Here is a 111526-nt window from a genome sequence, read left to right on the forward strand (position 1 = left end):
CCAGCCGTAGATTGCCGGACATGCCCAGATGGCTGATCAACGTGCCGACTTCGGCATTGATCAGCAAATACTTTGCCCGCCGCTCCACTTGCACGATGCGCTGCCCAGAAAGGCGCACATCGAGGTCTTCAGGAATCGGCCAGCGCAAGCGGCGGTCGCGCACCACCACGCGGCTGACCCGCTGCCCTTCGAGGTGTGGCGCGATTCCGCGGCGCGTGGTTTCGACTTCCGGCAGCTCTGGCATGTGGCTCTCGACTAAGGCGAAGACTGGCGTTCAACGAGTGGCCAGGTCGCGTATTTCCTGTTTCTGGGTCTGGAAGTCATATTCCGACAACCCAATGTAATCGAGCACCAGCGGTCCGACGCATTGCCACTCGTGATCATCGGCCTGGTTACCCAGCACGCGGTAGGAGGCGCAGATGTTTTCCGACATTTTCAGGATCGCCAGCAGGTTTTTCAGTGGGCTGTTATTGCGCGAAGTCTCATCGCTGAAAACGGCCAGGGCGTTGTGGTGATTGGCGATGGCCTGGCTGACGTGGTCCGGCAGGCGCCAGGATTTGGAAGTGTAATAACCGACCACGGCATGGTTGGTATTGAACACGCGGTTCTCGGTGTCCACCACGCGGCATTCGGCACTGGCGTTGGCGTAGGCTTGCTCCAGCACGCTCATGTAGGTGGGGAACTGCTTGAGCATCAGCGGCACACCACAGTCGTGGAACAACCCGAGGGCGTAGGCTTCGTCACCATTTTGCAGGCCGACGCGCTTGGCCAGGGTCAGGCAGGTCATCGCCACGTCCTGGGCCGTGTCCCAGAAGCGATTCAGGGTGACGATGGCGTCGTCGTGCAACTCTCCCTTGATCGATTGGGCATTGATCAGGTTGATGATCGAACGACTGCCCAAGAGGTTCACCGCGCGCTGTATCGAGGTGATCTTGTTGCTCAAGCCGTAATACGGCGAGTTGACGATCTTGAGCAAGGCTCCCGAGAGGCCCGGGTCCTGGGAGATCAGCTTGGCGATGGTCTCCAGGTCCGGGTCGGGCATGTACTGCTCCATTTGCAAATCCACCATGATTTGCGGCTGGGGCGGGACACTGATGCCCTGCAGGGACTGTTGGATCTGTTCGGCGGAAAGCTCTTTGGACATGGATACGCACTCTGGGCCAGGCGGGGATTCTAACCCTTAAAGATGAATCCGACACACCGCCGGGTAGACCGGCGGAACTTTCATTCAAGCCTCGGCTTCGGATTTTGTAGAGCCGACAGCCAAGTCTGCATACAGGCCTAGGTCGGCAGCCCACCCACTCAGCTTGAGGAGATTTTTTCATGCCCGGCTCCCTGAATGAAAAACGCGTGGCCATCCTGGTGACAAATGGTTTTGAGCAGGCCGAATTGACCGGTCCGAAACAGGCGCTGGAACAGGCCGGGGCCAAGGTGGAGATCGTTTCGGCCAGCGAAGGCCAGGTCAAAGGCTGGAACCATGACCAGCCGGCGGACGACTTCCAGGTCGACCTGACCTTCAAGGCCGCCAACGTCGACCAATACGACGCTGTGGTGCTGCCCGGCGGCGTCCAGAACTCCGACACGATCCGCATCGACCCCGACGCCCAGGACCTCGTCAAAGGCTTCGAGGCGGCCGGCAAACCCATCGCGGTGATTTGCCACGGTGGCTGGTTGCTGGTGTCGAGCGGGCTCGTCAAGGGCAAGACCATGACCAGCTACAAGACGCTCAAGGACGATCTGACCAATGCCGGCGCGAACTGGGTTGATCAGGAAGTCGTCACGGATGGCAAGCTGATCAGCAGCCGCCAGCCCGATGACATCCCTGCCTTCAATCGCGAGTTGATCAGCGCATTGTCCGCGTGAAGCCATGACGGCGAGGCAAGCGACGCTTCCTCGCCGCATGTCCAGCACAAGCCCCGCAAAGGTTGCAACACGGTATACTCCCGCTCTTTTTTCCGGAGCGACGTCATGTCCCTGCCTAGCCTGCGCCTCAAAGCCAACGCCGACCGTCGCCTGCGCGCCGGCCACCTGTGGGTCTACAGTAACGAAATCGACGTGGCCGCCACCCCGCTGCATGGTTTCAAGGCCGGCGACCAAGCCCTCCTCGAAGCCGCGGGCGGCAAGCCGTTGGGCATCGTCGCGATGAGCCCCAACAACCTGATCTGCGCGCGCTTGCTGTCCCGCGATGCGAAGCTTCCATTGGACAAGTCCCTGCTGGTCCACCGCCTCAACGTAGCGTTGTCCCTGCGCGAGCGCCTGTTCGACAAGCCGTTCTACCGCCTGGTCTACGGGGACTCCGACCTGTTGCCGGGCCTGGTGGTCGACCGTTTCGGCGATATCCTGGTGGTGCAGATCGCCTCCGCCACCATGGAAGCCCATAAAGACGACGTGATCGCCGCCCTGACCCAAGTGCTCAAGCCCAGCGGCATCCTGTTCAAGAATGATTCCGCCGCCCGCGATGCCGAAGGCCTGCAGCGCTACGTCGAAACCGTATTTGGCCTCGTGCCGGAATGGGTCGCCCTGGAAGAGAACGGTGTGAAATTCGAAGCGCCGGTCATGGAGGGCCAGAAAACCGGCTGGTTCTACGACCACCGCATGAACCGCGCACGCCTGGCCCCCTACGCCAAGGGCAAGCGCGTCCTGGACCTGTTCAGCTATATCGGCGGCTGGGGCGTGCAGGCCGCGGCGTTCGGGGCCAGTGAAGTCTTCTGCGTCGACGCATCGGCCTTCGCCCTCGACGGCGTGGAACGCAACGCGGCCCTGAACGGTTTCGCCGAAAAGCTGACCTGCATTGAAGGCGACGTGTTCGAAGCCCTGAAAGAACTCAAGGCCGCCGAGGAACGTTTCGATGTCATCGTGGCCGACCCGCCCGCCTTCATCAAGCGCAAGAAGGACCTGAAGAATGGCGAAGGTGCCTATCGCCGCCTCAATGAACAAGCCATGCGCCTGCTCAGCAAGGACGGCATCCTGGTCAGCGCTTCGTGCTCGATGCACTTGCCCGAAGACGATCTGCAAAACATCTTGCTGACCAGCGCCCGTCACTTGGATCGCAACATCCAACTGCTCGAACGCGGCGGCCAGGGACCTGACCATCCGGTGCACCCGGCCATCGCGGAAACACGCTACATCAAGAGCATTACGTGCCGGTTGCTGCCTAACAGCTAAGTCACCGCTGGGCGTAGCCACTGCCGCGCCCAACAGTTGAACATTGCAATTCCCGACGCAGCCCAGGCTGCGTTTTTTTTGCGCGCCCTGTACGAAAAGTTACCGCAGCACGAAGACAACGCCGACACTTACACTATTTGTATGAACTATCCCACGCAATTACTGGAGCCGTCCTACCTTATATTCGCTTGCCAAGCCCTCGCTAGAAACTATCATTGAACTGTCACACCGGAAGTGGCAACCACTAGAAGAAAACAACACTTATCAAGCAAGGAGCCTCATCATGAAAGCCATCACCCTGGAAGTTAATAAAATCGCCAACCTGGCAGGTTTGGTAACGCCAAAAGTCCGCTAAGCAAGACGACGGGGTCGCGGATCGCCGGCACCTCGGCCCCATCTTTTCAATCACAGCGGAAACAATGCCATGCATATAAACCCTTGCCTGTTCATCCTGGCGCGACCTCCACATCAAATAGTATGGAACTATGAACAGCACACTCAGTTCGAGCTGGACGTCTATTACACGACTCGACTGGCGCAACTTATAAACGACCCCTCCCGATTCGACCGTTCAAACCCCATCGATATGGAACTGGCAGACAAAGAAATATTGATCGACGGACCAGAGAAGCACATTGACTGGAAATGGGATGAGCTCTCGAAGATATTTCATTTCGGGACAAAGAACATTCCTTGCGAAAACGTTCCCCGGAATGTGAACGAATGGGCAGCGCTCTATCTTCACCATTGCGCCGAAGTACTTTCCTCTCCACCGCCTCCAGCCAGGACAAAGCAGTATCCCGTCGAGCGAATCGCCCTTGAGCGCCCTTCATGGGGCAAGCTCGAAGAGGCTTCCCTGGTACGGACACTGCTCAACCGAAGCACTTCCCGCTCATTCGACAACCGCCCCATTTCCATCGACCAGGTCAGCACCCTTCTTTACCTGACCTTGGGATACCTGAACGAACGATCCTGCCCCGACGATGGATCCGACGCGCGACGAAGCAGCCCCTCGGGAGGCGGCCTCAATGCCTGCGAAGGATATCTGTACGTACGTAACGTCAGGGGACTCGATACGGGCATCTATGCCTATCACCCGGACGAACACGCGGTAAGCCTGGTCCGGATGCTGCCGGATGAACCCCTGGGTCAATTGTTGTGCGGGCAGCATTTCATCAATCCCCTGCCATTCGGACTGTTCATTACTTCGCGCTTCGACAAACTGTGGTGGAAATACGGGCACTCCCGCGCCTATCGGATGGCTTTTGTCGAGGCAGGTCACGTCTCCCAGAGCTTCCTGATGGTTGCGACCGCCCTGGGCCTGGATACCTGGCTGACAGGGGCCTTGGCCGATCATCAGGTGGAGCGCCTGCTCGACCTTGAAGGAGCCCCCGAACAACCGCTGTTCTTTGTCGGCTGCGGCCACGGTGACAGCCAGGTCCACTGCCCCGAGCTGATGGCGTTGCTCGACGAACAGGACGTCATGCCATGAGCGGCCCGATCTCTGCCCAGGAACCGCTCTATACCCTGGGCGACTGGGACAGCAAGGCGGCCGTGCGAGCACGTCAAGACGGCTATCGCCTGCCCGACGATCTTGAGCGGCAACTGTCGAGTCGGAACTGGTTTCCCCCGGCCTTCATTCCCTACGTCGAACATCCATTGGTCATACAGGCGGGTCACTCCGTTGGCCAACGCCTCGCGGCCAATCACCTGGTGTACTTCCTCGATTACACGACGATGCTGGAGCACCGGGTCGTCAACCGCTCCGTTGAGGCTCTTGTCCATGGCGAACTCGCCGTGCCGATTCCGAGGCAAATGAAAACTGCGGCGCTGCAGCTTTATACCGACGAAGGCTACCATGCACTGTTTTCCCATGAGGTGGCTGAACAGATCGCTAGCTTCTACGGCATTCACGACCGCCCTCCAGCCCGGCGAATCGGCCGGCTGCTGGAAGTGATCCAGAGGTGCCCCCTCCCAAACCGCCCCCTCGGATGGTTCCTGCTGGGATTCGTCTCCGAAACGATTATCGCCAGGGAGCTGCTGACCCTTACCCGGAAAACCTTGGTGAGCACGGTCTATCGGATGCTCCGAACTCACTTGGAAGACGAGGCGCGCCACAGCCGCTACTTCAGCGAGGTTTTCAGCTACCTCTGGCCTCTCCTCGACGCAACGCAACGCCAACTGGCCGCGAGGCTCCTGTTGGAGATCATCAAGCTCTATTTCGAACCGGATATGCCCTGGCTGATGCGCAGCCTCGCCAGCGTGGGATTCGATGAGCCCGCATCCCGCCAGATCCTTGCCGGGATCGTGCTGTCACACGCTCATGCCGCACGGGTCAGGTCAGGCGCGGCATCGACATTCCTGGCCATGAAACGGGCCGGCTTCTTTGACGATGACCACAACCGAGCGCTTTTCTGCGACGCAGGGTTCATCGATGCCTGATCTATCCGAACGCCCTTCGATTCACAAGCGAGCCATTGTCGGCCTGCTGTCGATGCTGACGCTGCTGGGCGTATTCCCGATCGATGTCGTGCTGCCCTCATTCCCGGCACTGTCTGATCACTTTCGCAACTCATCGTCTGACATCGCCTTGTCCGTCAGCCTGTTTGCGGTAGGCATTGCGCTCTCCCAGTTATTGATAGGCCCGCTTTGCGATGCCTTGGGTCGAAAGAAACTGTTGTTGATGGGCATTGCCGTCTCTGCCATCGGCGCAACGGGATGTGTATTCACTGACAATTTCTGGCTGTTCCTGTTTTTTCGTATCATCCAGGCATTGGGTTGCGGTTGTTTTGTGATTTCCCAGGCCCTGATCCAGGATTTGTTCACCGGGGCGCAACAACAGCGCCTGCGTATCTTCCTGGTCACCTGCGGCGGCATCTTTATTTCCGTTTCGCCACTGGCCGGCACCGGCCTACAGAGCTGGATGGGTTGGCGCGGCAGTTTCATAGTGTTCATCGTCCTGGCCATCGGCGCATTTGCCGGCGCCTGTTTCCTCCTCGAAGGCGCGGTACAAGGCTGCCGGGCCAGGCGGATGAGCTTCTTGGCGTCTTATCGAAACGTCTGCGGTCATTTCGGTTTCGTCGCCTATTGGCTGACGTCAGCTTTCGCGTTCTCCTGCCACTTTTCGTTCATCGTCATTTCGCCAGTGATCTTTATCGACCAGTTGCAGCTCTCCCAGGAAGCTTTCTCAATGACATTGCTGGGCTATGGGCTGGCCTACATCGGCGGCGGCGCATGCGCGACCGTACTCAGCAACCGAATCGACTCGCACGCACAGATCATCACTGGCCTGGGCCTGATCCTGGCGGCGGGTTTATCAATGCTGGTGCTATTCAAGATCTTGGGCCTTTCCATCACGACCATACTGCTACCCATGGTTGTTTGTACCGCTGGCACAACGATTGCGCGCGCGGCGGCCCATACCCGGGCGATGAACATTTTTCCGGAGCAGGCAGGTACTTCCGCTTCGGCGGGCAGCGTGCTGATTTTCGTCACGGGCGGACTGACCAGCGCCGCCATCAGTCTTTCTCCGTTCGCCCTGCCGCTCACGCTGGCGCTGTGCCTGATAGCGTTCAGCCTCCTTGGCATAACGCTCAATGCCCTGGTCAGGCATCGTCACAGAGCGTTAATGCCTGGCTGAACGTTGCCAGTCGTCATCCCGAGCGTGACATTGGCGACAGATCAGCGCTTTGCGTCATTTCATCCTGACGCCAGCGGTGTAGAATCGCGACATTCATCGCCATTCATCCCCGGCGGGTTTATGAGCTCATGCTGAGGCGCGCAGCGATCCTGCAAAGTCATCGGCCATTTCCGGACACACCGCCAATCCCGAGTGTTCCAGAGATCAATAGAAGCTCACTTCCCATTTGATACTTGATTAGCCGCCCGGAGTGCTCCATGCCTGATTACCGCTCGAAAACATCCACCCATGGCCGCAACATGGCCGGCGCCCGTGCCTTGTGGCGCGCCACGGGGATGAAGGATGACGACTTCAAGAAGCCGATCATCGCCATTGCCAACTCCTTTACCCAGTTCGTACCAGGCCACGTCCACCTCAAGGACCTCGGCCAATTGGTTGCCCGGGAAATCGAACGCGTCGGCGGCGTCGCCAAGGAATTCAACACCATCGCCGTGGATGATGGCATCGCCATGGGTCACGACGGCATGCTGTATTCGCTGCCGAGCCGCGAAATCATTGCCGACTCCGTCGAATACATGGTCAACGCCCATTGCGCCGACGCCATCGTCTGTATCTCCAACTGCGACAAGATCACCCCTGGCATGCTCATGGCCGCCCTGCGCCTGAACATCCCGGTGATCTTCGTTTCCGGCGGGCCGATGGAAGCCGGCAAGACCAAGCTCGCCAGCCACGGCCTGGACTTGGTGGATGCCATGGTCATCGCCGCTGACTCCAGCGCCTCTGACGAGAAGGTCGCCGAGTACGAGCGCAGTGCCTGCCCGACCTGTGGTTCGTGCTCCGGCATGTTCACCGCCAACTCGATGAACTGCCTGACCGAAGCGCTGGGCCTGGCATTGCCGGGCAACGGTTCCACCCTGGCCACCCACAGCGACCGCGAACAATTGTTCCTGCAGGCTGGCCGGACCATCGTCGAGCTGTGCAAGCGTTACTACGGCGAAAACGATGAGTCGGTGCTGCCACGCAACATTGCCAACTTCAAGGCGTTCGAAAACGCCATGACCCTGGACATCGCCATGGGCGGTTCCACCAACACCATCCTGCACTTGCTCGCTGCCGCCCAGGAAGCCGAGATCGATTTCGACCTGCGCGACATCGACCGTCTGTCCCGTCACGTACCTCAACTGTGCAAGGTCGCGCCGAACATCCAGAAGTACCACATGGAAGACGTGCACCGCGCCGGTGGCATCTTCAGCATCCTCGGCTCGCTGGCCCGTGGCGGCTTGTTGCACACCGACCTGCCGACGGTGCACAGCAAGACCATGGCCGAGGCCATCGCCCAGTGGGACATCACCCAGACCACCGACGAAACGGTGCATCACTTTTTCAAGGCTGGCCCGGCGGGCATTCCGACGCAAACCGCATTCAGCCAATCGACTCGTTGGGAAACCCTGGACGACGATCGCGAGAACGGCTGCATTCGCAGCGTCGAGCACGCTTACTCCAAGGAAGGCGGCCTGGCTGTGTTGTACGGCAACATCGCCCTGGATGGCTGCGTGGTGAAAACCGCCGGTGTCGACGAGTCGATCCATGTCTTCGAAGGCAACGCCAAGATCTTCGAAAGCCAGGACAGCGCGGTGCGCGGCATCCTTGCCGATGAAGTGAAGGCCGGCGACATCGTGATCATTCGCTATGAAGGTCCGAAGGGCGGCCCGGGCATGCAGGAAATGCTCTACCCGACGTCCTACCTGAAGTCCAAAGGCCTGGGCAAAGCCTGCGCCCTACTGACCGATGGCCGCTTCTCCGGTGGCACCTCGGGCCTGTCCATTGGCCACGCTTCGCCGGAAGCAGCGGCCGGCGGCGCCATTGGCTTGGTGCGCGATGGCGACAAGGTCTTGATCGACATTCCCAACCGTTCGATCAACCTCTTGATCAGTGACGAAGAACTGGCCGAACGCCGCATCGAACAGGACAAGAAAGGTTGGAAGCCGGTGGAAATGCGTCCGCGCAAAGTCACCACCGCCCTCAAGGCCTACGCCCTGCTCGCCACCAGCGCCGACAAGGGTGCGGTGCGCAACAAGGCGATGCTGGACGGGTTGTAAGCGTCCCAGCCTCGAACAAGAATGCCCCGCCAAGTGCGGGGCATTTTTTTGCGCTTCAGTTCGACCCTTTGAGCCACAGGGCTCCTCGGTAGGCGACGGGTTTACTGGATATCTTCCGGCTTGACGATCACCCAGTTCTTGTCGGCCGTCACCGGCAGCCCTTCCTTGGCCTGGGCCGCGGCGTGCTTGGCCATCATGCCGTTTATCTGGGTCATGTATTTGTCCTTGCGGTTGACCCACAGGTGAATGCCGCCCTTGGCCACGTCCACATCATGGAAAAGCATGTAGCCGTCGCTGCTCGGCGTATCGCCGGCGACGAGCACAGGTTTTTTCCATTCGTCGATGTAGGTCAGGATCGCCGCATGCTTGCCGGCCATCCAGGTCGCCGGAGTCCACAGGTACGGTGTGTATTCCAGGCCCAGGTTAGCCTTCTCGTCATATTTGCCGTTCGTGATCTGTTTACGCGCGGTGGTCAGCTCGCCGGTCTTACGGTCCTTGAGCAGCGTGGTCACACCGATCACGTTCTGCGGCTTGAGGTTGTAGCCGTATTTCGGATCGGAGGCGACCATGCGCACCAACTCTTCGGAAGCGGCGGTCATGACGTAGACCTCGATGCCGTTTTCCATCAGCTTGTTGTAAAGCTCGGCCTGGCCGGTGAAGATTTTCGGCGGGTTGACGTTGTACTGGACCACCTTGTCGCCATCGTAATAAGTCGTCGGCACCGGTTTGCCAGAAGCCATCAATTCGTCGACATAGCCCTTCAATTCCTTGAGGGTGAAGCCGGAGAATACCTGGGCCACCCATGGGTAGCAGACCATGTCGTCCACTTCGCACAGGCGATAGTAATAGCTGAACAGGCTTTCCTTGTGATCCGCCGTGTCCTTGAACGGCATCAGCTTCAAGGACGGGTCGAGGGTTTCGCGGCTGATGAGCCCCTTGTTCTCCATGAACGGCAACAATGACTCTTCCAGGTCATAGCGATAACTGGTGTTGTCCATGTCGAACACCGCGTAGTTACCCTTGTTGGCGTTGGCCGCGATCATCGCCTCCAGCGCCTTGGCCTGTTCCGCCGGCCAGTGCTTGAGATCGGTGGCAAGCGCTTGGCCGGCGAGGCCCAAGCCTAGCGCGACAGCGAGCAAGTGAGGTACGAGCTTCATCGGCGTTTACTCCCAGGTTGTAAGAGTTCGACGCTAACAAATGCCTGTGACAGATCCCGCCTGTGGGCGACCGCTTGCGTCTCGATAACGGCAGCGGCATGTCCGTGGGCGCCAGTGCCTTATTCCAAAAGCGACAGTAGAGATTCTTTTTTTAGTATCAATTCTTTAGATATCAGACTGTTAGGCTTTCCGGCCCACAGTCGCGGCGCTTGGCGGCTGGCGGAGCCTTATCGGAGCAGGCGCGCCTGCAAGTGATCCTGATGATAGCTATCGCGAGCTTGCTCGCGATGCTTTTAGCGCTTCTCCCAGACTTCGAAACTGTAGGCTGGCTTATCCCCTTGCGCCGGATTCGGCTGGTTCGAGACCAATCTCCATTGGCTCGAATCAAACGCCGGGAACCACGCATCCCCTTCCGGGCTCAGCGCCACGCGGGTCAGGTACAGCCGATCCGCCTGATCCAGCGCCTGCCCATAGAGCTGGGCCCCGCCGATGAGCATCAGCTCATCCACACCCTGCTCCAACGCCCAGGCCTCGGCCCGTTCCACTGCGGCTTCAAGTGTGGAATAAACCTCCGCGCCTTCCAGAACCAGGCCGGACTGGCGGCTGACCACGATGTTCAAGCGACCCGGCAACGGTCGACCCAGCGAATCCCAGGTCTTGCGGCCCATGATGATCGGCTTGCCCAGGGTGGTGGCCTTGAAGTATTTGAAATCCCCCGGCAAGTGCCAGGGCATGCTGTTGTCGATGCCGATCACACGGTTTTCACCGAGGGCTGCGATCAGGCTTAAGGGAAGAGTTTTTTTCATGACGGCGAGGATACCAGAGGCCCGGACCGGCGCCACAGCGGTTATGCTCTTTGCTCATTCGAGCAACGGAAGCCCCCGTGACAGAACTGCAGAACCTCTGGTTGACCGAGACGATACGCCTGCGTGAAGAACACGCTGGCCCGCTCGAGGACCAGGAAGCCAATCGCCTGGCCCGCGCGGCAGGCGGTGATCTATCCACCCGCATCCGCCACCGCGCCCGCTGGCTGGCCGACCGCGACGGCCTCGTTCAAGCCCTGCGCCACTGGCTGCAAGGCGCGCGCCTGGCACTGTTGGTATTGGCGGTGCTCGCCGTCGCGAGCGGCGCCGGCCTGGGGTTTGCCGCGCTCGGCGATGGACGTACGCCGGTCAACGTCTTCTGGGCCTTGGGCAGCCTGTTGGGGCTGAACGTACTCCTGCTCATCGGCTGGGCCCTTGGCTTGATATTCGCCGGGGAACAAGGCGCCACGCTGGGACGCCTTTGGCTGTGGCTCAGCGAAAAACTCGCCCGCGACGCCAAGGCCGCCCAACTGGCGCCAGCCCTGCTGCTATTGCTGCAACGGCACCGACTCAATCGCTGGGCCCTCGGCGTGCTGGTCAACGGCTTGTGGCTGCTGGCGATGCTCAGCGCGCTGGTCATCGTATTGATGCTGATGGCGACCCGGCGTTATGGCTTCGTCTGGGAAACCACGATTCTTGGCGGCGAGACCTTTGTCACCGTGACCCAGGTCCTCGGTGCGCTGCCCGCCTTGCTGGGTTTCAGCGTGCCGACCGTCGAGATGATCCGTGCCAGCGGCGACGCCGCATTGAATATCGAAAGCGCCCGCCAGGCCTGGGCCGGCTGGTTGGTCGGCGTTCTGTTGGTCTACGGCTTGCTGCCGCGCCTGTGCCTGGCGCTGCTGTGCCTGTGGCGTTGGCGTCGTGGCCGCGCCAGACTTCGCCTTGACTTGAACCTGCCCGGCTACGCGCAGTTGCGCGAGCGGTTGATGCCCAGCAGCGAGCGCCTGGGAGTCAACGATGCCGCGCCCGCGCAACTGCACCGAATCGACAGCGCCGTCGGCGCAATGGACAGTGACGGCGCGTTGCTGGTGGCGATCGAGCTGGACGACCGTCCCTGGCCGCCGAAGCTGCCCGACTCTGTTAAAAACGCGGGCATCCTCGACAGCCGCGAGTCTCGCCACAAACTCTTGGAACAACTCTCACGCTTCCCTCCCGCGCGCCTGGCGATTGCCTGCGACCCTCGGCGTTCGCCAGATCGCGGCAGCCTTGCGTTGATTGCCGAACTGGCCCGCAGCGCCAGCGCTACCCGTGTCTGGTTGTTGCAGGCGCCACCCGGCGAAGCACTGGACGGCGAGCGCCTGGGGGACTGGCATAACGCGCTGCAACAATTGCAGTTGCCGTTCGCCGACTGCGCCCCGATGAACTGGCTGGAGACCGGCCATGACTGAATTGCTCAAGCCGTTGAAGCTCGCGGTGGTCGGCCACACCAATGTCGGCAAGACCTCGTTGCTGCGGACCCTGACCCGCGACGTCGGCTTCGGCGAGGTCTCCCATCGCCCGAGCACTACGCGTCACGTCGAAGGCGCTCGCTTATCAGTGGATGGCCAGGCGCTGTTGGAACTGTATGACACGCCGGGACTGGAAGACGCCATCGCCTTGCTCGATTACCTCGAACGTCTCGAGCGTCCCGGTGAGCGCCTGGACGGCCCGGCACGCCTGGCACGCTTTCTGGAAGGCAGCGAGGCCCGGCAACGTTTCGAGCAGGAAGCCAAAGTGCTGCGGCAGTTGCTCGCCAGCGATGCCGGACTGTACGTCATCGATGCCCGCGAACCGGTGCTGGCCAAATACCGTGATGAATTGGAGGTCCTCGCCAGCTGCGGCAAGCCGTTGCTGCCGGTGCTCAACTTCGTCAGCAGTGCCCAGCATCGCGAGCCCGAGTGGCGCGAAGCCTTGGCGCGATTGGGCCTGCATGCGCTGGTGCGCTTCGACAGTGTTGCCCCGCCGGAAGATGGCGAACGACGCCTGTACGAAAGCTTGGCGCTGTTGCTGGAAAACGCGCGCGGGCAACTGGAGCGCCTGATCGTCGATCAGCAGGCCCAGCGCCTGGCTCGCCAGCAGAGCGCGAAGCGCCTGATCGCCGAGCTGCTGATCGACTGCGCCGCCTGCCGACGCAGTGTCGCCAGCGATGCCGATCTGGAGCACCAAGCCATCACCCAATTGCGCGACGCCGTCCGTCAGCGAGAGCAACGCTGCGTCGAGGCCTTGCTCAAGCTCTACGCCTTTCGTGCCCAGGACGCAGCCGCCAGCGACTTGCCCTTGCTGGATGGTCGCTGGGGTGATGACTTGTTCAATCCCGACACCCTCAAGCAACTGGGCGTGCGGGTCGGTGGCGGAATCGCGGCGGGGGCTGCGGCCGGTGCCGGGGTGGACTTGCTGGTGGGAGGCCTGACCCTTGGCGCCGCCGCCCTGGCCGGAGCGATTGCCGGCGGTGCACTGCAAACCGCCCGCAGCTATGGCAACCGGCTGATGGGCAAGCTCAAGGGCCAGCGCGAACTGACCGTGGACGACAGCGTGCTACGCCTGTTGGCCTTGCGCCAACGGCAATTGCTGCAAGCGATCAATCAACGCGGCCATGCGGCGATGGACAGCATCCGTATCGCCACGCCCCAGGACAAGACTTGGCGCGAAGGCAAGCTGCCCGAGGCATTGAGCAAGGCTCGAGCGTATCCGCAGTGGTCGTCGCTCAATGCCAATCCTCGCTTGAGCCAGGCTGAGCGACAGGAACAGATCGAGCAGTTGGCCGGGCAGCTTTAGACCACCAGCCTGAGCCTTCCCCTCGCCACAAAAAGGCGGTTCGCCGCAATTATTCTGCGGTCATCGCTTTTAGCACCAACGCCGCTTGCGCCAATTCCAGTTCGTTGAACACCCGGACACCCTGGCGCCTGAGCAACGCCGCCGTCACCCCCTCGCCACGGACCTTCACGCCACTGAACGTGCCGTCATAAGTCAGCAGGTTGCCGCAAGACGGGCTATTGGCCTTGAGCACGGCGATGCGGATGCCGTGCTCGCGCACCAATTCCAGCGCTTGATAGGCGCCGGACAGAAACTGCGCGCTCACGTCCTCGCCATCGGAGGTTATGACGGCCGCGTCGCCATCGAGCACCTGCGCACCCTGCCCACCGGGGATTTCCGCTGCCGCCCGAGGCGTGGGCAAACCACCGGCGACTTCCGGGCACAGGGGCACGATCCGCCCCTCGTCGAGCCATTGTTGAAGCTGATCGAATGGCCCGCTGGCGCCTCCGTCATAACGCACGCGGTGACCGAGCAGACAGCGGCTGACGAGGATCTTGTCCATGTTCAGAACAACTCGTTGCCGCGGCGTCGAAACCAACCGGTCAAGGACAGCCGCTCACGCGTCGCCGGCAGCACTTCGTGGGGAATGTCCCCCGAGAGAAACACCACCAGGCAGCCGCCCGTGGGCACGACGTCGTGCTCCGCGCTTTCGTCCAGGTACATGCGCAACTGACCGCCGTGTTCCGGCAACCAAGCGTCATTGAGGTAGAGCACTGCCGAGACCATGCGCCGATCATCGTCGCGAAAACGGTCGACGTGCTTGAGGTAGAACGCGCCAGGCGGGTACAGCGCGAAGTGGCTCTCAAAATCTTCCAGGCCAAGGAACAGCCCCCGGTTAAGGGCCTCGCGCAGGCTATCCATCAGACCCAGGTAACGGTCGCAGGCTTCAACCTGGCCGGGCTCGATCCATTGGATGCGATCGCCACGAATCCCCTCGCGGATCTCCGAAAAAGGCCCGCGACCAACGGCGGCCGGAGCCAGTTCACCTTCAGCGGCGCGCTGACGGCATTCAGCCGCCAGGGCGCGCGTCAGCGCATCCGGCAGGAAGATGTTCTGCTGCGACCAGCCACGCTCGGCCAGGTCGTCGACGATACGTAACAGCAACGGATGATCAGAAGGTATTTGCATGGCGCGCATAGTATTCCTGTGCCTGCAAAACCGACAGCGCCACGCAGCGGGTTGATCGCCGCTCATTGCACTGCAGTACGAACTTGATACGAATTCTCGACAAGTCCCCGCCCCCCACGGAGAATAGTCGGCTGCTGACAGGAGTCCCTATGCGCCGTTTGCTTTTCTCACTGTTGATGTTCTGCGTATTGCCCGCCTGGGCAGACAGCTACGACCAGTTGTACAAGGTCGCCGGCTGGCCGGAACAACGGGCGCATTTCAATGACGCCTTGAATGCCGCGCAGCAGCGCTATCAAAACAGCCTGCCGCCAGCGGTGTTCCAGGCGTTGGTGAACAACAGCAACCAACGGTTCGCGCCCCAGGCCATGGACCAACGGGCCGAGGCCCAACTGCGCAAGCATCTTGCCGATCCGAATCCGGCCCTGAGCTTCTTCCAATCGCCGCTGGGCCGCAAAGTTGTCGCGGCCGAACTGCTCGCCACCCGACGCGACCAATTGGCGAAGAACGCCAAGGGCCTGCCGAAAATGCAAGCCAGCGACAATCGCCTGTTGATCATCGGTCATCTGGCCCAGGCCCTGCCCGCCCGCGAAGCCGGTGCCGAAGTCAGCCTGGCGATCGCCGGCGTGGCCGCCGATAGCCTGAGTTCGATGATTCCCGGCTTGCTGGGCGGTGGACAGGCCCAAGGCATGTTGAACGGCCAGCGCCAGCGCCTGATGGATCAGATCGGAACTGACCTGAACAACACGTTGCTGTACGTCTACCGCGACTTGAGCGACACCGAGCTGGAAGAGTTCGCGACCTTCGCCGAGTCGGCCGAGGGGCAGGCTTATTACCAGGCGGCGCTGGCCGCGATTCGGGCGGGGCTGGCGGTGGGGCAGAATCTCGGGCAGTAGTTCAGCACCCCTATCGCGAGCAAGCTCGCTCCCACAGGGTATTGAGTGAACTCGGATCTGCGATTACCGAGATCCCATGTGGGAGCGAGCTTGCTCGCGATGGCAATAGCCCCCTCACCGCCGTATCCGGCTCATCCGCTTGCTCAAGAACTCGAACATCTCCTGGCGCATCGCCAACGCTTCATTCGCCAAGTGATGCCGCCCTTCAGGCAACATCAATACTTGCGGCCGATCGAACTTGCCCCGCAGCACTTGCAAGTTATGTCGCCAATCCACTGTCATGTCCGCCTGCCCCTGCACAATCAGGGGTTGGCGCGGGCTGCTCGGCGCCGCCTCGATACGCTTGATCCACTGCGCGAGCGCGCCGACCCATGCGGTGGGCAGGCGCAGCGGTTGCAGCGGATCAGCCTGCAGGAACGGCAAAAAATCCGGATCGGTGGAGTTCTCGGTGAACCGCCGGGCAATGCCGGTCACGAACGGCTTCAGCAGGTAATAACTGAGGCGCGACCAACCCCAGGCGCGAGGCCGGACCAGGGGCGACAACAGGATGACCTGGCCTTGGGCCGGGCTGTCCGCGCCCTGGCTGAGGACATGGTCCACCACAATCGCTCCGCCGGTGCTTTGCCCGCACAGGTGCCACGGCTGCGGCGAGCCCAGGGTTCCCGCTTCTGCCAGCAGGCCCTGCAAGGTCGCCTGGTAATCGGCGAAATCGCCGATGCTGGCGCGTTCGCCACTGGACAGCCCATGGCCCGGCAAGTCGCAGCTGATCACCACGAACCGCTGCTCCAGGGCCCATTCGATCAAATGCCGGTAAAGGCCCATGTGATCGTAATAACCATGAAAGACAAACACAGTCGCCACGGCGTTTTCCGGCCACCAGACCTGGCCAACCAGCTCATACCCCGCGACCTCGAAACGACCCAAGCCCCTGCGCAATGTGCGTGCCGGGAAATCCAGTCCATAGAAACGCTGGTAGGCCTGCGCTTGCGCAGACAGCGGCTGCCACTGCGCCAAGGGTTGCAGGCTGGCGCGCAGGTGATCAGGGTCGAAAGAAGCGGGCATCGGTATTCCAGGCAGAAGCGCATCGCGAGAAACAGGCTTTATGAGCCTGCGATATTCATCTGTCGCGCCGGGCATGGCAAGCTACGCGGCTTCAGAGGATCGACCCCATGCGCCCGTCCCATCGCACGACCTTGCTTGCCAGCCTCCTCGCCCTCACGTGCGCAATCGTGCTGTGGCTCGCCTACGACTGGTTCCAGGGCCGATTCCTGAGGACATTCAGCCAACACACGGCGGTATTTTCCGGCGACCCCTTGCGCCTGCCTCCCAACCTGGCCGGCCCGGGCGCGATCCGCCTGGTGCATTTCTGGGACCCGGCCTGCCCATGCAACGTTGGCAATCAGCAGCACCTCGCCGAGCTGGTCGATAAATACACACCGCAGGGCGTGGAGTTCTACGCAGTACAGAAAACCGGCAGCCAGGGCCGCCTGCCTGCCACGCTGAACAGCCTCAAGGCATTGCCGGCGCTCCCCGGTTCGGAACAGATTCCTGCCAGCCCCGCGGTGGCGATCTGGGACCGCAGCGGCAAGCTCGCGTATTTCGGTCCGTACAGCGAAGGCTTGACCTGCAACTCGAGCAATAGCTTCATAGAACCCATACTTGAAGCACTAAGTGTTGACCGGGAAGTTAACGCGACGCATACGCTGGCGGTCGGCTGTTACTGTCCGTGGCCGACTTCAAAATGAGCCAGATAAACTACGATACGTATTGCTTAGTTGCTTTCCCCCGATCACGCTAGTTGGAGCTATTACTCTTTTCTAGAGTCCTTGCTCGAACCGCGGGCCGGTACTGAACCGTTTGTCGGATCCAATTTTTCGAAAAGCTGCCGACCGACCGGCTTTTCTGCCCTGAATCCCCGTCAGACCGGACTTTTCGGGCTTTTCGGAGCGCTCTGACCATGGAGCTGAATCGTTTAACAACCGTCGGCGCAACGTGAACTTTTCTTTAATCGGTTCTCTAAACCCGTACAGAAGATGTTGGTTACCCGTTCGATTGCGCGGCGGCGCTAGATACCGAGGAAGATGTACACGCCCTTTTCATCGTTTTACTTGTCGACCCTCCTAAACCAAACAAAAAATGGAATCGTCAGTGATGCAAAAGTTGCTATGCGCTGCACTTTCCACTCCCACTAAAGAGGATGCTCTCAATCTTGAGGCATTTGCCCAGTGCGTGGCCCCGCTGGGGGTCGATGTGCTGTTGCGCGGCGAGACCGGTACCGGCAAGGATACGTTGGCGGAAAAAATCCATCGTATGTCTGGCCGCTCCGGCAAGTTCGTTGCAATCAATTGCGCCGCCATTCCCGAATCCCTCGCGGAAAGCCAGCTCTTCGGCGCCAATACCGGTGCGTTTACCGGTGCCAGCCAGAATCGCGCCGGGTTCGTCGAAGCCGCGCACAACGGCACACTCTACCTGGATGAAATCGACAGCATGCCGCTGGGGCTGCAAGCCAAGCTGCTGCGAGTCCTCGAATCGAGGACGGTGCAACGGCTGGGCTCGACCCAGAACATCCCGGTGGACATGCGGGTCATCGCCTCGGCCCAGAGCCCGTTGGCGGACATGGTCGAGCGGGGCGAGTTTCGCCGGGACCTTTATTTCCGCCTGAACATCATCAGCCTCAAGTTGCCGCCGTTGCGCAGCCGCAAGGAGCGCATCGTGCCGCTGTTCCAGTCCCTGGTGCGCCGTGAAGCCCAGGCCCTGGACCGACCCTACGTCGCGCCTTCGCCCGCGCTGTTGCGCCAGTTGCTCGGCTATGCCTGGCCCGGAAACATCCGCGAGCTGCAATCGGCTGCCAAGCGCTACGTGCTGGGCCTGCCGGCGCTGCCCCGCGCCGAGCAGCTGGAGAACAACAGCTCGACATTGAAATTGAAAGAACATCTGCAGCAGTTCGAAAAGATCCTCATCGAGGACTGCATGCGCCGCCACCATCACTGCATCGACAAAGTCATCGCTGAGTTGGGCATCGCCCGCCGCACGCTGTATTACCGGATGAAGTGCCTGCAAATATCGACGAGTTGAATGGATCGGTGGAACCGTTTTCCCAGCGGTCGCCACTCAATCGTCGAGACGTTCACGAGCGTCTTGCCATTCCACAATCCGGAGATACGACTATGAGTTTTGGTGGAGCTTCTCTCGCCGCCTCCATGGCAGCCATGCAGCAGATGGACGCCACCTCGGCGGCGATGACGACCATGAAATCCCAGTTCGACCAGCAGAAACTGGTTGCCGACACCATGAATGCCATTTCAGCGGAGTCGATGGACAGCGCGACCAAGGCCATCACCGCCATGGGGGAGGCATCGAAGAACATACGATTCTGACCCTCTCGCTCCAGCCCCCGCTCCGGCGGGGAACCTCATGCGCGTTGGAGAGGAGGCCCTATGCAGATCCATTCGCCAGACAGCCTTCGCATTGCCAGGGATTCGCTCGGTGACGAGCCGACGCCGCGCCACGCCTCGACAGCGCCTGGCCTGGCGAATCTGGTCGCCGAACACCTGACGCTGCATGGCGCAGGCAACCGGCTGCGGGAATCGCTCGTTCAATGGAGCAGTGAGCACGGCTCGACAGGCGGACAATCCCGGCCAGGCTTGCCGAGCCTGCAGGACAAATGGGCCGCACAGACCGAAGCGCCCTTGCACCTGGTGCTCGAAGATATCCTCGAAGAGATCAACGGCGGTACCGGCTCGACGCTCGATGTCGACAGCGACGACGCCTTCTCCGACGAAGACTTGTTGAACGATCTGGCGCAGATGCTCGCCCATCGCCGGCAACCCATCGGTGACAACGACGTCGACAGCCAGAGTGATTTCGGCAATGCCAACAACCCATTCTGCGGCGCGCTGTTCGGCGCCTGGGAGCTGGAAGGCGAGTGCGCCACGCGGCGAAATCGTCATGACACGAGCCTGGCGCTGCTGTTGAAGATCATCGCAGTGCTGGGCCGAAGGAAACTGCTGACGCTGCTGGACGTCGACGAAGACGCAGGCTTGGCGCGGTACGAGCAGGACGACCTGGATCTGCTGTTCGAGGTCGCGGAATTCATGGACCAGCACCCGGCGCGCTACCCACCACCGGCGAGCCTCGATGCACAGGAGTGGACATGGACCGAACGTATTGCCTGTGGCGCATGGCTGGACGCTCGCGAGACGCGACTATTCCAACTTGCCCTGGAAGAACTGGACCTCGCCCTGGCCCGCCTGGCCGGCCAGCACGCCCCGATACAGCGGAGCGGCCGACGCAATCGGGAAGAAATCGAATTTCACCTGAGCGTCACCGCAAGCACTCGCAACGTCTTGAGGCTGATGTACGCCTGAAGCCCCACTCTTAAACAGGAGAATATCCATGACTGTGCAAGCCATCGACACCACCGGCGTTGCATCCACCGCCACCAAACCCGGCAGCAGCCCGCACGCGCGGGCCGAGACCAGTGACGTCAGCTGGTTCAACGCGCAAATGCACGAAAAAGCCCCCACGCCAGACAGCGAAAACAACGTCGCGGCGAGGATCATCGATTCGCTGTCCAGCCGCTCCGGCGAGTTGCAGCGCCTGGAGGACCGCGCCAACCGGGACATGCTCAAGGCCATCCGCACCGCCGATCCCCAGGACATGTTGCAGTCGAACCGATCGCTGTCTTCCTTTCACCTGGAAAGTCTGATGACCGCAAAGATCGTCAGCAAGGGCTCCCAGGCGATCGAGAAGCTCACCAATCTCCAGTAAAGGGACGCCAGCCATGTTCGTGCGCGCATTCTCCCCCCTAGTGCTGTGCCTGTTGCTGGCCGGTTGCGACGAAAGGACCGCGCTGCACAGCCACCTTTCCGAGCAGGATGCCAATGAGGTGATCGCCGAGCTGGCGGACAAGAACGTGGAGGCCAGCAAGCAGGTCGACAAGGATGGCTTGACCGTGCTGGTCGAACCGGCCGACATGAACAGCGCCGTGCAAGTGCTGGAAGCGGCCGGGCTACCGCGAAGATCGCGCTCCAGCCTGGGGGAAATCTTCCGCAAGGAAGGGGTGATTTCCACGCCGATGGAAGAGCGTGCCCGCTACATCTACGCACTGTCCCAGGAGCTCGAATCGACACTCTCGCAAATCGATGGCGTGGTGCTCGCACGGGTCCATGTGGTCCTGCCGGAACGGGTCGCGCCAGGCGAGCCGGTGCAACCGGCATCGGCCTCGGTATTCATCAAGCACACCAGCGCGCTCGATCCCGACAGCATCACGCCGCGCGTGCGCAACCTGGTGGCCAGCGGGATTCCTGGCATGGCCGACGCCGCCCAGAATCCGACCAAGCTGTCGGTGGTCTTCGTGCCCGCCGCGGCTTATCAGGAACGGCGCAAGATGGCCTATTTCGGTCCGTTCCTGATGCAGGCCGATGACATCGGCTACTGGAGGGGCATGACCATGGCGGCCGGCATCACGTTGTTCGCACTTCTGGCGGGCGCCATGTACGGCCTCTACCGGTTGTGGCGCAACGGCGTGCTGGTGCTGCCGCGCTTTTTTGATCGCAAGGCCGGAACGCCGACGCCGCAACCGAGCGGCGCAACACCGTCCTTGTTTGCGGTGAAGAACCCGGCAGCCAAGCCTGACAGCAAGGGGACGGCAGCATGAAAACGGCGCTCGATTGGGTTCGCTGGTGGAGTCACGCATGGCGCGAAGCCGATCCAGACTGGTATCCGCCAGCGCTTCGCCTGTTGACCGCAGCACAAATGGACGCCTTGGCGCGAGGGCATCATGCTGCGCTGGCGCGCAGTTTCGGCATCACGCCCTGCACACCGCCGCAGCCCAATCCTTCGGTGCTGTCGCTATGCTGCGGCACGCCCCGAACCCTGGACCTTGCTTGTCAATTGGTGGCAAATACCTGTTCACCGCTAACGATATCCGATGAGCTCTGCGCACAGGACCAAGCCTGGTGCGAGCGCACCGCCAAAGCACTGCGCCCCGGTCATTGGCTCGAACAAGGCCAGGATTCCCTCGCACTGCTGCGCACCTGGCTGGGGGAGCGGACCTGGGAGCGGGCGCGCCTGGCCTTCCCTCGCAGCAGGATTGTCGCCCTCGAATCGCAACCCTCCCCGCAGCCGCCTGGCGCCAAGCTCAATACGCTTTGGCAATCCGCCTGCTGGAAAGCCGAGCAAAGCCTGGCGCCCTCCACCACCCCAACGGAGACTCACGATGCTCGCCCGGCGCTCGCTTGAACTACGCCCCGACGGTCAAGGTCTGCAACAGTCCTATATCCCTCGAGAAACCCTGGCCGACTGCGGCCGGGCGCAGGTTGTGCTCGAACAAGCCCAGGCCCAGGCCGCACAGCTGATTGCGCGCGCTGCCGAACAGGCCGACGCGGCAGTGATCGAGGCGCAAGCGCAGTTCTGGAAGAAAGCCGAAACCGTGCTCGCCGCCTGGGAAACCCAGCGCCAGGCCATGTGGGAACGGATCGAGACCAGCGCCGCGCAATTGGTCAACGAAGCCCTGGGGACGCTTCTGGAGGAGATTCCAGAGCAGTCACGCATCGATGCGCTCGTGCGTCAGCTTGCGACGCGCCAGGACGACCCCATCGAGGCCACCCTTCGCTGCCACCCCGCAGACCTGCCTCGCTTGACGCAAAGCTTGGGCACCGCTGGCGAACGTCCCTGGGCACCCGTGGCGGACGCCAACATGGATGTTCACCAGCTGAAGCTGGAGACGTCGGGGGGCACGTTCCTGCTTGATTGGGAAACAGCCGTCGAGGCCCTGCGCCTGCCTGAACCGCAGCGGTAGCACCAAGATCCCCGTGGCGAGGGAGCTTGCTCCCTCGCCACGGGATTGCACGCCCCTGAAGAACCGCGCGTCTGCCCTCCCGATCTTTTCCTCATTTTTCGCGGAACCGCCACTGGCGTAACCACCACTCATCCGGTGAATACGCCTACCTCGGAGGAACCGTCCATGTCTTCTATCGATGCCGTCCAGCGCCGCCTCGACACCTATTTCCAGCGCGCGACCGACAACGTCAACAATGCAGCAATGAATGCAGCTGAAACCCAATCGCTCGACGATATGCACTCATTCGTGACCAGCATGAATGGCATGTCGGTGGCGGTGAACGCGGCGACTCAACAAACCGCCGCCCACCACAATCTCGCCAAGGCGATCATCGATGCAATGCCATGAGCTGCGCTCACAGCTCGTCCGCTGGAGCGCCAGCGTCGATGGCCCGGAGCGTTTCGCCGTCGTCGTCGACGATGGCGAAGCCGCTTTCGACAAGCTTGAGGACGGCCTGCTGATATCGGTCGAGTTGAACGCCCCGCAAAGCAACGAAGCCTCTCTGGAGGACATTTTGCGGCTGGCGCAGCCAAGCCTCTCGCGATTTCCCGGAGCGCTGGCCCGCTCGCCCCAGGACGAGCGGTTATGGCTACTGGCGCAATTGCCGCCGGACGCCCACGTCGACGACCTGGTCGAGGTCCTCGAAGCGCTGCTCAACCAGCGGGATACCTGGCAATCGATTCTCCATAAAGAACAACGTGCCGTGGCGCGACGCCCCTCGCACTTTCACTTGCTCGGAACAGGAATCCGCCATGCCTAACAGGTGGCTTGCACCGTACCGCTCGATGGCCTCAGGCAAGGTGAACCTTGGCCGGTCGATCGCGCATCGCTGGACCAAAACCTCGCTGCTCGCGCTGGCGCTGGCTGCTGCCCTAGGCGCAGGCATGCCGGTCGAGGCGGCGGTCCCGACCGACTGGAAGAACACACCATACGCCTACGACGCGCAGAACACGCCGTTGCCCAAGGTCCTCGGCGACTTTGCCAATACCTTCGGCGTGCAACTGGTGCTCGACGGTACGGTGAAGGGCACTGTCGATGGCCGGATGCGCGCCGACAGCCCCCAGGCGTTCCTCGATCGGCTCGGCCTGGAAAACCGTTTCCAATGGTTCATATACGGCAACACCATGTACGTCAGCCCCTTGCAAAACCAGACCTCAAAGCGCCTGGAAGTGTCCGCCGACGCGGCACCGGACATGAAACAAGCCCTGACCGACATCGGCCTGCTCGACTCACGTTTCGGTTGGGGCGAGTTGCCCGACGAAGGTGTGGTGCTGGTCTCCGGCCCGGAACGCTACGTACGCCTGGTGTCGCGATTTGCCGAAGCGCGCAAGACGCCTGAAGAAAAGCAGGAAGTGATCAGCTTCCCGCTGCGTTATGCCACTGCCGCCGACCGCAAAGTCAATTACCGCGGCGATACGCTGGTGATCCCCGGGGTCGCGACTATTCTCAAAGGCCTGTTGGAAAGCCGCAGCGCGGTTTCGGGGGGAATGCAAGCCACTTCGCCGCAAGGCGCGTTCCAGAACATGCAGGCCCAGCAGTCCATGAGCATGGGCAACATCGAGCAGTTGGCGTTGAACGGCATGGGACGGCCGAACACCCATCGCGTGCAACCCGGAGGAAACACAAGTTCAGGCGGCCGGGGCCGGATCCGCGTCGAAGCCGATGTGCGCAACAATGCGGTGCTCATCTACGACTCACCCAAACGGCGGGAGATCTACACACCGCTGATTCGTGATGTCGACGTCCCACGCAAACTCGTCGAGATCGATGCAATCATCCTCGACATCGACCGCACCCAACTCGCCGAGCTCGCCTCCAACTGGAACGTCGAGAGCGGCGACCTGATCGGCGGCGCCTCGATGATTCGCCCTGGCGCCAGCTCGACGGTGTTCATCCAGGATTACGGCGACTTCTCCGCACAATTGCGAGCCCTGGAAGGTCGTGGCCTGGCCTCGGTGGTGGCGAACCCATCGGTGCTGACCCTGGAGAACCAACCGGCGGTCATCGACTTCAGCCGGACCGAATACATCTCCGCCATCGGCGAACGCGTGGCCACCGTCGAGCCCATCACGGCGGGCACCAGCCTGCAGGTCGTGCCCCACACCATCGAGACCGGCGGTCGCAATCAGATCCAGATGTTCCTGGACATCGAGGACGGCCGCATCGAACCCTCGGAGGTCGGCCAGCAGACGCCCAGCGTACGCCGGGGCGTGGTCAGCACCCAGGCCGTGATGGGTGAAAGCCGCTCGTTGGTGGTGGGCGGTTTTCATACCGAGGAAACCGGCGACAACCTTGAGCGAGTGCCGTGGCTGGGGCGCATCCCGCTGATCGGGCCGCTGCTGTTCTCGTCAACCACGCGCGAGACCAGCCGCCGCGAACGGGTGTTCATCCTGACGCCCCGCCTGATCGGCGACCAGGTCGACCCGGCGCGCTACATCTCCGCGCTCGACCGCGAACAGGTGGACAGCGCCATGGCGCGCCTGGAAGAACGCCGCAACGGCACCCGTCCCATCGGTCGCGTCGAGGTCAGCGATGTCTTGGCGCAACTGGCCGATGGCAACATCCCGGCGACGTTCAAGCAGGCCACCTCGATTCCTTACTCACCTGACACTCTGTGCGCGTTGCAACCCGGCTTGTCCCTGGATGCCGCCCGCGCCCAATGGTTCGCAGGCCCTGACTACGGCATCGCCGTGGGCGTGGTGCGCAATGACGGCGACCGGCGGTTGCGCTTCGACGAAGCGAGCTGCAGTACCCGCTGGACCTTGGCGAGTTCCGCCTGGCCGAAGGTGTGGCTCGAGCCCGGTGAAGAAACGGAAGTGTTCGTCGTCATGAAACAACCCAAGCGCACGCCAGGCGGCGGGCGCGCCTCCCTCTTGCAAACCAGTGCGAGGACCGCGCCATGAGTCGAACGCTGAAGCTGCTTGTCGTGTTGCTGAGCCTGCCGGTATTCGCCGGTTGTGCTAACCGCTGGGGCTGCGAGGGCGATGCCTGTGACCGCGCCGAACCCGACACCGGCCGCCTGGTGATCTGGTGGTCGCCGGGCATGCGCGGTGGCCTGGGCTCCCCCGAACACCCGCTCGACCACACGGTCGTTCCACTGGAGAACTGAAACGGTATGTCTTTTTCGGTACACAGCGTAAGCACGCGCCAGGCTTTTCAGAAAAACATCATCGCCGGCATCGCGACGTATTGGGAAATAGCCCCGGGCATCGAATTCTGCTTGCGACGCGAGCCCCACAGCGTGGGGTTGGCCTTGCAGGTACAAAGCCAGGCGCTGGGCGTCAATCAAGTCCAGCGTGCACTCGAACGCCGCTTCGCCCAGCCGAGTGACTATGCGCAGCTGTTCCTGTTTCTCGATCCGCAGCGGGCATTGGTGGTCTGGCAAGCGCTGCCCGAGGCGCCGATATCCTCGGAACTGCTCGATGAGATCCAGTCCAGGCAGTTGTCCCTGCTGGGCCTGGAGGACCTTGACGACTATTGCGTCACTTATTGAGGGAGGCTTCATGATGGCCACACCGCTCGCCCAACGCCTGATCGCGGCGCTGGCGGAACATCTGCATACCGATCTTCACCTGGAAGGCGGCGTGTGCGCACTGTATGACACGAATAATCGCGAGGCCGTGATCATCGAGCTGCCTGACCACGGCGACGTCGCCATCCTGCATTGTTCGATCGAGGTGCCCCTGCACATGCCCGGCCTGCACAAGCGCTTGCTGGAACTCAACTTTCGCCTGGACTTGCTCGCCGGCAGCTGGCTGGCCCTGGACGACCAGGGCAGCGTTCGATTGTGTGCCCACTGTCCGTTGTCGATGCTCGATGAAGCGCAGTTCTGCCATTGGATCGTGGGCTTCATCGCCCAGGTCGGCGAGGTGCGTACACGCTTGATAGCGTCCGCAACGCCAACGGCTTCACGTCCAGCCTCGCTCAATGCGAGCCGCCCGCGACTGGTCTAGACAGCGAACGTGGCGAGGGGATTTATCCCCTCGCCACGGACCGTTTCCTCCCAAGTCATTGCGGGTCTTACCGAAGCTTCATCGCCTCGCCCCCCTCCTGCATGACTTTACGTGCGGTGTCCATGAAGCCCTTGGTGACCTCCGTCACCGTATCGCTCATCAGCTTGGCCATGTCGGCGGAGCTTTTAACCAGCACCATGGCGCTCTGGCGCTCCTCCATTTGCATTTGCATGTCGAACTGCCTTTCCATCAATTGCTTTTGACGGGTCTCCATTTCATTCATGAACGAGTCGGGCGTGCGAGGTGCCGGCGTGGAGCTGGACCTTTGCGTGTCATCCAGCGGACGATCCTCGGCCCTTGCCGTGCGGTTCGCGCCCCGGGTGCGGGGCCGGCCACGTTGATGCACCGCAGGGGGCATCGACGACGAGCGCCCCCGCTCGTGCAGGCTTTGGGTGCCGGTGCGCTGCTGGGCCTCGCGAGGCTGCTGGCTCAGCGAGGGTGAGCGCGATGAGTGCAAGCCTTCGGTGCCATGCAGGGCACCGGTGCCCCTTATGGCGTTGGATAGCGGATTGGGTTCAGGCATGGGAAATCTCCACGAGTCGATGGGCGTGCAAGGTGCACTGTCGGCAAGCAGGCATCGCTCGGGCGAGCCTCGCTCCCTAGCTGAGTGGCGTCCCCCTGTGCAGCGGTTCCATCGTCCTCAGCGCTGGTTCAATTCGGGGATCTCGATCACGTCACCCTTGGCTTCGTCATCCAGCTCGCGCAGCACCCGATAGATGTGCGCAACGGCCTGGAGCGTCTCCCTCGGGATGTAACCACCTACGTCTTCGCGGTAAATCGTCCGCGCCAGCCAGATACATTGGATGACCGGGACCCGCGCCGCCTTCGCCCGTTCGATCAGCGCGCGGGCATCGGCATCGACCCCTTTGGTGATCAACTGCGGCAACGGCGTTTGTTCCGGTCGGTAGAACAGTGCGACGGCGAAGTGAGTGGGGTTGACCACCACCACGTCGGCCTCCTCCACCGGCTTGGTTTCCTTGCTGGCGGGTTGGTCAATCAATTGCCGGGCCAGGCTGCGGCGGTGCATCTTGACGTGGGGGTCGCCCTCCATTTCCTTGAATTCCTTGCGCACCTCTTCCTCGCTCATGCGCAAGCGCTTGGCGAAGAAATACTTCTGCAAGCCGAAATCGAGAACCGCCAGCACCAGCAACACGCCCAGGCAGATGTGCATGATGTGCCGGAACAAGCCGGCAAGCCCGCGCCAATAGCTGTTGAGATCTCCATTGACCAGACTGATCAACGACCCAAGGGCAGGCATCGTCACCAGGTACAGCACACTGGCAATGAACACCGCCTTGACCAGCCCCATGAACAGTTGGATCAGCGCCTGGGCGGAAAACATCTGCTGGGCCTGGTTCAACGGATTCAAGCGATTCGGATCGGGCTGAAGGGCCTCGGGCGCGAACAGGAAGCCGAACTGCACCCAACCGGCGATCAGGCGCGTGGCAATGGCCAGCCCCACGGTCATCAATGTGAAACTCAGTAGCACGCCGCCGGCATGGGCCAGGGTTTCCTCGAAGGCGCGGACAAAGTCGCCATCGAGCCGGTGCAGCGGGAACGCGACCATGTCGCCCAGCGCCTGCATGCTGTTGTCGGCCTGGGTCAATGCCACTTCGGTGACCGCCGTGAGCACGAGCAAGCTGCTCAGGTCCTGGCTCTGGCCGACCTGACCTTTCTTGCGGGCGTCGCGGATTTTTTTCGGCGTCGCCTGCTTGGTCTTTTCGCCGCTGTCTTCGCTCATGAACGAGCCCCTCCTTCAGGGCGCCGGCACTAACAGATGCAGCAGATGACGGATCTCGCCGTATCGGCTGAGACGGCCGGTCATCGCGTCCCACAGCGTGGGCAGGTAGAACAGCAGGAAGCCCAGGCCGACCAGGCTCTTGGCCGGCATGGCCAGGACGAACACCTGCAATTGCGGGCTGTATAGGCTCAGCAAGGCCAGGGCGAACTCCACCAGCAACAGCAAGCCGATGAAGGGCGCTGCGTAGAGCATCATGTGCATGAACATCTCGCCGAGCAGCCCGAGAAACACGCCGAAGCCATCCGCGCCGGGCAACGGAAACCAGACCGTGGGCGACCACACCAGGTAGCTGTCCCAGATCACCTGGGTCAGCGTGCCGATGCCGAGAGTGGCGACCAGCAACAGGATGGTCATTTCCTTGAACAGATGGCCCAAGGGCGTCGTGTCGGTGCCGAGCGCCGGGTTCAATTGCCCGCCGATGAGCGCGCCACGCTGGTTGTCGAGCAAGGCCCCCACCGACTCGTAGAGCCAGAACGGCATCGCCAGCAGCACGCCCAGCAGCAGGCCCAGCAAGACCTCCTTGAACATCAGCCCGCCCAGGGTCAGCCAGTTGGCCTGGGCATCGATCAACGCCTGGCGAATACCCGGCGCGGGCAGCATGCCCAGGGCAAACACCACGGCGTGGCGTGGCAAGCCTCGCAGGTGCTGGAAGCAGAACACCGGAACCAGGTACGCCACCGGATAAATGCGCGCCATGCCGAGGGCGATCGACAGCAGCAAGTCGAAATAGGGAACGAACGCCTGGGCCGTCATCAGGTGCTGGCCATCAGTTCAAATGCCCGGCGTAGCAGCCCCAGCAACTCGCCGCCGATCCAGCGACCGGTGAACAGCAAGGTCAACCCGACGGCCACCAGCTTGATACCGAAGGGCAAGGTCTGGTCCTGGATCTGCATCAAGGCCTGCACCAGGGAGGTCAGCACGCCGACGATTACCGCCACGATCAAGGGCGGTGCGGAAAGCAGGACCACCAGCAACATGCCCTCCTTGAACAACGTCAGCGCGTCCATCGCGGGTCCTCAGAGATAGGAGTAGAAAAGACTGTCGAGCAGTTGCGTCCAACCCTGCACGAGGACGAACACCAACAGCTTGAGCGGCAACGAGATGGTCATCGGCGCGACCATTTGCATGCCCAGCGCCAGCAGCAGGTTGGACACGATGAGGTCGATGACGATGAAGGGGATATAGATCAGGAATCCCATCTGGAAGCCTGCTTCGAGCTCCGACAACATGAAGGCCGGGATCAGCAGCATCAGGTCGTCGCGACTGGCTTGCTCGGCACGCTCCTTGGGCCACATGCGCTGGGTGTTTTCCAGCAGATGGGCGAGGATGTCCGGGTTGGTGTTGCGCGACATGAAGGCCTGCAACGGCTTTACCGCGTTCAAGGCAGAACCTTGCAGCGCCTCGGTGTTGCTGAAATCCAGGGGGCGCTCCTTCAGCTCTTCGGCGATGTCATGGCCGACCGGTGCCATGATGAACAGTGTCGCGGCCAACGCAATGGCATACAGCGCCATGTTCGGCGGCACCTGCTGCACACCGATGGCGTTGCGGGTGATGGTCAGCACGATGGCGATCTTGAGGAAGGCGCTGCAAATGATCAGCAGCAGGGGAACCAACGAAATCCCGCCGATGAACAGCGCCAGCAAAAAGGGGTCGACCCCCTGGAAGCTCATCCAGCCACATCCACGCGAGTGATTTGCAGGCCGAGCCGGCCATCCACGTCCACCAATTCGCCATGGGCCAGGGCACGTTCGCCATGGAACAACGCTGCCGTGCCCGGCGCCACGCCCTGGACCTGCAGCACCGAACCGGGGGCCAGGTTGCGCAGCTCGCCCAGGGCCAGGCTCAAATGACCACAACGTATCGTCAGGGCCAGGGGCAGGTCATCGAAGCGCTCGCCGACGGTGGCCGGCTGGTGGCCCGGCGCATCGGCGTCTTGCACGTGCGCATCGCCAGGTAATGGGTAATCCGCCGCCATGGGCGCTTCGGCGTCGGGTTCGTAGCCGGTGGTGTCGTCCCACTCGGGCGTCAGGATGTCGGTGTCGGCGGTGGTGCTCATATCGGTTTCCTCCAGGGCGAGCAAGGTCAGGCGCAACGGCGCGGCACGGTCGTGGACCCGCACCTGCAAACAATGCCGGCCCAGGCGAATCAGCCCCTGGCCGGATGAATCGAACAGCGCGGATTCCGGCACCAGCACGTCACCGGGGCGCAGCGCAGCCAACTGCCCGGCAGCCAATGCCAGGTGCCCCAGCGGCAGCGGGACATTCAGCAGAACTTCCTCGTCCCAGGGCGCCAACCGCCGCTGCCAGGGCGCGGCGCGGAGCAGGCCCAGCAAGGTTGCTCCGCCGATGTGCAAATGGTTCGTGACATACGCCGCGCCCAGTTGAACGTCGATCCTGCAGGCAATGCCCTCGGCCACCGGTGCGGCGAGCGGCCGGAGAAAACCGAACGCCTGGCGCAAGGGCTCGCTCAGGGTTTGCTGGAACAGCGCCCAGAACCAGGCGTCATCCGAGCCCGGCGCGGCAGGCATGACCACCGGGCACTCGCCGAACAAGCTGAGCAGCGGGCCGGGCTCGTCGAGGGCCAGGACACCATGGGCGCATTCCAGCCCATACGGCGCACCTTCCCCAACGCCGTTCCCCAGGGTCAGATGCACAAGACCTGCTTCACCGGCCACCTGAAAGGGCAAACTGACGCCCGCTCCCAACAGCTGCCGGGCGGTGGCGTCGTCGCCGCTCATCGTTGGCAACGTCAATGCCTGTACGTTCATGTCACGCTCGCCTCGTCTTCGTCGGTAACACGTACCGTCACCGGTTGGCCCAGGCTCTGGGCCAATGCTTCTTCAAGGCGTCCGGATCGACTCGACAGCCGCGCACGCGCGCCTTCGGTTTCGCCACTCAGGCCGATGTCCCAGCCGGACGCCCCGCCCAACCGCTGCGCAGAGACCCTGATCCGCCCCAGATGGGGAAGGTGCAGCAGCAGGTCCAGTTGCTGCTCGACCGTCGCTCGCAGCCGTGGCGACAGCTGGTCGACAAAGGCTTCCACTTCGCCGCTGTCCTGGCCCACCAACCCCGACAGGGAACCGGTGCCAGCGGTGTCGTCCTCGCAGCCGCCTTGTGGTGCATCGACCCACTGGCGAAACCAGTAGCCATCGCTGCGCTCCGCCATGGGTTCCGGGTCGTGCCCGGTTGCAGGCGCAGACTCGCGCGCGGCCGGATGGTTGGCCCGGCTCACCTGTGCCGGCAATTGTTCATACGCCCGAGGGGCGTGACGAACGGGTGGCGAGAGAGGGGATGTCGATTCACCGCGCAGGGTGCGTTCATTCATCACTGGAGGCCTCCCACCAGGTAGTCCATCATGGCGCTGAGCTTTTCCAGGTCGCGCCTGCGCCCTTGCAACCGCTGCCGGGCGGCTTCGGTGCTGCGCGCCTGTTGCGCCTGTTCCTCGTCGAGCGCCTGCAAGGCCCGCGCTTGCTCGGCCAGTTCGCCGATCAGGCGTCGCTCCTCGGTGCTCCAGGCATTGAGCTCACACACACTCAGCGCACGGCCGCGGTGTTCGCCGTACAACGCCTCGCGCTGCGTCACCTGCTGTTCGCTCGCGGCCTGCCAGCGCACCCGCGCGGCGGCGACCGCTGCTTCACGCTCGCGCAACAGGTCGCGCTGTTGCCGCCAAGCCCGTTCGGCTTGCGCTTCGCGGTGCCGACGCACCGGCGCCAGGGCGTCCAGATCAGCCCGGGACATAGGCGGTCAACTGCTGGAGATGGGCGAACGTCGCCGCAAACGGCTCCGGCTCGCGCAGGTCCTGGCGCAGGAAAGCGTCCAAGGCGCTGCGCGATTCCACCGCCAGGTCGGTCAAGGGATCAGCGCCGGCCTGGTATTCGCCCAGGCGCAGCATCAGTTCGATTTGATCGTAGGCCGAGAGCAAGCGGCGCAGGTTGATGCCCGCGCGCAGGTGCTCGGCGTCGGCCACGTTGGCCAAGGTCCGCGACAGGCTGGCGAGCACGTCGATGGCCGGGTAGTGACCGCGTTCGGCGAGTTTGCGCGACAGGACGATGTGACCGTCGAGCAGCGAACGCACTTCGTCCGCCACCGGGTCGTTCATGGAATCCTGTTCGATCAGCACCGTGTACAACGCGGTGATCGCGCCGTCATTGCTCAGCCCGGCCCGCTCCACCAGGCGCGGCAAAAGGCTGTAGACCGAAGGAGGCAAGCCGCCGCGTCCCAACGGCTCGCCGGCGGCCAGGCCGATTTCCCGTTGCGCACGGGCGAACCGGGTCAGCGAATCGATGAGCAGCAGGACGCGTCGGCCCTCGGCGCGAAAGCCCTCGGCCAACGCCGTGGCGGTGAATGCCGCGCGGGCGCGCTCCATGCTGGAACGGTCGGACGTGGCGCACACCAGGACCGCACGGGACCGCAGTTCATCATCCAACTCATGGTCGAGGAATTCGCGCAGCTCGCGCCCCCGTTCACCGATCAAGCCGAAAACGATTACGTCGCAGTCGACGTTGCGGGCGATCTCCGCCAACAGCGTCGTCTTGCCGCAACCGGCGCCGGCAAACAATCCCACACGCTGGCCTTCGCCGAGGGTCAGCGCTGCGTCGATGGCCCGCACGCCTGTCATCAGCGGCCGCTGGATGCGCGGCCGTGCGGTCGGCGGCGGGGCTTCGCCGATCACTTGCGAAGCATGCGGCACTTGAGGTCCGGCGAACGCACCCACGCCACCGTCCAGCAGAGGCCGACCAAAGCCATCCAACACCTGGCCCAGCAATTGCGGCCCGACGACCACCCGATGCGGCATGCCCAACGGTTCCACGGCCGCGCCGACACGAACGCCTTCCAGGCCGCCCAGGGCGCTGAGCAAGGCGTCGTGACGGTCGAAGCCGACGATCTCGGCCAGCAATGGCTCGCGTGCATCACGCTCGACTTGGCAGAGGTCACCGATCTGCGCCCCTGGCAGCCGGCATTGCAGCAAGATCCCGCTGACCCGCTGCACCCGTCCACGCACCATGACCGGCGCGAATCGGCGCAGGCGTGCCCGCTGCCCGGCCTCCCAAGTCTCCAAACGGGCGATAGCGGCTTGCATCACCAGGTGACCTCGTAGCGTTGCTCGCCTTCGAAAGTCACTTTGCCGCTGTCGATGGCGGTCAGGCGCAGACCATCGATCTGATCCCCCAGGAACAGCCGGCGCCCATCGGAGGTGACGACGTGTCCACGCTTGCCGCCGACAATCTGGGCGATCTGAAACGGTAGCTGCGTCAGCCGTTCCTTGACGTTGGCGGTGATCTCGACCGACGTATCGTAGCGAGCATGGAAACGCTCCATCAGCCGCTCGACCACCGCGAGGCGCTGGCGCGGCAGCTCGCCCACCAGCGCCAGCCGACCGTCCTGTACCTCGGTCCGCACATTGGCATCCAGGTCCCGTTCCTGGAGCATGCGATCCAGCTCCAGGCGAACCGCCTCCACCGTGTCCAAAGCAGCCTTGGCCTGCTTGTGCTGCTGCACCGCACTGGGCGCCACCGTCGGTGCCGGTTGGCTGGTAAAGGCCCAGGCGCTGGAGGCGACGGTGATTACCGCCACAGCGGTTCCCAAGCGCTTGGGCCATGACGGCCGCGCTGCAGGTTTCTGGGCACCGCGCTCGATTGTCAGGTGCGCAGCATCATCCAGGGCCGCGTCTTCGGGCCAAGGTTGGTCGGCGGGAGCCAGGCACAGCCAGATGCCGGCGACGGAAAAAGGCGCGTTGCCTGGCAACGGCCCGGGCGAAGCCCAGGGTTGGCCTTGCCCGTCACACACCGCGCCTTCCAGCGCTTCCAGCAGCCATTGGCCCTCGACCTGTCTGAGAGCCGCGTGACGGCCGCAGACCCCCGGGTCGTATAACGCCAGGTCGGCATCCTCGGCCGCCCCGACCACCCATTGCTCACCTACCAGTGGCAACGCCGCACCTCGGTGCAGACCACTCAATACACGCAGCTCGAACATGGCCAACTCCTCAAGGCGCGACAGGTGTGCGCCGGCAATCCGCTTGAACGACGGGGCACGGGTGGCCCTCGTCCACTGTCACAGCCAGGCCAGTGAACGCGCCTGGATTCACATCGTTACGCGCGGCAGCGCTGTTTGCGTGCCAAGGGGAAAGACCCGTCATGCGGCCTCCTCGATTTGCAGTTTTTCCTGCTCCAGATCAAAGCGTCCCAACACGGTGACCTGGGCATTGCTGTGCAACTCGCTGAAGGCAAGCACGGGCACGTGGTTGAATTCGTCACGCAGCAGATCCCGCAGCGGTGCGCGCAAGTCCTGCGCCACCAACAGCACCGCCGTCCGCTTGGCCCGCAGCGGGAAACCTTCGCGCAGTTGCAGGACCAGGGCGCGGGTGTGCACGCTTTCCAGGGCAAAGAAGGTTTCCGTCTGGGTCTGGCGCAGCGCGTCGCGCAGCAAGCCTTCGGTCTCCGGCGTCAGCAGCCAGACGTGCAGGCCGTCTTCATCGCGGTACTGGTGGTAGATCTGTGATTTGAGGGCGATGCGTGCGTAGTCGGTCAGCGCACCGACGTCGCGCTCGTGCTGCCCATGCTCGATCAATGACTCGGCAATCAGGCGCACCGCCCGCAGCGGCACGCCTTCGCCCGCCAGGCGTTGCAGCACGGCGGCGAAACGGGCCAGCGGCATGGTCCTCTGCAGCTCCTGCACCAGCTCTGGCTGCCCGGCTTCGAGCCAGCTGAGAATCGACTTGCTCTCCTGCAAGCCGAGGAACTGCGGGCCGGTGGCAAACATGGCGCGGCTCATGCGTTCCACCAGCAGCTCGCCCGCCGGCACCGCTTCCACCCGCTCGTCCGCCAATAACGGGTCGCCGGGCGCCAGCCATAGCCATTGATGCTCGTCGCGCACCTCACTGCCGACCTGGGCATCCTGCGGTTCGAACGGCAGCGGCCCGCGCGCAACGGCCACGCGGTCACCAAAGGTGGCTCGCAACATCGGCACCTCATGCACGCAGAAGCGGAACTCGTCGTCTTCCAGCAGCGCGCTGTACTCGATCTCGAACGGCGGCAAGGTCAAGCCAAACCCGGCAACCAGCGCGTTGCGCTTCTTGCGGATCGCCTGGATGACATCTTCGGCGGCCGGGTTGCCTTGCATCGACTTGGAAAACTGCAAGAGATACGCACGGGTCGGATCGAAGCTGCGCAGGTCTTCGGCGCCATTGTGTTCCGGCGTGACGGTCACTTCAGGTTGTTCGCCTTCGCGAGCCTTTCGCGCGCGACCATACAGCTGGATGATGCCCGCCGTGCCGGTGATCACGGCAATGACGATGAATACCAGCGTCGGCATGCCGGGCAAGGCGGCGAAGCCGAGCATGCCTACCGAAGCGATCACCCAAGCCTTGGGTTCGGCGGTCAATTGCTGCGCGATTTCCTTGCCGACGCTGCTGCCCGCCGGCTGCCCTTCCGGCGACACGCGGGTAATGATCATGCCGGCGGTGAGGGAAATCAGCAGTGCCGGAATCTGCGCGATGAGGCCATCACCGATGGTCAACACGGCATACAAGTGCATCGAATCGGACGCGCTCATATCGTGCTGGACCATGCCGACCGAGAAGCCACCGATGAGATTGATCACCACGATTACCAGGCCGGCGATAGCGTCGCCCTTGACGAACTTCATCGCGCCGTCCATCGCGCCGAACAGTTGGCTTTCCTTGTTCAATTCTTCGCGACGGCGGCGGGCTTCGCTGACATCGATCAGGTTGGCCCGCAGGTCGCTGTCGATGGACATCTGTTTGCCCGGCAAAGCGTCCAGCGTGAACCGCGCCGCCACTTCAGCGACCCGCTCGGAGCCCTTGGTGATCACCAGGAAGTTGACCACCGTCAGGATGAGAAAGATGACCAACCCGACCGCAAGATTGCCTCCGACCACAAAATTGCCGAACGCCTGGACAATATGACCGGCGTCGCCCTGGAGCAGGATCAGCCGCGTGGTCGCCACCGACAGCGCCAACCGGAACAGCGTCGTCAACAGCAGCACCGCCGGAAACGACGAGAACGCCAACGGTCGCGGCAGGTACAACGAGAGCACGATCAGCAGGCAGGAAATGCAGATGTTGATGGCGATCAACGCATCGACCACCGACGTCGGCAACGGCAGGATCAGCATGAACACGATGCCGAGGACCACAAATGCCCCGGCCACTTCGATACGCCGCACCGCCGCGTTGGCGACCTTGTTCAGCAGGGCGATCATGACCGCGCTCCAATGACCGGTTCGGCGGTCTGTCCGCGGGTTTCACCACGGGAACGTTCATCGAGCAGCACCAGCAGATTCTTCAGCGCGGTCTGGCGGCTTTTCGCGTCACGCCAGAGCGCCAGCGGCAACCGCTTGAGCAACGGGTACAAGCCGTTCAGGGAGACCAGTTGATCGCGCTCCTGGTCGCCGCCCAATTCACGGCCGATGCGACGCACTTCTGCCGAAGACAGGCCGCTGCTGACAAACCCGAGCATGCGCTGGAGCAGCAACACAGCAGTGAGTTGGCTCGTCGGGCAGCTGTAGGCCAGTTGCTCCAGCAGGCGCCGGCAGCTTTGCAACACGCTGCTCAGTTGTGTCGACGCCGCCAGGCCGATCAGCAGTGTGCGCAGCAGCGCCGTAGGCCGGGAAGGCGCATGGGCGGCGATGTCGTCAGCCAATGCGCGGCGCATCATGTCCAGCCCCGACACGAACGAGGCTTCACCGAACAGGCCCAGCAGTGCCTGCATCATGGTGGGCAATGATTGCTTGAGCACCACGGTGTCGTAATAAAGGCGCCGTACCGCCTGGCGCAATTCAGGATCGCCGCCGGAGGCACGCAAGGCCTCGGCGATGTTCATGCCCGCCTGGATCTGTGCCCCATATCGCTCGCGCAAGAGTTGCAGATAGTCACGAGCACGCTTGGCTTCGACGAGACGGCCCTGCGCCTCGGCGTCGAGCAGTGCCTGCTTGAGGATCAGGTCGGTGCGGGCCGGATCACCGCCCGTGGATTGCACCAATTCTTCAAGCACCGGCTGGCCGTTGAGCAACACGCCGGCCTGGGCCGCCATGGCGCTCAAGCTCTGCTTGCCGGGATGGCCGAGTTGGTCGTACCACTCTTCCAACTGCTCACGGGTCTCGACCCGCACCTGACCCACCTCGCTGCGGGCGTTGCGGATGCGGCGCTGGCTCAGCGCCTTGGTGTTGCGTTCGACATGATGGCTGAAGGTCATGCCGACCTCCTCCATCGAACTGGACTGGGCGGCCTGCGACGATTCCACAGGCCTGCCAATGCCCGCGACCGCCGATGCGGCCTGGGCGAGATTGACGGCAATGTGCGCGTTTGTCGGGGCTTCTACTTTCATGATGACCGGGAGCGTGGTTTCGGACGCTCAGTGGGTGGCGGCGATCCACCTTTCGGTTCCATCGTCGCCACGCACTTTTTCGAAGCGAACGGCGGTGTTCACCATCGGCGCTGTTTCGAGGACTTGACCGGTGCAATTTCATGCAGTGGACTCCAGGGACGCCGTGCATGGCCTTGCACAAATAGAGCAATAGCACTAACAAAAAACACTTATTTTTCAGTTAGATAGCCCATAAACACGGCTTGGCACAGGTCCTGCTGAAGGGGGAATGTCGACAGACGGGTCGACACCATGGAACCCATTCAGAGGGATTTATTGATGAACAGCCTGAACCTTATGCTGCCCCCGCAAACCTCACCGACACGCCCCAGTGCGCCAGGTGTCAGCTTCGGCGAGGAGCGCAAGCTGCGTCTGTTTGTGCAAAAGCGCGTCCTCAATCAGGACGACGCCGACGACATCATCCAGCTCACGTATCTGGAAGCCTGGCGCAACCAGGAGAAATTCAAGGGGTTGGCCAAGCCGGACACCTGGCTGTGCGGCATCGCCTTGAACCTGATCCGCAATCACTTCCGCCGCTTCTATGCGCAACCGCCGCTGAGCACGTTCGATGAAAGCGATTTCAACGAATCCAGCGAGGACATCGACCTGAGTGAACTGTGCGATAACCATCGGCTGCTGGACCGCACGTTGTTGGCGATGGACGCGCTGCCCAAGGACATGCGCGACACCTTGTGGACCGCCGTGGACACCGAAAGCAGCTACCGCGATGCCGCCGAACGGCTTGGCGTGCCCATCGGCACCGTGCGCTCACGGTTGTTTCGCGCCCGTGAACAACTCAAGCGAAGCGTCTATGGAGAAGCCCGGCCATGAACAACAATCGTTTGAACAGCCGACCCGACCTGCCACGCGGCGTGCGCCGCTATACGCCCGACGACCTGCCGGTGATGACGGATATCTTCAACGAAAGCGCTCTGGGGGGAACCAGCTCTCCTGTGCTCAGAGCGTTTTCCCTGAAGGAAATGACGTTTTTCGTCGATTGCTTCGTCAAGGAAGGTGATCCGATCTACGTACTCGAACGCGGTGGCGAGGTCGTCGCCTGGCTGATCGTCAATCGCTTCTGCTGGGGGGCCCAGGCCTGTCGCCTGACCGGTGAGGTGTCGATCTATGTGCGCAACGACCACATCGGCAGCGGCGTCGGCATTCGCCTGGGCCAGGCCGCCGTGGTCCTTGCCAGGCAGTATGGTTTCGAGACGCTGGTGGCCTGGATCATCGAGCACAACGAGGCGAGCAAGCGTGGCGTACAGGGGTTGGGCGCGACGCAATGGGGACGCTTTCCGGGGATCGCCCGGTTCGCTGACAAACGTGCGGATGTGGTGCTTTACGGGCTGCACCTGATACCCATCGAAACCACACCCATCACCGCTTCAGCGCCTGCGCAAACACGGGAGGCCAGCCTGGCGTGAGTTCGCGGCTCGTCCGGCAGCCTGTCGGACGAGCCGCATCATTCATCGGCTTTCAGGCCCATGCCATTTTTTGCACAGCCTTATCAATCCACCGACCAACACACCGGCAACGCATCCGGTCCTCGGAAGTTGGGCACATAGCGCCAGTGCACAGCGGCTGGATCAACGGCCAGTCGCAGACCCGGACAGCGCCGCAGCAACGTATTCAACGCAATTTCCAACTCCTGGCGGGCCAAGGATGCCCCCAGGCAATAATGCGTGCCCTTGCCGAAGGACATGTGCGGGCAGGCCGGGCGCGTGACGTCGAGCGTGTCGGGATTGGCACACATCGCCTCGTCGCGATTGGCCGACCCCACCACCGCCACCAGCAACTGGCCCCGCTGCAAGCGCTGCCCTCCCAATTCAGTGTCCTGGGTGACGAAGCGGACCATCGCCCGCTCCACCGACGAGTCATAACGCAAAATCTCCTCGACCGCGTCCGTCATCAGCGCTGGCTGATCACGCAAGCGGGCAAGGGCCTCGGGGTGCTGCAAGAGCATGTGCACGGCGTTGCCGATCATCGACGCCGATGTTTCGTGACCCGCGATGATCAGCAACGCGATCATGCTGCACAGCTCGCTTCGACTGAGCCTGCTGCCCTCTTCCTCGACCTGGGCCAGGGCCGAGACCAAGTCATCGGTTGGCTGGGCACGGCGCTGGTCGATCAAGGCGAGCATGTAGCCGGCAAATTCGTTGTAGCAGCGCTGCAACTCGCTCAGGTCATGGCCCACCTGCCGGACGATCAGGTGGGACCAGCGTCGAAAGTCCTCACGGTCCTGGGCAGGTACACCGAGCAGTTCGGCGATGACCGTGATGGACAAGGGAAAGGCATATTCGCTCACCACATCCATCCGCCCGCCCGGTTGGACGGCGTCGAGCAACGCCTCTGCGATCTGTTCGATACGCGGCCGCATGGCGTTGACCGCCTTTAACGTGAAAGCCTTGTTGACCAACCTACGCAGCCGGCGATGGCTTTCCCCGTCGCGGTTGAGCATGTGGTCGTTGAGAAATGCGATGGACTGCTCGCCACCGAGCATCGCCGCGAACCGTGGATCGATCCGTGACGGATCACGGGCAAAACGCTCGTTGTCCAGCAGCACCTCCTCGACTTCCCGGGCACCGGTGACGTACCACATCGGCAACTGCCCTTCGGGCTGGCTGAGGAACACCGGGGACGCTTGGCGCAACGTCGCATAGTGCCGATAGGCCTCGCCGCGAAACGCGTCGCTGTTCAGGTCAAGGGTACGCTCGTAAGGCATGGACATTCTCCGGAGGCAGGAATCGATGCTCTTGAGTGGCTGGGCTCGGCAAAAAAGATCCCTGTGCAAGACTTCCGCTGGGTCAATGAACCGTTTCCCCAGCCCCCGTCACTCAAGGAAGAACCCCAACCCCGCATGGAGCTCACATGACGCATGCACTGACCATCCATGGCCACTGCGACCCTCGCTTCGAGCCGGTCAAGGAGGCCTTTATCGGGCTGATGCAAAGCCCTTTCGAACGCGGCGCCGCCCTGTGCATCCAGATCGACGGCGAAACGGTGATCGACCTCTGGGCCGGCATCGCCGGACCGGAACCCGCCAGCCATTGGCAGCACGACACGCTGCTCAATCTGTTCTCCTGCACCAAGCCCTTCACAGCCGTGGCGATCATGCAGTTGGTCGGCGAAGGCCGCCTGGACCTGGACACGCCGATCTGCCATTACTGGCCCGAATTCGCCAATGCCGGCAAAGCCTCCATCACCTTGCGCCAGGTGCTCTGCCATCGCGCCGGGCTACCGGCGCTGCGCACTCCCCTGACACCGGAAACCCTTTACGACTGGGACACCATGACTGGCTTGATCGCCGGGGAACAGCCGTGGGCCGACGCAGGGAAACGGCAGACCTATTCGCCGTTGCTGTTTGGCTGGATTCTCGGTGAGCTACTGCGCCGGGTAGATGGCCTGAGCCCGGCGCAGAGCATTCACCAACGGGTGGCGATGCCGCTCGGTCTGGATTTTCATATCGGCCTGGATGACGCCACCATCGCTCGCTGCGCCTACATGGCGCGGACCAAGGACGACGTCGAAGATGAGGCCTTTGGGCGAGTGTTGCAGTACGTGCTCACCGAACCGAATGCAATGAGCTCACTGGCCTTCGCCAATCCACCGATGGTACTGGGGCGCAGCAACGAAGCCGGCTGGAAACGCATGACGCAGCCGGCTGCCAACGGCCATGGCAACGCCCGCAGCCTGGCCCGGTTCTACGCAGGCCTGCTCGACGGGCGGTTGCTGGAGTCGCCGCTGCTCAACGAAATGCTGCGCGAGCACAGCGCCGAATACGACCCGACCATCCAGACTCCCACGCGGTTCGGCCTGGGCATCATGCTCAACCAGTCGGATGTGACAAACGGCAGCTACGGCATGGGGCCCGAGGCTTTCGGCCACATGGGTGCCGGGGGCACCATCGGTTTCGCCGACCCCGAGCGCGGCGTGGCGTTCGGCTTCGCCTGCAACACCATTGGCTCCTACGTCTTGATGGATCCTCGCGCCCGAGGGCTGGCCAATGTCGCGATGGGTTGCCTGTAAGGTTTGATCGCCGGCTCACACCCCTGGCGGAGCCGCTTCCGCGACTTGCGGCTCCGCCACCCCGTTCTCCGGAGCGGCAACGACTTGCTCTTCTACATTCACCCGGGGCAACGCCGCCTTGGCGATCATCTCCGGTTGCGCCAGCAGCCTGCGGGACGCTTCCACGGGCATCAACAGACGCCCCCCGACCCGGCCGCGTCCGGCCGGGTTGAGCATGCGCAGCTCCCGCTCATGGACGCCCGATAACTGAGCCAGCTGCGCCAGGTCCACCGGCTGCGCCAAGGCGACCATCTGGAAGTACGGCTGGTCGGCGATCGGTGCCAGGCTCACGCCATATTCCGTGGGCGTGTTCACCAGCTGCGACAGCGCCAGCAACCTCGGCACGTAGTTCTGCGTCTCGCCGGGCAGCGACAGGTTCCAATAATCGGTTGCCAGTCCCCGTGTGCGGTTGCGCACGATGGCGTCGCGCACCCGGCCTTCCCCAGCGTTGTACGCGGCGAGGGCCAGCAACCAGTCGCCGTCGAAATACTCGTGCAGGTAGGACAAATAATCCAGCGCTGCGCGGGTGGACGACGGAATGTCCCGGCGTTCGTCGTAGTCGCCACGCTGCTGCAACTGGTAACGGCGGCCAGTGGCCGGAATGAACTGCCAGAGCCCCATGGCTTGGGCAGGCGATCGTGCATTGGGATTGAACCCGCTCTCGATCGCCGGCAGCAACGCCAGCTCCAGCGGCATGTTGCGTTTGTTCAGCTCGCCGACGATGAAGTGCAGGTAACGACTGCCGGCCCGTCCGGTCTGGGTGAGGAACGCCGGGCGCGCCATCAACCAGCGGCGTTGCTCATCGATGCGCGTGACCCCTTGGGTCTTGGCCAACAGGGAAAACCCCTGGCGCATGCGCGCCCACAGGCTGCCACCGCTTTGCGGCGATGACTCGCCAATCTTGATGATCGTGTCGGTGGGCGCCGGTTCAAGCCAGCGCAACTGGGCGCGGTACGGCTCATTGGCGAAACGGTCACCGATGGTCAGCTGGGGTTCGAGGTGCTGGCACCCGTACAGCAAGGTCCCCAGGGCCAACAGGGTCAACCCTCTGGGGACAACTCGAAGGGCCGGCGACGGTGCAAATGATCGGGACATAGCGGTCAACCTTGAATGAGGTGGCGCCATTGGGTGGCAGATCACCTGCCAGCGGTTCCACACAGTGGAGTGGAACCGAAATGACGCAGCCGTCACTCATCAGGGGCAGCAGGCGCTCGTCGGTGCCTGGATGACAATGCGAGGTCAATCATGGCGTCACCCACCTATTGCAAGCTGATCGATCAGCTCTGCGAACTCACGATGATCCCTACCCCGTCAGCGTTCTATGAACAGGCGAACCTGTCGGTCAAGGAGGTCGACTTCTCCCTGAAGCACACGCCTGGCGTGGGCGAGGGAGACGTTTTCATCTACTGCGGCTTCGGGCCGTTGCCTGTGGCGGATCGCGAAGCGGTCATGCAGCGGCTGCTGGAAACCAACCTGTATCTGCTGAGCGGCGCGTTCTGCCCGTCGCTGTCGTACAACCGCGACAGCGAACAGGTGGTCCTGATCGGCCACGTCCCCCTGGATAACCTCAGCGCCGAGCGTCTGCTCGGGCTGATGGGCGGTGCCGCCGACATGGCGCTGATCTGGCGGGACGGCTACTTCTTCGACGGCGCCAGCCCGAACCAAGCCGCCAAACCCACCCAGCAAAAAACCACCCCGCGCAGCGCAGGGCTCAACAACGCCCTGTCGATCTAGGAAGGAGAACACGACATGCCAGCAGTATCAGTAGGCGGAACTTCAAGTTCGGCGCCGTTACCCCAACAGGACGATCGGATCACGCCGGTAAGACCCAGCCTGTCCGATCAGGTCCGCCCATCCACCACGCCCTTGGTGCCTTACCACTTTGAAGGGAAAGCGAGCGATAAGACTCAGGAAACACTCAGGGTCAAACAGGATCGTCTGCAAGGAATGATCGGCAGGCTCGGCAAGAAGGACCCGCAAAGTGACCCCATCGGTTTTGCAAGAGCGCACATGAGCCTTGAAGGCAAGGCACTGAGCTACGCTCCAGGAACCAGCTATCAAGACGTTCAGAAACATCTCGCGCAACTCGGCGGCACGCCTCACCCGATGCTGTCAGGCCAGGAAGAAACCGAAGCATTCGCCAAGGACTTCAACGAGTACCTGGCCAAGAATGAGGGCGACAGGGCAGAGAGCGGCGGCTTCAAAGCGGTCTGGGACAAGCACTGTGAACGCGTTGGTAACACCCTCGGCGCCTATCATTCGCTGTGTCAGGAAGTGATCGATCAGACCACGGGAGAAGATGATCTCAAGCTGCTGCGCAGCAGTCATGAAGCCTTTCGCGGCTACGCCAAGGGCGTCACGCAAGCCATGACGCAAGACATGCCCCAGCGGCTGAACACGTTCATGGAAAGCCGTATCGAGCACGCGCAACAAGCGGTGGACAACGAGAGCCTTCCCCAGGCCGACCGAGACAAGGCAAGGGATGAGTTAGGCCAGTTGCGTGAGGTCAACAAAGAGCTCGGCGGGTTGCTGAAGAAGGAGGACGACAAACCCAGCAAGCTGGCAGCGGCGACGAAAAAAAACGAGGTGCTGGACACCGCGCTGAAGAACGTCGCACGCCAGGACTACGTTGCCGAACTCAAGACCCATAGCGGCTTCGTGACAGGCCTGGCTGTATTTGCCGACGCAGGGATCCCCCAAGGCTTCGCGTCTGCCGGACACTTTGGCGCCGCCACCGCGGCGATCGACGAGGCGATGGCGGACCAGTCCTTCGGAAAACATGTGGCGGCGACGTCAACCGTCCTGGGTACCGCCCATAAAGTCATCAGCGATGGCCTGCGCCCTTTTGTACAGGTCGTCGTCGACAAGACCATCGGCAGGGGGCTGGAGAAGGTCGACCCGCTCGCGGTGTACCCCAAGGCCTTGCAGGACATCACCGTGAACGGACGCCGGGTTGCCAACCCTCAACGTGAAACCGTCGACGCGACACAGAGCGAAAAGCGAGCCGATTTCAAACTGAAACAGAACGCCAACAATTTTGGCACCATGAGCGGCGACTTCACCGGTTACCTCGCCTTCGGCGCGGCCCATGCGGTGAGGGACACGATCGATCAGTTCACGTCCGTCAACGCCTCCGGCATCGCGGCTCGCAGCGTCGCCTCTGCAGTGGGCGGTACCTTCATGGCGGGCGGACAGGCGGTAGCCAAATATGCCCAGACCCATGGCGATGAGCAAATCCCCACCTACCGCGTCACGAAGGAAAACCGCGAGTGGAAAGAACTCCTGCCCAAGGCGCTTGCCGAGGCGAAAGGCAAACTCAACCCGATCAGCATGGCCAATGTCACTGACCTCGCCAACCGGATTGTGGGGGTGGGCCCAGGGATCGCCATGCGCACCGGCGCCGGGGATGCCGCCGCGGTGGGTGAAAACCCTGAAGTCAAAGAAAAAATGGAGCAGATTGTCACGACCTTTTTCTCGTCCGGCCTGACGCTGCTCCCCTTCTTTGCCAACAGCGTGGCCGCACCGCTCGAGAACAAGGCACTGGGCGATGGCACTGACGACTTGGCCAAGCGGGCGCAGGTACCGTGGCAGAACGTAACCAACCCTAACCGGGACACCCTGCCCCACACCCAGACCGAAGGCTTGACCCGCAACCTGGAGAACGTCTATCACGTCACCCGTGGCCTGACCCAGGTGGTTCCGCAGAGCAGCCTCTCCGCGCTCAACATCACTGCCGACTTCGCCAAGGGGTTGGCAACGAGGCCGAAAAAGGCGGCCGACGGCGTCGAGTTGGCGGAACGCGGTGAAGCACCACCGCTTGCCGGACCGTCCACCGAAGCCACGCCCACCACTCGACCCAGTTGACGAAGGCGCCGGGCCATCGTTCGGTGGCCCGGCGATCACCGCATGGTTGCAGACCTACGACCAGACCCACCTTTCAGCCAAGAGCGACTCAACGACACCCCGCTAAAAGTAGAGTTGGTCTTCGCCTAGACAGATGCACTGCGCCTGCTGGAGGCTACGGAAATCTCGTCAAAGTCGAGGTAACGTTTCAGCGCCTCAGGCATTTTCACCGAGCCATCAGCACACTGATAATTTTCTATAATAGCTACCATCGTTCTGCCCAACGCGGATGCAGTACCGTTAAGAGTATGAACATACCGATTACTTTTTGAAGCAGAATCTCGGTACTTTATATCCAGCCGCCGGGCCTGATAGTCGGTGCAGTTACTGGCGGAGGTAATCTCACCGTACTCCCCTGCCGTGCCTTTCCCCGGCATCCAGGCTTCGATATCGTACTTTTTATACGCAGGCGCGCCTAAATCCCCAGTGCAGTTTATGACAACCTTATAGGGGATACCCAGCTCACTATAGATCGCCTCCTGCAACTCAAGAATCTTGTCGTGATACTTAACGCTATCCTCTGGCTTGCATATAACAAACAACTCCAACTTCTCAAACTGATGAACTCTATATAATCCTTTGCTGGACCTGCCCGATGCACCGGCCTCACGTCTAAAGCAATGACTTTCTGCGATGTAGAGCAAAGGCAATTTAGATTCATCAATAATTTCCCCTGCATGCATACCGGCCACGCAAATTTCAGCTGTAGCGATGAGGCTTTTCTCAAGCCCATCCAGACCATACGTATTGCTCTCATCACCTTTCGGAGCGAATCCGACCCCCTCCAAAATATGATTATAAGAGATATCGGGGGTTTGCAATGGCGTGAACCCGGCTTTTAATGCCTTGTTGAAAATAAACCCCTTAAGTGCATGCTGGAGAAAAACCGCTTGATTTCTCAGAAAATAGAATTTTGCACCGGACACTTTCGTTCCCGAATCAAAATCGATCAAGTCCAACTCTTGGCCTAACTGAACATGATCCTTATGACGAAACCCAAATATCGGTGCACGGCCTTTGAACTTGATAGTTAAATTATCCTCATCGCTCTGACCCGCAGGCACATCGGGAGATGTCCAGTTGGGTAGTTGGCGCAAAAGCATATTAAATTCCTCAACGAGTAAGGTGTAAGAATTCTTTGCTCCCAGAATATTTCCCTTCAGCGCCGATGCTTCAGAGTGCCCATACTGGAAATCACTTTTCAACGGATCATTCTTTATAGCTTTCGAAATCGCGTTCAACTTGCGCTGCATTTCCTCTAGGTTCTGCTTTTGCGATTTCATAGCGTCGTATAAAAAGAGAAACTGATCCAAATCAAAGCTTACCCCTCGCGCGGACAAGTTAGCCTTCATTCCGGCAACATCTTCCAGAATATCTTTAATATTGATCATTCATGCCCACCTTCGTTATCAATCTATTCCGTATGCAAGAAAAGAATACTGCGCTTAACTAGTACAACATCACATCAAAAATATAGACAACGCCTTTATTCCGACGTACATTTGACGTATTTCTATTCGCTCATAAGATGAATGCGCTTCGCCCAGTGAGCCCGCACCAAAAATAGCAGTGGGTATATTAGCCTCATGAGCATAATGGCGAGCATCACAGCTCGCCCTCCAAGCGTAAACTGGTGCCTGCCGAGATATGGATCGTGCTTCAGATACTGATTCACTCAAATGCCTCAGCATCTGATTGTTATCCGATGCGAGATAAGCTTTATTCCGGAGCCCGGATCTAAAGTTGTAGCAAATTTTTACTCCAGGGAAAGTATTCTCAAGAGATCCAACACGATTTTCGATCACCCTCTCGATTTCGGGTATTGAATACTTAGGTAAAAAACCCACGTTAAAAAGCAGCTTGCATTTTTCAGGGACGGACCCTGGCCACTCGCCCCCAATAATTTTCCCTATATTGATCTGTAGTGGACGCTTCCATATAGAGAACGCGGAATCCGCTATCGCATCAGCAAGCATCTCTTGTTCTAAAGTTTTCAGCTCCTCAATTAGCCTCACCGCAACATTTATCGCTGACAAGCCATCAGCGTCGCTTCCCATATGAACGGACTTCCCGATAATAGTTACCTCGCACGTCAAACAACCTCGGTGACCGCGATGCACCGCCAGGTCCGTCGGTTCAAATACAACGACGAAGTCGGCCAAAACGCCATGAAGAATGGTAGAAAGCGTTCCATTCCCTCCCACCTCTTCTTCAGAAACCAAATCCAATTGCACCTTATATCTAGGAGTAAGTTTCTTGTATTCTAAAAAAGCCAAAGCACCTAACAATAAAAAAAGATTACCTTTCGTATCACATGCCCCCCGGCCGTGAACGTACCCGTCATCAATCCAAGGGGTTAATAATTTCGTACCCTCTCCCTCTACAGGTACGACATCCACGTGAGAGTTGAACAATACAACTCTGCGATCCCTAGAATCGGAGAGATATTTCGCTTTTAAATTCACCTTACCCGAAAACGAATCAGAAACCGTTCGAGCCTGATGACTGGAAAGCTCTGAGTGATAATCTTCTAAACAGCAATCAAACCCGTATCGCTCCAACAAATCCACCAAGTATGGAATTGCATTTAGTTCCTGACCTAAGCTCGTATCAATGGAAAGATATCCAATCAACTCAGGCAACATTTTTTCTTGGTAAGATTTAAACCAACCATCAAACTCAGTTTCATCGAACATACACCCTCCTTGTCGCTGATCTCGTACGAAATCAATCATCCAGTAGACCACCCAAAGTTTTATTACCTCGTCCACGTAAAACGTTTGAAAGATAAACTGCTCTGGCTGCGGCAATCATCTGGTAGTCTCCCGGCACGTCCAGGATATCAAAACAATAATCCAGATCTTTTGAAGCGCTGCGGATAGTAAACTGAAGTGGATCTTCACCCCTCTCAATGGCAAACTTCAAGAACGCCTGAGTCAACGAATTGTTCACGCCCCCGCGCTCGATTAAAAGCTTTAGATGATTAGGGGCAACATCAAGTGACCGAGCCGCACCCACCATATCAGCAGCTAATGCGACAACCCCCATAGATAACGCATTGTTGAGTAGTTTTATTTTCTGCCCTTCACCGACATCTCCCACATGAAGAACATAACTGCAAAACCGACTTAACACTCTACAGGTGTCCGCCAATAAAAGATCTGGTGAACCCAGTATTGCATTAAGCTCCCCACGCCGAGCCTCAGCAGGGCCCCTAGTAAGAGGAGCGTCGACATAGCGTATATTTTTTTGCGCCAACCTCTCGGCAATCTTTTTTGTTCGCAATGGATGTCCCGTAGTGGTATCAATAACTAACAACCCATCACAAATCACCGAGGATATACCCTCCTCCCCGAAACAAACCTCTTCTACCTCATCCGTCGATGGAAGCGAAAGGATTATGACATTGCACAATCTAGCTATCCCGGCAGGACTCGCCACTTCGGTCCCACCCAAGGCAAGAAGTTCAGACATCCCCCTTCTTGAATTATTTGCATAACTTACCAATGGTTGCCTGTCTCGAATAAGGCTTATGGCGACCCCCATTCCCATCCGCCCAAGCCCAATCAAGCCGATTCGTTTATCATTTAAGGACATTTCCCTATATGGCTTAATATTGATCATCCCAGACATCTTGTACCACCTCCGAAGTACCAGAACTTATTAGTTCAGCCAATTTTTTCAGATGAGCAAAATTATCTAGAGGAGCAGGTGCATCGTCTGAAAACATCTTCCTACCGACTACGTGACCGGCCGCTAATTTCTGAACGATGCCCTGAACAAGCAAAGCTTGTGACTTAGTTGGAAGTTTTGATGAGCCTCTGCCATCAATACTGCTAACGACATCTTCAAGAAATCGACAAATTTTTTCTATGTGGCGCCTTGCACCATCGTTATTTTTTGAAGCAGTATAGGAAAACGACAAATCAAGCTGACTGGCGCCAGGCACCACACTATAAATATCGAGATAATCATCATCCCATCTAGGGCTATCCAGTCGTAACACCGCGATTTCAGTAACCTGAGAGGCCGTATCGGAAAGAAGAAACTCCATTGTTCTACAGCGTTCACTTCGTACGTAGCTGCTAGTACCTGTCAGAAGCATGCCATCAACAAAGTCAACACAAGCCAGCATCGTTTCAGGGCGCAGCCCCCCTCCTAGAGCAAAGTCACTTTCGCAAATGCTAGATGAAGTGCCTCGGAGCGAGCCCCCTATATCAACACCCGCAACATAGCATGCCAGATCCACTGGATGCGTAATCTCGGAAGTCACCCCTACAGTCGGTCGAGCATCCTTAATTCGATACTTAGACCACACAAAGCTAGCGCTTGATACGTTGCGGCCTTTTCTTTCTATAAATTGCTTAAGCTCAGAGACAGCTGAGCTGTACCGCTCCACAAAGTTCACATATATCTGATCCTCTTTGAACGAACGCTCAACAAACTGACACTGCTCGGCCTCCAGGACAATTGGTTTTTCACAGATAATTTTTTTAAATGGTATGTTATTTTCTTTGATATATTTTAGTATTTCATAATGTGCATTATCTGTTGTTGAGATTATGATTATGTCAAAACTCACTCTCCCCAACAGCTTTCTAAAATCCCTCTCTACCACTATTCCTGCCCCGAGCAAAGCTTTGACTTTTAGGTCATCTGTATCCGCGATGCCCACGATATCTATTTTACCGATGGAAGAATCAATAAAATGGGAAGCTTGGATGAATCTAGAGCCGGAGTTCCCTACCCCGACAACCACTGCCCGAATATTCATTTGGTTACCTCTCGCCAAGAGAACGAAGTTTATCCACTAGGGTCAACATTAATTCCACTGCAAATAAATAATCAAAAAACCAATCACGCGCCTTTGAGGCCTACCTGTTTAATATACCAACCTACAGTGCCATGCAGACCAGCAACAACAGAGACATTAGGATTAAAGCCCAGCTCGCTTTGGATCCGCTCTATATTTGCCAATGAATGTCGGATATCTCCTTCGCGAAACCCTACTTTAATCGGTCGGCGATCGTATCTTATGCCCTCAAACTCGAGATGTTTTTTTATAATTAAATACAGCTCATTCAATGAAGTCTTAGAGCTCATAGCGACATTGAAAATGCTACTTTTAACAAGCTCACTATTCAAAGCAGCGAGGATATTTGCCTGAATTACATTCTCCACGTAGCAAAAATCCCTAGTGGTTCTTCCGTCACCATGAATTACTATATTTTTTTCACTCAACATCAACCCAATCCATTTTGGGATTACCGCTGAGTACTCTCCTCTTGCGCTTTGACGGGGGCCAAACACATTAAAGTACCTTAATCCGATAATTTTGTGCTTACACCGCGATGAAAACATTTCCGCATACAGCTCATTTGCACGTTTTGAAGCCGCGTAGGGCGATAGCTGTTTACCTAATACCGGCTCATATCGCTGAACTCCCTCAGCATCCCCGTACACTGAACTGGAGGACGCATAGATAAAGCTTTGCAAATCGACATTCTTTGAAGCGAGCAGCAGATTCAAAAAACCCGTGACATTAACCTCATGAGTTTCCAAAGGCTCTTTTAAAGATCTGGGAACTGACCCGAGAGCTGCATGATGCAGTACATGATCGACACCCGCCAAGCTTTTAAGGCAATCATCAGAACTCCTTATATCTCCTTCGATTAATTTAAAATTCTCCCACTGATGCTTACCCACATTTTTTTTTACATCTTCAAGATTGGAGAGCTGACCGTTCGCAAAGTTATCCAGCCCCACTACTTTCTGATTGTTGGCGAGCAGACGCTCCAGTAAGTTCGAACCGATAAATCCCGCAACGCCAGTAATCAACCATGTCCGTTGTTTCTCTTTTAACAACAAACCCACTCTGTCGTCAGATATTCGCATAAAAACTCCGATTTACAGGCGTAAGTCACTAGAAGACTTAGGTAGTATGTATTTCAGGTCATAGATAATGCATGACGGTTTCCCCCAAGATCGGATGGTGCTCTCGTCAAAACACCGAAACTCATCATGAGCCACAGCAATAAGTACAGCATCATAAGACGCGACCACCGGATACGAAATAAGCGCAACATCGTACAAATTTAGCGCTTCATCTTTATCAGCACGGGGGTCATACACATCCACCCCTATGGCGTTAGATTTTAGTTCCCGGACGATATTTATTATCTGCGTGTTGCGGAGGTCTGGGCAATTTTCTTTAAACGTAACACCTAAAATCAACACTTTCGCCTTATGGAGCGTCTGCTGTCGATAGAGCATCAGCTTGATTAACTCGCTTACAACATGGCCAGCCATACTCTCATTTACGCGTCGCCCAGAAAGAGTCAGCTGAGGGTTATGACCTATTTTTTGCGCCTTGTATGCAAGATAATATGAATCCACTCCTATGCAATGCCCACCGACTAAACCAGGTCTATATGATACAAAGTTCCACTTGGTCTCAGCTGCCTTTAATACTTCTTCGGTATCTATTCCCAGCCGCTGAAAAATCATACTAAACTCATTTATTAGCGCTACATTCACGTCCCTCTGAACATTCTCTATAATCTTAGCGGCCTCCGCGACACGAATACTACTTACTGCGTGAACGTCTGCATCAATTATGCTGGAGTATAGTTCTCTGATGTATTTTGCCGCGCTAGGAGTCGATCCAGAAACGAGCTTCGCAACCTTCGATAGAGCTCGATTCTTATCACCTGGATTTACTCTTTCTGGGCTGTAACCTACAACAAAGTCAGAATTCAGCTTTAATCCTGAAACTTCTTCGATGATAGGAATACATTTTTCTTCGGTAGCTCCGGGGTAGACTGTCGATTCAAAAAAAATTACGTCTCCCTGTTTCACTACCTTCCCGAGCATCTCACACGCCGCTGCCAATGGCATTAGATTCGGCTTGCCATCCTCAGCCGGAGTAGGTACAGCGACTACATAGACGTTATAGTGCTTAAGTTTTTCTTCATTAGATGAAATGGTTAACCTGGATGACTCTTGCAAATCGATAGGAAGAACTTCAAAGTTAGTATCCTCCCCCATCAAGAGCCGCTCCACCCTCTGCCTATTTATATCAAAACCAAGAGTAGGATATAGACGTCCAAATTCAACTGCTAGTGGAAGTCCTACGTATCCCAACCCGATTATTGCAATACGGGATTCATTTATATTCATAAACCACCTAACTTTTAGATTATCGGAGCAGCATAACGACTTGAACAATCTAACAAATGGTTTAGACATGACCGTGGAGGTCTATGTCTATTGCTCGCGACCTAAGAGCTCGCTACTTAACCGCTCTAGATAATCCGTGAGCACTACATCCTCTTCTAAAAACGGAACCATTCCCCTCACCTTGTCGAACAGCGCAGACGTAGATTCAGACAAACCACTTGCCCCCCTTAGCTCTACCGCTTGACAAGCACAGATAAGTTCAAAAGCAACTATATATTTCGTATTCTCGAAAATTTCCCTTGCGCGCCTTGCAGCAACCAAACCGAACGAAACGATGTCCTGAAAATCTGCGGTGGTTGAAAGTGATTGAATGGATAGTGGAGTACACAATGATCTATTTTCAGCGGTTACGGAGGCAGACATAAACTGGCCGCCCATTAAGCCAAGCCTTAAACCGGGATTGTTACTACATAAAAAAGGCGAAAGACCATTACTATGATTTTTATCAAGAAATCTATCGATACGCCGATTTGCCAGATTAGAAACTGTGGTCAGCCCGATCGCTAAGAAATCCATGCCCATCGCTACGTACTGGCCATGAAAATGGCCATTGTGGTACACGTCGTCAGATGACGGCACTACCAACGGATTATCATTAGAAGAATTAAGTTCATTGTGCAGAACTTCATTCACATATTTTACCGCATCAAAAACTGGACCAAGAATTTGTGGCGTGCACCTTATTGAATAAGCATCTTCAATTTGATTGTCCGATGGCTTCACCGTGCCATCCTGTTCCGATTGAATTTTCTTTTGTGTATCAGACTCTTGGACGATCAACTCAGAAGAATGTAAGTAGTGAAATATTTTCTTTGCAACTTTCATCTGCCCGGGATGGGGCTTCAGTTTATGGACCTCTGGATCAAAGGGTTTCTTTATTGCCCGAAGCCCCTCGAAGCTCAGGGCGCTAATCAGACAGTATTGATCCAATAAATTCTGCGTCTCTTTGATTAAACAACAAGCCATGCCCGTCATTCCAGACGTTCCGTTAATAAGAGCGAGCCCTTCCTTATATCCGAGATAGGCGCGTTTTAGTCCCGCAAGCGCTAAGGCATCTTTAGCGGGCATGATCCTATTTTGATACTTGGCTTTCCATTTTCCAGTACATACTAATGCGATACAGGCGAGAGGCCCCAAGTCACCGCTCGTTCCAAGAGAGCCTTTCTCCGGTATACAGGGCAAAATCTCGCAGTTGTACAGGGCGACCAGCTGGTCTAGCACCTCTAAAGAAATTGCAGAGTTCCCTCGGCACAATGAGTTTATCCGAGAAAGCATAATAGCCCTAGTATCCATGTCACTTAAGTAGTCTCCCACGTTTGTGGCGACTGCTTTGATCAAGTTCATCTGGAGCGCGTTAGCGTTTTCTACTGGCACATGCCAGTTAACAAAACCGCCCATACTGGTATTTACACCATAAATTATCCGACCTTCGTCTACGAACTGCTCCAGCTTGCGTCGCGAAGAACTTACTCGCTCTCTAACATCGTCACCAAGACAGACTTTAATTCCGGACACTGCCATCTCTGCAAGACGAGCCGGAGTAAGTTGATCATCGCTTCTAAAGACAAACATAATTTCACCTCGGCTCAGTATGTATTTTTATATGCCGCTCAAGATTATCGGCCCGTGCCAGCGCTTCATCCCTTGTAGCACCCTGCACAATAAAATAAGCCACTCCCCCACAACCGTTCTGACTAGCAATAATTCGATCTCCCAATTCTAGCTTCCGCCCCCACCATTTAAATGAGTAGAAGCCCGCACACTCGTGTAAACAGTTTAGATCTGAAACATTTTTTATGACCCCAGGTTCTGGAAAGATCGACCTGTTTACCATACCTCTTGAAAATTTAGGCACCAGCAAACTTATGTCGATATTTTCACCCAATGCCTGCTGTACAGCAGCTTTCAATATATTTGTGCCATTACTCAAGGGAACCATTTCGGTCCCGAACCGAGGGCCGCCCAATCGCGCGGTTATTTCAAGAACACGTAATCCGCTGTCAGCGTTGTAGACTAGATCTCCCTTAACTACGCCATCACTTATTCCAAGCGATAACGCAGCCCTTTCTACTAGCTTGTGCAGTTCAGTTATTATTTCAGGCGGTAGCATGGTAGGCATGACATCACCCACCTCTATAAAATATGGGTCGTACTCTTCGTAAGAGAACACCCTGTCCGATACAGCGCTCATATGCAATTTTCCGCCGATCATTAACCCTTCTGCACTATGCTCACTGCCTGTTAAGTACTCGTTCAGTATAATTTTTTCGCAATCGGTAAATTTTTTGCAGTGCATGAATGCGTCAGAAAGACTGTCCATATCGTGAACCTTGACCACACCCTTTGAAGACGATTGATCAACCGGCTTCAGTATCAACGGAAACTCGAAACGTTTAGCTATGTGGACGAGCTGATCATAAGAACTTACTACTGCATAGGCCGGAGCGGGGATGCCGCATTTACTGAACGCATCTGATCGTTTGTCTTTCATAGTCGACTTTAAAGCCGACTCCAGCGAAACTGAAAACAGCCCCAACTTGTTCGCGATAGTGGCGACTGACATTGCGGAATCCCAGCACAAGCTTATAACTCCGTCAATGCTCACACCTCCTTCAGTTAATTTTTCCACCGCACCTAGTGCTGCCTCGGGATCCTTCGAGTTGGCCTCTATATAAAAGTCAGCATCAGAGGTCCCCACGTCATTCGGGAATTCTGAAATCAGGGCTACTTTATAGCCCCAACTTTTAATCGTACCGATCACTTCCCCACTCATTCCATTACCGCACAGCAAAATAGTTTTCATTAGATCCTCCACCCGAAGAATTTGCGATCGTAGGAAATTTACTACAGCCCTTTCACTTAATAGTCGACCCCTACGCTATTTCGCTCGCGGAGTAGAATGTTTTAATGACTTGCATCTTTTATAGATTAGACATGAGAGAACCGGCAACAATATTCTTGTAGTGCAATTCCGATAGATATGAGTGATATTTCCTAGGACGAATTTGTTTTTGTAGGAATTGATCCGCGCGGCAGACTATTATTTGTCCGAGATCAACACCCTACGTTGTTTATCGATAACCTCCGGCTTCGAGGAAACGGATTTCTTATGAAACGCACCTTCATCGCCTTCCTGTCGCTGATCGTCACCGCAATCATCGTCGCGGGCGGCTACCTCTACAGCAAGCAGCCCACCCGCCAGGGCACGGTGCAGTTGGAGGGGCTGCAAGGCTCGGTGACGGTGCGCTACGACGAACGCGGCGTGCCGCATATCCGCGCCGAGAACGAAACCGACCTGTACCGTGCGCTGGGTTATGTCCACGCCCAGGACCGGCTGTTCCAGATGGAAATCATGCGCCGCCTCGCCAGGGGCGAACTGGCAGAGATCCTCGGACCCAAGCTGCTCGATACCGACAAGCTGATGCGCAGCCTGCGCATTCGCGAGCGCGCCGCCAGCTACGTCGCCGAGCAGGATCGACAATCGCCGGCCTGGATCGCGACCCAGGCGTACCTGGACGGCATCAACACCTATCAGCAAACCCACACACGGCCGCTGGAGTTCGACGTGCTGGGCATCCCCAAGCGTCCCTTCACCGCCGAAGACACCGCCAGTATTGTCGGCTACATGGCCTACAGCTTCGCCGCTGCCTTTCGCACCGAACCCTTGTTGAGCTACGTGCGCGACAAACTCGGCACCGATTACCTGAACATCTTCGACCTTGACTGGCAGCCCCAAGGCGTCCTGCCTCAGGGCCCTGCAAGCGCTCCGGCACTCACCGCCCTTGATTGGAAAGACCTCAACGCCCTTGCACGCTTGAGCGAACAAGCCTTGGCCGACAACGGCCTGCCGCAGTTCGAAGGCAGCAACGCCTGGGCGGTGTCCGGCAACCGCACCCACAGCGGCAAGCCCTTGCTGGCGGGCGATCCGCATATCCGCTTTTCGGCGCCATCGGTGTGGTACGAGGCGCACCTGTCGGCGCCGGGGTTTGAACTCTACGGGCAGTACCAGGCCCTGATGCCGTTCGCTTCGCTGGGCATGAACAAGGACTTCGGCTGGAGCATCACCATGTTCCAGAACGACGACCTGGACCTGATCGCCGAGAAGATCAACCCGGACAACCCTGAACAGGTCTGGTACCGCAATCAGTGGGTGGACATGACCCGCAGCGAACAGCAGATCGCCGTCAAGGGCCAGGACCCGGTGACGCTGGTGCTGCGCCAGTCACCTCACGGTCCGATCGTCAACGATGCCCTCGGCGCCAATGCCGGCAAGACCCCGATCGCCATGTGGTGGGGGTTCCTGGAAAGCCGCAACCCGATCCTCGAGGCGTTCTACCAACTCAATCGTGCCGACACCTTGGCCAAGGCCCGGGACGCGTCGGCCAAGATCCATGCGCCGGGCCTGAATGTGGTCTGGGCCAATGCCAAGGGCGATATCGGCTGGTGGGCGGCGGCGCAATTGCCCAAGCGGCCGGGCGGCGTAAAGCCAGGCTTCATTCTCGACGGCAGCAGCGCCGAAGCGCAAAAGGACGGTTTCTATCCGTTCAGCAGCAACCCCCAGGAAGAAAACCCGGCCAGGGGCTACGTCCTCTCGGCGAATTTCCAACCGGTGGTGGCAAGCGGGATCGAGATCCCCGGCTACTACAACCTCGCCGACAGGGGCCAGCAACTCGATCTGCAGCTGAGCGACAAGCAGGCTAAATGGGATATCCAGACCACCCAGAAACTGCAACTGGGCACCACTACCGCCTACGGCCCGCGCCTGCTCGCGCCGTTGCTGCCGATACTGCGCGAAACCGTCAGCGACCCGCAGGAACGCAAATGGGTCGAGCAACTGGCCCAGTGGAAGGGTGACTACCCGCTGGACTCCGTCAGCGCCACGCTGTTCAACCAATTGCTGTATGACTTGGCCAACACGGCCCTGCGCGATGAACTGGGCGATGGATTCTTCGAAACCGCACTATCGACCCGGGTCATCGACGCCGCGCTGCCACGCCTGGCCGCCGCGAAGGACTCGCCGTGGTGGGATGACCGCTCGACGCTGGGCACCGAAACCCGGACCGACACGGTGATCAAGGCCTGGGACAAAACCCTGGCTCACCTGAAGGCGACACTGGGAGACGACCCCTCGCGATGGCAGTGGGGCCAGGCCCACACCCTGACCCACGGGCACCCCTTGGGCCAGCAAAAACCACTGGATCGGATCTTCAACGTCGGCCCGTTCGCCGCCCCGGGCACCCATGAAGTACCGAACAACCTTTCGGCCAGGATCGGCCCGGCGCCGTGGCCCGTAACGTACGGTCCTTCCACCCGGCGCATCATCGACTTCGCCGACCCGACCCACAGCATCACCATCAACCCGGTCGGCCAAAGCGGCGTACCGTTCGACAAGCACTACAAGGACCAGGCCGAAGCCTACATCGAGGGGCTGTATCACCAGGCACACCTGGCCGAGGAAGAAGTCATGGCCAACACCCACGGCACCTTGAAACTGCTGCCCGCCAGGGCGGAGCCCTGAACCAGGTGCGGAATATTTTCGATCACCAGCAGGCATGGACATTGTTGATGGTCAAGACTGCAAGAGCCCCAACCCTTTCATCACCATGGAGTCGATGCAATGTTCAATAACTGGTCCGAACTGCTGCCCACCATCAAAAGCGCGTTTGGCGCCCTGGGCAAAAGCAACCCGAAAATGGTCGAGGCCTACGTCGCCCTGGATAAGGCCGCAGCCGACAACAACGTGCTCGATGCCAAGACCCGAGAGCTGATCTCCATCGCCGTGGCGATTACGACACGTTGTGACGGCTGCATCGGCGTACACACCGACGCTGCCATCAAGGCCGGCGCTACCCGCGAAGAGATCGCCGCGACCCTGGCCACCGCGGTGTCCCTGAACGCAGGGGCGGCCTACATCTACTCCCTGCGCGCGCTGGAGGCTCATGACGCGTTGAAGAAGTGAACGGTCGATAACCTATCTGCGCCTGACCACGGATTTGTAGGTGACCCAAAGCACCCGTGGGAGCAAAGCTTGCTCGCGATGGCGGCCTGACATTCAACGTCTTCATTGACTGCCACACCGCTTTCGCGAGCAAGCCCGCTCCCACAGGTTTAGACCGGTGCGGTCCCTGCCCGGCGGACTTCCGGTTGTTTCCAGGAATCGGCGGCGCTTTCCTCGATGGCTTGCTGGATCGCTCGCTTGCGGTTCTCTTCGGCGCGGCGGCTGAAGTACCAGACCAGGAAGGTCACCAGGGACACCGCCAGCAGGATCAGGCTCGCCACGGCGTTGATTTCCGGCTTCACACCCAGGCGCACCGCCGAAAAAACCTCCATCGGCAAGGTCGTCGAACCAGGGCCGGAAACAAAGCTCGCCAGCACCAGGTCGTCCAGCGACAACGCGAACGACATCATGCCGCCCGCCGCCAGCGACGGCGCGATCATTGGGATGGTGATCAGGAAGAACACCTTCCACGGCCGCGCACCGAGGTCCATGGCCGCTTCTTCGATAGACAGGTCCAGCTCACGCAAGCGCGCTGACACCACCACCGCCACATAGGCTGCGCAGAACGTGGTGTGGGCGATCCAGATCGTGACGATGCCACGTTCCTGAGGCCAACCGATCATCTGCGCCATGGCTACGAACAGCAGCAGCAACGACAGGCCGGTGATGACTTCCGGCATCACCAGCGGCGCGGTGACCAGGCCGCCGAACAGCGTGCGGCCCTTGAAGTGGGTGATGCGGGTCAGCACGAAGGCCGCCAGCGTCCCCAGGGCCACCGCGGCAATCGCCGTGTAGCAGGCGATTTCCAACGAGCGCATTACCGAGCCCATCAACTGGCTGTTATCCAGTAGGCCGACGTACCACTTGACCGACCAGCCGCCCCACACCGTCACCAGCTTCGAGGCGTTGAACGAGTAGATCACGAGGATTAGCATCGGCGCGTAGATGAACAGCAGACCCAGCACCAGCATCAGGCTTGAAAAACTGAAGCGCTTCATTCCTTGCCCTCCATTTCCTTGGCCTGACTGCGGTTGAACAGGATGATGGGCACGATCAGGATCGCCAGCATCACCACCGCCAGGGCGGATGCCACCGGCCAGTCACGGTTGTTGAAGAATTCCTGCCACAGCACTTTACCGATCATCAGCGTTTCCGGGCCGCCCAGCAGTTCCGGGATCACGAACTCGCCCACCACCGGGATGAACACCAGCATGCAGCCGGCGATGATGCCGTTCTTGGACAGCGGCACGGTGATTTTCCAGAAACTGTTGAAAGTGCTCGAACCCAAGTCGGACGCGGCTTCCAGCAGGCTTTGGTCGTGTTTGACCAGGTTGGCGTACAACGGCAGGATCATGAACGGCAGGTAGGAATAGACCACGCCGATGTAGACCGCCAGGTTGGTATTGAGGATTTGCAGCGGCTCGCTGATCCAGCCCATGCTCATGAGGAAACCATTGAGCAAGCCGTTGTTGCTGAGGATGCCCATCCACGCGTAGACGCGGATCAGGATCGCGGTCCAGGTCGGCATCATGATCAGCAGCACCAGCACTGTCTGCATTTCCTTGCGGGCGTTGGCGATGCCGTAGGCCATCGGATAACCGATCAGCAGGCACAGCGTGGTGCTGATCAACGCCATCTTCAGCGAGCCGAGGTAAGCGGCGATGTACAGATCGTCCTCGCTCAGCAACACGTAGTTGGCGAGGTTGAGCAGCACTTGCAGCTTCTGGTCGACGTAGCTGTAGATCTCGGTGTACGGCGGGATCGCCACGTCGGCTTCGGCGAAGCTGATCTTCAGGACGATGAAGAACGGCAGCATGAAAAACAGGAACAGCCAGACGAAGGGCACCCCGATGACCAGTTGACGGCCACCGGGCGTTATTCGGGCGAGTCGGCGTTTGAATTTGCGCATGTTCATGAGCGAAGCACCACGCCGCTGTCGTCTTCCCACCAGACGAACACCTGGTCGCCCCAGGTCGGACGCTGGCCACGGCGTTCGGCATTGGCCACGAACGACTGCACCAGCTTGCCGCTTGGCAGCTCGACGTAGAACACCGAGTGGCCGCCCAGGTAGGCGATGTCATGGACCTTGCCGCTGGACCAGTTGTGTTCGCAGTCTGGTTGCTCGGCGGTGACCAGGAGTTTTTCCGGGCGAATGGCGTAGGTCACGGACTTGTCCTGCACCGAGGTGCTGATGCCGTGGCCGACGTAGATGTTGCGGTCCAGGTCCTTGCAGGTCAGCACCGCATGGCCTTCGGCGTCGTCCACCACTTCGGTCTCGAAGATGTTGACGTTGCCGATGAACTCGCAGACCAGGCGGCTGGTCGGGGTTTCGTAGATGTCGATCGGGCTGCCGATCTGGGCGATCCAGCCCAGGTGCATGATCGCGATGCGCTCGGCCATGGTCATGGCCTCTTCCTGATCGTGGGTCACCATGACGCAGGTCACACCGACCCGCTCGATGATTTCCACCAGCTCAAGCTGCATTTGCGAACGCAGCTTCTTGTCCAGGGCGCCCATCGGCTCGTCGAGCAGCAACAGCTTCGGCCGCTTGGCCAGGGAACGGGCCAGAGCTACGCGCTGGCGTTGGCCGCCGGAGAGCTGGTGCGGTTTGCGCTTTGCATACTGGCTCATCTGCACCAGCTTGAGCATCTCGGCCACGCGGGCGTCGATCTCGGCCTTGGGGATCTTGTCCTGTTGCAGGCCGAAGGCGATGTTCTGTGCCACGGTCATGTGGGGGAACAAGGCATAGGACTGGAACATCATGTTGATCGGCCGCTCATAGGGCGGCATGTCGGTGATGTCCACGCCGTCGAGGAAGATCCGCCCCTCCGTGGGCCGCTCGAAACCTGCCAGCATGCGCAGCAAGGTGGATTTGCCCGATCCCGAACCGCCGAGCAAGGCAAAAATCTCGCCTTTCTTGATTTCCAGGGACACATCGTCCACGGCAATCGTCTCGTCGAACTTTTTCGTGACCCGGTCGATCTTGACCAGCACCTGCTTGGGTGTCTGGTCGCCCTCGAGGGCTTTCTTATAGGCGCCGGAGGCAACTGCCATTTACGAAACTCCCACAAAATTTGCAGCTCGCCCAAGACGGGCGAACCTTATAAAAGTTAGAGCGCTTAACGCTATTTACCCGACTTGACCTTGGTCCAGCTGCGGGTCATGAGTCGTTGGATCTTGGGCGGCAACTCGGAGTTGACGTAGAGCTTGTCGACAACCGCTTGCGGTGGATAAACCGCTTCGTCGGTGCGCACTTCCTGGTCCATCAGCTCGCCAGCCTTGGGGTTCGGGTTGGCATAACCGACCACGTCGCTGACCTGGGCGATGACCTCAGGCTTGAGCAGGTAGTTGATGAACGCATGAGCCTCCTTGACGTTGCTGGCGTCGCGCGGGACCGCCAGCATGTCGAACCAGAGGTTGCCGCCTTCCTTGGGGATCACGTAGGCGATGTCGATGCCCTTGCCGGCTTCGCTGGCACGTTCGCGGGCCTGGAAGATGTCGCCGGAGAAACCGGCGGCCACGCAGATCTCGCCATTGGCCAGGTCGGAAATGTACTTGGAGGAATTGAAGTAGGTCACGTAGGGCCGGATCTTGAGGAGCTGGGCCTCGGCCTTCTTGTAGTCTTCAGGGTTCTGGCTGTTGGGATCCAGGCCCAGGTAATTGAGCATCGCCGGGATCATTTCGTCGCCCGAATCGAGGAACGAAACGCCGCAGCTGGACAGCTTCTTGATGTTTTCCGGCTCGAACAGCATCGCCCAGGAATCGATTTTGTCGACGCCCAGGACCGCCTTGATCTTCTCGACGTTATAGCCGATGCCGTTGGTGCCCCACAGGTAAGGCACGGCGTATTGGTTGCCCGGGTCGTTCTTTTCCAGGCGCTTGAGCAGCACAGGATCGAGATTGGCGTAGTTGGACAGCTGGGACTTGTCGAGCTTCTGGAACGCCCCGGCCTTGATCTGCTTGCCCAGGAAGTGGTTGGACGGCACGACCACGTCATAGCCGGTGCGACCCGCCAGCAACTTGCCTTCCAGGGTTTCGTTGGAATCGAACACGTCGTAGACCGGCTTGATCCCGGTGGCTTTCTCGAAGTCCGCCAGGGTCGATTCGCCGATGTAATCCGACCAGTTATAAATATGCACGGTGGAGGCTGCCTGGACACTGACGGCGAGTGTCAGGCCGGCACCGACCAGCAAGGCGTTGCGCAACAAAGAAAAGACAGGCACGTGGAGGTCCTCTTAAATAGTTGGGCCCAAGTTGTGCCCCCGTTACCGGGTCACGATGTGCCCTGCAACAAAACCGGCGCGCAACTTACCCTCGATAAACCGATCCAGCAAAACTTTTAATTATTTAATTGCTCCGGTTGACGCCGCCGCGGGGGCGGCGACAACCGGAGCGTGCTTCAAGCCGGTTTATTTACCGGATTTGATCTTGGTCCAGCTGCGGGTCAGGATCCGCTGGGTTGCCGACGGCAGGTCGGCGATGGCGTACAGCTTGGCCTTCACTTCGTCCGATGGATAGATGCTCGGGTCACCGGAGATTTCCTTGTCCACCAGCGCGGTGGCGGCCTTGTTGCCATTCGGGAAACGCACGTTGTCGGTGATCTCCGCCATGATTTCCGGCTGCATGATGAAGTTCATCCACTTGTAGGCGGCTTCGACGTTTTCAGCATCCTTGGGAATGGCAACCATGTCGTAGAACGAACCGGCACCTTCCTTCGGAATGGTGTAGGCCACTTTCACCTTGCCGCCAGCCTCGGCCGCACGGCTCTTGGATTGCTCGATATCACCCGAGTAACCCACGGCCACGCAGATGTTGCCGTTGGCCAGGTCCGAGATGTATTTGGAAGAGTGGAAGTAACCGATCGATGGGCGCAGCTTGAGGAACAGTGCTTCGGCTTCAGCCAGTTGCTTCTTGTCCTGACTGTCGGTCGGGTAACCGAGGTAATGCAGGGCCACCGGAATCATTTCGGTTGGCGAATCGAGGAAGCTCACACCGCAGCTCTTGAGCTTGGCGATGTTCTCGGGCTTGAGCAGCGTGTCCCAGGAATCGATCTTGTCGACGCCCAGCGCGGCCTTGACCTTCTCGGGGTTGTAACCGATGCCGATGGTGCCCCACATGTAAGGGAAGGCGTGTTTGTTGCCTTGGTCGCTGGCATCGCCGACAGCCTTGAGCAAGTCGGTGTCCAGGTTTTTCCAGTTCGGCAGCTTGGACTTGTCCAGCTCCTGGTAGACGCCGGCCTTGATCTGCTTGGCGAGGAAGTTGTTCGACGGCACTACGACGTCATAGCCAGACTTGCCGGCCAGCAACTTGGCTTCCAGCGTCTCGTTGCTGTCGAACACGTCGTAGACGACCTTGATCCCCGTTTCTTTCTCGAACTTGGCGACCGTGTCCGGCGCGATGTAGTCGGACCAGTTATAGACGTGCAGTACTTTGTCGTCCGCTTGGACGGCGCCCGCCATCACGCCCATCAGGGACATGGCGAGGAGGGTCTTGCCAGCTATCTTCATACCTAATGTCTTCATGCCTAATGCCTTCATGAAAAAGTGCTCCAATTATTCTTCTTGGCCACGGTTCAGTAGCCGGCTCTCTGGCAACTTGAACAGCGGGGGTAGTCTGGCAAGTTACAGGCCAGGCTTTCAACACAAGCCCAGCCTTTTATTCTCGCTGGGCGAGGCCCTTGCAGACACCTCGCTCAGAGCCTAGCACTTAGCCCTGCAACGCACTGAGCGTCAGGTCCAGGCAATGCCGCGCCTTGGCCACCAACTCGTCGATCTCGGCCTTGCTGATCACCAGCGGCGGCGCAATGATCATCGTGTCCCCCACCGCGCGCATGATCAGGCCGTTATCGAAGCAGAACTGCCGGCAGATCATGCCCACGCCCTTGCCTTCATAGCGTTTGCGCGTGGCCTTGTCCTGCACCAGCTCGATCGCCCCCAGCAAGCCGACACCGCGCACCTCACCCACCAGCGGATGATCGTTCAGTTCCCGCAGGCGTTGTTGCAAATAGGGTGCCGTTTCGCCGTGGACACGCTCGATGATCTTTTCTTCTCGCAGGATGCGGATGTTTTCCAGGGCCACTGCGGCGGCGACGGGGTGACCGGAGTAAGTGAAGCCATGGTTGAAGTCACCCCCCTCGTTGAGCACCTCGACCACATCGTCGCGCACGATCAGGCCACCCATGGGGATGTAACCAGAGGTCAGGCCCTTGGCGATGGTCATCATGTGCGGTTTCAACCCGTAGAAGTCGGTACCGAACCACTCACCGGTACGCCCGAAACCACAGATGACCTCGTCGGCCACGAACAGGATGTCGTACTTGGCGAGGATTTCCTTCATGCGCGGCCAGTAGCTGTCCGGCGGCACGATCACACCGCCCGCGCCCTGGATCGGCTCGGCGATGAACGCGCCGACATTGTCCACGCCGATTTCGAGGATCTTTTCTTCCAACTGGTTCGCCGCCCAGATGCCGAACTCTTCAGGGCTCATGTCGCCGCCTTCACCGAACCAGTAAGGTTGGGCGATGTGGACAATGCCCGGGATCGGCAGATCGCCTTGCTCGTGCATATACGTCATACCACCCAGGCTCGCGCCGGCCACGGTCGAACCGTGATAACCGTTCTTGCGGCTGATGATGACTTTTTTGTTCGGCTGGCCCTTGATCGCCCAGTAGTGGCGGACCATGCGCAACATGGTGTCGTTGCCTTCCGAGCCGGAGCCGGTGAAGAACACGTGGTTCATCCCTTCCGGGGCGATATTGGCGATGGCCTTGGACAATTCCAGTACCGGCGGGTGGGCGGTCTGGAAGAACAGGTTGTAGTACGGCAGCTCCCGCATTTGCTGGCTGGCGGCGTCCGCCAACTCATCGCGGCCGTAGCCGACGGCCACGCACCAGAGGCCGGCCATGCCGTCGAGGATCTTGTTGCCTTCACTGTCCCAGAGGTACACGCCCTTGGCGTGAGTGATGATGCGCGGGCCTTTCTCTTTAAGCTGTTTGAAGTCGCTGAACGGCGCCAGGTGGTGATCGTTGCTCAAGGCCTGCCATTCACGGGTTTGCGGGTTGTTGCGGGTCATGCGAATTCTCCTTTATTCCATTTGGGGGCGGGGCTTGTGCAGCCCCGCCCGGCGCTTCAGACGGCAAAGAGCAGGAATTCCCGCTCCCACGAACTGATGACGCGCTTGAAGTTTTCATGCTCGGCCCGCTTGACCGCGACGTAGCCTGTGATGAATTTCTTGCCCAGGTATTTCTCGATGGTGGTGCTGTTTTCCATGCGTTCCAGCGCGTCTTCGATGGTCAGCGGCAGGCGCAGGTTGCGGCGCTCATACCCACGACCCACCACTGGCGCGCTCGGGCTGATGCCTTCGACCATGCCGATGTAGCCACACAACAGGCTCGCAGCAATCGCCAGGTACGGGTTGGCGTCGGCGCCCGGCAAGCGGTTTTCCACCCGACGGTTCTGCGGCCCGGCATCCGGCACGCGCAGGCCCACGGTGCGGTTCTCTTCGCCCCACTCCACGTTCACCGGCGCCGAGGTGTCGGGCAGGAAGCGGCGGAACGAGTTGACGTTGGGCGCGAACAGCGGCAACAGCTCGGGGATGAATTTCTGCAGGCCACCAATGTGATGCAGGAACAACTCGCTCATGGTCCCGTCTTCATTGGAGAAGACGTTCTTGCCGGTTTCCTTGTCGATGATGCTCTGGTGCAAATGCATCGCACTGCCCGGCTCGCCGGTCATGGGCTTGGCCATGAACGTGGCGGCCACGTCGTGCTTGAGCGCCGCCTCGCGCATGGTGCGCTTGAACACCAGGATCTGGTCGGCCAGGGACAGCGCGTCGCCGTGACGGAAGTTGATCTCCATCTGCGCGGTGCCGTCCTCGTGGATCAGCGTGTCGAGGTCCAGCTCCTGCAATTCGCACCAGTCATAGACGTCTTCGAACAACGGGTCGAATTCGTTTGCGGCTTCGATCGAGAACGACTGGCGACCGGTTTCCGGGCGACCGGAACGACCAATCGGCGGCTGCAGCGGAAAGTCGGGGTCGTCGCTGCGCTTGGTCAGGTAGAACTCCATTTCCGGTGCGACAATCGGCTGCCAGCCCTTGTCCGCGTAGAGCTTGAGCACCTTCTTCAGTACGTTGCGCGGCGACAGCTCGATGGGGTTGCCCTGCTTGTCGTAGGAGTCATGGATCACCTGTGCGGTAGGCTCGATGGCCCAGGGCACAAGGAAGACTGCGTTTTCGTCCGGGCGGCACATCATGTCGATGTCGGCAGGGTCGAGCAGTTCGTAATAGATGTCGTCTTCGACATAGTCGCCCGTGACGGTCTGGAGCAGGACGCTCTCGGGCAGGCGCATGCCTTTTTCGGCAATGAACTTGTTGGTCGGCGAGATCTTGCCCCGGGTGATGCCGGTCAGGTCGCCAATCATGCATTCGACTTCTGTGATCTTGTGGTCTTTCAACCAATCGGTGAGCTGGTCGAGGTTGTTACTCATAAATGCCTCTAGGCGTGAGTTTCCTGGCTGCTATTAGTAGTCAGGCGTTGTTTGACGCATCGGCGTCGCGTTGTGTTGCCCTTGCTCGGCAGGCATCGCCAAACGCCTGGAAGATTGCAAGGTAGTACGGATTAGAGCCTACCGCCCATTCCGGGTGCCATTGCACACCTAAAGCAAAAGCCTTGCCTTGTGCCACTGAAACGGCCTCGACCAGGCCATCCGGCGCGAGGGCTTCGGCCCGCAATCCCGGTGCCAGTCGCTCGATGCCCTGGCTGTGGATCGAGTTGACATCGATCTGCGGCGGCAGGCCCAGGCCCGCCAGGACGCCACCGGGCTGGATTTGCACGGCATGGGCCGGCCCATATTGGACCTCTACCGGCTGGGTGTCGTCTTCACGATGATCGACGAAGGTTCCGACTTCATGAACTTTCTGATGCAGGCTGCCGCCAAAGGCTACGTTCATTTCCTGGAAACCACGGCAGATGCCCAGCACCGGGACGCCCGCGTCGACAGCGGCGCGGATCAGCGGGAGGGTGATGGCGTCCCGTGCAGGATCATGGGCGGTGCCTGGCGCGCTGGCTGGTCCTTGGTAGTGAAAAGGTTCTACATTGGAAGGAGAGCCGGTAAAGAGAATACCGTCCAGGGCGTCCAGAATATCGGACGGTGCGAACAGATCCGCCAGGGACGGGATCAGCATCGGCAGGCCCTTGGCGGCTGTCGCGACAGCCCGGGCATATTTGTCGCCAGCGGTGTGATACGCATGCAAACCGATCTGCCTGGAGCAGGTGGTGACGCCGATTAACGGCAGGCGAGACATGAAGCACCCCGGTATTATTGCTGTTATGGGTTTGAATCGAGCTTAGCCTTGTTCATTTTTTTACACAACACCCCCGTAAAAAATACAACACGGCACGCTCAAGCCTGCGGGCGCCAAGGCCTTCAAAGGGAAAAAAATGCCCCAAATTGCCTCAAAAAAGCCCCTCGGGTGCTTTTTTAGGGCAAAAAAGGCCCTGCTTGACTTCGGCATGCCGTTCGGGTTGACTGGCTTTCGAAGAGATCAATGATTGATATTTTTAACAACAAAGGTGTTGCATCATGTCGGTACCCCCGCGTGCCGTTCAGCTTAACGAAGCGAACGCGTTCCTTAAGGAACATCCTGAGGTTCTGTACGTTGACCTTCTGATTGCGGATATGAATGGTGTGGTGCGCGGCAAGCGCATCGAACGCACCAGCCTCCACAAGGTTTACGAGAAAGGCATCAACCTGCCGGCCTCTCTATTTGCCCTGGATATCAACGGCTCGACGGTGGAAAGCACCGGCCTGGGCCTGGACATCGGCGATGCCGACCGCATCTGCTATCCCATCCCCGGCACCCTGAGCAATGAACCCTGGCAGAAGCGCCCCACCGCGCAACTGCTGATGACCATGCACGAACTTGAAGGCGATCCGTTCTTCGCCGACCCTCGGGAAGTCCTGCGCCAGGTCGTGACCAAGTTCGATGAACTGGGCCTGACCATTTGCGCCGCGTTCGAGCTGGAGTTCTACCTGATCGACCAGGAGAACGTGAATGGCCGCCCGCAACCGCCCCGCTCGCCGATTTCCGGCAAACGCCCGCATTCGACCCAGGTCTACCTGATCGATGACCTCGACGAATATGTCGACTGCCTCCAGGACATCCTGGAAGGTGCGAAGGAGCAAGGCATCCCCGCCGACGCCATCGTCAAGGAAAGTGCCCCGGCGCAGTTCGAAGTGAACCTGCACCACGTCGCCGACCCGATCAAGGCCTGCGACTACGCAGTCCTGCTCAAGCGCCTGATCAAGAACATCGCCTACGACCATGAGATGGACACCACCTTCATGGCCAAGCCGTATCCAGGCCAGGCAGGTAATGGTTTACACGTCCACATTTCGATCCTGGACAAAGACGGCAAGAATATCTTTGCCAGCGAGGATCCCGAGCAGAACGCCGCACTGCGTCACGCGATCGGCGGTGTGCTCGAGACCCTGCCCGCGCAGATGGCTTTCCTCTGCCCGAACGTCAACTCCTACCGCCGTTTCGGCGCACAGTTCTACGTGCCGAACTCACCGACCTGGGGCCTGGACAACCGCACCGTGGCGCTGCGCGTACCCACCGGCTCCGCCGATGCCGTGCGCCTGGAACACCGTGTCGCCGGCGCCGACGCCAACCCGTACCTGTTGATGGCAGCGGTACTGGCGGGCGTGCACCACGGCCTGGTCAACAAGATCGAGCCCGGCGCGCCGGTCGAAGGCAACAGCTACGAGCAGAACGAGCAGAGCCTGCCGAACAACTTGCGCGATGCCCTGCGTGAATTGGACGACAGCGAAGTCATGGCCAAGTACATCGATCCGAAGTACATCGATATCTTCGTGGCCTGCAAGGAAAGCGAGCTGGAGGAGTTCGAACACTCCATCTCCGACCTCGAGTACAACTGGTACCTGCATACCGTTTAAGCGGTGGCTGTAGAACGAAACGCCGCAGGTCATATGGCCTGCGGCGTTTTTTTTGTATTTGGGTGGAGGGCCGCCTTCGGCGGATCGCGAGCATGCTCGCTCCCACAGGGATTTTCAGCGCACATGATTCAAGGGGCACCGCACACTCAATGTGGGAGCGAACTTGCTCGCGATGACGGCCTGGCAGACAACACCAGACCCGACTCGTACAATGCCCGGCAGCCCCGCAGGAGACATCCATGACGCGCATCGCCACCCCTCGCAAACCCCGCGCACGCAGCCAGGCCCGGATCGATACCATTCTCGATGCCGCCCGTACGCTGCTTGCCACCGAAGGCGTGGCCAGCCTGTCGATCTACAGCGTCGCCGAACGCGCCGGGATCCCGCCCTCCTCCGTCTATCACTTTTTCGCCAGCGTCCCGGCCCTGCTCGAAGCCCTGACCGCTGACGTCCACGCGGCCTTTCGTGCCTGCCTGCAAGCGCCGATCGACCACGCGGCGCTTAACCACTGGCATGACCTGTCACGGCTGGTGGAACAAAGGATGCTGGTGATCTACAGCGAGGACGCCGCCGCGCGGCAATTGATCCTGACCCAGCATGGCCTCACAGAGGTCACCCAGGCCGACCGCCAGCACGACGTTGAGCTGGGCGCGCTGATGCATACCGTCTTCGCCCGGCATTTCGAGCTGCCGACACTGCCATCCGACGTCGACGTGTTCGCCCTGGCCATGGAGCTGGGCGACCGCGTCTACGCCCGCTCGGTACAGCAACACGGACAAATCACCCCGCGCCTGGCCGAAGAAGGCATGCGGGTGTTCGACGCGTACCTGGGGTTGTATCTGCCGCCGTACCTGCCAAAGCGCTCGGATTGATCGTACCCACGCAAAGCGTGGGAACGATAAGCCCCAGAAGACTCAAGCCATCCGGGGCTGCGGGTGAAACACCGCTCACAACTTGGCGATAGACACCTCGGTTGATTTGACGAAGGCAATCACCTCGCTGCCGATCGCCAGTTCCAGCTCTTTCACCGAGCGGGTGGTGATGACCGATGTGACGATGCCCGAAGCGGTCTGCACGTCGATTTCCGACAGCACATCGCCTTCGACGATTTCCTTGATGGTGCCTTTGAACTGGTTGCGGACGTTGATGGCTTTGATGGTCATGGTGTCGATTCCTGTCTGGATGAAGTTATTGCGCCCAACGCAATTGCGTAGGCAAGGGTGAAACGGGTTCGGGTGCCGGCGGTTGGCCGGGCAAGGACAGCACACGGTTGAGGACTTCGGTTTCCAGGCTCGCCAGGCGATGCGAGCCGCGAGCGCGGGGGCGTGGCAGGTCGATGGTCAGGTCGAGGCCGATCTGGCCGTCCTCGATCAGGATGACCCGATCGGCAATCGCCACCGCTTCGCTGACGTCGTGGGTCACCAACAGCACCGTGAAGCCGTGTTGCAGCCACAAGCGTTCGATCAATTGCTGCATCTCGATCCGGGTCAGGGCATCGAGCGCGCCCAGGGGTTCGTCGAGCAACAGCAGGCGCGGCTGGTGGATCAGCGCGCGGGCCAGCGCCACCCGTTGCTTCTGGCCACCGGACAACGACGCCGGCCATTCATGGGCGCGGTCCGCCAGGCCCACCGCATCCAGCGCCTGCAAGGCTTGTTGCCGCCAGTCACCCTTGAGCCCGAGGCCGACGTTGTCGATGACCTTTTTCCAGGGCAACAGGCGCGCTTCCTGGAACATCAGCCGGGTGTCTTCCCGTACAGCGCCCAGCGAAGCCGAGCCGGCCAACAACTGGCCGCCCGAGGGCTGTTCGAGGCCGGCGAGCAAGCGCAGCAAGGTGCTTTTACCGCAGCCACTGCGGCCGACCACCGCGACGAACTGCCCGGCCGGGATATGCAGGTCGATATCTCTCAATACCTGGCGCGCACCAAAGGTCTTTCGAAGATTGCGCACCGCCAGCGGAATGCCCCGCAGCAGGCGCGGTGGTTGTTGGGCGGTCATGCGACACCTCCCTTGTTCACTCGATAGGCCGGATGCCAGCGCAGCCAGACCCGTTCGAGGCCTCGGGCGGCGAGGTCGGCCAACTTGCCGAGCACGGCGTACAAGAGAATCGCCAGCACCACCACGTCGGTTTGCAGGAACTCCCGGGCATTCATCGCCAGGTAACCGATGCCGGCGCTGGCCGAAATGGTTTCCGCCACGATCAGCGTCAGCCACATGAACCCCAGGGCAAAGCGCACGCCCACCAGGATCGAAGGCAAGGCGCCCGGCAGGATCACCTGGCGAAACAGACTGAAACCGGACAAACCGTAGCTGCGAGACATTTCCACCAGCGCTGGGTCGACGTTACGGATCCCGTGATAGGTGTTGAGGTAGATGGGGAACAGCGTGCCCAGCGCCACCAGGAAAATCTTCGCCGACTCGTCGATGCCGAACCAAAGGATCACCAGTGGAATCAGCGCCAGGTGCGGGACGTTGCGGACCATTTGCACGGAGCTGTCCAGCAGTCGCTCGCCCCACTTCGACAGGCCGGTGATAAAGCCAAGGACAAGGCCGATGCCGCCGCCGATCAGGAAACCGACCGCTGCGCGCCAGCCGCTTATGGCCAGGTGAGTCCAGATTTCGCCGCTGCGCACCAGGCTCACACCGGCCTCGACCACCGCGACGGGCGCCGGCAGGATCCGCGTGGATAACCAGCCGGCCGATACCGACAATTGCCACGTTGCCAGCAACAGCAGCGGCAGCGCCCACGGCGCGAGGTTGTGGATAGTTTTCCTCATGGCCGCCTCAACTCTGGGACGCGGCTTTAGGCAGGATGTGGTTGGCGACCATCTCGCCGAACGGGCTCACATAGCCTTGGCTTTTCGGCAGCTCCGGGCGTTCCACATCCAAGTGCGGGAATAGCAGCTCCGCCACCCGATAAGACTCTTCCAGGTGTGGATAACCCGAGAAGATGAACGTATCGATGCCCAGGTCGGCGTATTCCTTGACGCGCGCGGCCACGGTCGGGCCATCGCCCACCAGTGCCGTCCCGGCGCCACCACGCACCAGGCCGACACCGGCCCAGAGGTTGGGGCTGACCTCCAGCTTATCGCGACGACCGCCGTGCAACGCGACCATCCGTTGCTGGCCCACCGAGTCGAAGCGCGCCAGGGAAGCCTGGGCGCGGGCGATGGTTTCGTCGTCCAGGTGGGAGATCAAACGGTCGGCCGCTTGCCAGGCCTCCGCGCTGGTTTCACGCACGATCACATGCAGGCGAATGCCGAAGCGCACGGTGCGCCCCAGCTTCGCAGCCTTGGTCCGCACCTGTTGGATTTTTTCCGCGACGGCCGCCGGGGGCTCACCCCAGGTCAGCACCATTTCCACCTGTTCGGCGGCCAGATCCTGGGCCGCTTCCGACGAGCCGCCAAAGTACAGCGGCGGACGCGGTTGCTGGATCGGCGGATAGAGCAGCTTGGCGCCCTTCACGCTGATGTGCTCACCGTCGTAATCCACGGTCTCGCCTTCCAGTACCCGACGCCAGATTCGGGTGAACTCCACCGACGCTTGATAGCGTTGTTCATGATCGAGAAACAGTCCGTCGCCGGCCAGCTCATCCGGATCGCCGCCGGTAACCAGGTTGAACAGCGCACGTCCTCCCGATAGCCGATCCAAGGTTGCAGCCTGACGCGCCGCCACCGTCGGGGAAATGATCCCAGGGCGCAGGGCAACCAGGAACTTCAAGCGCTGGGTCACCGGAATCAGCGAAGCGGCCACCAGCCAGGAGTCTTCGCAGGAGCGCCCGGTAGGAATCAATACACCGCCGAAACCCAGCCGATCGGCGGCCTGGGCGATTTGCTGCAAGTAACCATGATCGACGGCGCGGGCACCTTCAGCGGTGCCAAGGTAATGACCGTCGCCGTGGGTGGGCAGGAACCAGAAAATGTTGAGGCTCATGGAGTGGTCTCCTAAGGAATCGAATTACTGCGCGTTCGCAACGGCCGCCGGCGGCGTCCAGATCACGTCCTTGATGCTCAAGGGCTTGGGAATCAACTTGAGCTGGTAGAAGCTGTCGGCGATTTTCTGCTGTGCCGAGACCACCTCCGGCGTGAGGAACAACGCCCCGTACCCTTGGCGTTTCATAGATGTCAGGGTGATGTCCGCCGGTAGGCCAAGCAGCGGTGATACCTGTTGGGTCACGTCTTCAGGGTTGGCCTTGGACCACTCCCCCACCGCCCGCACTTCTCCCACCAGGGCCGTGATCACCTGTGGATTTTTCTGCGTGTAGGGTTTGGTCGCGAGGTAGAACTGATGGTTGTCGACGATGCCTTTGCCGTCACGCAAGGTGCGGGCCTGCAATTGCTGTTCAGCCGCGGCCTGGTACGGATCCCAGATCACCCAGGCGTCCACGCTGCCGCGCTCGAACGCGGCACGGGCGTCAGCTGGCGGCAGGAAAACCGTCTGGATGTCGGAATATTCGAGGCCGGCCTCTTCCAATGCCCGTACCAGCAGGTAATGGACATTGGAGCCTTTGTTCAACACGACCTTCTTGCCCTTGAGGTCCTGCACCGACTGGATCGGCGAGCCCTTGGGCACCAGGATCGCCTCACTGTGGGGGGCCGGCGGTTCGTAGGCGACATAGAGCAAGTCCGCCCCGGCCGCCTGGGCAAACACCGGTGGAGTTTCACCGGTGACGCCAAAATCGATGGAGCCGACGTTCAAGCCTTCCAGAAGCTGGGGGCCGCCGGGAAATTCGGTCCATTGCACGTCGACGCCTTGGGCGGCGAGGCGTTTCTCCAACGTCCCCTTGGCCTTGAGCAGCACCAGCGTGCCGTACTTCTGATAGCCGATCCGCAAGGTTTCGGCTTGGGTTTGGGTAATGACGCCGAGGGACACAGCCGCAGCAAACAGAGCGACCAGCCCGCGACGCAAAATGACAGTGCGCATGGCGCCTCTCCTTTTTGCTGTGGGGTTTTGGCTGCACCTGCTTGGCCGTTGACGGCTGAGTAAGGTGGAGTTGAATCTGGGATGTAGCGGTCAAATGCTCCAGCGAGCGCTCAACAGACGTTCGTTCAATACACCGGGGTCCAGCGGCCTGGGCCGACGGGCCATGGCGCTGTAGAACTGTTCAAGCGCTTCGTCCAGGCGCTGTTGCAAGGCAGGCGTCAATTGCGCTTGGGCACTGCCTTCGCCATAGGCGATCTGGCTGTCTTCGGCAAAAATCCCATGGAGCATTTCCTGGGCCTTGAGCGCCGACAGCACCGGCTTCAGGGCGTAATCCACCGCCAGCATGTGGGCGATGCTGCCGCCGGTTGCCATCGGCAACACCACTTTGTGGGCCAGGGCCCGTTCCGGCAGCAGATCGAGTACGGTCTTCAGCGCACCGGAAAAAGACGCCTTGTACACCGGCGTGGCGATGAGCAAGCCATCGGCATTTTCAATCTGGGCCAGCAGATCAATCACTTTGGGACTGTCGAAACGGGCATGGAGCAGATCCTCGGCAGGGAAATCACGTACCTGATAATTCACCACCTCTACACCTTGCTGTTGTAACCAACGTTGCGAGCGCTCCAACAGCACTCCAGAACGGGAGCGCTGGCTGGGACTACCGCCGAGCGAAACAACCAACATGCCAACCATTCCTTAAAAGTCATGTGCGATTCGCGGTGGGCGATCTCGCTGGATGGGACAAACCATAACAGCGGCGGCATATATCTTTAAATCATATTTATTCATTTAGTTATTCTTTAAAGAGATAACAATTTGTTTTTCCTGGCGCAATAAAAAGGCCGTCGAAACGGCCAAAATCCTTTGGTGCACTGTCATTCCAGTGGGAGCGTCAACGATTAGGCTGCGGCGTCAGGCGCAAGTACGGCTTCACCGCGCGATAGCCCTTGGGAAAACGCTGCTTGAGTTCTTCTTCATCCTTGAGCGACGGCACGATTACCACTTCATCACCGTCCTGCCAGTTGGCCGGGGTGGCGACTTTATAGTTGTCGGTCAGTTGCAGGGAATCGATCACCCGCAGGATTTCGTTGAAATTGCGGCCGGTGCTCGCCGGATAGGTGATAGTCAGGCGGATCTTCTTGTTCGGGTCGATCACGAACAATGAGCGCACGGTCAAGGTGTCGCTGGCGTTGGGGTGAATCAGGTCGTACAGGTCCGACACCTTGCGGTCGGCATCAGCCAGGATCGGGAAGTTCACGACGGCATTCTGGGTTTCGTTGATGTCTTCGATCCACTTGTGGTGCGAATCCACCGGGTCTACCGACAGGGCGATGGCCTTGACGCCACGCTTGGCGAATTCGTCCTTGAGCTTGGCGGTGAGGCCCAGTTCGGTGGTGCACACCGGCGTGAAGTCCGCAGGGTGGGAGAACAGCACGCCCCAGCTATCGCCGAGCCATTCATGGAAGCGAATCTTGCCGGCGCTGGAATCCTGTTCGAAATCGGGGGCGATGTCGCCGAGTCTAAGGCTCATGGTGCGGCTCCTGGGTGGTTTTTATGAGCCCAAACTGTGCACCGCTTTTCATTGCTTTAAAAAGAATGAATACCCATTTATCTAGTTCATTAGGAAATATAAAAATCTGTTCACTGGTGCCGTAACGCATACCGGCCCAAGATCATTCCCGAGGTTTCGAGAAGGCCTCGAGTTGCTGAAAAGAGGAGAAGGTTCGGGAAAGGCTACAGGGGTGGGCCGGACCCGAAACGCAAAAGCCCCGCCCGGCGTGAATGCCGGGCGGGGCTTTTTTTGTTTTGTGTCTACGACACGGAAATTCTTGACGCGATTTCGAGACGAGCGGCTAGGATAGGCGGCATGAACGGGATTGTTCGAACGCGTCATTAGCGAAAAGACTGCGCTTGATGAGCGCTAGGGCAGGATTGCCCAAGAATATCCAGAAGGAAGGCAACAATGGCCGATGAGGTACTTATCAACAAAGCCGCAGGCATCGAGCGTGGCGTTGCCAGGGTGCGGGAGGAATACGAGAAGAACCCCGCTACTTTTGCCACCGACTTCACTCGCCAGGATTCGGCCGTCCTGAACATTCAGCGAGCCTGCGAAGCGGCGCTGGATATGGGACAGCATTTGATTCGCCGCGAGCGATTGGGTATCCCGCAAAGTGCCCGCGATACATTCCAGCTGCTTTTTCAAGGCGGCTGGATCGAAGAGGGCCTGGTGAAAAACCTGAAGAACATGGTGGGTTTCAGGAATATCGCCGTGCATGATTATCAAGCCCTGCAATTGCCGATCTTGGTGGCGATCATTACCGGGCACTTGGATGACTTCCTGGCGTTCAGCGCATTCATCCTGCGTAAGGACGCGATGGCCCCCAAAGAATAAAGCGATATCCGGCACGCTGAGCCAAAAACGCAAAAGCCCCGCCCGGCGTGATGCCGGGCGGGGCTTTTTTTACTTCGCTACGACTTACATGAAGCTGTAAGTGTAGTTGAAGATTACGCGAGTCTGATCCTGGTCATCACCCACACCGCCGCTGCGGTAGCTACCGTGACGCACGGTGGTACCGAAGCCTTTCAAAGCGCCCTGCTGGATGACGTAGTCGACACGCATGTCGCGTTCCCACTCGGAGTATTCGCTCGTGCCGGAGGCTGTTTTGACGTCGTCACCACGCAGGTAGGAAACGGCAGCTTTCAGCCCTGGAACGCCCAAGGAAGCGAAGTCATAGGAGTATTGACCGAAGGTGGTGTTTTCACCGGCACGGACAAACCCGTTGATCATGCTATCGGTGAACAGGTAGAAGCTTGCGCCACCAGCACCTTCAGGACGACCGTTGCTGTCAACCACGTTGCCCTGGTTCAGGTAGACAAAGCCACCGTCATCACCGACTTGCTGGTGACCCAACAGGAATGCGCTGCCACCCAGGGTGTAGGTGAACATGGCGCTCCAGGTCTTGTTATCGACCTCGCCCGGGTTCTTGGCATAGCCATTGTTGTTGTTGAAGCGATAGCCCGCGTCGCCGTTGCGGCCATCCGAACTGCTGTCGAAGTAGCGCAGGTCAGTCTTGAACGATTGGCCTTCGCTGATCGGGAAAACGTGCACCGCGCCCAGGAAGTGCTGCTTGTAGTAATCCTGCAGATTGGCGTAGTAGTACTGCAGCGTCAGGTCTTTGGTGACTTTCCAGTCAGCACCGGCGTAACGGAACTGGTTGCTTTCCTCGGTACCGCCCGCGACCGCCAGGCCAGTGCTGTTGCTCGATGCACGGCCGGTGGCGTGTTCCAACTGGCCAGCGTTGAACGTGACGTTGTCGAGATCCTTGGAGGTGATGGTGCCACCTTCAAAGGTCTGTGGCAGCAAACGGCTGTCGTTGGCAATCAGGATCGGCAGGTTAGGCGCCAGCGCACCACCGAGGTGAGCTTCGGTCTTGGAGAACAGTGCCTTTACGTTACCGGACAAACGGCTCCACTCATGGACCGCCGCACCATCTGTATCGGCTGGCATATAGGAACCAGCGTTACGGCCCTTGCCGCCATCGAGACGTACACCCACCAGCGCCTGGGCGTCAATACCGAAACCAACGGTGCCTTGCGTGAAGCCAGACTTGTAGTCGAACTTGAGGCCGGTGCCCGTTTCGCGCAGATCCTCGCTGCCCGTTTCACGGTTGTCGTTGTTGAAATACAACGTACGAGAACTGACAGACGCCTTGCTGTCTTCGATAAAACCAGCGGCGCCTGCCTGCTGCGCCAATACCCCAACGGCCACTGCCATGGCCAAGGTGGACTTCTTCATGTATCGCTCCTCTCGTTTTCTAATTCTTGTGTGTCTTCGGTTCCGGTTCGAACGCCCGGAATCCGCAGATGCGCGATTAGCGCCAGACCGTGACTGGCAAGTCAACCGTAAGCCTTTCGGACTACGACCAAGGTCTAACCCCGCGACACCGGCCCGAAGAATAAAGGATTCTTAATAAATCCAAATAGAATTGTTTCAGCAGTTTTCAGCGCATTTTGACATAAGAGTGCCATCACAGTGTCATCAAGCCGTGACATGCCTTATCGGCGACGCAGAGGATTTACTGAACGGTCAATTCGTCAGGGATTTATCAGGCACCGTGATTCCGGGCGACGAAATGAGTTTGCGCGCCTCCTGCGCCTTCGATCCTGTTCACGACCGCTCGCGTATGCCGCGATCTTGACCGGTTCCAGACTAGCTGCTCATTGTCTGAAATCAAGATCGCGGTAAAGCGTGGCCGCCTAAAGGGACTTTTCGAAGATCTTCGAATTGCGCTGATAGTTGTAGAGCGACGCGCGGGCTGCGGGCAGCCGCTCGACGCTGCTGGGTTCGAAGCCCCGCTCACGGAACCAGTGGGCAGTCCGCGTCGTCAGTACGAACAGCGTCTTGAGCCCTTGGGCACGGGCCCGGGTTTCGATCCGCTCCAACAACTCATCGCCCCTGCCGCCGTGGCGGTATTCCGGATTCACCGCCAGACAGGCCAACTCACCAGCATCCGAATCGGCGATCTGATACAGCGCCGCGCAAGCGATGATCATCCCTTCACGCTCGACCACACTGAACTGCTCGATCTCACGCTCCAGCACCTCGCGAGAACGACGCACCAGGATGCCCTGCTCTTCCAAGGGGCTGATCAGGTCCAGCAATCCGCCGACGTCTTCGATGGCCGCCTCGCGCACCACCTCGAACTGCTCCTGGGCCACCAGCGTGCCGCTGCCGTCACGGGTGAACAATTCGGCCAGCAGCGCGCCATTCTCGGCATAGCTGACGATGTGGCTGCGCGCGACACCACCACGGCAGGCCTGAGCCGCGGCATCCAGAAGTTCGGCTTGATAGTCGCTGCCCAGGCGCTGCATGTGGGCCGGGACCTGTTGCGGACGCAACTCACGGACCAGTCGCCCATCTTCGCCGATCAGGCCTTGCTCGGCGCCGAACAGGAGCAATTTGTCCGCCGCCAGGTCAATGGCTGCCCGGGTGGCGACGTCTTCGCAGGCCAGGTTGAAAATCTCGCCGGTGGGCGAATATCCCAGCGGTGACAGCAGCACGATGGAGCGCTCGTCCAGCAGGCGATTGATGCCTTTGCGATCGACTCGGCGCACTTCGCCGGTGTGGTGATAATCCACGCCTTCGAGCACGCCGATCGGCCGGGCGGTGACCAGGTTGCCGCTGGCGACACGCAACCGCGAGCCCTGCATCGGCGATGACGCCATGTCCATGGACAGGCGTGCCTCGATGGCGATGCGCAACTGGCCGACCGCGTCGATCACGCATTCCAGTGTCGCCGCATCAGTGATGCGCATGCCGTGGTGATAATGCGGCGTCAGGCCACGGGCAGCCAGGCGTGCCTCGATCTGCGGGCGCGAACCATGGACCAGCACCAGCCGCACGCCGAGACTGTGCAGCAACACCAGGTCGTGGACGATGTTGCCGAAATTAGGGTGTTCCACCCCATCGCCGGGCAGCATGACGATGAAGGTGCAGTCGCGGTGGGCATTGATATAAGGCGAAGCGTGACGAAGCCAATTGACGTATTCGGGCATGAACCTGGACCTGTAATAAATAACAGCCGAAAAAAGACGAAACAGAACGCACAGCGGGCTGGTGGTTATCGTCGGAACAGGCTTGGCGACACGCGCGCTCTCCTCATGTGATGAATACGGGCCCGCACGCGGGCAATTTAACCGGCCGTGGCCGGCGTCAGGCAGTAATGACCGATCAACTGACGCAGCAATTGCACGGTAGGCTGCAAACGTGACATTTCAAGGTACTCGCCGGGCTGATGGGCGCAGGCAATATCACCAGGCCCCAGCACCAGGGTTTCGCAGCCAAGGCGCTGAAGATAAGGCGCTTCGGTGCCAAACGCCACTGCTTCGGCGCGATACCCCGTCAATCGCTCGGCCACACGCACCAACTCGGCATCCTCGGCCTGCTCGAACGGCGGCACCTCAGGGAACAACGGCGCATAGTCGATCTTGACCTTGTGGCGTTCGGCAATGGGATCGAGCTTTTGCTGGATCGCTGCCCGCAGTACTTGCGGGTCCATGCCAGGCAAGGGGCGCAAGTCGAACTCCATGGAGCATTGGCCACAAATCCGGTTGGGATTGTCGCCGCCGTGGATGCAGCCAAAATTCAGCGTCGGTTGCGGCACGGTGAATTGCGGATTACGGAATTCACGTTGCCATTGCAACCGCAAGCCGCGCAGCTCTCCCATGGCGTCGTGCATGGCTTCGAGGGCGCTGTGGCCCAGGCTTGGGTCGGATGAGTGGCCGCTGCGCCCGAGAATGTCGATGCGCTCCATCATCACGCCCTTGTGCAGGCGAATCGGCCGCAGGCCGGTGGGCTCGCCGATCACCGCAGCGCGGCCCAATGGCCGGCCGGCATCGGCCAGGGCGCGGGCGCCGGCCATGGAGCTTTCTTCATCGCACGTGGCGAGGATCAACAACGGCTGCTTGAACGGTTGGTCCAGCAGCGGCTTGACCGCTTCGATCGCCAGGGCGAAAAAACCTTTCATGTCGCAACTGCCCAGGCCCACCCATCGCCCATCGACCTCGGTGAGTTTCAGCGGATCGGTCTGCCACAACGCGCCGTCGAACGGCACCGTGTCACTGTGGCCAGCCAGCACCAGCCCGCCGGGACCCGTGCCGAAACTCGCCAGGAGGTTGAACTTGCCGGGGCTGACCTGTTGGATATCACAGGAAAACCCAAGCTCGGTGAGCCAGCCCGCCAGCAGCTCGATAACGGCGCCATTGGACTGGTCCAGCGCCGCCTGGGTGCAGCTGACCGATGGCGCAGCGATCAGGGCAGCGAATTGATCTTTCATGGACGGCAAAGGCATCGCTGGCTCCGGACTTGCAAATTGAAGTCCATCATAGAGCCATCGAGCGCAAGGATGGAACCGTTCGGCGCGTAGGCTCGACGAGTCCTGTACACTGCACGGCCTTGGCAGCCACACCTTTCCCCGGCTGCGCACCCGATCCCTGGATTTTCCGGCCATGCAGAAAGAAACCGAAATCAAACTCCGCGTCAGCCGCGAGACCCTGGCAGCGTTGCGTGAGCATCCGCTGTTGAAAAAACGCAACAAGAGTGGCTGGGAACGCCACGAACTGATGAACCAGTATTTCGACACGCCGGAACGTGACCTGGCCCGGGCCAAAGTCGCCCTGCGCCTGCGCCGAGACGGCGAAGAAGTGATCCAGACCCTCAAGACACGCGGCCAGAGCATCGCCGGCCTGTCCGAGCGCAACGAATACGACTGGCACCTGCCCAAGGCCAAGCTGGACCTGAAGAAACTCGCGGGCGAGTGCTGGCCCGAGGCACTGGCGGAGCTCGACAAAAAGACCCTCAAGGCAATCTTCACCACCGACTTCGTTCGTGAACGCGCCGAAATCGCCTGGGGCCGTGGCAAAAGCAAAGTGGTCATCGAAGCCGCGCTGGACCTGGGCCACGTCGTGGTCGGCAAGCAGAAGGAAGAAATCTGCGAGTTGGAGCTGGAACTGCGTGAAGGCGAACCTGCCGCGCTGCTGGAACTGGCCGCCGAGCTGGCCGCGACCCTGCCCTTGATGCCTTGCGATATCAGCAAGGCCGAACGTGGCTATCGCCTGCATGATGCGAGCAGTTACGCCCTGAGCCTGCCAGCTCCGCAATTGAGCGCCGAAACGCCACTGGACGATGCCTTCGCGGCGCTGAGCTGGCATTTGCTGGGCAGCAGCCAGCGCCTGGCCGAGCAATATCGTTTCAATGGCCACTGGCGCCTGCTGCAAGACTGGGTGGAAAATCTCGCCGAACTGCGCGCCCTGCTCAGCAGCCTCGGCCAGGCCGCGCCTCGCCAATCCACCCATGACCTGCGGGTTGCCTTGGACGCACTGCTCGAAGACTGGCGTCCGCTGGTTCAGGCCGGCCTTGAAGACGAAGACGTGCGCAAGGCGGCACCGGAGCAGTTCCTCGAAGAGCTGCAAGACCCGCGCTGGGGCCTCTTCTCCCTCCAAGCGTCACGCTGGCTGCTGGCCCGCAGCTGGGCCGCCGACCGCAACACCCGTGGCAACCGCCAGGGCGCGGCGCAACTAGGCAGCTGGTTGCCACGCCTGTTGAGCGAAGAAGCTTCGTCCTTGCAGCTGCAACGTTACCAGCAGCAGCCGGAAGACCTAGCCGAGCAACTGCCGCGCATCGAACGCATCCAGGCCTGGCTGCATCATGCCCGCCAGGTGCTGGAAATTGCTGAGATGGACCGGCTCTACGGCGAATTGAACAAACTGGCGCAATTGGCCAACGAACCGATCACCGACGAGCTTCTGGATGCGCGCAAGCAACAGGCGATCGCGGTGTATCAGAATCGGGCCTGGAAGACTTTGCTGCGCCTGTAATCGATACACCCTTGGCGTCTGGAACACCGCTTTCGCGAGCAAGCCCGGGAGCGGGCTTGCTCGCGAAGGGGCCAGCAAGTCCCTTGAAATTCAACTAGCGCACCACCGGCAAACTCGTCGTGGACTTGACCTCCGACAGCGCCACGATCGAGTTCACTTCCTGAATCCCGGGCACCATCGACAGCTTCTCGAAAAAGAAGCGCTCGTAGGCCTCGATGTCCGCCGTGACAATGCGCAGCAAGAAATCCACCGATCCCATCAGCACGTAGCATTCCAGTACCTCGGGGAAGCCGCGGATCGCTTCGGTGAATTCGGTGAAATTCGAGCGTCCGTGGGCATTGAGCTTTATTTCGGCGAATATCTGCGTGTTGAGGCCGATTTTCTTGCGATCCAGCAGGGTTACTTGCCCGCGAATGACCCCCTCCTCCTTCATCCGCTGAATCCGACGCCAGCAAGGCGATTGGGACAAACCCACCTGCTCGGCGATCTGCCCACTGGAAAGCGAAGCGTCTTCCTGCAGCAAGGCCAGTATTCTTCGATCATAGCCGTCCAGCTCGCTCTGCATAAATAAACCCCACTCCGCTCAAGATTTGACTAGTTCAATTCGGCCAATCCGCAAAATCAGGCCATCTTAGATAAGAAATACCCTGGCGCCCATGCAAAGATTTCTCCTGACTTCTGGAGACTTCCCCATGCCCATATTGGAAACCGTCACTGCACCAGTGCTTCGTGCCGACGCCTGGCACACCACCAACACCCATTGTCGCGCTCAATATCTTTTGCTCGGCGAAGCCGAGCCGGACCTGCCCTGCCGGGTGCTCAATCTCTTTGCCTTGCAAGGCCTCACGCTGGAAACGGCACGGATCGAGCGCCTCGACGATCTGCTGTCGATAGAGATCCTCGTGGCCGGGCTGAGCTGGCACCGCGCGCAAGTGATCGCTGAAAAATTGCGTAACCTGATCAGCGTCTGTTCGGTGGACTTGCAGGACGCCGATATTGCGCGGGCCGGGCCGGTCCTGGCGGCCGGTTGAGAGCGTCCAGGCAAGAATTGGAAACGCATTGGTCGGGTAGTGGCCCAACGGTCCATAGGGTCGGGACTATTCTTTTGCAGAACGAGCCAGGACGCCGAAGCGTCTGTATCGCGGCTTTGCTGCATTAGTCCAATAGGAACCCGAACGCCCATGTCCACCAAACACGCCACTCAGGACCGCTGGCTGGACCTCAACGACCTGCTGCGCCAATTGGTCACCCAAGGCCTCATCAGCCAGGATTCGGCCGAGACTGCGCTCAATGCCCGCCGGCGCCATAACGCCAACAGCCAGCTACACCCACTGGAATTCATCGCCAACCAACACCTCGACGACCTCAGCCGCCCCGGCAAGCGCCTGGACCTGGAGAACCTGACGCTATGGCTGGCCCAGCAGGCCGACCAGCCCTACATGCGCATCGACCCGTTGAAGATCAACGTGGCGGCCGTTACGCCGTTGATGTCCTACGCCTTTGCACAGCGCCACAAGATCCTCGCGGTCGCGGTGGATCGCGACGCCGTCACGGTCGCCAGCGCCCAGCCCTATGTCAGCAGTTGGGAATCGGACCTGACCCATGTGCTCAAATTGCCGGTCAAGCGCGTGGTGGCCAACCCCGTCGACATCCAACGCCTGAGCGTGGAGTTCTATCGACTGGCCAAGTCGGTCAGCGGCGCGACGACCGTCGACCAGCAACCCAGCAACCTGACCAATTTCGAACAACTGCTCAACCTGGGTGCCAGTGACCAGGAGCCGGACGCCAACGACGCGCATATCGTCAATATCGTCGACTGGCTGTTCCAGTACGCGTTCCAGCAACGAGCCAGCGATATCCATATCGAACCGCGCCGAGAGCAAGGCACCGTGCGCTTTCGCATCGACGGCGTGCTGCACACCGTCTACCAATTTCCGCCACAGGTAACGATGGCCATCATCAGCCGGCTCAAGAGCCTGGGCCGGATGAACGTCGCGGAAAAGCGCAAGCCTCAGGATGGCCGCGTCAAGACCAAGACCCCGGATGGCGGCGAGGTGGAGTTGCGACTGTCGACCTTGCCCACCGCGTTCGGCGAGAAAATGGTCATGCGGATCTTCGACCCGGAAGTGCTGCTCAAGGATTTCGACCAGCTCGGTTTTTCCGCAGACGATTTGCGCCGCTGGCAGGACATGACTCGCCAGCCCAACGGCATCATCCTGGTCACGGGTCCCACCGGGTCCGGCAAGACAACCACCCTGTACACCACGCTGAAAAAACTGGCGACGCCGGAAGTGAACCTCTGCACCATTGAAGACCCGATTGAAATGGTCGAGGCCTCCTTCAACCAGATGCAGGTCCAGCACAATATCGAGCTGTCCTTTGCCGCCGGGGTACGCGCGCTGATGCGGCAAGACCCGGACATCATCATGATCGGCGAGATTCGCGACCTGGAGACCGCCGAAATGGCGATCCAGGCAGCGCTCACCGGACACCTCGTGCTCTCGACACTGCACACCAACGATGCACCGAGCGCGATCAGCCGGCTGCTGGAGCTCGGCGTGCCGCATTACCTGATCAAGGCCACGGTACTCGGGGTCATGGCCCAGCGCCTGGTGCGAACGTTGTGCCCCCATTGCAAGGCGCCCCTGGCCCTGGACGAAGACGACTGGCAAACCCTGACACGTCCCTGGCAGGCGCCACTGCCCACCAATGCCCAGCAGGCCGTCGGTTGCTCGGAATGCCGTGACACCGGTTATCGCGGACGTGCTGGGGTGTACGAGATCATGCAACTGAGCGACAGCGTCAAAGGCCTGATCCACCCCGACACCGACTTGCTGGCCGTGCGTCGCCAGGCGTTCAAGGAAGGCATGCGCAGCTTGCGGCTTTCGGGCGCGCAAAAAGTGGCGGCGGGCTTGACCACCGTGGAGGAAGTGTTGCGAGTGACGCCACAGAGCGAGCAAAAGTAGTCATAGCGACGGGCGGCGAACCGTATTGGCGGTTGAAGAGCTGACTGACGTGTCATGGAACTGAATCGGGGCAACGGCAATCCAAAGTCATAGTTAACCCTGTGGAGTCACCTATCATGCGTCTCAAACTTGCTGCCGCGACCCTGGCCTTGCTGTCTATCCCCGTGGGCTCGGCAATGGCCGACACGTTTTGGCGTAACGTCATTTCCTCCGGTGCGACCACCGGTTCCACCTACCTGACCTTCAAGGATAACAAGCTGATCGTCGCCGCCCAGGACGACGCCGGCAGCTTCGTCGCCAGTGACGGCGGTATTCGTGGCCCTTATCTGGAAGCGGCCATGCAGAAAGTCCGTGCCGACAACCCAGGCCTGCAAGCCACCGACATGGAACTGGCCAACGCGATCCTGGCGAAAAACGCCATTGCCCAGGAATAATCCACGGCCCATAAAAAAATGCCGCTCGATCGAGCGGCATTTTTTTACCCGGAGAATACTCCAAGGCTGTCCCGTCGTTATTCGCCGATTGCAGCCTTGTAGCCGGCAGCGTCCAGCAGCTTGTCCAGCTCGGACGCGTCGCTTGGCTTGAGCTTGAAGATCCAAGCCCCGTAAGGATCGGAGTTCAACAGTTCTGGCGAACCACTCAATTCTTCGTTGACTTCAATCACTTCACCGGCAATCGGGGCGTAGATGTCGGAAGCGGCCTTGACCGACTCCACCACACCGGCTTGATCGCCCGCAGCGAAAACCTTACCGACTTCAGTCAGCTCGACAAACACCACGTCGCCCAACGCTTCCTGCGCGTGGTCGCTGATGCCCACGGTGACAGTACCGTCGGCTTCCAGGCGCGCCCACTCGTGGCTTTCGGCAAAACGCAGTTCGGCAGGAATATCGCTCATAATTCAGTGTCCTCAAGAGAAAGTGTCAGCGGCCAGCGGCCCGCCGCGAAAAGTCAGATCAGGGTTTTACCATGGCGGACGAAGGTTGGCTTGACCACTCGCACCGGGTACCACTTGCCACGAATTTCCACCTCGGCACGGTCAGCAGTAGCCATCGGAACACGCGCCAGGGCAATCGACTTGCTAAGCGTAGGAGAAAAACTACCACTGGTGATCTCTCCTTCGCCAACATTGGCGATACGGACCACTTGGTGGGCGCGTAGAACACCGCGCTCTTCCAGCACCAGCCCCACCAGTTTGTGCTGTACGCCAGCGGCGAGTTCAGCCTCCAGCGCAGCGCGACCGATGAACTGGCGATCCGCAGGTTCCCACGCAATGCTCCAGGCCATGTTCGAGGCCAACGGCGAAACATCCTGGTGGATGTCCTGGCCGTAGAGGTTCATGCCGGCTTCCAGGCGCAAGGTGTCGCGCGCGCCCAGCCCGATGGGAGAAATGCCGGCACCCACCAGGTCGTTGAAAAAACTCGGGGCTTCATGGGCCGGCAGGACAATTTCCAGGCCGTCCTCGCCGGTGTAGCCGGTCCGGGCGATGAACCAGTCACCGTCGGCGCGACCTTCGAAGGGCTTGAGCTGCTGGATCAATTGGCCGCGTGGTTGCGTGACCAGCTCAGCGATCTTGTGCCGGGCCTGGGGCCCCTGGATAGCCAGCATCGCCAGTTCGGCGCGCTCGTGAAGTTGCACCTGGTAATCGCCGAGTTGCGCCTGCATCCAGGCCAAGTCCTGATCCCGGGTCGAGGCGTTGAATACCAGCCGATAACCGTCCTCGACGCGATAAATGATCATGTCGTCGACAATGCCGCCGCGCTCGTTGAGCATCGTGCTGTACAACGCACGACCGGTGTCCTGCAAGCGATCGACGTCATTGGCCAGCAAACGCTGTAGCCAGGCTTTGGCCTGGGGACCGGCGACGTCGATCACGGTCATGTGGGATACATCGAACACACCGCAGTCGCGGCGCACCTGATGGTGTTCTTCAACTTGCGATCCATAATGCAAGGGCATATCCCAACCGCCAAAATCGACCATTTTCGCGCCGAGGGCGAGATGAAGGTCATACAGAGGCGTACGCTGTCCCATGGGTTTCTCCTTCCGGGCTTGGCGAAGGTGCGGACGGGTACTGCCACAGCCCGAACGCCTGAAAAAAGGATTTTTCTGACGCTCCTAGCTACCCGGTCCGACAGACGGACCGCACCGAATGCCGCGCATTGTAGCCGCATGATCCAGGACTGGCACCTAGGCGTGTGCTCTATTCACTGAGAACGCGCCGATGGGCCGAACGTCGTATCAATCCGATGACCGGCAGCAATCCCACCAGCACCAGGGTCAGCGCCGGCAAAGCAGCTCGCGCCCACTCCCCTTCGCTGGTCATCTCAAAAACCCGTACCGCCAGCGTATCCCAGCCAAACGGGCGCATCAGCAATGTCGCCGGCATTTCCTTGAGCACGTCAACGAACACCAGAAGCGCGGCGCTCAAGGTGCCTGGGAGCAGCAACGGCAGATACACTTTGAAAAACAGTCGCGGCCCACTCACCCCGAGGCTTCGTGCGGCTTCGGGCAACGACGGACGAATGCGCGCCAGGCTGCTTTCCAACGGGCCGTAGGCCACGGCCAGGAAACGCACCAGGTACGCCAGCAACAGCGCCGACAAGCTGCCCAGCAGCAACGGCTTGCCCGCGCCCCCGAACAGGGTCGACAGCGGAATGACCAGTTCGCGGTCCAGATAGCTGAACGCAAGCATGATCGACACCGCCAGCACTGAGCCGGGCAAGGCGTAACCCAGGTTTGCCAGGCCGACACCGGCGCGGATGGACCGGGTCGGTGCCAGGCGCCGAGCGAAAGCCAGCAGCAAGGCGACACTGACCGTAACAAGCGCCGCGAGACCACCCAAATAGAGCGTATGGACAATCAGTCCGGCATAACGCTCGTCCAGGTCGAAACGACCGCGCTGCCAAAACCACACGACCAATTGCGTGACGGGAATGACAAACGCACAGGCGAAGACCAGCAGGCACCAGCCGCTGGCCGCCAGCGCCTTGAGTCCTCGCAAGTGGTAAAGCGCCTGGACACGCGGTCGCTCGTTGCCGGCCCGTTGGGCGCCTCGGGCGCGGCGTTCGCCATAGAGCACCACCATGACCGCCAACAACAGGAGGCTGGCCAGTTGGGCGGCGCTGGAGAGGCTGAAGAAACCGTACCAGGTCTTGTAGATGGCCGTGGTAAACGTGTCGAAGTTGAACACTGACACCGCACCGAAGTCCGCCAGGGTTTCCATCAGCGCGAGCGCCACGCCAGCGCCGATTGCCGGTCGGGCCATCGGTAGCGCTACGCGCCAGAACGCCTGCCATGGCGACTGCCCGAGCACCCGGGCCGCTTCCATCAAGCCCTTGCCTTGCGCCAGGAAAGCACTTCGCGCGAGCAGGTAGACATAGGGATAGAAAACCAGGACCAGAACCAGGATTACCCCGCCAGTGGAGCGCACCCGAGGCAGGCGCAGGCCACTGCCGAACCATTCGCGCAGCAGCGTTTGCACCGGACCGGCAAAATCCAGCAGGCCAACGAAGACAAACGCCAACACATAGGCGGGAATCGCGAACGGCAGCATCAACGCCCAATCGAGCCATCGTCGGCCAGGGAACTCGCAGAGGCTGGTGAGCCAGGCCAGGCTCACGCCCAGCAGCGTCACGCCGACGCCCACGCCAAGTATCAACGTCAGGGTATTGCCCAACAGGCGCGGCATCTGGGTGTCCCAGAGGTGGGACCAGATTTGCGGATCGATGCTCTGCCAGGACAGCAGCAGCACACTCAGGGGCAACAAGACCAGCGCAGCGACGACGAAGACCAGGGGATACCAGCGGCGTTGGGCGGGGTGGGTCAAGGAGAGCTCTCTTCTGATGTCATCACTGACAAATGGTCTGATGTGGCGAGGGAGCTTGCTCCCGCTGGGCTACGAAGTAGCCCCAACGTCGAGGATCATGCCCCGTCAGATAGACCTCGGCCGATATTCCGGGAGGGCTTCGCCCTGGAGCGCCAGCCCGGTCCAGCGGGAGCAAGCTCCCTCGCCACACTTCATCGAACGACTGAGGGTTGACTCAATTCCAGCCAGCGCGGTCCATCATGCGGATGGCTTCGGCCTGGCGTTTACCCGCGACTTCCACCGGCAACGTATCGGCCTTGAACTTGCCCCAGGCGGCGACCTCCTTGGAGGGTTCCACTTTCGGGTTCGCCGGGAACTCCTGGTTCACGTCGGCAAAGATGCTTTGCGCTTCAGGCGTGGTCATCCACTCCACCAGCTTCTTCGCGGCTTCCGGGTGCGGCGCATGCTTGGTCAAGCCAATGCCCGAGAGGTTGATGTGCACGCCCCGATCGGCCTGGTTCGGCCAGAACAACTTGACCTTCAAGTCCGGCTTCTGCTGGTGCAGGCGACCGTAGTAATAGGTGTTGACGATACCGACATCACACTGGCCGGCATTGATCGCTTCAAGCAGCGCAGTGTCGTCGGAGAACACGTCGGTGGACAGGTTCTTGACCCAGCCTTTGAGGATTTCCTCGGTTTTTTCCGCACCGTGGGTTTCGATCAGGGTCGCGGTCAGGGACTGGTTGTAGACCTTCTTCGACGTCCGCAGGCACAAACGGCCTTCCCACTCTTTGCCAGCCAGGGCTTCATAGGTGGTCAACTCGCCCGGTTTGACCCGGTCAGTGGAATAGACGATGGTCCGCGCCCGCAGGCTCAGGCCAGTCCAGGCATGGGAAGAGGCGCGGTATTGAGGCGGGATGTTCGCGTCGATCACCGGGGAGGTGAAGGGCTGGAGAATCCCCATCTGCTCGGCCTGCCAAAGGTTGCCGGCGTCCACGGTAAGCAGCAGGTCGGCGGTGGCGTTCGCACCTTCGGCCTTGATCCGCTGCATCAGGGGCGCTTCCTTGTCGGTGATGAACTTCACCGCTACGCCGGTCTTCTTGGTGTACGCATCGAAAACCGGTTTGATCAATTCATCGATGCGCGAGGAGTAGACCACCACCTCATCGGCGGCCTGGGCGGCGGAAGTGCCAATCAGGGCCAAGGCGAGGGCGGACAGCAGGCGTTTAGTGGCCGACATAGTAGCGGTCTCTCGGTTGTGAACGGAGCGCAAATGATAAGGACTCACATTTAGCACCACAATCGGCCAGTGGGCAGACACGTTTCCAAATGTTGCGGAGTTGGGATTGAGATAATTGCTCGCGAGGCCACCATCCACCCGACACCGCTCAGGCCTTGGCCAGTTCCGGCAAATCCCCAATCAACCCCAGCGCCTCGCGCACAAACAACGCCTTGGCCTCCGGCAGGCGGTCCACCAGTTTCAGCCCGGTGTTGCGCAACCAGCGAACCGGCAGCGGATCAGCCTGGAACAACCGTTCGAACCCCTCCATTGCCGCCATCAACGCCAGGTTGTGGGGCATGCGTCGCCGCTCGTAGCGGCTCAATACCTTCACATCCGCCAAACGCTCGCCGCGTCCGGCCGCTTGCAGCAGGACTTCGGCCAACACCGCCGCGTCGAGGAACCCCAGGTTCACCCCCTGCCCGGCCAACGGATGAATGGTATGGGCCGCATCGCCGATCAGCGCGAGCCCTTCCGCCACGTAGCGCTTGGCATGGCGCTGGCGCAGCGGCACGCACAGGCGCGGATCGGCGCTCAGTACCGTGCCGAGCTGGCCTTCGAAGGCGCGCTCCAATTCGTTGCAGAACGCGGAGTCATCCAGCGCCATCAGGCGCTGCGCTTCATCGGGAGTAGTGGACCAGACGATCGAACACCAATCGTGCTGGCCGTCACGCTCCAGCGGCAGGAACGCCAGCGGGCCGTTATCGGTGAAGCGCTGCCATGCCGTCATTCGATGCGCCCGGGCAGTGCGCACGCTGGTGACGATGGCGTGATGCAGGTAATCCCACTCGCGGGTGGCCACGCCGGTCAGGCGGCGCACAGCGGAATTCGCGCCGTCGGCGGCAATCACCAGCGGCGCGCGCAAGGTGCGGCCATCGGCCAGGGTCAGCAGCCAATCGTCGCCGGAACGACGCATCTGCTCCAGCCGGGCATTGGCCAGCAGGCCCAGGTCGCAGTCATGCAGCCGATCCAGCAAGGCGTCCTGCACCACGCGGTTCTCGACGATGTGCCCAAGTGCCTCGGCATGCAGGCTGGCGGCCGAAAAATGGATCTGCCCGGTGCCGCTGCCATCCCAGACGTGCATGTCGGTATAAGGGCTGGCACGCCGGGCGGTAATGCCCTCCCAGACGCCCAGGCGATCGAGGATCCGCTGGCTGGCCGTCGACAAGGCGCTGACCCGGGGCTCGAATGCGGCCTGGGCATCGAAGGGCTTGACGCTCATCGGGCTGCCGTCGAGCAGCAGCACTTGCAAGCCACTGCCCTGCAAGGCCAGCGCCAGGGCGCTGCCGACCATACCGGCACCGACGATAAGCAGATCTGCACGCAATTCCATGCTTTAAGCCTGTGTTGCTGGCGACATCAGCCGCCGATGGAAGGAATGATCCGGATCAAGCATCGGGGCGTGTTCCCAAGCCCATGGCCTGGCGGGCGAACCAGCGCTTGGCGGGGGGCAGCAGGTCCAGGCCCAGCAGGCCGAGATTTCGACCCAGGGACACCAGCGGCAGGTCGCTGCTGAAAAGCCGCGTCACCTGGTCCGAGAATCCCACGGTCAGGGCTTGGTCCATCCGCTGGCGTTCGCGATAGGCTTGCAACACTGCGAAGTCACCAGGCGTACTGTCGCTCTCGAGCAACGCATCGGCCAAGGCCTGGGCATCGCGCAAGGACAGGTTGAAGCCCTGCCCGGCAATCGGATGCAAGCTATGGGCGGCATTGCCCAGGATGGCCAGGTGCGGACGCACCTGTTCCTCGGCCTCCACCAGCGCCAACGGATAAAGATGCCGCGCGCCGACTTGCTTCAAGCTGCCCAGGCGATAGCCGAACACATTCTGCAGCTCACTGAGAAAACTGCGCTCATCGAGCGCTGCCAGCCGTTGCGCATCCATGCCCTGGCGTGTCCAGACCAATGCGCAGCGATTTTCCGGCAGCGGCAGCAACGCCATCGGGCCTTCGTCGGTGAAGCGCTCGAAAGCCATGCCGTTGTGCGCTTCGCTGGGTGTGATATTGGCGATCAAGGCACTTTGGTCGTAGGGACGGTTGCGGACCCCGACGCCAAGCTGTTCCCGCAGGCCCGAGCGCCCGCCGTCGGCCAATACCGCGAGGTCGCACTCCAGCACGGTTTCATCGTCCAGGGTCAGGCGATAGCCCGCGACTTGCGGCTCCATGCGGGTCACCTGCGCAGGGCAGCGCCAACTGACGACTTCCTTGTCCAGGCCTTGCCACAGGCACTGGCCGAGCCAGGCGTTTTCCACCACATAGCCGAGGGCCGGCACGCCCTCCTCCATGGCGGACAGACGCGCCGTGGAGAACCGCCCTCGGTCGGACACATGGATCTGCTTGATCGGCTCGGCCCGGCGGGAAATTTCCTGCCACAAGCCCAAGCGTTGATAAATCTGCCGCGCGCCGAACGAAAGCGCCGATGAACGCGCATCGTAGCTCGGTTGCCAGGCGTCACCGGGGGCGAAGGGTTCGATCAGCATGATCTTCCAGCCCCTGGCCTTCGCACCGGTTTGCAAGGCCAACGCCAGGCTCGCGCCGACCAGGCCACCACCGATGATCGCTACGTTGACCCGGTTCATGCCGCTTGAGCCCGCGCGGCGGCCATCAAGGCCTCGATTTCGGCGACCGTTTTCGGCACGCCGCGAGTCAGGATTTCACAACCGGTCTTGGTCACTACCACGTCATCCTCGATGCGCACGCCAATGCCGCGCCATTTTTTCGCTACGTTGCGATTGTCCGGCGCGATGTAAATGCCCGGCTCAACGGTCAAGGTCATTCCAACCTCCAACACTCGCCACTCGCCACCCACTCGGTATTCGCCCACGTCGTGCACATCCATACCCAGCCAATGGCCGGCGCGGTGCATGTAGAACGCCCGGTGGGCTTCGCTGGCGATCAATTCATCGACCTCGCCTTCCAGCAGCCCAAGGCGGACCAGCCCCTCGGTAATGACCCGGACCGTCGCTTCATGGGCCTGGTTCCAGTGCTTGTCCGGCGCAATTTCGGCAAACGCGGCTTCCTGGGCGGCCAGCACCACTTCGTAGATCGCCTTCTGCTCGGCAGAAAACTTGCCGCTGACCGGCCAGGTGCGGGTGATATCGCTGGCATAGCAATCGATCTCGCACCCGGCGTCGATCAACACCAGGTCGCCCTCCTTGAGCAGCGCGTCATTTTGCTGGTAGTGCAAAATACAGCTGTTGCGCCCCGCCGCGACAATGGAACCGTAGGCCGGCATTTTTGCCCCGCCCTTGCGAAATTCATAATCGAGCTCGGCTTCCAGGCTGTATTCGTACAGCCCTGGCCGCGCCGCCTGCATGGCCCGGATATGCGCCTGGGCGGAAATCCGCGCCGCTTCGCGCATCACTTTCACTTCCGCCGCCGATTTATACAGGCGCATGTCGTGCAGCAGATGATCCAGGGCAACGAATTCGTTCGGCGGCTGGGCACCGAGGTGGGCCTTGGAGCGGATCACGTTGATCCACTCCATCAGGTGCCGGTCGAACTCAGGGTTGCTGCCCATCGCCGAGTACACCCGGTCGCGGCCTTCGATCAGGCCCGGCAGGATGTCATCGATATCGGTGATGGGGAATGCATCGTCGGCGCCGTAGTCGCGGATCGCCCCCTCCTGGCCGGCGCGCAGGCCGTCCCACATTTCCCGCTCGGCGTTGCGCTCGCGGCAGAAGAGGATGTACTCGCCATGGGCCCGCCCGGGCATCAGCACGATGACCGCCTGCGGTTCGGGAAAGCCGCTGAGGTATTGGAAATCGCTGTCCTGGCGATAGACGTGCTCGACGTCGCGGTTGCGGATCGCAACGGCGGCGGCGGGCAGGATTGCGATGCTGTTGGGTTCCATCTGCGCCATCAAGGCCTTGCGGCGACGGCTGTATTCCGACTTCGGGATATGAATCATGGGCAGACGGTGTTCCCTTTCAAGCGATCAGTGCAGGGACGGCTTGGTGGCCGGCTCAGCGGTTTTCTTGGTCTCTGTGAACAGTAGCAGTGGCGCGACCCGCAGATACTCCATGACTTCCATATAGTCGCTTTCACCGTCGTCGGACTCTTCCAGGGCATCCTGCACTTGGGAGATGGCTGCCAGGTCTTGCAGGACTTCTTTCGCTTCGTCGCTCAGGGCGTATTCGCGGCGGGTCAGGCCGAAACCGGCAAGGAAGCCCTGGCACCACTGGCCCAGCGCAGCGGCGCGCTCGCTCAGCGGCGCATCGTCGGTCGGCAGCAGCAGGACGACGGTCATGTCATCGCTGGTCAACTCACCCTTGACCATTTCCTGCAGGCCGATGAGCGCATTGCGCACATTGTCTGCCGGCTCGCCTTCGAGCAGCTCGGCGGCGTCAGCCAGCCATCGGCGTCGAAACCGGCGCCGGCGCAGCTGCGGCCGAGCAACAGGCCGTGCAATTCGGCAGGCGAGACAGGATGACCGCTGGTGCTCAGCAGGGTGGCGAATGCTTGATACGGGGAATTCTGAATGGGCATGGGCAGCTAGGCGCCAGACGGCGCTATGTCTAGAATGGAGGCCTTGTATCCTACATCGACAGACTCGCCAAGACCATTAAAGGCTGTGCGACCCTTATCCCCATCAGACACAATCTTCAGTGGACACAATGGAAGACACCGACCTGCAAGCGCTGATGGCCAGACTCGAGCTGCTAATTGAACGGGTCGAGCAACTTAAGAGCCAAAACGGACTCCTATTAGCTCAGGAAAAAACCTGGCGCGAGGAACGCGCGCACCTCATTGAAAAAAACGAAATCGCCCGGCGTAAGGTCGAATCGATGATTTCGCGCCTCAAGGCCCTGGAGCAAGACTCATGAGTTCAAGCAATAGCGTAACCGTGCAGATCCTCGACAAAGAGTATTCGATCATCTGCCCCCAGGAAGAGCGCAGCAATCTGGTGAGCGCCGCCCGTTACCTGGACGGCAAGATGCGCGAGATCCGCAGCAGCGGCAAAGTCATCGGTGCCGATCGCATCGCCGTGATGGCCGCCTTGAACATCACCCACGACCTGTTGCACCGCCAGGATACGCCCGACGTACAGGTCAGCGGCTCGACCCGTGAACAGGTTCGCGACTTGCTGGATCGGGTGGATCTGGTGCTCGCTACCGATCCGGACGTCAGCAAGGGCTGATTCACGAAGCTGCCTGGGGTATACTTGCGTCACTCCCTGGGGTGCTTGCCAGTTGGTGATGTCCCTGAGCCGATACGCACAACCACGGGGGTTGCACGTTGGGGCCGGTGTGCATGTCCGCTTGACGGAAAGCCTTAACGCCTCCTGCAACTTCCACCTTGAACTTTCGGGTTCAAGGGCTAAGCCGACAGCGGTTCATCCGGGGAGCCTGATTCTCGAAACAATGCCAGTCATCATGACTGGCATTGTCGTTTCTGGCGTTTGGCATTTCTGGTCCCGTCGTTTGCGGTTACGCTGTCTCGGTGTCCCCGTCTCGTGAAGCCTCGATATGACCGAAACTGGTTTGCCGACCCGCCCGCAACTTCGCCGCCTGCTGCGCCAGGCCCGTCGCGCCCTGACGCCGGCCCAGCAACGGGACGCCGCCCGAGGCCTTTACAGGCAACTGGCCCAGCACCCGCTTTTTCGTCGCGCACGACACATCGCCCTGTACCTGCCCAACGACGGCGAGATCGATCCACGCCTGCTGCTGCGCGCAGCCCAACGCAGGGGCAAGGCGACTTACCTGCCGGTGCTCAGCCCATGGCCGCAGACAAAAATGGTCTTCCAGCGAATCCATCCCGGCGAGAAGATGCAGCCCAATCGCTTTCGCATCCCGGAGCCGCGCAAGAATATCGCCCGGCAGCGCAAGGTCTGGACGCTGGATCTGGTGCTGTTGCCGCTGGTCGGGTTTGATGATGCCGGAGGTCGGCTGGGCATGGGCGGGGGGTTTTACGATCGCAGCCTGGCGTATCTGTCCCGCCGCAAACAATGGCGCAAGCCGACCTTGCTGGGGCTCGCACACGAATGCCAAAGAGTCGAGCGATTGGCGCAGGCCAGCTGGGATGTGCCGCTGCAAGGAACAGTCAGCGACAGGCGTTGGTACATTGCGCGATAGACGCCGCGGGAATCAGCGGCGCCTGGAAGATGAGCTCAGCGCTTGAGCGATGGCGCAGGCTGAGTGATGTCCATCGGAACATCGTTCTTGCTGCTCCACAAGCTCTGGGCGTAACCCGTAGTCACGACACCCAGGCCGAACAGAATGACCAGTATCCACAACAAATCCGGTTTGCGTTTCATCGATTGCCCCCCTCAAGGCATATCACACACGATGACAGCAGCGGTTTTCTCATTGGCCGTGCAGCAGCGTCAAGCTTGGAAGGCCGGCATTTTGCGGCAACCAGGACCCACACGCAAACTCTGACGTCAACCGACTGTCGGTTTGTCATAAAATCGCTGAACTAATTTCAAATACATCGCCCAGGAGTAGAAATCATGGCCTATTGGCTGATGAAATCGGAGCCCGACGAATTGTCCATCCAGGGCCTGGAAAAGCTCGGCCACGCGCGCTGGGACGGAGTTCGCAACTATCAGGCACGCAATTTCCTGCGGGCCATGGCGGTTGGCGACTCGTTCTTTTTCTACCATTCAAGTTGCCCGGAGCCAGGCATCGCCGGGATTGGCAAAATCATCAAGGCAGCCTATCCCGATCCCACGGCCCTGGAGCCTGACAGCCATTACTTCGACGCCAAGGCCAGCCCGGAAAAAAATCCCTGGACCGCCATCGATGTCGCCCACGCGGAGACATTCCCTCGCGTGCTCAAGCTCGACTACCTCAAACAGCAGGCCGCCCTGGCCGAAATGCCGCTGGTGCAGAAAGGCTCGCGGCTGTCGGTGATGCCGGTGACGGCCGAGCAGTGGGCGGCGGTCATTGCGCTGAAACCGTAAGTGATGCGGTATCCGCTAGCAGCTACTGAATGATCAGGTTGTTGAACAACAGATCCTCGACCATTGGCTTGCCGGTCTCGTCATTCATCACTTGCTGAGTTTGCTTCAACGCTTCCTGACGCAGTTTTTCCTTGGCTTCAAGGTTGTTCATGGTCTCGGTCGTCTGCTGGGCGAACAGCGCCACCAACTGGTTGCGAATCAACGGCTCGTTCGCTTTCACCGCCGCAGCAGCGACATCGCCAGTCACGCGCAGGGCCACGTCAGCCTTGTAGACTTTAAGCTTGGTCGTACCGTCCAGCCCATAGTTGCCCACGAACGGTGGGCTCAAGGTGATGTAACTGACTTTCGGTGCCTCGCCTTCCTTGGTCTCTTCGGCCATCGCCGCCACAGGCAACGACAGGGCCAGCATCAACATGATCCACGCTTTCACATTCCACTCCTCATCCGGTTTGCGGCCCAGCATACCGACCCGCCGTCCAAGCACAAGCTTATGGCCGGCTATCAGGGCGGGGCATGCTCGTTGACCCATTGACTCTCACACCTACACTTATCGGCCATCACTCCCAAAGGAATAGCCCTGATGAAAGCCGTGCTGTGCAAAGAATTCGGCCCTGCCGAATCGCTGGTGCTGGAAGACGTCGCCAGCCCTGTCGTGAAGAAGAATGAAGTGTTGCTGAATGTGCACGCCGCCGGGGTGAATTTTCCTGACACGCTGATCATCGAGGGCAAATACCAGTTCAAGCCGCCCTTCCCGTTCTCGCCGGGCGGCGAAGCGGCAGGGGTGATCAGCGAGGTGGGGGAGAAGATCAGCCACCTGAAGGTCGGTGACCGGGTCATGGCCCTGACCGGCTGGGGCAGTTTCGCCGAACAAGTGGCGGTGCCGGGCTACAACGTGTTGCCGATTCCCTCCTCCATGGATTTCAACACGGCGGCCGCTTTCAGCATGACCTACGGCACATCGATGCACGCTCTCAAGCAGCGAGCCAACCTCCAGCCCGGAGAAACCCTGCTGGTACTTGGCGCCTCCGGCGGCGTCGGGCTGGCGGCAGTGGAAATCGGCAAGGCCATGGGCGCCCGCGTCATCGCTGCCGCCAGCAGCGCGGAAAAACTCGCCGTGGCCAAGGCCGCCGGCGCCGACGAACTGATCAACTACAACGAAACCAGCCTCAAGGACGAAATCAAGCGCCTCACCGACGGCCAGGGCGCCGACGTTATCTACGACCCGGTGGGCGGCGACCTTTTCGACCAGGCCGTGCGCGCCATTGCCTGGAACGGCCGGTTACTCGTGGTGGGTTTTGCCAGCGGACGCATTCCCGAACTGCCCGTGAACCTGGCCCTGCTCAAGGGCGCCTCGGTGGTCGGCGTGTTCTGGGGTTCCTTCGCCCAGCGCCAACCCCAGGACAATGCCGCCAACTTCCAAAAATTGTTCGGCTGGTTCGCCGAAGGCAAGCTCAAGCCGCTGGTGTCGCAGGTGTACCCGCTTTCCAATGCCGCCCAGGCGATCAATGATCTGGGCCAGCGCAAGGCTGTGGGAAAAGTGGTTGTTCAGGTTCGCTGACAGCGTGCCTGACCGTTTTATGACCTGTACCGGGTCGGAGCGCTACGACCCGGTTCCGCCATCCTCATAACGCCTTTCATTTATATCTGCGCGACATGTTCATAAAAGAACATGCGATATCCAGCATTTCCGCTGTTTGACCGATGCGAACCGATGCTATTTTCGGTAACGAAACTGTAACATTCGCATCCGCAGTCAAAACAAGAATTCTGGAGCACTTGAATGTTTGCTTTCTTTCGACCCGCCACACATCAGGCAGCCCTGCCTGAAGAAAAAATAGACAGTACCTACCGACGCCTGCGCTGGCAGATCTTCGCCGGGATTTTCATCGGCTATGCCGGTTATTACCTGCTGCGCAAGAACTTCTCCCTGGCAATGCCGTATCTCATCGACGAGGGCTACACCCGTGGCCAGCTTGGCCTGGCCATGTCGGCCATCGCCATTGCCTATGGCTTGTCGAAGTTCCTGATGGGCCTGGTGTCCGACCGCTCCAACCCGCGCTATTTCCTACCGTTCGGCTTGCTGGTATCAGCCGGAGTGATGTTCATTTTCGGTTTCGCGCCCTGGGCAACCTCCAGCGTGACGATCATGTTCATCCTGCTGTTCATCAACGGCTGGGCCCAAGGCATGGGCTGGCCGCCAAGCGGACGGACCATGGTGCACTGGTGGTCGCAGAAAGAACGCGGCGGCGTGGTATCGGTCTGGAACGTGGCGCACAACGTCGGTGGCGGCCTGATCGGTCCGCTGTTCCTGCTGGGGATGGCCTGGTTCAATGACTGGCACGCGGCATTCTATGTGCCCGCTACCGTCGCGCTCGCCGTTGCGGTGTTTGCCTTCGCGACCATGCGCGACACCCCGCAGTCGGTGGGCCTGCCACCGATCGAGAAATACAAGGACGACTATCCGGAAGGCTACGACGCCAGCCACGAGAAGGAATTCAGCGCCAAGGAAATCTTCGTCAAGTACGTGCTGCGCAACAAGATGCTCTGGTACATCGCCATGGCCAACGTCTTCGTCTACCTGCTGCGCTATGGCGTGCTGGACTGGGCGCCAACCTACCTCAAGGAAGCCAAGGGCTTCACGGTGGACAAAAGCTCCTGGGCCTACTTCTTCTACGAATGGGCCGGTATTCCGGGGACGCTGTTGTGCGGCTGGATGTCCGACAAGATCTTCCGTGGCAACCGCGGCCTGACCGGCATGGTGTTCATGGCCCTGGTGACCGTGGCGACCCTGGTTTACTGGCTGAACCCGGCCGGTAACCCAACCGTCGACATGATTGCCCTGGTGTCCATCGGCTTCCTGATCTATGGCCCGGTGATGCTGATCGGCTTGCAGGCTCTGGAATTGGCGCCGAAGAAAGCCGCCGGTACCGCCGCAGGCTTCACCGGCCTGTTCGGGTACCTGGGTGGTTCGGTCGCGGCCAGTGCCGCCATGGGCTACACCGTGGACCATTTTGGCTGGGACGGCGGTTTTGTGCTGCTGGTCGGTGCTTGCCTGCTGGCGATGGCGTTCCTTGCGCCAACGCTGTGGCACAAGCAGATCGCCAGTCAGAGCCGCGAAGCGGTCGCCTGATCCCACATTGATCTGCAGCGCTTGAGCCGCGCCTCCAGATTCCGATCTGGCATGGCGTGGCTGCGCAGGGCGTGGATGGTCTGCTCGACATAATCGCGAGTCGTGCCATAACGCCCGCAAGCGCTCTCGAACACTTGGCTCAGCACATGGTCCGGCAAGTTGCCGGCATAGCTGGGCAGGTGTCGCTCCAGCACGAAGCCCAGGGCCTGCACCCGATTGCCATCCTCGAGACGGCAACTGAGCCAGTGCGGGCGATAGGACGGGACCGGCATTTCGCGTTGCCACAACGCAAACAGCGAATCCTCGAGGTTCTCCTCCGGCAGCCGGTAAGCAAACCCACTGCAAGACCCCCCACGATCCAATCCGAACACCAACCCGGGCAGCTCCGGAGTACCGCGATGCTCATGGGACCACAGGTACAAGCCGCGATGATAACCATGGACCCGGCCTCGCACCCGTTCCACCGCCGTGCATTCCGGACGCCAGATCAACGAACCGTAGGCAAACAGCCAGACCGGGCCGCCTTGGTGAAGGCTCATGGTCGATCGCATCGAGGCGAGCAATTGTTCGCGGGTCAGCTGCGCACCCAGCTCGAGCCGGGGCGGGTACAGGGCGCAGGTTATGGCGGATTCGATAGCGGTCATGGCCGTTAGCCGTTGGCTTCTCAAAAATATGGGGACGCCAGGGTGTTGACGTTCGTGGGGAGCGACGCAAGTTAAATGCCAGCCCCACGCCATATACGTTATCGGTATCTGGCCGGCCGACTAAATACCGAAACGCAATATATGAAGTTATATCGAGGGGGTGGTCGGGGCCGTTGTGGCGAAGGAGCTTGCTCCCGCTGGACTGCGAAGCAGTCCCAAAAGAGGCGGTCGCTGCGCAACCGAGCGGGAGCAAGCTCCCTCGCCACAAAAGCAGACCTAAACCTGGGAGGATGAATGCGGCTCAGGCGCGCGGCGCATACGCAAACACATCCGCGCGCATTTGGTGGGCATCCATGCCGGCTTCCACCAACGCATCGAGCGTCGCGTAAATCATGGCCGGCGAGCCGCTGGCGTAGACGTGTACGCCGGAAAGGTCGCTGAGGTCCTCGCATACCGCTTCGTGGAGCATCCCGCAACGCCCTTCCCAACCGCACAGGTCGCTGACGACCTTGTGCAGGTACAGGTTCGGGAGCCCCTTCCACTCTTCCCAATGCTCGATCTCATAGAAATCTTCGGGACGTCGCACGCCCCAATACAGATGCACCGGGTGCTTGAACCCCTGGGCGCGGCAGTGCTCGATCAGGCTGTGCATCTGGGCCATGCCGGTTCCGGCAGCGATAAGCACGAGCGGACCGTCGGGAAGCTCGGAAAGGTGGGTATCGCCGAAGGGCATCTCAATGCGCACATTGGGGTTGCGCTGCAGTTGCTCCAGCAGCTTCTGTGCACTGCTTTCGCGCACCAACACGTGCAGTTGCAGATCACGCCCCGAATGCGGTGCCGAAGCAAGGGAGAAGGCTGACTTTTCACCGTTCTCCCGCTCGATCAGCAGGTATTGCCCGGCGTGATAGCGCGGCGGTTTACCGGCCGGCGCGCGCAAGCGTACCCGCCAGACGTCGCCGCCCACTTCAACGCACTCGGTGACCTGGCATGCCAGGTTGCGCACAGGCAACTCGCCCGGCGCCAGCACGCCATCCCACAACACCACGCAATCCTCCAGCGGCTCGGCGATGCAGGTGAAGATTTCACCATGATCACGCACTTCGCCGGCCTGCTCCACGCGCCCCTCCACCAACAACGCGCCACATACGTGACAGTTGCCGTTGCGACAGCTTTGCGGGCAGTCGTAACCCAGGCGCCGCGCGCCGTCGAGAATCCGCTCGGCCGGCTGTATCTCCAGCACCGCGCCGGAAGGCTGCAAGGTTACACGCATCAATCTATTCCTAACTGATTCCAGATGGCATCGATCCGTTGGGTAACGGCTTCATCCTTGACGATAACCCGGCCCCATTCGCGGGTGGTTTCACCGGGCCACTTATGCGTGGCATCGAGCCCCATCTTCGACCCCAGGCCGGACACCGGCGAGGCGAAGTCGAGGTAGTCGATCGGCGTGTTCTCGATCATCACCGTGTCACGCTTGGGGTCCATGCGCGTGGTGATGGCCCAGATCACATCGTTCCAATCCCGTGCGTTGATATCGTCGTCAGTGACAATAACGAACTTGGTGTACATGAATTGTCGTAAAAACGACCAGACGCCCAGCATGACCCGCTTGGCATGCCCGGGATACGACTTCTTCATGGTCACCACGGCCATGCGGTAGGAACAGCCTTCAGGCGGCAGGTAGAAATCGGTGATTTCCGGAAACTGCTTTTGCAGGATCGGCACGAACACTTCATTCAACGCCACACCCAGAATAGCCGGCTCATCCGGCGGACGCCCCGTGTAGGTGCTGTGGTAGATCGGCTTGATCCGATGGGTGATGCGTTCGACGGTGAACACCGGGAAGCTGTCCACTTCGTTGTAGTAACCGGTGTGGTCGCCGTAAGGCCCTTCGTCAGCCATTTCGCCGGGATGGATCACGCCTTCAAGGATGATCTCGGCGGTGGCCGGTACTTGCAGGTCATTGCCACGACACTTCACCAGCTCAGTGCGGTTGCCCCGCAGCAGGCCGGCGAACGCGTATTCGGAGAGGCTGTCGGGCACCGGCGTGACGGCACCGAGGATGGTCGCCGGGTCCGCACCCAGGGCCACCGACACCGGGAATGGCTGGCCGGGGTGTTTTTCACACCACTCACGATAATCCAGCGCGCCGCCGCGATGGCTCAGCCAGCGCATGATGACCTTGTTGCGGCCGATCACCTGTTGGCGATAGATGCCCAGGTTCTGGCGGTCCTTGTTCGGCCCCTTGGTGACGGTCAGACCCCAAGTGATCAACGGCCCCACATCGCCCGGCCAGCAGGTCTGCACCGGAAGCATGGCCAGGTCGACATCGTCGCCCTCGATCATCACTTCCTGGCAGATAGCGTCCTTGACGACTTTCGGCGCCATGGAAATGATCTTGCGGAAAATCGGCAGCTTGGACCAAGCGTCCTTCAGGCCTTTCGGCGGCTCGGGCTCCTTGAGGAACGCCAGCAACTTGCCGATCTCGCGCAACTCGCTGACAGCCTCGGCGCCCATGCCCAGGGCCACGCGCTCGGGCGTGCCGAACAGGTTGCCCAGCACCGGGATGTCATAACCCGTGGGGTTCTCGAACAACAGCGCCGGGCCTTTTGCACGCAGGGTGCGGTCGCAGACCTCGGTCATTTCCAGGACGGGTGACACTGGCACCTGGATGCGCTTGAGTTCGCCGCGCTGTTCCAGCCCGCTGATAAAGTCGCGCAAGTCGCGATACTGCATGCAAAGCCTCATGGTGTCCGTGGCGTTCGGGGGCCCGAGTTTAACGCCGCCCGTCCAGAATAGTGAATGCACGGACAGCAAAAAGCCGGGTTTCCCCGGCTCTTGCTGGCCTGCTCGACTTACTTGCGTTTCATCGACAGGAAGAACTCATCGTTGGTCTTGGTCGTTTTCAGCTTGTCGACCAGGAACTCGATGGCAGCGACTTCATCCATCGGGTGCAGCAGCTTGCGCAGGATCCACATGCGCTGCAACTCGTCATCGGCCGTCAGCAATTCTTCGCGACGGGTACCGGAACGGTTGATGTTGATGGCCGGGAACACACGTTTCTCGGCGATGCGACGGTCCAGGGGCAGTTCCATGTTGCCGGTACCCTTGAACTCCTCGTAGATCACTTCGTCCATCTTCGAGCCGGTTTCAACCAGCGCGGTGGCGATGATGGTCAGCGAGCCGCCTTCTTCGATGTTCCGTGCGGCACCGAAGAAACGCTTCGGTTTTTCCAGCGCATGGGCGTCGACACCACCGGTCAGCACCTTGCCGGAGCTCGGGATCACGGTGTTGTAGGCACGGGCCAGACGGGTGATGGAGTCGAGCAGGATCACCACGTCCTTCTTGTGCTCGACCAGGCGCTTGGCCTTCTCGATCACCATTTCGGCAACCTGCACGTGGCGGGTTGGCGGCTCGTCGAACGTCGAGGCAACCACTTCGCCGCGCACGGTGCGCTGCATCTCGGTCACTTCTTCCGGACGCTCATCGATCAGCAGCACGATCAGGTGAACTTCAGGATTGTTACGGGCGATGTTGGCCGCGATGTTCTGCAGCATGATCGTCTTGCCCGCTTTCGGCGGCGCCACGATCAGGCCACGCTGACCTTTGCCGATAGGTGCGCACAGGTCGATGACACGACCGGTGAGGTCTTCGGTGGAACCGTTGCCGGCTTCCATCTTCATGCGCACGGTCGGGAACAGCGGAGTCAGGTTCTCGAAGAGAATCTTGTTCTTCGCGTTTTCCGGACGATCGAAGTTGATCGTGTCGACCTTGAGCAGGGCGAAATAACGCTCGCCTTCCTTCGGAGGGCGGATCTTGCCAACGATGGTGTCACCGGTGCGCAAGTTGAAGCGACGGATCTGGCTCGGCGAGACGTAGATATCGTCTGGGCCGGCGAGATAGGAAGCGTCTGCGGAGCGAAGGAAGCCGAAGCCGTCCTGGAGAATCTCCAGCACGCCATCACCGGAGATTTCCTCGCCGCTTTTCGCGTGCTTCTTGAGCAGGGAGAAAATCACGTCCTGCTTGCGCGAACGGGCCATATTTTCTATGCCCATCTGTTCGGCCAATTCGAGCAGTTCGGTAATCGGCTTTTGCTTGAGTTCAGTCAGATTCATATAGGAATGACGTAATCATTTATGGAGGGGGGAAATTAAGCTTTTGGCTTAATGAGGCCGCGCCGCGGAGAAGGCGACAGGATCGCGTACTTATTCGAAAGGAGAGCGTCGGCGACGGCTTGCAGGGGGCAATGGAGAAACCAGTGCGGGGCCGAATGTAACACCTCGATTTGCGAGCGTCTAGCCCCGAACAACGAAAAAGCCCCGCGATTTGCGGGGCTTTGGGCAGGACATTCGACGCTTAGATGTTGGCGTCGAGGAATGCCGCCAGTTGCGATTTCGACAGCGCGCCGACCTTGGTGGCTTCGACGTTGCCGTTCTTGAACAGCATCAGCGTCGGGATACCGCGCACGCCGTGCTTGGCCGGGGTTTCCTGGTTTTCGTCGATGTTCAGCTTGGCAACGGTCAGCTTGCCCTTGTAGGTCTCGGCAATCTCGTCCAGGACCGGAGCGATCATTTTGCATGGACCGCACCACTCAGCCCAATAGTCGACCAGTACCGCGCCTTCGGCCTTGAGTACGTCAGCTTCGAAGCTAGCGTCGCTAACGTGTTTGATCAGATCGCTGCTCATGGAAATCTCCGGGGTAATCAGCAAAAAAACGTGGCCCATCATAGCGACCCTTCCCGGGTTCAGGAAGCCGCAGTTGATTGAGTCTCGCTATGGCCGCCAACGGGTTTGCGTATGGCTCGGGTCACGAAGCGGTCGGAGCAATAAACGAAATACCCGTGCGCAACGCAGCATTACGTACATGTTCCTGCATGGTTTTTTGCGCCGAAACCGATGCACGACGGGCCAGGGCGCGAAGAATCTTGCGGTGTTCCTGCCAGGTTTCCATTGCGCGCTCCGCCCTGATGAACGGTAGTTTCTGGCTCTCCAGGAAGATCTCGGCGCTGGCGGTAAGGATGCTCAGCATCGCCTGGTTGCCGCTGGCCAGCAGGATGCGCCGGTGAAATTCGAAATCCAGTTGTGCCGCAGCGTCGAAATCCCCGGCCTTCAATTCCCGGCGCATGGCCTCGACGTTGTCCTCCAGCGCATCGAGCTCATCGGCGCTCAACGTCACGGCTGCCAATCCGGCGGCGAAACCTTCGAGGGCATAGCGCAGCTGAAAGATATCCACAGGCGAGGCCTGGGCGGCGAAAGGCCAACCCGGTGTCGAGTCGTGACGTGCGACTTGCGCTGGAGCCTGCACAAAAACGCCCCGACCCGGTTGTACGCTGATCATTCCCAGGGCGCTCAACGATGAAAGGGCTTCGCGCAGGGACGCCCGACTCACCCCCAGTTGCAAGGCCAGGTCCCGTTGCGAGGGCAGTGCATCGCCCGGGCCGAAGCCTTCGTCGGCGATCAGTTTGCGGATGGCTTGCAGCGCCACCTCAGGAACGGCACGAGCGATGGAATTCATGATTTTCCAGACAAACCGGACAAATGAGCGGCTAGTTGTAAAGCTATTCGCCGCGCCCGGCAAGTCGTGCCCCAGCAGGGTTCGGGGCGCAATGCCGACGCTCGATAAAGGTGCGAAACGCTGCACAACTGTTCAGACCAGTCAGACCGAACGGCGCCTGCAAAACCGTGGCTTTGACGGATCCATCAGGAGTTTGGCATGCCCTGTGCTCTGCCCAATCGCAGAAACCTCACCATCGACCGCGGAGATTCACCCATGATCCAGCGTTGCAGCGTCCTGCTCACTGCCCTGTTTGCCAGTTTGATGCTTTGCCAATTGCCCGCCCACGCCGATGGCCTGGAGGATGTGGTCAAGCGCGGCACGCTCAAGGTCGCCGTGCCCCAGGATTTCCCGCCGTTCGGCTCGGTCGGCCCGGATATGAAGCCGCGCGGCCTGGATATCGACACGGCGAAGCTGCTGGCCGACCAGCTCAAGGTCAAGCTGGAACTGACCCCGGTCAATAGCACCAACCGCATCCCTTTCCTGACCACCGGCAAGGTCGACCTGGTGATTTCCAGCCTGGGCAAGAATCCGGAGCGTGAGAAGGTCATCGACTTTTCCAGCGCCTACGCGCCGTTCTACCTGGCGGTGTTCGGTCCGCCTGATGCTGCCATCAACACCCTGGACGACCTCAAGGGCAAGACCATCAGCGTCACCCGTGGCGCCATCGAAGACATCGAGCTGACCAAGGTCGCCCCCGAAGGCACCACCATCAAGCGTTTCGAAGACAACAATTCGACGATTGCCGCTTACCTGGCCGGCCAGGTGGACCTGATCGCCAGTGGCAACGTGGTGATGGTCGCCATCAGCGAACGCAGCCCCAAGCGCGTCCCGGCATTGAAAGTGAAACTCAAGGACTCGCCGGTGTACGTCGGTGTTAACAAGAACGAGCCGGCATTGCTGGAAAAGGTCAACCAGATCCTTGCCACCGCCAAGACCGATGGCAGCCTGGAAAAGAACTCCCAGACCTGGCTCAAGCAGCCGCTGCCGGCCGATCTCTGACCGTCGCTTGAGAGGCTGAGCATGGCTTATCAGTTCGATTTCCTGCCGGTGGTGCAAAACACCGAGCTGCTGTTGCGCGGTGCCCTGTTCACCTTGGAACTGACAGCCATCGGAGCGTTGCTCGGGGTTGGCCTGGGCATCGTCGGGGCTGTGGTGCGGGCTTGGAATATCCGTCCGTTCGCCCCGATTTTTGGCGTGTACGTGGAGTTGATCCGCAACACGCCGTTCCTGGTGCAGTTGTTTTTCATCTTCTTCGGCTTGCCGTCCCTGGGCCTGCAGATTTCCGAGTGGCAGGCGGCGGTGCTGGCGATGGTGATCAACCTCGGCGCGTACTCCACCGAGATCATCCGCGCCGGCATCCAGGCGATCCCACGGGGGCAACTGGAAGCCGCCGCAGCCCTGGCGATGAGCCGCTTCGAGGCCTTCCGTCACGTGGTGCTGCTACCGGCACTGGGCAAGGTCTGGCCGGCCTTGAGCAGCCAGATCATTATCGTGATGCTCGGCTCGGCGGTCTGTTCGCAGATCGCCACCGAAGAGCTGAGCTTCGCTGCCAACTTCATCCAATCGCGCAACTTCCGCGCCTTTGAAACCTACGCACTGACGACGCTGATCTATCTGTGCATGGCGCTGTTGATCCGCCAGTTCCTGAATTGGATCGGGCGCCGTTACATTGCCAGGAGCAGCCAATGAGCGATTTCACTTTCTGGGACGTGGTGCGCAACCTGCTCACCGGCCTGCAATGGACCCTGGCGCTGTCGCTGGTGGCGTTTATCGGCGGCGGTGTCATCGGCTTGTTGGTGATGGTCTTGCGCATTTCCAAAAGCGCCCTGCCTCGCAACATTGCCCGCACCTACATCGAGCTGTTCCAAGGCACGCCGCTGCTGATGCAACTGTTCCTGGTGTTCTTCGGCGTGGCCCTGGCCGGGGTGGAGATTTCCCCGTGGATGGCAGCGGCGATTGCCCTGACGCTGTTCACCAGCGCCTACCTCGCGGAGATCTGGCGCGGTTGTGTCGATTCGATTGCCAACGGCCAGTGGGAAGCCTCGGCGAGCCTGGCCCTCAACCCCCTGGAGCAATTGCGCTACGTGATCCTGCCCCAGGCCTTGCGCATTGCCGTGGCCCCGACGGTGGGCTTCTCCGTGCAGGTGGTCAAGGGCACGGCTGTCACGTCGATCATCGGCTTTACCGAACTGACCAAGACCGGCGGCATGCTCGCCAACGCCACGTTCGAGCCGTTCATGGTGTATGGCCTGGTCGCCCTCGGTTATTTCCTGCTCTGCTACCCCTTGTCCCTCAGTGCGCGCTACCTGGAAAGGAGACTGCATGCCTCTGCTTAGAATTTCCGCCCTGCATAAATACTACGGCGATCATCATGTGCTCAAAGGCATCGACCTGAGCGTGGAGGAAGGCCAGGTGGTGGCGATCATCGGCCGCAGCGGCTCGGGCAAATCCACCTTGCTGCGCACCCTCAACGGCCTGGAGTCGATCAACGATGGCGTGATCGAAGTCGATGGCGAATACCTCGATGCCGCCCGCGCCGACCTGCGCAGCCTGCGGCAGAAAGTCGGGATGGTGTTCCAGCAGTTCAACCTGTTCCCACACCTGACGGTGGGCGAGAACGTGATGCTCGCGCCGCAGGTGGTACAGAAAGTCCCCAAGGCCAAGGCGGCCCAGCTGGCGCGGCAGATGTTGGAACGGGTTGGGCTTGGCGAAAAATTCGACGCCTTCCCTGACCGTCTGTCCGGTGGTCAACAGCAACGGGTGGCGATTGCCCGCGCCTTGGCGATGTCGCCGAAAGTGTTGCTGTGCGATGAAATCACCTCGGCGCTGGACCCGGAGCTGGTCAACGAAGTGCTCAGCGTGGTGCGGCAACTGGCCAAGGAAGGCATGACACTGATCATGGTCACACATGAAATGCGCTTCGCTCGGGAAGTGGGCGACAAGCTGGTGTTCATGCACCAGGGCAAAGTCCATGAGGTGGGCGATCCCAAGGTGCTGTTCGCCGATCCGCAGACAGCGGAGCTGGCGAATTTTATCGGCACGGTGGAGCCTGCGTGATCTCCACAACCAAGGAATATCCTGGGGCGAGGGAGCGTTGCAGATTGCTCTAACTCAAGGGTTTGGTTCAGGTGCGTTGGCGTAAGCGATCGATCGTGGCAGGATGGCAAGGTTATCGACCGAGACTTTCTGACCATGCCGCCATCCCAAGCCAAGAATCTGTCCCTGATCGCCGCCATTGACCTGGGCTCCAACAGCTTCCATATGGTCGTCGCCAAGGCCCAGAACGGGGAAATCCGCATTCTTGAGCGGCTCGGCGAGAAGGTCCAGCTGGCCGCCGGGATCGACGAAGAGCGCCAGTTGAGCGAGGAGTCCATCCAGCGCGGGCTCGATTGCCTCAAGCGTTTCGCCCAACTGATCAACGGCATGCCCCTGGGCGCGGTGCGGATCGTGGGCACCAACGCCCTGCGCGAGGCGCGCAACCGTGGCGAGTTCATCCACCGCGCCGAAGCGATCCTCGGCCATCCGGTGGAAGTCATCTCCGGCCGTGAAGAGGCCCGCCTGATCTACCTCGGCGTCTCCCACACCCTGGCCGACACCCCTGGTAAACGCCTGGTGGCGGACATCGGCGGCGGCAGTACCGAATTCATCATTGGCCAGCGCTTCGAGCCGCTGCTGCGCGAAAGCCTGCAGATGGGTTGCGTGAGCTACACCCAGCGTTATTTCCGCGACGGCAAGATCACCCCGGCCCGCTATGCCCAAGCGTATACGGCGGCGCGCCTGGAAATCATGAGCATCGAACATGCCCTGCACCGGTTGACCTGGGACGAAGCCATCGGCTCCTCGGGGACCATCCGCGCCATCGGCCTGGCGCTCAAGGCCGGCGGCCATGGCAGCGGCGAAGTCAATGCCGAGGGCCTGGCGTGGCTCAAGCGCAAGGTGTTCAAGCTCGGCGATTCGGACAAGATCGATTTCGAAGGCATCAAGCCCGACCGACGAGCGATTTTCCC

General features: G+C 60.1%; 112 protein-coding genes, 1 other RNA gene and 1 pseudogene (2 of these 114 running past the window's edge). 50 read left to right on the top strand and 64 right to left on the bottom strand.

All coding sequences use genetic code 11. The features are described 5' to 3' along the window. Both mutM and J3P79_RS25470 read right to left on the bottom strand, forming a co-directional pair. Positions 1–244 carry the 5' end (the start) of a bifunctional DNA-formamidopyrimidine glycosylase/DNA-(apurinic or apyrimidinic site) lyase gene (gene mutM, locus J3P79_RS25465; RefSeq protein ID WP_434606604.1) on the bottom strand. Its footprint begins 569 nt before the window's first position, so the window shows 244 of its 813 coding nt (coding positions 1–244); its start codon is at positions 242–244; its stop codon lies off the left edge, out of view. A 30-nt stretch (positions 245–274) separates the two neighbouring features. After that, entirely contained in the window at positions 275–1144 is an 870-nt protein-coding gene (locus J3P79_RS25470) for an HDOD domain-containing protein (protein ID WP_434606605.1), read from the bottom strand. Positions 1145–1323: 179 nt separating this feature from the next. Between J3P79_RS25470 and J3P79_RS25475 the strand changes: the two genes are divergently transcribed. The 6 genes from J3P79_RS25475 to ilvD all read left to right on the top strand — a co-directional run bounded on the left by J3P79_RS25475 (position 1324) and on the right by ilvD (position 8904). After that, a complete protein-coding gene (locus tag J3P79_RS25475; protein WP_039590424.1) occupies positions 1324–1863 on the top strand; it encodes a type 1 glutamine amidotransferase domain-containing protein in 540 nt (179 codons plus the stop codon). Positions 1864–1968: 105 nt separating this feature from the next. Next, positions 1969–3165 (top strand): class I SAM-dependent rRNA methyltransferase, encoded by a 1197-nt coding sequence (locus J3P79_RS25480; RefSeq protein WP_434606609.1) that lies wholly within the window; start codon positions 1969–1971, stop codon positions 3163–3165. Between the two features lie 424 nt (positions 3166–3589). Beyond that, positions 3590–4657, top strand: a complete 1068-nt coding sequence (locus J3P79_RS25485; RefSeq protein ID WP_434606612.1) for a SagB family peptide dehydrogenase — start codon at positions 3590–3592, stop codon at positions 4655–4657. Beyond that, positions 4654–5607, top strand: a complete 954-nt coding sequence (locus J3P79_RS25490; protein WP_434606615.1) for a diiron oxygenase — start codon at positions 4654–4656, stop codon at positions 5605–5607. The genes J3P79_RS25485 and J3P79_RS25490 overlap by 4 nt, the downstream gene beginning before the upstream one ends. Beyond that, complete coding sequence (locus tag J3P79_RS25495; RefSeq protein ID WP_434606617.1) at positions 5600–6805, top strand: MFS transporter; 1206 nt, start codon at positions 5600–5602, stop codon at positions 6803–6805. The genes J3P79_RS25490 and J3P79_RS25495 overlap by 8 nt, the downstream gene beginning before the upstream one ends. A gap of 257 nt (positions 6806–7062) precedes the next feature. Further along, the gene (ilvD, locus tag J3P79_RS25500; RefSeq protein ID WP_434606620.1) at positions 7063–8904 is read left to right on the top strand and encodes a dihydroxy-acid dehydratase; all 1842 of its coding nucleotides are present in this window, start codon (positions 7063–7065) and stop codon (positions 8902–8904) included. Positions 8905–9005: 101 nt separating this feature from the next. On the opposite strand, the gene J3P79_RS25505 is transcribed toward ilvD, so the two are convergent. Both J3P79_RS25505 and J3P79_RS25510 read right to left on the bottom strand, forming a co-directional pair. Then, complete coding sequence (locus J3P79_RS25505; protein ID WP_434606622.1) at positions 9006–10061, bottom strand: haloacid dehalogenase-like hydrolase; 1056 nt, start codon at positions 10059–10061, stop codon at positions 9006–9008. A 293-nt stretch (positions 10062–10354) separates the two neighbouring features. Beyond that, complete coding sequence (locus J3P79_RS25510; protein ID WP_434606624.1) at positions 10355–10867, bottom strand: dihydrofolate reductase; 513 nt, start codon at positions 10865–10867, stop codon at positions 10355–10357. 77 nt (positions 10868–10944) lie between these two features. On the opposite strand from J3P79_RS25510, the gene J3P79_RS25515 reads away from it, so the two are divergent. Continuing rightward, positions 10945–12312 (top strand): DUF2868 domain-containing protein, encoded by a 1368-nt coding sequence (locus J3P79_RS25515; protein WP_434606627.1) that lies wholly within the window; start codon positions 10945–10947, stop codon positions 12310–12312. A gap of 1 nt (position 12313) precedes the next feature. Further along, entirely contained in the window at positions 12314–13678 is a 1365-nt protein-coding gene (locus J3P79_RS25520) for a GTPase/DUF3482 domain-containing protein (RefSeq protein WP_434611606.1), read from the top strand. Positions 13679–13727: 49 nt separating this feature from the next. On the opposite strand, the gene J3P79_RS25525 is transcribed toward J3P79_RS25520, so the two are convergent. After that, positions 13728–14219: a DUF523 domain-containing protein gene (locus J3P79_RS25525; protein ID WP_434606630.1), complete on the bottom strand. Its 492-nt coding sequence runs from the start codon at positions 14217–14219 to the stop codon at positions 13728–13730. Positions 14220–14221: 2 nt separating this feature from the next. Further along, complete coding sequence (locus J3P79_RS25530; RefSeq protein ID WP_039590406.1) at positions 14222–14854, bottom strand: 2OG-Fe(II) oxygenase; 633 nt, start codon at positions 14852–14854, stop codon at positions 14222–14224. Between the two features lie 140 nt (positions 14855–14994). Between J3P79_RS25530 and J3P79_RS25535 the strand changes: the two genes are divergently transcribed. Further along, positions 14995–15738, top strand: a complete 744-nt coding sequence (locus J3P79_RS25535) for a DUF2059 domain-containing protein (protein ID WP_434606633.1) — start codon at positions 14995–14997, stop codon at positions 15736–15738. Positions 15739–15852: 114 nt separating this feature from the next. On the opposite strand, the gene J3P79_RS25540 is transcribed toward J3P79_RS25535, so the two are convergent. Then, entirely contained in the window at positions 15853–16800 is a 948-nt protein-coding gene (locus J3P79_RS25540) for an alpha/beta hydrolase (protein WP_434606635.1), read from the bottom strand. Positions 16801–16907: 107 nt separating this feature from the next. On the opposite strand from J3P79_RS25540, the gene J3P79_RS25545 reads away from it, so the two are divergent. The 14 genes from J3P79_RS25545 to J3P79_RS25610 all read left to right on the top strand — a co-directional run bounded on the left by J3P79_RS25545 (position 16908) and on the right by J3P79_RS25610 (position 26535). Next, entirely contained in the window at positions 16908–17483 is a 576-nt protein-coding gene (locus tag J3P79_RS25545) for a DUF6436 domain-containing protein (RefSeq protein ID WP_434606636.1), read from the top strand. Positions 17484–17889: 406 nt separating this feature from the next. Further along, positions 17890–18813: a sigma 54-interacting transcriptional regulator gene (locus J3P79_RS25550; RefSeq protein ID WP_434606639.1), complete on the top strand. Its 924-nt coding sequence runs from the start codon at positions 17890–17892 to the stop codon at positions 18811–18813. Positions 18814–18905: 92 nt separating this feature from the next. Further along, a complete protein-coding gene (locus J3P79_RS25555) occupies positions 18906–19115 on the top strand; it encodes a hypothetical protein (protein ID WP_029612820.1) in 210 nt (69 codons plus the stop codon). Between the two features lie 60 nt (positions 19116–19175). After that, on the top strand, positions 19176–20105 hold the full coding sequence (locus J3P79_RS25560; RefSeq protein ID WP_434606641.1) for a type III secretion protein: 930 nt from the start codon (positions 19176–19178) through the stop codon (positions 20103–20105). A gap of 28 nt (positions 20106–20133) precedes the next feature. Continuing rightward, positions 20134–20508, top strand: a complete 375-nt coding sequence (gene sctI / locus J3P79_RS25565) for a type III secretion system inner rod subunit SctI (protein ID WP_434606644.1) — start codon at positions 20134–20136, stop codon at positions 20506–20508. Between the two features lie 13 nt (positions 20509–20521). Further along, positions 20522–21397 carry a type III secretion system inner membrane ring lipoprotein SctJ gene (gene sctJ, locus J3P79_RS25570; RefSeq protein ID WP_434606647.1) on the top strand — a complete coding sequence of 292 codons (876 nt, stop codon included), beginning with the start codon at positions 20522–20524 and terminating at the stop codon, positions 21395–21397. After that, positions 21394–21981, top strand: coding sequence for a hypothetical protein (locus J3P79_RS25575; protein ID WP_434606649.1), 588 nt, complete (start codon positions 21394–21396; stop codon positions 21979–21981). The genes sctJ and J3P79_RS25575 overlap by 4 nt, the downstream gene beginning before the upstream one ends. After that, on the top strand, positions 21959–22540 hold the full coding sequence (sctL, locus tag J3P79_RS25580) for a type III secretion system stator protein SctL (RefSeq protein WP_434606652.1): 582 nt from the start codon (positions 21959–21961) through the stop codon (positions 22538–22540). The genes J3P79_RS25575 and sctL overlap by 23 nt, the downstream gene beginning before the upstream one ends. A 165-nt stretch (positions 22541–22705) precedes the next feature. Next, on the top strand, positions 22706–22930 hold the full coding sequence (locus tag J3P79_RS25585; RefSeq protein WP_434606654.1) for a serine kinase: 225 nt from the start codon (positions 22706–22708) through the stop codon (positions 22928–22930). Further along, a complete protein-coding gene (locus J3P79_RS25590; RefSeq protein WP_434606656.1) occupies positions 22917–23342 on the top strand; it encodes a type III secretion system chaperone in 426 nt (141 codons plus the stop codon). The genes J3P79_RS25585 and J3P79_RS25590 overlap by 14 nt, the downstream gene beginning before the upstream one ends. Then, the gene (sctC, locus tag J3P79_RS25595) at positions 23335–25485 is read left to right on the top strand and encodes a type III secretion system outer membrane ring subunit SctC (RefSeq protein ID WP_434606658.1); all 2151 of its coding nucleotides are present in this window, start codon (positions 23335–23337) and stop codon (positions 25483–25485) included. Before J3P79_RS25590 ends, sctC begins: the two co-directional genes overlap by 8 nt. Next, the gene (gene hrpT / locus J3P79_RS25600) at positions 25482–25691 is read left to right on the top strand and encodes an HrpT family type III secretion system protein (RefSeq protein ID WP_434606661.1); all 210 of its coding nucleotides are present in this window, start codon (positions 25482–25484) and stop codon (positions 25689–25691) included. Before sctC ends, hrpT begins: the two co-directional genes overlap by 4 nt. Positions 25692–25697: 6 nt before the next feature. Continuing rightward, positions 25698–26075 (top strand): hypothetical protein, encoded by a 378-nt coding sequence (locus J3P79_RS25605; protein WP_434606663.1) that lies wholly within the window; start codon positions 25698–25700, stop codon positions 26073–26075. A 10-nt stretch (positions 26076–26085) separates the two neighbouring features. Next, positions 26086–26535, top strand: coding sequence for a type III secretion system chaperone (locus J3P79_RS25610; protein ID WP_434606665.1), 450 nt, complete (start codon positions 26086–26088; stop codon positions 26533–26535). A gap of 67 nt (positions 26536–26602) precedes the next feature. Here J3P79_RS25610 and J3P79_RS25615 read toward each other — a convergent pair whose 3' ends face one another. The 12 genes from J3P79_RS25615 to J3P79_RS25670 all read right to left on the bottom strand — a co-directional run bounded on the left by J3P79_RS25615 (position 26603) and on the right by J3P79_RS25670 (position 37607). Next, positions 26603–27118: a type III effector gene (locus tag J3P79_RS25615; protein ID WP_434606667.1), complete on the bottom strand. Its 516-nt coding sequence runs from the start codon at positions 27116–27118 to the stop codon at positions 26603–26605. Between the two features lie 117 nt (positions 27119–27235). Next, on the bottom strand, positions 27236–28336 hold the full coding sequence (gene sctU / locus J3P79_RS25620; RefSeq protein WP_434606669.1) for a type III secretion system export apparatus subunit SctU: 1101 nt from the start codon (positions 28334–28336) through the stop codon (positions 27236–27238). Between the two features lie 15 nt (positions 28337–28351). Continuing rightward, positions 28352–29149, bottom strand: coding sequence for a type III secretion system export apparatus subunit SctT (gene sctT / locus J3P79_RS25625; protein WP_434606671.1), 798 nt, complete (start codon positions 29147–29149; stop codon positions 28352–28354). Next, positions 29149–29403, bottom strand: a complete 255-nt coding sequence (gene sctS / locus J3P79_RS25630; protein ID WP_039590378.1) for a type III secretion system export apparatus subunit SctS — start codon at positions 29401–29403, stop codon at positions 29149–29151. The genes sctT and sctS overlap by 1 nt, the downstream gene beginning before the upstream one ends. A gap of 9 nt (positions 29404–29412) precedes the next feature. After that, on the bottom strand, positions 29413–30066 hold the full coding sequence (gene sctR, locus J3P79_RS25635) for a type III secretion system export apparatus subunit SctR (protein ID WP_039590376.1): 654 nt from the start codon (positions 30064–30066) through the stop codon (positions 29413–29415). Continuing rightward, positions 30063–31163, bottom strand: a complete 1101-nt coding sequence (sctQ, locus tag J3P79_RS25640; protein ID WP_434606674.1) for a type III secretion system cytoplasmic ring protein SctQ — start codon at positions 31161–31163, stop codon at positions 30063–30065. Before sctQ ends, sctR begins: the two co-directional genes overlap by 4 nt. After that, complete coding sequence (locus tag J3P79_RS25645) at positions 31160–31720, bottom strand: type III secretion system HrpP C-terminal domain-containing protein (RefSeq protein WP_434606677.1); 561 nt, start codon at positions 31718–31720, stop codon at positions 31160–31162. The genes sctQ and J3P79_RS25645 overlap by 4 nt, the downstream gene beginning before the upstream one ends. Continuing rightward, on the bottom strand, positions 31720–32133 hold the full coding sequence (locus J3P79_RS25650; protein WP_434606680.1) for a hypothetical protein: 414 nt from the start codon (positions 32131–32133) through the stop codon (positions 31720–31722). The genes J3P79_RS25645 and J3P79_RS25650 overlap by 1 nt, the downstream gene beginning before the upstream one ends. After that, positions 32120–33478 (bottom strand): FliI/YscN family ATPase, encoded by a 1359-nt coding sequence (locus tag J3P79_RS25655; RefSeq protein WP_434606683.1) that lies wholly within the window; start codon positions 33476–33478, stop codon positions 32120–32122. Before J3P79_RS25655 ends, J3P79_RS25650 begins: the two co-directional genes overlap by 14 nt. Continuing rightward, complete coding sequence (locus J3P79_RS25660; RefSeq protein ID WP_434606685.1) at positions 33475–34368, bottom strand: FHA domain-containing protein; 894 nt, start codon at positions 34366–34368, stop codon at positions 33475–33477. Before J3P79_RS25660 ends, J3P79_RS25655 begins: the two co-directional genes overlap by 4 nt. Positions 34369–34527: 159 nt before the next feature. Next, complete coding sequence (gene sctV / locus J3P79_RS25665; RefSeq protein ID WP_434606686.1) at positions 34528–36615, bottom strand: type III secretion system export apparatus subunit SctV; 2088 nt, start codon at positions 36613–36615, stop codon at positions 34528–34530. Continuing rightward, the gene (locus J3P79_RS25670; RefSeq protein ID WP_434606688.1) at positions 36612–37607 is read right to left on the bottom strand and encodes a TyeA family type III secretion system gatekeeper subunit; all 996 of its coding nucleotides are present in this window, start codon (positions 37605–37607) and stop codon (positions 36612–36614) included. Before J3P79_RS25670 ends, sctV begins: the two co-directional genes overlap by 4 nt. Between J3P79_RS25670 and J3P79_RS25675 the strand changes: the two genes are divergently transcribed. From J3P79_RS25675 to J3P79_RS25685, 3 genes are all read left to right on the top strand, one after another. Continuing rightward, positions 37606–37866 (top strand): hypothetical protein, encoded by a 261-nt coding sequence (locus J3P79_RS25675; RefSeq protein ID WP_434606690.1) that lies wholly within the window; start codon positions 37606–37608, stop codon positions 37864–37866. The genes J3P79_RS25670 and J3P79_RS25675 overlap by 2 nt on opposite strands. A gap of 191 nt (positions 37867–38057) precedes the next feature. Further along, positions 38058–38609 carry an RNA polymerase sigma factor gene (locus tag J3P79_RS25680; RefSeq protein ID WP_039590363.1) on the top strand — a complete coding sequence of 184 codons (552 nt, stop codon included), beginning with the start codon at positions 38058–38060 and terminating at the stop codon, positions 38607–38609. Continuing rightward, positions 38606–39202, top strand: coding sequence for a GNAT family N-acetyltransferase (locus J3P79_RS25685; protein WP_434606694.1), 597 nt, complete (start codon positions 38606–38608; stop codon positions 39200–39202). The genes J3P79_RS25680 and J3P79_RS25685 overlap by 4 nt, the downstream gene beginning before the upstream one ends. Before the next feature lie 83 nt (positions 39203–39285). Here the strand turns inward: J3P79_RS25685 and J3P79_RS25690 are convergent, their stop codons facing one another. Next, on the bottom strand, positions 39286–40500 hold the full coding sequence (locus J3P79_RS25690) for a cytochrome P450 family protein (protein ID WP_434606697.1): 1215 nt from the start codon (positions 40498–40500) through the stop codon (positions 39286–39288). A 158-nt stretch (positions 40501–40658) separates the two neighbouring features. Here J3P79_RS25690 and J3P79_RS25695 point away from each other — a divergent pair, with 158 nt between their 5' ends. Next, complete coding sequence (locus J3P79_RS25695; RefSeq protein WP_434611608.1) at positions 40659–41804, top strand: serine hydrolase domain-containing protein; 1146 nt, start codon at positions 40659–40661, stop codon at positions 41802–41804. Between the two features lie 15 nt (positions 41805–41819). Here the strand turns inward: J3P79_RS25695 and J3P79_RS25700 are convergent, their stop codons facing one another. Beyond that, a complete protein-coding gene (locus J3P79_RS25700) occupies positions 41820–42938 on the bottom strand; it encodes a transglycosylase SLT domain-containing protein (RefSeq protein ID WP_434606700.1) in 1119 nt (372 codons plus the stop codon). A 150-nt stretch (positions 42939–43088) separates the two neighbouring features. Between J3P79_RS25700 and J3P79_RS25705 the strand changes: the two genes are divergently transcribed. Both J3P79_RS25705 and J3P79_RS25710 read left to right on the top strand, forming a co-directional pair. After that, positions 43089–43577, top strand: coding sequence for a CesT family type III secretion system chaperone (locus tag J3P79_RS25705; RefSeq protein ID WP_434606703.1), 489 nt, complete (start codon positions 43089–43091; stop codon positions 43575–43577). 15 nt (positions 43578–43592) lie between these two features. Further along, on the top strand, positions 43593–45707 hold the full coding sequence (locus J3P79_RS25710; RefSeq protein WP_434606704.1) for a type III effector: 2115 nt from the start codon (positions 43593–43595) through the stop codon (positions 45705–45707). A gap of 125 nt (positions 45708–45832) precedes the next feature. Here J3P79_RS25710 and serS read toward each other — a convergent pair whose 3' ends face one another. The 8 genes from serS to J3P79_RS25750 all read right to left on the bottom strand — a co-directional run bounded on the left by serS (position 45833) and on the right by J3P79_RS25750 (position 55788). Then, the gene (gene serS, locus J3P79_RS25715) at positions 45833–47137 is read right to left on the bottom strand and encodes a serine--tRNA ligase (RefSeq protein ID WP_434606707.1); all 1305 of its coding nucleotides are present in this window, start codon (positions 47135–47137) and stop codon (positions 45833–45835) included. A gap of 69 nt (positions 47138–47206) precedes the next feature. Continuing rightward, positions 47207–48442 carry a M20 family metallopeptidase gene (locus tag J3P79_RS25720; RefSeq protein ID WP_434606709.1) on the bottom strand — a complete coding sequence of 412 codons (1236 nt, stop codon included), beginning with the start codon at positions 48440–48442 and terminating at the stop codon, positions 47207–47209. Positions 48443–48473: 31 nt separating this feature from the next. Beyond that, complete coding sequence (locus tag J3P79_RS25725) at positions 48474–49370, bottom strand: NAD(P)-dependent oxidoreductase (protein WP_434606711.1); 897 nt, start codon at positions 49368–49370, stop codon at positions 48474–48476. Further along, positions 49357–50520, bottom strand: a complete 1164-nt coding sequence (locus J3P79_RS25730) for a Gfo/Idh/MocA family protein (RefSeq protein WP_434606712.1) — start codon at positions 50518–50520, stop codon at positions 49357–49359. The genes J3P79_RS25725 and J3P79_RS25730 overlap by 14 nt, the downstream gene beginning before the upstream one ends. A gap of 83 nt (positions 50521–50603) precedes the next feature. Further along, the gene (locus tag J3P79_RS25735; protein ID WP_434606714.1) at positions 50604–51641 is read right to left on the bottom strand and encodes an NAD-dependent epimerase/dehydratase family protein; all 1038 of its coding nucleotides are present in this window, start codon (positions 51639–51641) and stop codon (positions 50604–50606) included. Between the two features lie 12 nt (positions 51642–51653). Next, positions 51654–52925 carry a nucleotide sugar dehydrogenase gene (locus tag J3P79_RS25740; RefSeq protein ID WP_434606716.1) on the bottom strand — a complete coding sequence of 424 codons (1272 nt, stop codon included), beginning with the start codon at positions 52923–52925 and terminating at the stop codon, positions 51654–51656. 87 nt (positions 52926–53012) lie between these two features. Further along, positions 53013–54557: a phenylalanine aminomutase (D-beta-phenylalanine forming) gene (locus tag J3P79_RS25745; RefSeq protein ID WP_434606718.1), complete on the bottom strand. Its 1545-nt coding sequence runs from the start codon at positions 54555–54557 to the stop codon at positions 53013–53015. A 4-nt stretch (positions 54558–54561) separates the two neighbouring features. Then, positions 54562–55788, bottom strand: a complete 1227-nt coding sequence (locus tag J3P79_RS25750; RefSeq protein ID WP_434606720.1) for an ATP-grasp domain-containing protein — start codon at positions 55786–55788, stop codon at positions 54562–54564. Positions 55789–56094: 306 nt separating this feature from the next. Between J3P79_RS25750 and J3P79_RS25755 the strand changes: the two genes are divergently transcribed. Together J3P79_RS25755 and J3P79_RS25760 are read left to right on the top strand one after the other, a co-directional pair. Beyond that, positions 56095–58503, top strand: coding sequence for a penicillin acylase family protein (locus J3P79_RS25755; protein ID WP_434606721.1), 2409 nt, complete (start codon positions 56095–56097; stop codon positions 58501–58503). Between the two features lie 99 nt (positions 58504–58602). Next, a complete protein-coding gene (locus tag J3P79_RS25760) occupies positions 58603–58944 on the top strand; it encodes a carboxymuconolactone decarboxylase family protein (protein ID WP_434606723.1) in 342 nt (113 codons plus the stop codon). 149 nt (positions 58945–59093) lie between these two features. Here the strand turns inward: J3P79_RS25760 and J3P79_RS25765 are convergent, their stop codons facing one another. The 8 genes from J3P79_RS25765 to J3P79_RS25800 all read right to left on the bottom strand — a co-directional run bounded on the left by J3P79_RS25765 (position 59094) and on the right by J3P79_RS25800 (position 68286). Further along, positions 59094–59981 (bottom strand): ABC transporter permease subunit, encoded by an 888-nt coding sequence (locus J3P79_RS25765; RefSeq protein WP_434606725.1) that lies wholly within the window; start codon positions 59979–59981, stop codon positions 59094–59096. Beyond that, entirely contained in the window at positions 59978–60898 is a 921-nt protein-coding gene (locus J3P79_RS25770) for an ABC transporter permease subunit (RefSeq protein ID WP_434606727.1), read from the bottom strand. The genes J3P79_RS25765 and J3P79_RS25770 overlap by 4 nt, the downstream gene beginning before the upstream one ends. Continuing rightward, positions 60895–62037 (bottom strand): ABC transporter ATP-binding protein, encoded by a 1143-nt coding sequence (locus tag J3P79_RS25775; RefSeq protein WP_047226052.1) that lies wholly within the window; start codon positions 62035–62037, stop codon positions 60895–60897. The genes J3P79_RS25770 and J3P79_RS25775 overlap by 4 nt, the downstream gene beginning before the upstream one ends. Positions 62038–62108: 71 nt before the next feature. After that, positions 62109–63206 carry a polyamine ABC transporter substrate-binding protein gene (locus J3P79_RS25780; protein WP_434606730.1) on the bottom strand — a complete coding sequence of 366 codons (1098 nt, stop codon included), beginning with the start codon at positions 63204–63206 and terminating at the stop codon, positions 62109–62111. A 186-nt stretch (positions 63207–63392) separates the two neighbouring features. After that, entirely contained in the window at positions 63393–64490 is a 1098-nt protein-coding gene (locus J3P79_RS25785) for a polyamine ABC transporter substrate-binding protein (protein WP_434611611.1), read from the bottom strand. Positions 64491–64689: 199 nt separating this feature from the next. After that, positions 64690–66054 (bottom strand): aspartate aminotransferase family protein, encoded by a 1365-nt coding sequence (locus J3P79_RS25790; protein WP_434606732.1) that lies wholly within the window; start codon positions 66052–66054, stop codon positions 64690–64692. A 56-nt stretch (positions 66055–66110) separates the two neighbouring features. Then, positions 66111–67469, bottom strand: a complete 1359-nt coding sequence (locus J3P79_RS25795) for a glutamine synthetase family protein (RefSeq protein ID WP_434606734.1) — start codon at positions 67467–67469, stop codon at positions 66111–66113. Between the two features lie 40 nt (positions 67470–67509). Continuing rightward, a complete protein-coding gene (locus J3P79_RS25800; protein WP_434606736.1) occupies positions 67510–68286 on the bottom strand; it encodes a gamma-glutamyl-gamma-aminobutyrate hydrolase family protein in 777 nt (258 codons plus the stop codon). Between the two features lie 278 nt (positions 68287–68564). Here J3P79_RS25800 and J3P79_RS25805 point away from each other — a divergent pair, with 278 nt between their 5' ends. Next, a complete protein-coding gene (locus J3P79_RS25805) occupies positions 68565–69941 on the top strand; it encodes a glutamine synthetase family protein (protein WP_434606738.1) in 1377 nt (458 codons plus the stop codon). Positions 69942–70180: 239 nt separating this feature from the next. After that, positions 70181–70813, top strand: coding sequence for a TetR/AcrR family transcriptional regulator (locus J3P79_RS25810; protein WP_434606739.1), 633 nt, complete (start codon positions 70181–70183; stop codon positions 70811–70813). 75 nt (positions 70814–70888) lie between these two features. Here the strand turns inward: J3P79_RS25810 and J3P79_RS25815 are convergent, their stop codons facing one another. The 7 genes from J3P79_RS25815 to J3P79_RS25845 all read right to left on the bottom strand — a co-directional run bounded on the left by J3P79_RS25815 (position 70889) and on the right by J3P79_RS25845 (position 76392). Continuing rightward, positions 70889–71104: a TOBE domain-containing protein gene (locus tag J3P79_RS25815; RefSeq protein ID WP_003177394.1), complete on the bottom strand. Its 216-nt coding sequence runs from the start codon at positions 71102–71104 to the stop codon at positions 70889–70891. A 25-nt stretch (positions 71105–71129) separates the two neighbouring features. Next, positions 71130–71936: an aliphatic sulfonates ABC transporter ATP-binding protein gene (gene ssuB / locus J3P79_RS25820; protein WP_434606741.1), complete on the bottom strand. Its 807-nt coding sequence runs from the start codon at positions 71934–71936 to the stop codon at positions 71130–71132. Next, entirely contained in the window at positions 71933–72715 is a 783-nt protein-coding gene (ssuC, locus tag J3P79_RS25825) for an aliphatic sulfonate ABC transporter permease SsuC (RefSeq protein WP_434606743.1), read from the bottom strand. Before ssuC ends, ssuB begins: the two co-directional genes overlap by 4 nt. 7 nt (positions 72716–72722) lie before the next feature. After that, on the bottom strand, positions 72723–73871 hold the full coding sequence (gene ssuD, locus J3P79_RS25830) for an FMNH2-dependent alkanesulfonate monooxygenase (RefSeq protein WP_434606745.1): 1149 nt from the start codon (positions 73869–73871) through the stop codon (positions 72723–72725). A gap of 24 nt (positions 73872–73895) precedes the next feature. After that, on the bottom strand, positions 73896–74861 hold the full coding sequence (locus tag J3P79_RS25835; RefSeq protein WP_434606747.1) for a sulfonate ABC transporter substrate-binding protein: 966 nt from the start codon (positions 74859–74861) through the stop codon (positions 73896–73898). A 90-nt stretch (positions 74862–74951) separates the two neighbouring features. Next, positions 74952–75545, bottom strand: coding sequence for an NADPH-dependent FMN reductase (gene ssuE, locus J3P79_RS25840; RefSeq protein ID WP_434606749.1), 594 nt, complete (start codon positions 75543–75545; stop codon positions 74952–74954). Positions 75546–75753: 208 nt separating this feature from the next. Next, a complete protein-coding gene (locus tag J3P79_RS25845) occupies positions 75754–76392 on the bottom strand; it encodes a peroxiredoxin (protein WP_003206652.1) in 639 nt (212 codons plus the stop codon). A 432-nt stretch (positions 76393–76824) separates the two neighbouring features. Here J3P79_RS25845 and hepT point away from each other — a divergent pair, with 432 nt between their 5' ends. Further along, complete coding sequence (gene hepT / locus J3P79_RS25850; RefSeq protein ID WP_434606751.1) at positions 76825–77253, top strand: type VII toxin-antitoxin system HepT family RNase toxin; 429 nt, start codon at positions 76825–76827, stop codon at positions 77251–77253. Positions 77254–77337: 84 nt separating this feature from the next. Here the strand turns inward: hepT and J3P79_RS25855 are convergent, their stop codons facing one another. The 3 genes from J3P79_RS25855 to argE form a co-directional block, all read right to left on the bottom strand. Further along, positions 77338–78657: an OprD family outer membrane porin gene (locus J3P79_RS25855; RefSeq protein ID WP_434606753.1), complete on the bottom strand. Its 1320-nt coding sequence runs from the start codon at positions 78655–78657 to the stop codon at positions 77338–77340. Between the two features lie 461 nt (positions 78658–79118). After that, a complete protein-coding gene (gene argA / locus J3P79_RS25860; protein WP_434606756.1) occupies positions 79119–80417 on the bottom strand; it encodes an amino-acid N-acetyltransferase in 1299 nt (432 codons plus the stop codon). A 137-nt stretch (positions 80418–80554) separates the two neighbouring features. Further along, the gene (argE, locus tag J3P79_RS25865) at positions 80555–81712 is read right to left on the bottom strand and encodes an acetylornithine deacetylase (protein WP_434606758.1); all 1158 of its coding nucleotides are present in this window, start codon (positions 81710–81712) and stop codon (positions 80555–80557) included. Positions 81713–81869: 157 nt separating this feature from the next. On the opposite strand from argE, the gene J3P79_RS25870 reads away from it, so the two are divergent. Further along, positions 81870–83237, top strand: coding sequence for an inorganic triphosphatase (locus J3P79_RS25870; RefSeq protein ID WP_434606761.1), 1368 nt, complete (start codon positions 81870–81872; stop codon positions 83235–83237). A 94-nt stretch (positions 83238–83331) separates the two neighbouring features. Here the strand turns inward: J3P79_RS25870 and J3P79_RS25875 are convergent, their stop codons facing one another. Continuing rightward, entirely contained in the window at positions 83332–83802 is a 471-nt protein-coding gene (locus J3P79_RS25875; protein WP_434606763.1) for an Lrp/AsnC family transcriptional regulator, read from the bottom strand. 127 nt (positions 83803–83929) lie between these two features. Here J3P79_RS25875 and J3P79_RS25880 point away from each other — a divergent pair, with 127 nt between their 5' ends. From J3P79_RS25880 to J3P79_RS25890, 3 genes are all read left to right on the top strand, one after another. Then, positions 83930–84268 carry a hypothetical protein gene (locus J3P79_RS25880; protein ID WP_434606766.1) on the top strand — a complete coding sequence of 113 codons (339 nt, stop codon included), beginning with the start codon at positions 83930–83932 and terminating at the stop codon, positions 84266–84268. 150 nt (positions 84269–84418) lie between these two features. Then, on the top strand, positions 84419–86203 hold the full coding sequence (locus tag J3P79_RS25885) for a GspE/PulE family protein (RefSeq protein WP_434606768.1): 1785 nt from the start codon (positions 84419–84421) through the stop codon (positions 86201–86203). Between the two features lie 116 nt (positions 86204–86319). Further along, positions 86320–86637, top strand: a complete 318-nt coding sequence (locus tag J3P79_RS25890) for a DUF2388 domain-containing protein (RefSeq protein ID WP_434606770.1) — start codon at positions 86320–86322, stop codon at positions 86635–86637. A 77-nt stretch (positions 86638–86714) separates the two neighbouring features. Here J3P79_RS25890 and gcvH read toward each other — a convergent pair whose 3' ends face one another. From gcvH to J3P79_RS25930, 8 genes and pseudogenes are all read right to left on the bottom strand, one after another. Further along, positions 86715–87098, bottom strand: a complete 384-nt coding sequence (gene gcvH / locus J3P79_RS25895) for a glycine cleavage system protein GcvH (protein ID WP_434606772.1) — start codon at positions 87096–87098, stop codon at positions 86715–86717. A 53-nt stretch (positions 87099–87151) separates the two neighbouring features. Next, positions 87152–88234 carry a glycine cleavage system aminomethyltransferase GcvT gene (gcvT, locus tag J3P79_RS25900; protein ID WP_039590298.1) on the bottom strand — a complete coding sequence of 361 codons (1083 nt, stop codon included), beginning with the start codon at positions 88232–88234 and terminating at the stop codon, positions 87152–87154. Between the two features lie 169 nt (positions 88235–88403). Continuing rightward, the gene (locus J3P79_RS25905; RefSeq protein WP_434606774.1) at positions 88404–90029 is read right to left on the bottom strand and encodes an ABC transporter permease; all 1626 of its coding nucleotides are present in this window, start codon (positions 90027–90029) and stop codon (positions 88404–88406) included. Positions 90030–90243: 214 nt separating this feature from the next. After that, a complete protein-coding gene (locus tag J3P79_RS25910; protein WP_434606776.1) occupies positions 90244–91248 on the bottom strand; it encodes an extracellular solute-binding protein in 1005 nt (334 codons plus the stop codon). A 148-nt stretch (positions 91249–91396) separates the two neighbouring features. Then, complete coding sequence (locus J3P79_RS25915) at positions 91397–92614, bottom strand: 2-octaprenyl-3-methyl-6-methoxy-1,4-benzoquinol hydroxylase (protein WP_434611614.1); 1218 nt, start codon at positions 92612–92614, stop codon at positions 91397–91399. A 61-nt stretch (positions 92615–92675) separates the two neighbouring features. After that, a complete protein-coding gene (gene ubiH / locus J3P79_RS25920; protein ID WP_434606778.1) occupies positions 92676–93863 on the bottom strand; it encodes a 2-octaprenyl-6-methoxyphenyl hydroxylase in 1188 nt (395 codons plus the stop codon). Further along, positions 93860–95194 carry a Xaa-Pro aminopeptidase gene (gene pepP / locus J3P79_RS25925; protein ID WP_434606780.1) on the bottom strand — a complete coding sequence of 445 codons (1335 nt, stop codon included), beginning with the start codon at positions 95192–95194 and terminating at the stop codon, positions 93860–93862. The genes ubiH and pepP overlap by 4 nt, the downstream gene beginning before the upstream one ends. 27 nt (positions 95195–95221) lie before the next feature. Next, positions 95222–95772: pseudogene (locus J3P79_RS25930) on the bottom strand (YecA family protein). Positions 95773–95900: 128 nt separating this feature from the next. Here J3P79_RS25930 and J3P79_RS25935 point away from each other — a divergent pair. The 4 genes from J3P79_RS25935 (at position 95901) to J3P79_RS25950 (ending at position 97358) form a co-directional block, all read left to right on the top strand. Then, on the top strand, positions 95901–96110 hold the full coding sequence (locus J3P79_RS25935; RefSeq protein WP_030138125.1) for a TIGR02449 family protein: 210 nt from the start codon (positions 95901–95903) through the stop codon (positions 96108–96110). Next, positions 96107–96424 (top strand): cell division protein ZapA, encoded by a 318-nt coding sequence (locus J3P79_RS25940; protein ID WP_039590276.1) that lies wholly within the window; start codon positions 96107–96109, stop codon positions 96422–96424. Before J3P79_RS25935 ends, J3P79_RS25940 begins: the two co-directional genes overlap by 4 nt. A gap of 30 nt (positions 96425–96454) precedes the next feature. Further along, positions 96455–96634, top strand: a non-coding RNA gene (gene ssrS / locus J3P79_RS25945) — 6S RNA. A gap of 118 nt (positions 96635–96752) precedes the next feature. Further along, entirely contained in the window at positions 96753–97358 is a 606-nt protein-coding gene (locus tag J3P79_RS25950) for a 5-formyltetrahydrofolate cyclo-ligase (RefSeq protein WP_434606782.1), read from the top strand. Between the two features lie 35 nt (positions 97359–97393). Here J3P79_RS25950 and J3P79_RS25955 read toward each other — a convergent pair whose 3' ends face one another. Further along, positions 97394–97540 (bottom strand): hypothetical protein, encoded by a 147-nt coding sequence (locus J3P79_RS25955; protein ID WP_152668410.1) that lies wholly within the window; start codon positions 97538–97540, stop codon positions 97394–97396. Between the two features lie 195 nt (positions 97541–97735). Here J3P79_RS25955 and J3P79_RS25960 point away from each other — a divergent pair, with 195 nt between their 5' ends. After that, positions 97736–98188: an EVE domain-containing protein gene (locus J3P79_RS25960; protein WP_434606784.1), complete on the top strand. Its 453-nt coding sequence runs from the start codon at positions 97736–97738 to the stop codon at positions 98186–98188. A 22-nt stretch (positions 98189–98210) separates the two neighbouring features. Here J3P79_RS25960 and J3P79_RS25965 read toward each other — a convergent pair whose 3' ends face one another. Then, positions 98211–98618, bottom strand: coding sequence for a flagellar basal body-associated protein FliL (locus J3P79_RS25965; RefSeq protein ID WP_434606786.1), 408 nt, complete (start codon positions 98616–98618; stop codon positions 98211–98213). Positions 98619–98768: 150 nt separating this feature from the next. On the opposite strand from J3P79_RS25965, the gene J3P79_RS25970 reads away from it, so the two are divergent. Further along, positions 98769–99746 (top strand): NADPH:quinone oxidoreductase family protein, encoded by a 978-nt coding sequence (locus tag J3P79_RS25970; RefSeq protein ID WP_434606788.1) that lies wholly within the window; start codon positions 98769–98771, stop codon positions 99744–99746. Between the two features lie 222 nt (positions 99747–99968). Continuing rightward, entirely contained in the window at positions 99969–101318 is a 1350-nt protein-coding gene (gene glpT / locus J3P79_RS25975; protein ID WP_434606791.1) for a glycerol-3-phosphate transporter, read from the top strand. Here glpT and J3P79_RS25980 read toward each other — a convergent pair. The 6 genes from J3P79_RS25980 to J3P79_RS26005 all read right to left on the bottom strand — a co-directional run bounded on the left by J3P79_RS25980 (position 101294) and on the right by J3P79_RS26005 (position 107477). Further along, complete coding sequence (locus J3P79_RS25980; RefSeq protein ID WP_434606793.1) at positions 101294–101962, bottom strand: gamma-glutamylcyclotransferase; 669 nt, start codon at positions 101960–101962, stop codon at positions 101294–101296. The two genes, glpT and J3P79_RS25980, sit on opposite strands and share 25 nt — an antisense overlap. 301 nt (positions 101963–102263) lie before the next feature. Next, positions 102264–103232 carry a CDP-6-deoxy-delta-3,4-glucoseen reductase gene (locus J3P79_RS25985; RefSeq protein WP_434606795.1) on the bottom strand — a complete coding sequence of 323 codons (969 nt, stop codon included), beginning with the start codon at positions 103230–103232 and terminating at the stop codon, positions 102264–102266. Further along, complete coding sequence (gene ubiD, locus J3P79_RS25990) at positions 103232–104698, bottom strand: 4-hydroxy-3-polyprenylbenzoate decarboxylase (RefSeq protein ID WP_434606798.1); 1467 nt, start codon at positions 104696–104698, stop codon at positions 103232–103234. Before ubiD ends, J3P79_RS25985 begins: the two co-directional genes overlap by 1 nt. A gap of 119 nt (positions 104699–104817) precedes the next feature. Next, on the bottom strand, positions 104818–106077 hold the full coding sequence (gene rho / locus J3P79_RS25995) for a transcription termination factor Rho (protein ID WP_003206716.1): 1260 nt from the start codon (positions 106075–106077) through the stop codon (positions 104818–104820). 241 nt (positions 106078–106318) lie between these two features. Next, positions 106319–106648 (bottom strand): thioredoxin TrxA, encoded by a 330-nt coding sequence (gene trxA, locus J3P79_RS26000; protein ID WP_003206727.1) that lies wholly within the window; start codon positions 106646–106648, stop codon positions 106319–106321. A gap of 121 nt (positions 106649–106769) precedes the next feature. Continuing rightward, entirely contained in the window at positions 106770–107477 is a 708-nt protein-coding gene (locus J3P79_RS26005; protein WP_434606801.1) for a FadR/GntR family transcriptional regulator, read from the bottom strand. A 255-nt stretch (positions 107478–107732) separates the two neighbouring features. On the opposite strand from J3P79_RS26005, the gene J3P79_RS26010 reads away from it, so the two are divergent. The 5 genes from J3P79_RS26010 to ppx form a co-directional block, all read left to right on the top strand. Beyond that, a complete protein-coding gene (locus J3P79_RS26010; RefSeq protein WP_434611617.1) occupies positions 107733–108518 on the top strand; it encodes a transporter substrate-binding domain-containing protein in 786 nt (261 codons plus the stop codon). A gap of 21 nt (positions 108519–108539) precedes the next feature. After that, positions 108540–109208 carry an amino acid ABC transporter permease gene (locus J3P79_RS26015; RefSeq protein ID WP_039590246.1) on the top strand — a complete coding sequence of 223 codons (669 nt, stop codon included), beginning with the start codon at positions 108540–108542 and terminating at the stop codon, positions 109206–109208. After that, the gene (locus J3P79_RS26020) at positions 109205–109855 is read left to right on the top strand and encodes an amino acid ABC transporter permease (RefSeq protein ID WP_434606805.1); all 651 of its coding nucleotides are present in this window, start codon (positions 109205–109207) and stop codon (positions 109853–109855) included. The genes J3P79_RS26015 and J3P79_RS26020 overlap by 4 nt, the downstream gene beginning before the upstream one ends. Further along, a complete protein-coding gene (locus J3P79_RS26025; protein ID WP_434606808.1) occupies positions 109842–110576 on the top strand; it encodes an amino acid ABC transporter ATP-binding protein in 735 nt (244 codons plus the stop codon). Before J3P79_RS26020 ends, J3P79_RS26025 begins: the two co-directional genes overlap by 14 nt. A gap of 135 nt (positions 110577–110711) precedes the next feature. Continuing rightward, positions 110712–111526, top strand: partial view of an exopolyphosphatase gene (gene ppx, locus J3P79_RS26030; protein ID WP_434606811.1) — the 5' portion only. It continues 688 nt past the right edge of the window; 815 of the gene's 1503 nt are visible here — the first part of the coding sequence; its start codon is at positions 110712–110714; its stop codon lies off the right edge, out of view.

This window comes from Pseudomonas sp. R1-7 (genome assembly GCF_051132105.1).
Classification (GTDB): Bacteria; Pseudomonadota; Gammaproteobacteria; order Pseudomonadales; family Pseudomonadaceae; genus Aquipseudomonas.

What these genes read in the sequence shown, in the direction of transcription:
- J3P79_RS25760 (WP_434606723.1), top strand. Translation starts at nt 58,603, where the DNA reads ATGTTCAATAACTGGTCCGAACTGCTGCCCACCATCAAAAGCGCGTTT.
- J3P79_RS25775 (WP_047226052.1), bottom strand. Translation starts at nt 62,037, where the DNA reads ATGGCAGTTGCCTCCGGCGCCTATAAGAAAGCCCTCGAGGGCGACCAG.
- J3P79_RS25535 (WP_434606633.1), top strand. Translation starts at nt 14,995, where the DNA reads ATGCGCCGTTTGCTTTTCTCACTGTTGATGTTCTGCGTATTGCCCGCC.
- sctJ (WP_434606647.1), top strand. Translation starts at nt 20,522, where the DNA reads ATGTTCGTGCGCGCATTCTCCCCCCTAGTGCTGTGCCTGTTGCTGGCC.
- J3P79_RS25950 (WP_434606782.1), top strand. Translation starts at nt 96,753, where the DNA reads ATGACCGAAACTGGTTTGCCGACCCGCCCGCAACTTCGCCGCCTGCTG.
- J3P79_RS25680 (WP_039590363.1), top strand. Translation starts at nt 38,058, where the DNA reads ATGAACAGCCTGAACCTTATGCTGCCCCCGCAAACCTCACCGACACGC.
- J3P79_RS25935 (WP_030138125.1), top strand. Translation starts at nt 95,901, where the DNA reads ATGGAAGACACCGACCTGCAAGCGCTGATGGCCAGACTCGAGCTGCTA.
- J3P79_RS25810 (WP_434606739.1), top strand. Translation starts at nt 70,181, where the DNA reads ATGACGCGCATCGCCACCCCTCGCAAACCCCGCGCACGCAGCCAGGCC.
- serS (WP_434606707.1), bottom strand. Translation starts at nt 47,137, where the DNA reads ATGATCAATATTAAAGATATTCTGGAAGATGTTGCCGGAATGAAGGCT.
- J3P79_RS25940 (WP_039590276.1), top strand. Translation starts at nt 96,107, where the DNA reads ATGAGTTCAAGCAATAGCGTAACCGTGCAGATCCTCGACAAAGAGTAT.
- J3P79_RS25690 (WP_434606697.1), bottom strand. Translation starts at nt 40,500, where the DNA reads ATGCCTTACGAGCGTACCCTTGACCTGAACAGCGACGCGTTTCGCGGC.
- J3P79_RS25490 (WP_434606615.1), top strand. Translation starts at nt 4,654, where the DNA reads ATGAGCGGCCCGATCTCTGCCCAGGAACCGCTCTATACCCTGGGCGAC.
- ssuD (WP_434606745.1), bottom strand. Translation starts at nt 73,871, where the DNA reads ATGAGCCTCAACATTTTCTGGTTCCTGCCCACCCACGGCGACGGTCAT.
- J3P79_RS25740 (WP_434606716.1), bottom strand. Translation starts at nt 52,925, where the DNA reads ATGAATATAAATGAATCCCGTATTGCAATAATCGGGTTGGGATACGTA.
- ubiH (WP_434606778.1), bottom strand. Translation starts at nt 93,863, where the DNA reads ATGAACCGGGTCAACGTAGCGATCATCGGTGGTGGCCTGGTCGGCGCG.
- J3P79_RS25605 (WP_434606663.1), top strand. Translation starts at nt 25,698, where the DNA reads ATGTCTTTTTCGGTACACAGCGTAAGCACGCGCCAGGCTTTTCAGAAA.
- J3P79_RS25985 (WP_434606795.1), bottom strand. Translation starts at nt 103,232, where the DNA reads ATGCGTGTAACCTTGCAGCCTTCCGGCGCGGTGCTGGAGATACAGCCG.
- J3P79_RS25765 (WP_434606725.1), bottom strand. Translation starts at nt 59,981, where the DNA reads ATGAAGCGCTTCAGTTTTTCAAGCCTGATGCTGGTGCTGGGTCTGCTG.
- J3P79_RS25660 (WP_434606685.1), bottom strand. Translation starts at nt 34,368, where the DNA reads ATGTTCGAGCTGCGTGTATTGAGTGGTCTGCACCGAGGTGCGGCGTTG.
- J3P79_RS25785 (WP_434611611.1), bottom strand. Translation starts at nt 64,490, where the DNA reads ATGAAGATAGCTGGCAAGACCCTCCTCGCCATGTCCCTGATGGGCGTG.
- J3P79_RS25955 (WP_152668410.1), bottom strand. Translation starts at nt 97,540, where the DNA reads ATGAAACGCAAACCGGATTTGTTGTGGATACTGGTCATTCTGTTCGGC.
- J3P79_RS25730 (WP_434606712.1), bottom strand. Translation starts at nt 50,520, where the DNA reads ATGAATATTCGGGCAGTGGTTGTCGGGGTAGGGAACTCCGGCTCTAGA.
- J3P79_RS25705 (WP_434606703.1), top strand. Translation starts at nt 43,089, where the DNA reads ATGGCGTCACCCACCTATTGCAAGCTGATCGATCAGCTCTGCGAACTC.
- J3P79_RS25530 (WP_039590406.1), bottom strand. Translation starts at nt 14,854, where the DNA reads ATGCGCGCCATGCAAATACCTTCTGATCATCCGTTGCTGTTACGTATC.
- J3P79_RS25645 (WP_434606677.1), bottom strand. Translation starts at nt 31,720, where the DNA reads ATGAATGAACGCACCCTGCGCGGTGAATCGACATCCCCTCTCTCGCCA.
- J3P79_RS25540 (WP_434606635.1), bottom strand. Translation starts at nt 16,800, where the DNA reads ATGCCCGCTTCTTTCGACCCTGATCACCTGCGCGCCAGCCTGCAACCC.
- ilvD (WP_434606620.1), top strand. Translation starts at nt 7,063, where the DNA reads ATGCCTGATTACCGCTCGAAAACATCCACCCATGGCCGCAACATGGCC.
- J3P79_RS25885 (WP_434606768.1), top strand. Translation starts at nt 84,419, where the DNA reads ATGTCCACCAAACACGCCACTCAGGACCGCTGGCTGGACCTCAACGAC.
- J3P79_RS25505 (WP_434606622.1), bottom strand. Translation starts at nt 10,061, where the DNA reads ATGAAGCTCGTACCTCACTTGCTCGCTGTCGCGCTAGGCTTGGGCCTC.
- J3P79_RS25650 (WP_434606680.1), bottom strand. Translation starts at nt 32,133, where the DNA reads ATGTCCCGGGCTGATCTGGACGCCCTGGCGCCGGTGCGTCGGCACCGC.
- argE (WP_434606758.1), bottom strand. Translation starts at nt 81,712, where the DNA reads ATGCCTTTGCCGTCCATGAAAGATCAATTCGCTGCCCTGATCGCTGCG.
- J3P79_RS25805 (WP_434606738.1), top strand. Translation starts at nt 68,565, where the DNA reads ATGTCGGTACCCCCGCGTGCCGTTCAGCTTAACGAAGCGAACGCGTTC.
- sctI (WP_434606644.1), top strand. Translation starts at nt 20,134, where the DNA reads ATGACTGTGCAAGCCATCGACACCACCGGCGTTGCATCCACCGCCACC.
- J3P79_RS25980 (WP_434606793.1), bottom strand. Translation starts at nt 101,962, where the DNA reads ATGACCGCTATCGAATCCGCCATAACCTGCGCCCTGTACCCGCCCCGG.
- sctV (WP_434606686.1), bottom strand. Translation starts at nt 36,615, where the DNA reads ATGATCGCCCTGCTGAACAAGGTCGCCAACGCGGCGGTGCGGCGTATC.
- J3P79_RS25880 (WP_434606766.1), top strand. Translation starts at nt 83,930, where the DNA reads ATGCCCATATTGGAAACCGTCACTGCACCAGTGCTTCGTGCCGACGCC.
- J3P79_RS25970 (WP_434606788.1), top strand. Translation starts at nt 98,769, where the DNA reads ATGAAAGCCGTGCTGTGCAAAGAATTCGGCCCTGCCGAATCGCTGGTG.
- J3P79_RS25790 (WP_434606732.1), bottom strand. Translation starts at nt 66,054, where the DNA reads ATGACCCGCAACAACCCGCAAACCCGTGAATGGCAGGCCTTGAGCAAC.
- J3P79_RS25470 (WP_434606605.1), bottom strand. Translation starts at nt 1,144, where the DNA reads ATGTCCAAAGAGCTTTCCGCCGAACAGATCCAACAGTCCCTGCAGGGC.
- J3P79_RS25475 (WP_039590424.1), top strand. Translation starts at nt 1,324, where the DNA reads ATGCCCGGCTCCCTGAATGAAAAACGCGTGGCCATCCTGGTGACAAAT.
- J3P79_RS25585 (WP_434606654.1), top strand. Translation starts at nt 22,706, where the DNA reads ATGTCTTCTATCGATGCCGTCCAGCGCCGCCTCGACACCTATTTCCAG.
- ssuC (WP_434606743.1), bottom strand. Translation starts at nt 72,715, where the DNA reads ATGAGGAAAACTATCCACAACCTCGCGCCGTGGGCGCTGCCGCTGCTG.
- J3P79_RS25710 (WP_434606704.1), top strand. Translation starts at nt 43,593, where the DNA reads ATGCCAGCAGTATCAGTAGGCGGAACTTCAAGTTCGGCGCCGTTACCC.
- trxA (WP_003206727.1), bottom strand. Translation starts at nt 106,648, where the DNA reads ATGAGCAGCGATCTGATCAAACACGTTAGCGACGCTAGCTTCGAAGCT.
- sctR (WP_039590376.1), bottom strand. Translation starts at nt 30,066, where the DNA reads ATGAGCTTCCAGGGGGTCGACCCCTTTTTGCTGGCGCTGTTCATCGGC.
- J3P79_RS25670 (WP_434606688.1), bottom strand. Translation starts at nt 37,607, where the DNA reads ATGACCTTCAGCCATCATGTCGAACGCAACACCAAGGCGCTGAGCCAG.
- gcvT (WP_039590298.1), bottom strand. Translation starts at nt 88,234, where the DNA reads ATGGGACAGCGTACGCCTCTGTATGACCTTCATCTCGCCCTCGGCGCG.
- J3P79_RS25910 (WP_434606776.1), bottom strand. Translation starts at nt 91,248, where the DNA reads ATGTCGGCCACTAAACGCCTGCTGTCCGCCCTCGCCTTGGCCCTGATT.
- J3P79_RS25720 (WP_434606709.1), bottom strand. Translation starts at nt 48,442, where the DNA reads ATGTTCGATGAAACTGAGTTTGATGGTTGGTTTAAATCTTACCAAGAA.
- J3P79_RS25960 (WP_434606784.1), top strand. Translation starts at nt 97,736, where the DNA reads ATGGCCTATTGGCTGATGAAATCGGAGCCCGACGAATTGTCCATCCAG.
- J3P79_RS25495 (WP_434606617.1), top strand. Translation starts at nt 5,600, where the DNA reads ATGCCTGATCTATCCGAACGCCCTTCGATTCACAAGCGAGCCATTGTC.
- J3P79_RS25745 (WP_434606718.1), bottom strand. Translation starts at nt 54,557, where the DNA reads ATGTTTGTCTTTAGAAGCGATGATCAACTTACTCCGGCTCGTCTTGCA.
- J3P79_RS25755 (WP_434606721.1), top strand. Translation starts at nt 56,095, where the DNA reads ATGAAACGCACCTTCATCGCCTTCCTGTCGCTGATCGTCACCGCAATC.
- J3P79_RS25815 (WP_003177394.1), bottom strand. Translation starts at nt 71,104, where the DNA reads ATGACCATCAAAGCCATCAACGTCCGCAACCAGTTCAAAGGCACCATC.
- J3P79_RS25845 (WP_003206652.1), bottom strand. Translation starts at nt 76,392, where the DNA reads ATGAGCCTTAGACTCGGCGACATCGCCCCCGATTTCGAACAGGATTCC.
- J3P79_RS25735 (WP_434606714.1), bottom strand. Translation starts at nt 51,641, where the DNA reads ATGCGAATATCTGACGACAGAGTGGGTTTGTTGTTAAAAGAGAAACAA.
- J3P79_RS25700 (WP_434606700.1), bottom strand. Translation starts at nt 42,938, where the DNA reads ATGTCCCGATCATTTGCACCGTCGCCGGCCCTTCGAGTTGTCCCCAGA.
- J3P79_RS25675 (WP_434606690.1), top strand. Translation starts at nt 37,606, where the DNA reads ATGCCGACCTCCTCCATCGAACTGGACTGGGCGGCCTGCGACGATTCC.
- J3P79_RS25800 (WP_434606736.1), bottom strand. Translation starts at nt 68,286, where the DNA reads ATGTCTCGCCTGCCGTTAATCGGCGTCACCACCTGCTCCAGGCAGATC.
- J3P79_RS25590 (WP_434606656.1), top strand. Translation starts at nt 22,917, where the DNA reads ATGCAATGCCATGAGCTGCGCTCACAGCTCGTCCGCTGGAGCGCCAGC.
- J3P79_RS25795 (WP_434606734.1), bottom strand. Translation starts at nt 67,469, where the DNA reads ATGAGTAACAACCTCGACCAGCTCACCGATTGGTTGAAAGACCACAAG.
- J3P79_RS25870 (WP_434606761.1), top strand. Translation starts at nt 81,870, where the DNA reads ATGCAGAAAGAAACCGAAATCAAACTCCGCGTCAGCCGCGAGACCCTG.
- J3P79_RS25685 (WP_434606694.1), top strand. Translation starts at nt 38,606, where the DNA reads ATGAACAACAATCGTTTGAACAGCCGACCCGACCTGCCACGCGGCGTG.
- J3P79_RS26015 (WP_039590246.1), top strand. Translation starts at nt 108,540, where the DNA reads ATGGCTTATCAGTTCGATTTCCTGCCGGTGGTGCAAAACACCGAGCTG.
- glpT (WP_434606791.1), top strand. Translation starts at nt 99,969, where the DNA reads ATGTTTGCTTTCTTTCGACCCGCCACACATCAGGCAGCCCTGCCTGAA.
- J3P79_RS26005 (WP_434606801.1), bottom strand. Translation starts at nt 107,477, where the DNA reads ATGAATTCCATCGCTCGTGCCGTTCCTGAGGTGGCGCTGCAAGCCATC.
- J3P79_RS25890 (WP_434606770.1), top strand. Translation starts at nt 86,320, where the DNA reads ATGCGTCTCAAACTTGCTGCCGCGACCCTGGCCTTGCTGTCTATCCCC.
- J3P79_RS25725 (WP_434606711.1), bottom strand. Translation starts at nt 49,370, where the DNA reads ATGATCAATATTAAGCCATATAGGGAAATGTCCTTAAATGATAAACGA.
- J3P79_RS26025 (WP_434606808.1), top strand. Translation starts at nt 109,842, where the DNA reads ATGCCTCTGCTTAGAATTTCCGCCCTGCATAAATACTACGGCGATCAT.
- J3P79_RS25510 (WP_434606624.1), bottom strand. Translation starts at nt 10,867, where the DNA reads ATGAAAAAAACTCTTCCCTTAAGCCTGATCGCAGCCCTCGGTGAAAAC.
- sctC (WP_434606658.1), top strand. Translation starts at nt 23,335, where the DNA reads ATGCCTAACAGGTGGCTTGCACCGTACCGCTCGATGGCCTCAGGCAAG.
- J3P79_RS25555 (WP_029612820.1), top strand. Translation starts at nt 18,906, where the DNA reads ATGAGTTTTGGTGGAGCTTCTCTCGCCGCCTCCATGGCAGCCATGCAG.
- sctT (WP_434606671.1), bottom strand. Translation starts at nt 29,149, where the DNA reads ATGACGGCCCAGGCGTTCGTTCCCTATTTCGACTTGCTGCTGTCGATC.
- hrpT (WP_434606661.1), top strand. Translation starts at nt 25,482, where the DNA reads ATGAGTCGAACGCTGAAGCTGCTTGTCGTGTTGCTGAGCCTGCCGGTA.
- J3P79_RS25525 (WP_434606630.1), bottom strand. Translation starts at nt 14,219, where the DNA reads ATGGACAAGATCCTCGTCAGCCGCTGTCTGCTCGGTCACCGCGTGCGT.
- rho (WP_003206716.1), bottom strand. Translation starts at nt 106,077, where the DNA reads ATGAATCTGACTGAACTCAAGCAAAAGCCGATTACCGAACTGCTCGAA.
- J3P79_RS26010 (WP_434611617.1), top strand. Translation starts at nt 107,733, where the DNA reads ATGATCCAGCGTTGCAGCGTCCTGCTCACTGCCCTGTTTGCCAGTTTG.
- J3P79_RS25770 (WP_434606727.1), bottom strand. Translation starts at nt 60,898, where the DNA reads ATGAACATGCGCAAATTCAAACGCCGACTCGCCCGAATAACGCCCGGT.
- J3P79_RS25545 (WP_434606636.1), top strand. Translation starts at nt 16,908, where the DNA reads ATGCGCCCGTCCCATCGCACGACCTTGCTTGCCAGCCTCCTCGCCCTC.
- ssuE (WP_434606749.1), bottom strand. Translation starts at nt 75,545, where the DNA reads ATGTTGGTTGTTTCGCTCGGCGGTAGTCCCAGCCAGCGCTCCCGTTCT.
- ubiD (WP_434606798.1), bottom strand. Translation starts at nt 104,698, where the DNA reads ATGCAGTATCGCGACTTGCGCGACTTTATCAGCGGGCTGGAACAGCGC.
- sctL (WP_434606652.1), top strand. Translation starts at nt 21,959, where the DNA reads ATGCTCGCCCGGCGCTCGCTTGAACTACGCCCCGACGGTCAAGGTCTG.
- hepT (WP_434606751.1), top strand. Translation starts at nt 76,825, where the DNA reads ATGGCCGATGAGGTACTTATCAACAAAGCCGCAGGCATCGAGCGTGGC.
- J3P79_RS25835 (WP_434606747.1), bottom strand. Translation starts at nt 74,861, where the DNA reads ATGCGCACTGTCATTTTGCGTCGCGGGCTGGTCGCTCTGTTTGCTGCG.
- J3P79_RS25875 (WP_434606763.1), bottom strand. Translation starts at nt 83,802, where the DNA reads ATGCAGAGCGAGCTGGACGGCTATGATCGAAGAATACTGGCCTTGCTG.
- J3P79_RS25575 (WP_434606649.1), top strand. Translation starts at nt 21,394, where the DNA reads ATGAAAACGGCGCTCGATTGGGTTCGCTGGTGGAGTCACGCATGGCGC.
- J3P79_RS25485 (WP_434606612.1), top strand. Translation starts at nt 3,590, where the DNA reads ATGCATATAAACCCTTGCCTGTTCATCCTGGCGCGACCTCCACATCAA.
- J3P79_RS26020 (WP_434606805.1), top strand. Translation starts at nt 109,205, where the DNA reads ATGAGCGATTTCACTTTCTGGGACGTGGTGCGCAACCTGCTCACCGGC.
- J3P79_RS25615 (WP_434606667.1), bottom strand. Translation starts at nt 27,118, where the DNA reads ATGCCTGAACCCAATCCGCTATCCAACGCCATAAGGGGCACCGGTGCC.
- argA (WP_434606756.1), bottom strand. Translation starts at nt 80,417, where the DNA reads ATGCCCGAATACGTCAATTGGCTTCGTCACGCTTCGCCTTATATCAAT.
- J3P79_RS25610 (WP_434606665.1), top strand. Translation starts at nt 26,086, where the DNA reads ATGATGGCCACACCGCTCGCCCAACGCCTGATCGCGGCGCTGGCGGAA.
- sctS (WP_039590378.1), bottom strand. Translation starts at nt 29,403, where the DNA reads ATGGACGCGCTGACGTTGTTCAAGGAGGGCATGTTGCTGGTGGTCCTG.
- pepP (WP_434606780.1), bottom strand. Translation starts at nt 95,194, where the DNA reads ATGATTCATATCCCGAAGTCGGAATACAGCCGTCGCCGCAAGGCCTTG.
- sctU (WP_434606669.1), bottom strand. Translation starts at nt 28,336, where the DNA reads ATGAGCGAAGACAGCGGCGAAAAGACCAAGCAGGCGACGCCGAAAAAA.
- sctQ (WP_434606674.1), bottom strand. Translation starts at nt 31,163, where the DNA reads ATGAACGTACAGGCATTGACGTTGCCAACGATGAGCGGCGACGACGCC.
- J3P79_RS25560 (WP_434606641.1), top strand. Translation starts at nt 19,176, where the DNA reads ATGCAGATCCATTCGCCAGACAGCCTTCGCATTGCCAGGGATTCGCTC.
- J3P79_RS25480 (WP_434606609.1), top strand. Translation starts at nt 1,969, where the DNA reads ATGTCCCTGCCTAGCCTGCGCCTCAAAGCCAACGCCGACCGTCGCCTG.
- J3P79_RS25550 (WP_434606639.1), top strand. Translation starts at nt 17,890, where the DNA reads ATGCAAAAGTTGCTATGCGCTGCACTTTCCACTCCCACTAAAGAGGAT.
- gcvH (WP_434606772.1), bottom strand. Translation starts at nt 87,098, where the DNA reads ATGAGCGATATTCCTGCCGAACTGCGTTTTGCCGAAAGCCACGAGTGG.
- ssuB (WP_434606741.1), bottom strand. Translation starts at nt 71,936, where the DNA reads ATGACCGCCCAACAACCACCGCGCCTGCTGCGGGGCATTCCGCTGGCG.
- J3P79_RS25750 (WP_434606720.1), bottom strand. Translation starts at nt 55,788, where the DNA reads ATGAAAACTATTTTGCTGTGCGGTAATGGAATGAGTGGGGAAGTGATC.
- J3P79_RS25855 (WP_434606753.1), bottom strand. Translation starts at nt 78,657, where the DNA reads ATGAAGAAGTCCACCTTGGCCATGGCAGTGGCCGTTGGGGTATTGGCG.